The following is a 115343-nucleotide window of genomic DNA, read 5'->3' as shown; positions in this document are numbered from 1 at the left end:
CTGTGGCAACCGGGCATGGCCCTGGTCGACTTCACGAGTCCGGCGGCCCGCGACTGGTACGCGTCGAAGCTGGAGGCCGTGCTCGCGCAGGGCGTCGACTGCTTCAAGACCGACTTCGGTGAACGGGTGCCGCTGGACGTGGAGTTCGCCGACGGCTCGGACCCGGAGCGGATGCACAACTACTACACGTACCTCTACAACAGGACCGTCTTCGACGTGCTGCGCAAGCACCGCGGCGAAGGGGAGGCGGTCGTGTTCGCGCGTTCGGCGACGGCCGGCAGCCAGCAGTTCCCGGTCCACTGGGGCGGCGACTGCGAGGCGACGTACGAGTCGATGGCGGAGTCACTGAGAGGCGGACTCTCCCTCGGGCTCTCCGGATTCGGCTACTGGAGCCACGACATCGGCGGCTTCGAGGGCACCCCGAGCCCGGCGCTCTTCAAACGCTGGGTGGCCTTCGGCCTCCTCTCCTCCCACAGCCGACTGCACGGCAGCTCCTCCTACCGGGTGCCATGGCTCTTCGACGAGGAGGCCGTGGACGTCCTGCGGCTGTTCACCCGGCTGAAGCTCCGCCTCATGCCCTACCTCTACGAGGCCGCCCGCACCGCGAGCGCGGAGGGCGTCCCGATGATGCGCGCGATGGTCCTGGAGTTCCCGGACGACCCCGGATGCGCCTACCTGGAACGGCAGTTCATGCTCGGCCCGGACCTGCTGGTGGCGCCGGTGTTCAGCGACGAGGGCGATGTCTCGTACTACGTCCCCGAGGGCGAGTGGACCCACTTCCTGACGGGACGCACGGTCACCGGCCCCCGCTGGATACGCGAGCGCCACGCCTTCGACAGCGTGCCGCTGCTCGTACGCCCCGGTTCGGTGATCCCGGTCGGCGCGGTGGACGACCGCCCCGACTACCCGTACGCCGACGGGGTCACCCTGCACGCGTACGGCCTGGAACGCGGCGCCCAAGTGACAGTCCCGGTGGGCAACTTGACGTTCACGGTGGTCCGCGAGGGCGACACCCTGCGGGCGTCGTGCAGCGATCCGGCGGCGCCGTGGGGACTGGCGGCGGGTGGACGCGAGTTGCGGGCGAAGGCGGGCACCGGGTTCTTGACAGTGGAGCTGGGATCCATGGCGTCGGGAGGCGAGTGATGGTGAAGATCACCGATGTGGCACGGCATGCCGGGGTCTCCCCGAGCACGGTCTCGTACGCCCTCAGCGGCAAGCGCCCGATCTCCGAGGAGACCCGGCAGCGCGTCAACCGCTCGATCAAGGAACTCGGCTACCGCCCCCACGCGGGCGCCCGTGCCCTGGCGAGCAGCAGATCCGACGTACTGGCGCTGGTCGTGCCGTTGCGGGCGGGCATCGATGTCCCGGTGGTCATGCGGTTCGCGGTGTCGGTGGTGACGGCCGCGCGCCGCCACGACCACGACGTCCTGCTCCTCACCCAGGAGGAGGGCGAGGACGGCCTGCACCGGGTGGCGGACACGGCACTGGTCGACGCGCTGATCGTGATGGACGTCCAACTCGACGACCCCCGGCTGCCGTTGCTGCGCACACTGGACCTCCCGTCGGTCCTGATCGGCCTCCCCTCCGACCCGGCCGGCCTGACCTGCATCGACCTGGACTTCAAGGCGGCGGGCGAGCTGTGCGTGGAGCGGCTGGCGGCCCTGGGACACCGGGTGATCGCCCTGATCGGCTCACCGCCCGCCGTGTACGTACGCCGGACCGCGTTCGCCCAGCGCGTGGTCCAGGGGTTCACGGCCGCGGCGGACCGGAGCGGGCTGTCGTCCTCGGTGCACCCCTGCGAGGCGTCGCCGGCCGCGGCGAGGATGGTCGCGGAACAGCTCCTGCGCGAGCACCCGGCGTTGACGGGGGTGGTGGTCCACAACGAGGCGATCCTGGAACCCCTGATGGACGCCTTCGAACAACTCGGCCTACGGGTCCCCGGCGACCTCTCCGTCACCGCGATCTGCCCGGACGACCTGGCCGAGAACCTGCCCGTCCCGGTCACCTCGGTCGCCATACCGTCGGCGGAGGTGGGGGCCCGGGCGGTGGACCTCCTGATGAGGAAACTGAACGGCACGGGCCACACCCCGGAGGCGACCCTGCTGCCACCCCGCCTGACGGAACGGGCGAGCACGGTGGCACGGGCGGCACCCTGACCCTCGTACGGACAAAGGCCCCGCCGCTCGAAAGCGACGGGGCCTCTGCCTACATGGGAATTGTGGAGATGGCGGGAATCGAACCCGCGTCCAACGGTGCGGAATCAGGGCTTCTCCGTGCGCAGTTCGCTGTGCTTTTCTCGGCCCCGGCAATCACGCGAACAAGTCGCCGACGGGCCCAGTCACTGTTAGATTTCCCTCTTCACCCCGTGACCGGGATCAAGGTTTAGTCCCCTAGCTGATGCCAGGATCCGGGTCGGGAACACCCCCGGGCTGACACTCCCTTTAGTAAGGAGCAGGCTCGTCGCTACCTGAGATCAGGCGGCGAGGGAGAACTGCTGCTTGGGAGAATCGCTGTTGGAATTGGCGATTATTTTTTTCGGCCTGTGGTTTACGAGATCATGGCCGCTTCCTCGGCACGCTTCCCCTGCTTCGACAGCCGCTGTCGAAACCGATCATCCCCATGTGGTTTTTTCAATCCCTCCGAAGAGGAACGTGCACCCTCGGTGAGGTGCGCTTGCCATCGTACGTGACCAACGCGCGCCGATGCCACCTAATTCCCGGCGCCACCGGCGCTACGCGTGCTGCTGCTTGCGCCGCACCGCCGAGACCGCCCGGTCCGTCTCGCGCCGGTCCTGCTTCTCCCGCAGCGTCTGGCGCTTGTCGTACTCCTTCTTGCCTCGCGCCAGCGCGATCTCGATCTTCGCCCGGCCGTCCTTGAAGTACAGGGCGAGGGGCACGATCGCGTGACCCGACTCCTGCGACTTGGACTCCAGCTTCTCGATCTCCGCGCGGTGCAGCAGCAGCTTCCGCTTGCGCCGGGCGCTGTGGTTGGTCCAGGTGCCCTGGCTGTACTCCGGCACATGCACGTTGTGCAGCCACGCCTCGTGCCCGTCGAGCTGCACGAAGCCGTCGACGAGCGAGGCCCGCCCCTGACGCAGCGACTTCACCTCGGTACCGGTGAGGACCAGACCGGCCTCGTAGGTGTCGATGATGGCGTAGTCGTGCCGCGCCTTCTTGTTCTGGGCGATCAGCTTCCGCCCTTTTTCCTTAGCCATAGTGCTGACCATTTTCGCACTAGGGACCCGCTACCGGGAAAGGGGATTACAAGGGACCTTACGAGGGGTCGCCCAACCCACTCAGAACGGTCTCCGCCTGCTCCAGTGCTCCCTGGTCGGCGTCGAGGTCGGGCGTGAGGCCCACGCCGTCGACGCCGCGCCCCGACGGGGTGCGGTAGTGGCCGACGGTCAGTTCGGCGACGGAGCCGTCGGGCAGCCGGCTCGGCATCTGCACCGAGCCCTTGCCGAAGGTCCTGGAGCCCACGACGACCGCCCGGCCACGGTCCTGGAGGGCTCCCGTGAGCAGTTCGGCCGCGCTCATCGTGCCGCCGTCGACGAGCGCGACCAGGGGTCTGGTGGTATCGCCGCCCGGATCGGCGTGCAGGGCGCGCTGCTCGCCGTTGACGTCGTACGTGGCGACCAGGCCGCCGTCGAGGAAGGCGGAGGCGGCGGTGACGGCCTCGTCGACCAGTCCGCCGGAGTTGCCGCGCAGGTCGAGGATGATCCCGGCGTGGGTGGGAGCCTGCCGTACGGCGGTGCGGACCACGTCCCCCACGCCCTTGGTGAAGGCGGCGACCCTGATGACGGTGACGTTGTTGTCGGCGACCTTCCGAACGGTCGCGGAGTCCGTGGACAGCTGGGCCCGACGCAGAGTCTCGCTCCACGCGCGCGTGCCGCGCTCCAGGCCGAGCCGGACGGTCGTACCGGCGGCGGCGTCCTGTGCGTCACCGCGCAGTAAGGAGACGACCTCGGTGACCGGACGTCCGGCGACCGCCTGGCCGTCCACGCTCAGCAGCCGGTCCCCGCTGCGGATCCCGGCGACGGCGGCCGGCGACCCGGACCGCACCTTGGTGACCTCGATACGGCCGTCCCGCGCGCGCCGCGCCCACAGCCCGACACCCGTGTACTGGCCGTCGAGGGCCTCCTCCAACTCCTCGTACTCCCCCGGGGAGTACACCGCCCCCCAGCGGTCCCCGCTGCGGCTGACGGCGCGCTCGGCGGCCTCCATGGGGGACTTGCCGTCGGCCATGGCCTCGGCAGCGGCGGCGGCCACGTCCTCGTGGTGACCCGCGGGGGCGGCGGCGGGGGCCGTGTCCGGGAGGGCCGACTTCCGCGCGGCGGGCTCGGGGAACGAGCCGGTGGCCGCACCGGCGACCAGGACGCTCGCGAACAGCAACGTCAGAGCCGCCCCGCGGCCTGCGCGGCGGGGCTGTGCGAACAGGTCACGGCCTGACATGCCGGTGAGTCTAGGACAACGCGAAGGGCCGTACGGTCGGTTGACCGAACGGCCCCCTTGGCATGCGTCACACCTTCAGGTACTTGCGCAACGCGAAGAACGCAGCCAGCGCGGGCATCAGCAGACTCGTCGCGAGGATCAGCGGGAGCTTGGTGAGCACGGCGTCCCAGCCGATGAAGTTGATCAGGTTCAGCTTCTCGGACAGCGCCAGCCCGTGATCGATGATGAAGTACCGCGCGACGAGCAGGAAGGCGCAGGCCACACCCCCGCCGATCAGCCCGGCGACGGCGGCCTCCATGATGAACGGCGCCTGGATGTAGAACCCGGAGGCACCGACGAGCCGCATGATCCCGGTCTCACGCCGACGGCTGAACGCGGACACACGCACGGTGTTGACGATCAGCATCAGCGCGACGACGAGCATCAGCGCCATCACGGCCCGGGCAGCCCAGTTCATGCCGTTCAGCAGCCCGAACAGGTTGTCAAGGATGCCTTTCTGGTCCTGCACGGACTGCACCCCGTCGCGCCCGTCGAAGGCGGTCGCGATCACCTGGTACTTCTCCGGGTCCTTGAGCTTGATCCGGTACGACTCCTGCATCTGGTCCGGGGTGAGCGAACTGGCCAGCGGGGAGTCGCCGAACTGCTCCTTGTAGTGCTTGTAGGCCTCGTCCGCGGACTCGTACGTGACGTTCTGCACGACCGAGTTCATCTTCTTGAGATCGGCGAGGATCTGCTTCTTCTGGTCGCTCGTCACCGCGCCCTTGGCACAGTTCGGGTCGGACTCGGCGTCGCTCTTGTTGCAGAGGAACACCGAGACGTTGACCTTGTCGTACCAGTAGCCCTTCATCGTGCTGACCTGGTCGCTCATCAGGAGCGACCCGCCGAACAGGGCGAGCGACAGGGCGACGGAGACGACGACGGCGAAGGTCATCGTCAGATTGCGACGGAGACCGACACCGATCTCCGACAGTACGAACTGGGCGCGCATGGCGTGCTCAAGCCTTTCGGGGGACTGTCAGTGCTGGTAGCCGTAGACGCCGCGCGCCTGGTCACGGACGAGGCGGCCCTTCTCCAGCTCGATGACGCGCTTGCGCATCTGGTCCACGATGTTCTGGTCGTGCGTCGCCATCACCACGGTCGTGCCCGTCCGGTTGATCCGGTCGAGCAGCTTCATGATGCCGACGGAGGTCTGCGGGTCGAGGTTGCCGGTCGGCTCGTCGGCGATCAGCAGCTTGGGCCGGTTCACGAAGGCCCGAGCGATGGCGACGCGCTGCTGCTCACCACCGGACAGCTCACCGGGCATCCGCTCCTCTTTACCCCCCAGCCCGACAAGATCAAGCACTTGGGGTACGGATTTACGGATCTCACCCTTGGACTTGCCGATGACCTCCTGCGCGAAGGCGACGTTCTCGGCGACCGTCTTGTTCGGCAGCAGCCGGAAGTCCTGGAACACCGTCCCCAGCTGGCGCCGCATCTGCGGCACCTTCCAGTTGGAGAGGCGCGCGAGGTCCTTGCCCAGAACGTGCACCTGACCGTGGCTGGCACGCTCCTCGCGGAGGATCAGCCGCAGGAAGGTGGACTTTCCGGAGCCGGAGGACCCGACGAGGAAGACGAACTCACCCTTCTCGACCTCCAGGGTGACATCCCTGAGGGCGGGGTGGTTCTGCTTGGGGTAGACCTTGGAGACGCTGTCGAATCGGATCACGGATACACCACAGGCCGTCGGAGACATCGGGGGCGGACGACCGTGACCCTACGCGACCCGGGTACCCGACCGCAGGCTCCAGTACCGCTTGAACAAGGCTTGTGCCGTTTTGTGCGGGGCGAAGCCCCCGCACAGGGGCGCGGGGAACGGCGCGACCAGCCACACCCAGCCCGCAGCCGCGAGACAATGCAAGCCCCCTCTAGGAAGCGAACCGCGCGACCTCCGGAGGAACCTGGCACAGTGGAGGCATAGAGCGGGGAACGGTTGCGTTCCCGCAAGCGTTGTGTAGGGGAAAGCGGCGCAAGGAGGGCAAGGCGCATGACGTACGACCGATTGGTGTGCGCGAACTGCGCGTCGCCCGTGAGCGAGGGACGCTGTCCCGTCTGCCGGGCGAACCGCGAGCGGCTCCAGCAGGAGAACCCGTTCGCCGGACTCAACCCGATGGCGCTGATCGCGCTGCTGGCGATACTGATCGCGGCACTGGCACTGGTGGCACACCAGACGGCATAGCCGGACAGCCGGCTCGACGCGAACCGGACGAAGAACACACGAAGGGCCCGGAGCGACGACGCTCCGGGCCCTTGTGCGTACGTACGACTACTAGGCCGCTGCGCCGCCACGGCCGCCCACGAGGCGCGGGAGGACGCGGAAGGCGATACCGCCGGCGATCATCGTGGCCGCACCGATGATCAGGAAGGTCGTCTCGGCGGCACCGGTCTCGGCGAGCTCGTCGCCCGAACCCTGCGCCGAGGTCTCGGAGCCCGTGTCGGTGAGGGCGGAGGAGCCCTCTTCCTGGGTGGAGGTGTTGGAGCCACCGTCGGGGTCGGCGTTGTTGCCGCCGTCGGTGTCGTCACCGCCGGTGCCCGTGCCGCTGCCGTCGTCGTCCGTCGGCGTGGCGGTCGGGTCCTCCTCGGTGGGCTCGCTCGGCTCGGTGGAGGGCTCTTCCGGCTCCGGGGCGGACTCGGTCGGGTCCGGGACCTCGGGCTCCGAGGGCTCGGGCTCCGACTCGGTCGGGTCCGGCGCCGGCTCGCTCGGGATCTCGGTCGCGGTGTCGGTCGGGTCCGGGTCCGGGCTCGGCGTACCGGCACAGACCACGACCAGGTCGCACTCGTCTGCGGAGGCAATGCCCGCGGCGGTGAAGGACGCACCGGCGGCGATCACCGCTCCGGCCGCGATCCGCGCGACCCGGATCCGCGTCTTATTCGTCATATGGCTGCTACCCCCAGTAGCTGAAATCATCAGTGGAGCCGCGCTCGGGGCGGTGATCGACAGGGAGCGCCGTAAGCACTCCCCGGTTCACATGCGCCCCAGAGATACGCATGCCGCGCGTTACCCTTCCGATTTTCCAAGGGAACGTCAAGGTCGTTGCGTACGCAATGTCCGCTTGTTCCTCCGGTGGCACACATCAGACCCTGTGAGTGTGATGTAAAACCCAGACATCCCAAGACACAAAGCAACCGCCGTCCAGCGGACGGCGGTTGCTTTGTCGATAAGGGGTTTTCCGCGGACCCTACTTCTCCTGCTGCTTGCGCCAGCGAATCCCGGCTTCGATGAAACCGTCGATCTCACCGTTGAACACGGCCTCGGGGTTGCCGACTTCGAACTCCGTCCGCAGGTCCTTGACCATCTGGTACGGGTGCAGGACGTACGAACGCATCTGGTTGCCCCAGGAGTTGCCGCCGTCGCCCTTGAGGGCGTTCATCTTGGCCTGCTCCTCCTGGCGGCGCCGGTCGAGGAGCTTCGCCTGCAGCACGTTCATCGCGGACGCCTTGTTCTGGATCTGCGACCGCTCGTTCTGACACGACACCACGATGCCGGTGGGGAGGTGGGTCAACCGCACCGCGGAGTCGGTGGTGTTGACGCCCTGGCCGCCGGGTCCGGAGGACCGGTAGACGTCGATGCGCAGCTCGGACTCGTCGATCTCGATGTGATCGGTCGTCTCCACCACGGGCAGGATCTCGACACCGGCGAAGGAGGTCTGGCGACGGCCCTGGTTGTCGAAGGGCGAGATGCGCACCAGCCGGTGCGTGCCCTGCTCGACGGACAACGTCCCGTAGGCGTACGGCACCTGAACCGCGAAGGTGGTCGACTTGATGCCGGCCTCCTCCGCGTACGAGGTCTCGTAGACCTCGGTCTTGTAGCCCTTCTGCTCGGCCCACCGCAGGTACATCCGCTGAAGCTTCTCGGCGAAGTCGGCGGCGTCCACGCCACCGGCCTCGGCGCGGATGTTGACGAGGGCCTCGCGGGAGTCGTACTCGCCGCTGAGCAGCGTACGGACCTCCATCTCGTCCAGCGCCTTCTTGACGGAGGCCATCTCGGTCTCGGCCTCGGCGCGGGTGTCCGGGTCGTCCTCCTCCTCGGCCATCTCGAAGAGCACGCTCAGATCGTCGATCCGCCCGCGCAGCGCCTCGGCCTTCCTCACCTCCGCCTGGAGGTGGGAGAGCTTGCTGGTGATCTTCTGCGCTTCCTCCGGGTCGTCCCACAGGGACGGCGCTGCCGCCTGCTCCTCGAGCACGGCGACATCTGCCCTCAGCTTGTCGAGGTCCAGGACGGCCTCGATCGACTCCATGGTCGAGGAGAGGGACTTGAGCTCTTCGGATACATCGACGACTGCCACGACACCAGCGTAACGGCTCCACCGAGCGACAGACTTTCCCGTCCACCTGTTGCCCCGGACCGCCTTTTCTCGCCCCCGCCGCCCCTACCCGTCCCATCCCTGGGGGCTGCGCCCCCAGACCCCCCTTTGTCCTCAAACGCCGGACGGGCTGGTTTGTCAGCCCGTCCGGCGCTTGAGGACAAGGCCCGTTCAGGGCGACTCTCCCGCCCACCCGCCTGCACCCCACCCAGCCCGTCCGGCGCTTGAGGACGAGGCCGTCCAGGCCGACAGCGGGGGTCTGGGGGCGGCAGCCCCCAGGGATGGGACGGGTAGGGGCGGCGGGGGCGAAAACCCCCTCACGGTGACGCCGGTGCCGAGTTCTCTGTGTCCTGGGGGGTCGCCCCCGCGTCGTCCCCCGACGTGGCCAGCCACGTGCCGACCCCCACCGCCGCCACCAGGGCCACCGCAGCGACCCCCAGCGTCAGCCGACGCCGCCGAGCCGACGCCCGATGCCTGGCCGAGCCAGGACGCGGAGCGCCCGCCGGACGCGGTACGCGGGCCGTACCCAGCGCCCCGCCCGCAAGCTCATCCGGCCCAGGCACCCGCATCGACGTATGCGTATCCCGATTCGAGTCCGGCTTCGCCCCCCGCACCAGAGGCACCGCCCCCCTCCGCACCCGCTCCCCCACCGGCACGGCAACCTCGTCGTACACCTCGCCCTGAGCAACCTGCCCCTCGCCCTGGCCCTCCCCCGCGTCCTCCGACTCCGGCTCGTCCACGTCCAGCGGCGGCATCCCCACCAGCAACGGCAACTGCTCCCGCAGCCGCGCCCCCAGCTCAGACGCCCGCAGCCGAGACGCCGGCGCCTTCGCCAGGCACTGCACGAGCAGCTGCCACAGCTCCTCGGGGATCCCGGGGAGCGGGACCACCGTCTCCGTCACATGCCGGCGCAGCACCGCGCCCGGGTGGCCGCCGCCGAAGGGCGTGAAGCCGGCCAGCAGCTCGTACAGGACGGTCGCCAGCGCGTAGATGTCGACCGCCGCGCGCGGGGGCAGGCCCTCCACAATCTCGGGGGCGAGGTAGTCCGGCGTACCGATGATCTTCGTGGCCCGGGTCCGGCGCGGTGAGTCGATGAGCTTCGCGACGCCGAAGTCGGTCAGTAGGGCGGGGTGCGAGCCGCCGGGGCCGAGGGGGCCCTGCATGTCCAGCAGGACGTTCTCCGGCTTCACGTCGCGGTGCACGACCCCGGCGGCGTGCGCGGCGGCAAGACCGTCGGCGACGTCGGCCACTATCGCGACCGCGGCCTCGGGTGCGAGGCGGCGCTCCCGGTCGAGCCGGGTGCGCAGGTCCGTACCCCGCACCAGGTCCATGACGAGCGCGAGGTCGTTCCCGTCGACCACCAGGTCCCGTACGGACACGATGTTCGGGTGTTCGAGACCGAGCAACGCGGTCCGCTCCTGCACGAAGCGTCCGACGAGCTCCTGGTCCGACGCCAGGTCCTCGCGCAACAGCTTGACGGCGACGGGCCCCTCGGGTCCCTCGCCCAGCCACACCGTGCCGGCGCTGCCCCGCCCCAGGATCTGGTTGGCGGTGTACCGGCTGCCGATCTTCCGTGCCAAGACTGCTCCTACAGACGCGTAACACCAGCGGCTATGCCACGGGTCCCGGGGACCCCCAGCCGACAAGACCTACAACCTCAGCCGATAAAACTACGCGTCCGGAGTCGTAACCTTCACCGCCGGGACGGAAATCACCCGCCAGGTGTCGACAAATCCCCAAGGTCGTACCGGAATCACAGTCGGAGCACAGCCCATCTGCTCCCCAATTGCCCCGGCTACCACCGGATTGCCTGGAGTGGGCCCACCCGGAGCCGCTACTGCACGCGCGGGCTAGTTCCCCGCGCCCCCAGGTCCCCCGGAACCGCCAGAATCCCCGCCCAGCTCCCCTACCCACCCGCTGACGGTGTCGATCCAGTCACCGATCTGCTCGAAGAACCCCTTCGTCGACCCGATCCACCCCTGGAGCGGGCTCAGTTCCCAGATCAGCCACGCGGCGACGAACAGGATGATGATCGTGAACAGGCATCCCTTGAGGCAGCCGAGCCCGGGGATCTTCATCGGGTTGGCGCTGCGCTGGCGGGGCTCCCTCGGCTCGCGCGGCGGCCGGCCCTCGGGCTGCTGAGGGCGCTGGGGCTGCTGCGGCGCGGGCGCCGGGGCGGGCGGCGCGTACCGCTGCGGCTGCTGCTGGTGCTGCGGCGGCGCGTACTGCTGGTGCTGGGGCGGCTGACTCTGTCCCGGATGGCCCGGCCCCTGCGGGTACCCGTATCCGGGCTGCGGCCCCCGCTGCTGCTGACGCGACGGCGGCTGCTGCTGGTACGGCGGCTGCTGGGGCTGTTGCTGCGGCGGCCGGCCCGGCTGTCGCTGGGGGCGGCGGCGCAGGGGGTCCTCGCCGGGGTCCAGGTACTGGACCTGCGTCTGCTCGTTGCGGTCCCGGGCGGCGCGCAGCTGGTTCTGCCAGGGGTGCGGCTCCTCGGGGCTTCCAGGGCCCCCTGGACGGCCCTGAGGCACCGGCGGCATGACGGCCGTGGGGTCCGCGGCGCCGATGGAGCCCGAACCCATGGAACCGGGCCCCCCGGTGTGCGGCAGCACGCTGGTGGCGGCGTTCGGGTCGTACGCCCCCTGCCCCTGCGCGCCCGCGCCGTGCGGCAGCACCTGGGTCTGGTCGCCCGCCCCTGGCACCGCGGTCGGCGCCGGATCCGGGGCGAGCAGATGGACGACCCCCTCGGCCGCCGCGATCTGCATCGAGTTGGAGTGGACGCCGATGCCCTCGGCGACGACACGCAGCCCGCGCGCGAGGTTCTCCGCGCTGGGCCGTTCGTCCGGGTTCTTGCGCAGGCAGCGCTCGATGACCGTCCACAGGGGTTCGGGCACGGTCGACGGGCGGCGCGGCTCGGCGTTGAGGTGCTGGTGCAGCACTTCGAGGGCGGACTCGCCGCCGAACGGCGGACGGCCGGTGACCAGCTCGTACAGCAGGATGCCGGCGCCGTAGATGTCGACGGCGGAGGTCTGCGGGCGGCCCTCGGCGGACTCCGGGGCGACGTACGCGGGCGTGCCGACGAACTCGTGGGTGCGGGTGAGGCCCGGGGAGTCGGCGAGGCGGGCGATGCCGAAGTCGGTGAGCATCGGGTGCATCCGGCCGTTGTCCTGCATGAGCAGGACGTTGGCGGGCTTCAGGTCCCGGTGCACGACGCCGTCGGCGTGGCTGACGGCGAGCGCGTCGGCGATCTGGGCGGTGAGGAGGGAGGCGGCGACGGGCGTGAAGGGGCCGTTCTCCCGCAGGTAGCGGTGCAGGTCGGGACCGTCGATGAGGTCCATGACCAGCGCCAGCAGATCGCCCTCGACCACCAGGTCCCGTACCCGGACGATGTTCGGGTGGGTCAGCCGCAGCAGCACGGACCGCTCGCGCAGGAAGCGCATCACGATGTCCGCGTCGTTGGCGAGCTCCTCCTTGAGGACCTTGATCGCCACGGTCTCGCCGGGCTGGCCGGGCACGGCCGCCTCGGCTCCCGCGGTCTCCCTCTGGCGGGCACGCCAGACGGTGCCTGTGGCGCCGCGTCCCAGCGGCTCCTCAAGGAGGTACTTGCTCCCTACCGGCCGCACGTCATGGCTCCCTTGCGTACGTACATCCCGTACACGCATCCCGTACACGGTGTTCCGACCCACTGTAGTGCCGTGTTCCCGGGACCCCCTGGGAACGGCCGTCGTCCATGTACGGCTACGTACGGCCTCCCGCACATGTTCGATGGAAAGACGCCCTATTCGGTCGCTTCGGTTGCCGGATCCCGAACGTGACCGATCTCAAACCGATAACCAAACCGATCCGAAACGGACAGCCGCCGCTCACTGGTCAGGCACTTTTGCGGGCAGAGGTGACCATTCAAGATCACTTATGGGTGGGGGGCGGGCGCGTTGTCAGTGGCAGGTGCGAGGATGCCTCCAGTACTGGCCGACGTGCTCGTGTGCGGTGGGGGAAGTCCGCGGTGGTGGGACCCGTGGCGTGGCTTCGTCCTCCTTCCCGGGTGCCCGCGCAGAAGGGACCGCTGACGGCGATGCAGATCCGGCTGACCGTCGTAGACCCGCTGGGGCCGCCCTCGGAGCCGTGGGCGCGTGCCGCGAGCTGCGACGTGCTGGTCACCGCGCCCGCCGGCACGGCGCTCGCCGCGGTCGCCTCGGCCCTGGCCTCGGCGGTCGCGGGCGACGGGGCGTCGATGCCCGAGCGCGGCAGGGACCGCGAGAGCGGCGGCGCGGTGGTGCTGTACGTGGGTGACCAGCGCCTCGACACCCAACGCTGCACCCTCGGCGAACCCCCACTGGTCGACGGCGCCGTGCTGGCCCTCGGCACCCCCGCGGAGCCCGAGCCGCACCCCGAGGCGGACGAGGCGGCGGCCCAGCTGCACGTGGTGGCGGGACCGGACGCGGGCGGGGTCCATCTGCTGCACGGCGGCCGGATCACCATCGGCCGCTCCGCCGACGCCGACGTCCCGCTCGACGACCCTGACGTCTCCCGGCTGCACTGCGCGGTCACGGTCGCGGCGGACGGCCGGATAGCGGTCGCGGACCTCGGCTCCACCAACGGCACGACCCTCTCGGGCGCCCGCCTGGGCTCCCGCCCGGTCCGCCTCGCGCCGGGCGCCCTGCTGCGCATCGGCGAGTCGGCCCTGCGCCTGACACCGCCCGGCGACGCGGCCACGCGCGTGGGCACGACGCCGGACGGCGAGGGCCATGTCCGCGTGAGCGTCACCCCGGAGAGTACGAGGGCCCCGGGCCGTCCGTCGGACGACGCCGCCCAGGAGGCCGACGAGGACACCCGCGACCGGCGGCCCTCCGCCCCGCGCGCGGCAACCCCGTCCCGTCCGTCCCAGGCGCACTCCGCGCGCGTGCGGCCCGGCGGCACGGCGAAGCCGCCCTCCGGGGAGACCCATCACGCCTACGGTTCGGCGAGCTGGGGAGCGGCCGGGAGCGTGCCCGAGTCACGCGGTGCGCGGGGCCCGGCGGAGGCGGCGCAGCCGCTGGTCCCGGGACAGGGACGGGCCCCACGGATCGAGACCCGGGGCACGGCGGGTACGGGCAGGGTTCCGGGCGGTGCCGGGGAGACCCACGGCGCCGGTTTCTCCGTACCGGGACAGGCATCCGGGGCCAGGGCGGTACCGCACGCCCGCGCCCACGACGAGGACGGCTCGGAGGCGGAGGCGGAGTTCTCCGGGGGCAGCGGGCGCAAGGGGACGCCCCTGCGGGGGACGGACGTTCCGCCGGGAGTCCGCAGCAGGCGCGGTGGGCTCTCCAAGTGGGCGCGGCGGCTGACCGGCGGGCGCGGGGAACAGGAGACGACCGAGGGCGGGGAGTACGAGGACGAGGGCCCGGTGTCCGACCCGGCGGCCCCGGAGTCCACGAGCGCCGTACCACAGGCACCGGCACAGGCACCGGAGAGCTGGCCCGACCCGGCGGCACTGCTGCTGACGGCCCTGGGCCCCGGCCCCCGCCTCTGGGAGCGCGGCCCGGGCCACCCGGAGGCACTCACGGTCCGGCTCGGTACGGCGGACCGCGCGGCCCCCGACGGCTCGGGGCTGCTCCCTGCCGTCCCGGTGACCGCCGGGCTGCGTGAGGTCGGGGCGCTGGGGCTGGCCGGCCCGCGCGCGCGGCTGGCGGGGCTGGCCCGCGCGGTGGTGGCCCAACTGGCCGCGCTGCACTCCCCGGAGGCCCTGGAGATCGTCCTGATCAGCGCGGACCGCTCGCGCACCCCCGAGGAGCGCACCGCCGAGTGGTCCTGGCTCGGCTGGCTCCCGCATCTGCGCCCCGGGCACGGCCAGGACTGCCGGCTGCTCCTCGCCTACGACCGCGAACAGGCCACGGCCCGCACGGACGAACTCCTGCGCCGCCTGGAGGACCACGACACGGAGACAGCGGCGAAGACCCTCGCCCACGGCGGCGGAGAACCGGACCACAGTGGTTCGGAGGGTGCCCGACGGCCCTCCTGGGCCCGGGACGACGACCCTGACGAGTCGTCGGGGGCGGGCGGTTTCGCGGGGCCGTACACCGTGGTCGTCGTGGACGGCGATCCGGGCGGTGCGGCGGTCCGGGAGGCCGTCGCGCGGCTGGCGCACGAAGGGCCCCGGGCCGGGATACACATCGTGTGCCTCGCGGAGACCGAGGCGGCGTCGCCCGTGTCGCCGGTGACGGAGACGTACGAGGCGGCGTGCGCGGCCTCGCCGCCGTTCCGTGAGTGCGGGGCGGTGGCGCTGCTCGGCGGTGATGTGGCCACGGCGCTGCATGTGATGCGGGTGGCACGGGCGGGGGTGAGCGCACCTGGGCGGCCGGACTCCGCCGAGGCGGACCTCGGCGGTCGCGCCGGGCTGGTCGGGCAGGGTTCCGTGGCCGCTGTGGACGCCGTGTCCCTGGCCTGGGCCGAGCGGTTCGGACGGGCGCTGGCTCCGCTGCGCACCGACGGCGCCGCCGGGGGACGACAGCAGCGCGTCTCCGCGCCCTTGCCACAAGCAGCGCGGCTGCTCGACGAGTTGGGGCTCGCCCGGGCCACCCCGGCGTCCCTGATGGCCCGCTGGGCGGACGCGGCCGACGACACCGAGACGCTCGGCGGCCGGGCCTGGGTCGTGCTGGGCGCGGGCCCGCGCGGGCCGGTGGGCGTGGACCTCGCGGCCGAGGGGCCGCACCTGCTGATCGAGGGCCCGCCCGGCAGTGGCCGTACGGAGCTGCTGCGGGCGGTCGTCGCGTCGCTGGCCGCGGCCGAGCGGCCCGACCGGCTGGGCATCGTGCTGATGGACGGCCGGGACGGCACCGGCGGGAGCGCGCCGCACGGGGAGGGGCTGCGGGTGTGCACCGACCTTCCGCATGTCACCACTCACCTCACGGCCAACGATCCCGTCCGTATGCGGGAGTTCGCCCAGTCGCTCAGCGCCGAGCTGAAGCGGCGGGCCGAGTTGCTCGGGCGGGTCGGCTTCGGCGAGTGGCACACCGGGCGCGAGCTGTCCGGCCGGATCGGCCCGCAGCGGTCGGGATCCGGCTCGGGCGCACAGAGCTCGGCGGGCACGGGAGAAGGCGCCGGGGATCTCGATACGCCGCCCAGTTCGACGTTGCGATTGCGTCCGGCGGCGAGCCGGCGGCGTACGGAGACACCGCCGCTGGCCCGGCTGGTGGTGGTCGTGGACGATCTGGACGCGTTGGTGTCGCCGCCGTTGGGGTCGCCGGGGCGGCCGTCGGCGGGGTCCGTGGTGCGGGCGTTGGAGGCGGTGGCCCGGGAGGGTGAGCGGCTCGGGGTGCATCTGGTGGCCGCGGCGGGGTTCGGTGGGCGTACGGCGGAGACGGAGCTGGCCCGGGGGGCCGCGTTGCGGGTCGTGCTGGACGCGCCTGCGCCGGGGCCGGACGAGCCTGCGGCGGGGCGGGGGCGGTTGAGCGGGCCGGACGGTCGGAGCATCCCCTTCCAGGGCGGCCGGGTGACGGGGCGCATCCCCCGCACGGCGACGCTGCGCCCGACGGTCGCCACCCTGGACTGGCAGCGCATGGGCGACCCGCCGACCCGCCGCCCGGTCCGCGAACTGGGCAACGGGCCCACGGACCTGGCACTGCTGGCGAGCGCGCTGGAACGAGCGGCGCGGTCGGTGTCGGCGACGGAGGTGCCGTCGCTGCTGTGAGCGTGGGCCGGGTTTCCTCGCCCCCGCCGCCCCTACCCGTCCCATCCTTCTGGGGGCTGCGCCCCCAGCCCCCCGCTCCGGCCCTGAACGGGCCTTGTCCTCAAACGCCGGACGGGCTGGGTAGTCAGCCCGTCCGGCGTTTGAGGACGAGCGCGTTCAGCGCGACTTTCCCACCCACCCGCCTGCCACCACCCTCCAGCCCGTCCGGCGTTTGAGGACGAGGCCGTTCAGGCCGATGGCGGGGGTCTGGGGGCGGAGCCCCCAGGGATGGGACGGGTAGGGGCGGCGGGGGCGAGGAACAAGGACACGACGCGGTCACGATCACCCGCTTGACAGTGCAGGCGCACTTGCCGACCCCAACGACCCGGCGTAGACCAGAGCCCACGGGACAGCGCCGAACACGTTCAACGCCGAACGACGAACGGGGCAGACATGCGCAGCAACCTTCGTACACGCACCACCCTGACCGCCCTCACCGCCACAGCCCTCACCCTCACCCTCTCCCTGACCGCCTGCGGCGGCTCCGACGACGACAGCCCGGGCGGGACAAGTACCAGCTCCGGAACCGGGACCGGCGACGACTCCGCCTCCGTCCAGCTGCCGAAGCTCAACGGCCAGACCCTCGAGGTCGCCGCCGTCTGGACCGGACCCGAGCAGGAGAACTTCACCAAGGTCCTGGACGAGTTCGAGAAGCGCACCGGCGCGAAGGTCAACTTCGTACCGACCGGCAACAACACCTCCACGTTCCTCGGTACGAAGATCGAGGGCGGCCAGCCCCCGGACGTCGCGTTCCTGCCACAGGTCGGCGTACTGCACCAGTTCGCCGAGAAGAGCTGGATCAAGCCGCTCGGCACGGACGCCCAGGCCCAGCTCGACAAGAACTTCTCCGCCGGCTGGAAGGACCTCGGCGCCTTCGAGGGCAAGCAGTACGGCGTCTACGTCAAGGCCGCCAACAAGTCCCTGGTCTGGTACAACACCGCCGCGTTCGAGGCGGCGGGCCTCACCGACACCCCCACCACCTGGAAGGACTTCATCGCCACCGCCCAGACGCTCTCCGACACCGGCTCCCCCGCCGTGTCCATCGGCGGCGCCGACGGCTGGACCCTCACCGACTGGTTCGAGAACGTCTATCTGTCGCAGGCCGGGCCCGAGAAGTACGACCAGCTCGCCCAGCACGAGATCAAGTGGACCGACCCCTCCGTCAAGGACGCCCTCACCACCCTCGCCGAGCTGTGGGGCCAGGACGACCTCCTCGCGGGCGGGCGTTCCGGCGCACTGGCGACCGAGTTCCCGAAGTCGGTCACCCAGACCTTCTCCGGTGACACCCCGGCGGCGATGGTCTTCGAGGGCGACTTCGTGGCCGCCAACATCAACGCGGACACCAAGGCGAAGCTCGGCACGGACGCCAAGGTCTTCCCGTTCCCGGCGGTCGGCGCCCAGGCCCCCGTCGTCAGCGGCGGCGACGTGGCCGTGGCCCTCAAGGACGGCGCGGGCGCCCAGGCCCTCCTCACCTTCCTCGCCTCGACCGATGCGGCCGAGATCTGGGCGGCCCAGGGCGGCTTCCTCTCCCCCAGCAAGACCATGGACCAGGCCAGCTACAAGGACGACGTCACCCGGGACATCGCCAAGGCCCTCATCGCGGCCGGCGACGACTTCCGCTTCGACATGTCCGACCAGGCCCCGGCCGCCTTCGGCGGTACCCAGGGCGTCGGCGAGTGGAAGGACCTCCAGGACTTCCTGAAGAACCCGAAGGACGTCGCGGGCACCCAGAAGAAACTCGAGGCCGACGCCGCCAAGGCGTACAAGAACAGCTGACGGCGCCGGGATGACGTCCACAGAGAACAAGCCCGAACCCGAAGCCCCCAAACCTCCCGAAACCCCCACCCGCCCCTCCAGAAGCGTCACCGGCACCCGCTGGTGGGTCGCCGGTGTCTTCCTCCTGCCCGCCCTGATCCTGCTCGGCTCGCTCGTCGTCTACCCGATCGGCTACTCCGTCTGGCGCAGCCTGTACGACGCCGACGGTTCGGGTTTCGTCGGCCTGGAGAACTACGGCGACATCTTCACGAACGACGCCACGCTGACGGCCGTACGCAACACGGCGATCTGGGTGGCCGTCGCGCCCGCCGTCGTCACCGCGCTCGGTCTGATCTTCGCGGTGCTGACCGAGCGGGTGCGCTGGGGTACGGCGTTCAAGCTGATCGTCTTCATGCCGATGGCGATCTCGATGCTCGCGGCGGGCATCATCTTCCGCCTCGTCTACGAGCAGGACCCGGACCAGGGCGTCGCCAACGCGATCGTGACGTCCGTGCACGACGCCTTCGTGGACTCCTCCGTCTATCCGAAGGCCCGCCCGAACGCCCAGGTCAGCGACCTGAAGGCGTCCGGCGGGGGCTCGTTCACCTCCACCGGGACCGTCAGCCCGGGCACCCCGGCCCTGCTGCCCCTCGTAGGCATCGCCCCCAACAAGCTCCCCGGCACGCCCGAGGACGCGAAGAGCGCCAGCGCCACCGGTTCCGGAATCAGCGGCACCGTCTGGCTGGACTTCAAGCTCGGCGGTGGCGGTACGAAGGGGCAGGTCGACCCCGGTGAGAAGGCGCTGAAGGGGGTCAAGGTCGAGGCCGTGAAGGACGGGAAGGTCGTCGCCTCGGCGACCAGCGGCGCCGACGGCACCTTCAGCCTGCCCGCCGATGCCGACGGGGCCCAGCTGAGGCTGCCCGGCTCGAACTTCGCCGCCGCCTACAACGGGATCGACTGGCTCGGGCCGACCCTCGTCACCCCGGCCATCATCGGCAGCTATGTGTGGATGTGGGCCGGGTTCGCCATGGTCCTCATCGCGGCCGGACTCGCGGGTGTGGACCGGAATCTGCTGGAGGCGGCGCGCGTCGACGGCGCCAACGAGTGGCAGGTGTTCCGGCGGGTCACCGTGCCGCTTCTCGCACCCGTGCTGGTCGTCGTCCTCGTCACGCTGATGATCAACGTGATGAAGGTGTTCGACCTCGTCTACATCATCGCCCCGCAGCCCAGCCAGGACGACGCCAACGTCCTCGCGCTCCAGCTGTTCCTGTCGTCGTTCGGCGGTGGCGGCAACTACGGCGTCGGCAGCGCGATCGGCGTCATCCTGCTGCTGCTCGTCCTGCCGGTGATGTTCTTCAATCTCCGTCGACTCAGGAAGGAGCGTCAGCGGTGACGGCTCTCGACCCGCCCGTGCGCGCCAAGCGCTCCTTCGCCGCCCGTGTCGCCAGCGGCACCGCCGGTGGCGTGATGCGGCTCTTCCTCATCATCGTCGCGCTCATCTGGATGGTGCCGACGTTCGGGCTGCTCGTGTCGTCGTTCCGCGACCCGACCGACATCGCCGCCTCCGGGTGGTGGAAGGTGTTCACGGCACCCGGGCAGCTGACCGCCAAGAGCTACGAGACGCTGCTGGAGAACGACGCGATCACCAGCTCACTCCTCAACACCGTCTGGATCACGGTCCCGGCGACGCTCCTGGTCGTCCTGATCGGCGCGATGGCCGGATACGCCTTCGCGTGGATGGACTTCAAGGGGCGCGACTGGTGGTTCCTGGTCGTCGTCGCGCTGCTCGTCGTACCCGTGCAGGTGGCGCTGATCCCGCTCTCCGATCTCTTCGGGAAGATCGGGATCTTCGGCGACATCATCGGTGTGGTGCTGTTCCATGTGGGCTTCGGGCTGCCGTTCGCGATCTTCCTGCTGCGGAACTTCTTCGCGGAGATCCCGCGCGAACTGCTCGAAGCCGCCCGGCTGGACGGCGCGGGCGAGATCAGGCTGTTCGCGACCGTCGTCATGCCGCTCGCGGCGCCCGCGATCGCGTCCCTGGGGATCTTCCAGTTCCTGTGGGTGTGGAACGACATGCTGGTCGCGCTGGTGTTCTCCGACTCCCAGTCGCAGCCGCTGACGGTCGCACTCCAGCAGCAGGTACGGCAGTTCGGCAGCAACATCGAGGTGCTGGCGCCGGGCGCGTTCATCTCGATGGTGATTCCGCTGGCCGTGTTCTTCGCGTTCCAGCGGCAGTTCGTGTCGGGGGTGATGGCGGGAGCGGTCAAGTAACCGGACAATCAGCTCAGTTCGCTGGTCCCCCACATGCCGCAATCGGCGTAACCAAGTCACTCCATCGGCCGTTTCCGGGCAGTATGCCCGCGCCGACCCGCCGACCCATGGATGTGTCTTGCCCAGGTTCAGTGTCATCGTCCCCGCGTACAAGGTTCAGGCGTATCTGCAGGAGTGCCTGGAATCGGTGCTCGGCCAGTCGTATCCGGATCTCGAAGTGATCGCCGTCGACGACTGCTCGCCCGACGCCTGCGGTGCGCTCGTCGACGAGTTCGCGGCGCGCGACGCCCGGGTGCGCCCCGTCCATCTGCCGGAGAACGGCGGGGTGGGCGGGGCGCGCAACGCGGGGATCGAGCATGCGACCGGGGACTATCTCGTCTTCGTCGACGGCGACGACACCCTCGCCCCGGACGCGTTGCGGGCCATCGCCGACCGGATCAAGGAGGCGGGCGACGCGGATGTCGTCGTCTACGACCACGCGCACGCCCTCTGGACCGGCGAGAACGTCCGCAGCCCGTTCCTCGGGCTCACCGAGCAGGGTCCGGCGCCCTTCCGGCTCGACGACCGCCCGTTGCTGCTCAAGCTGCCGATGGTGGCCTGGAACAAGGCGTACCGGCGGGAGTTCGTCGAGCGCGAGGGCCTCACCTTCCCGTCCGGCGCCTACGCGGACCTCCCCTGGACGGTCCCGGCGCTGCTGGCCGCCGAGTCGGTCGCGACCCTGGACCGGGTCTGCGTCCACCACCGCAGGCCGCGAAAGACCGCCGACGCCCCCGCCGACACCGTCTCCGAAAGCGGCCACTTCGACATCCATGAGCAGTACGACCGGATCTTCGCGTTCGTCGACGCGCGCCCCGAACTCGCGCACTGGCGGCCGGTGTTGTTCCGCCGCATGGTCGACCAGCTGATGTCGGTGCTGGGCCGACCGGACCGGCTGCCGCGCACCGCCCGCGCCGAGTTCCTGCGCAAGTCCCGCGCGCACTACCGCCGTTACCGCACCAAGGGCGCCGCCGTACCGCTCCACGCCCGGCTCCGGCACCTGCTCGTCCGGACGGGCAGCTACCGCACGTATCGGGCGGTGCGTCTCGCGTCCGCCCTGCGCCGGCACACCACGCGCCTCGTCAAGTCCCTTGCGCGAAGCGTTCGTTCGACCGCCCTGAAGCTCCACTACCGGGTCCAGCGACGGCTGCCGCTCCGCGCCGACCGGGCCGTCTTCACCAGTCACTCCGGGCGCGGGTACGGCTGCAATCCGGGCGCCCTGGAAGCCGCGTTCCGCTCCTTCGTGCCGGGCATGCGGACGGCGTGGGTCGCCCGGCCCGAGCACCATCACACGCTCCCGACGGCGACCGCCCGGGTACGGCCCGGCACCGCCGCGTACTGGACGGCGCTGGCCCGCTCCAAGTATCTGGTGAGCAACGTGAGTTGGGAGCAGCGGTTCGCGAAGCGGGCCGGGCAGGTGGTGATCCAGACGCAGTACGGGACGCCGCTGAAGCGGATGGGCCTCGACCTCCAGGACCGGCCGGCCGCCGCCCGTGACACCGACTTCACGGCGCTCCTCGCGGACGTCGACACCTGGGACCACTGCCTGTCGGCCAACCGCCACTCCACCCTCGTATTCGAGCGCGTCTTCCCCGGCGACTACAGCACCCTCGAAACCGGGCAGCCCCGCAACGACGTGTTCCAGCAGGCGACTTCGGCGGACGTGACCCGGCTGCGCGAGTCGCTCGGCATCCCGGAGGGCTCGGTGGCGATCCTGTACGCGCCGACCCACCGCGACTACCTCCGCGGCCCGCGCCAGACGCTCGACCTGGAGCGGATCCTGCGCCAACTCGGCCCGCGCTACGTGCTGTTGGCCCGCGCCCACCACATCTACGGCGCCCCGCTGACGCACGCGTCAGGCGGCCGGCTCATCGACGTGACCGACCATCCGAACGTCGAGTCGCTGTGCCTGGCCTCGGACGCGCTGGTCACCGACTACTCGTCGCTGATGTTCGACTACGCCAACCTGGACCGGCCGATCGTGATCCACGCGGACGACTGGGAGGCGTACGAGGCGGCCCGTGGCACCTACTTCGACCTGCGCGCCTTCCCGCCAGGAGCGATCTCGCGCAGCGAGGACGAGCTGATCGACATCTTCGCGACGGGCCACTGGCGCGGGTCGCGCTCCACGCAGTTGCGGACCGCGTTCCGCGAGCGGTTCTGCCCGTACGACGACGGACGAGCCGCCGAACGGGTCGTCCGGCGGCTGGTGTTGGGCGAGACGGCTGGGGCGGAGTCGGTCACTCCGCTCGCCAAGCGCCACCCGGTGCCGTCGGCGGCCGCCGCGTTCGGCGGCGCACCGCTCGCGAGCGTGCCTCGTCCGCAGCAGCCGAGCACCGACGTACTGGATGCGGCCGGCGGTACTACTCGATGACGAGGTCGACCTCGATGTTGCCGCGCGTCGCGTTGGAGTACGGGCAGACCTGGTGGGCCTGCTCGACCAGCTTGCGGCCGGTCTCCGCGTCGATGGAGTCGGGCAGCTCGACGCGCAGCGCGACCTTGAGGCCGAAGCCCTCGCCCTCCTTGCCTATGCCGACCTCGGCGGTCACGGCGGCGTCACTGAGGTCGACCTTGGCGCCCCGGCCGACGAGGCCGAGCGCGCTGCCGAAACAGGCGGCGTAACCGGCGGCGAAGAGCTGCTCCGGGTTGGTTCCGGCGCCGTCGCCGCCCAGCTCCACCGGCATGGCCAGCGGGAGGTCCACCTTGCCGTCGGAGCTGACGGCGCGGCCCTCGCGGCCGTGCGTGGCGGTGGCGACTGCGGTGTAGATCGCGTCCATGGAACCCGTCCCTCTCATCGAAGTTCTCGTGTCATCGAAGTTCTCGTGGAGCCCCTTGCGGGGTTCCGTACAGAGATAACTTAAACACACAATTCAATTGTGCACAACTAGATGACGGGCAAGAGGTATCCTGGAGGCATGTCAGCAACCTCCGCCACCTCCGCCGAGGACTTCCTCCGTCTCGACCAGCAGATCTGCTTCTCCCTGAACGCGGCGTCGCGCGCCTTCAACGGCGTCTACCGCGTGGTCCTCAAGGACCTCGGGCTCACCTACCCGCAGTACCTGGTGATGCTCGTCCTCTGGGAGCACGGCCAATTGCCCGTGAAGAAGGTCGGCGAGCATCTGCGCCTCGACTCCGGCACGCTGTCGCCGCTGCTCAAGCGGCTGGAGGCGGCCGGTCTCGTCCGGCGCGAGCGCAGTGCGCGGGACGAGCGGTCGGTGGAGGTGCGGGCTACGGAGGAGGGGGTTGCGCTGCGCGAGCGTGCGCTTCAGGTGCCTCGGCGGATTGTGGCGGCAACGAGTTTTGACGTGGAGGAGATTCGGGCGTTGCGGGCGCGGTTGGATGAGCTGACCAGTGCGTTGGATGCGGCGGCGCTTGAGGCTTAGCGCGTCAGGGGTTGTCGGGTTGGTGCGGCGCCGTGGGGGCTGGTCGCGCAGTTCCCCGCGCCCCTAAAAGGGGCGCGTTTGTACAGCCGTAGTGTTACGCCGCTGCCCCTGAACTCCCGGGTCGGTGTGAACTGCTCCTGCACCACCGCCCGTTTGAGTCGGTCGGTCTGGGTTTCCGGGTGCCAGGTCGGGCTCAGGGCGTATGGCTCCGCGACCAGCCACACCTGGTTCAGGCGCGCCAACTGTCGGCGCAGTGCGGCCGGGCCGACCTCGATGCCGTACAGGGTGCCGGAGGTGCGCGCCGACTTGGCGAGGGCCACGTCGCGGATTCCTCTGAAGCCTTTCGGGTAGGCCAGGGCCGAGCGGCGGCCGAGGGACGGGAGGAACAGGACCGGGTCGCCGGGGCGTAGTTCGCGGGACGCGAGTGCGGAGGCGGTGGCGAGGTTGGCGCCGCCTCGGTGGGCCATCGTCCGGTCCTGGCGGAGCAGTGGGAGCTGGTGTGCGCAGACCAGGGCCACCGCCAGCGCCCCGGCCACCGTGACGGTCGCGCGGGGCAGGCTCGGCACCGCCCGGGCGATGCGGTCGGCTCCGGCGGCGACCAGGAGCGGGGCCCCGGCCAGGGCGTACAGGACGTAGCGGTCGTCGTAGAGCGGCGACCACTGGGAGACCGTCATGAGGATCGCCGGGGGTACGAGGAGCAGCGGGAGGGCTACGGCCGCCAAGGGTGGCTCGGCGCCGGGGCGGGTGGGCCAAGGGCGGCGCAGGGCCACGTACATGAGGATCAGGCAGGGGGCGAGGACCTCGCCCGTCGGGCCGGCGAACTGGCGTACGAGGCGGTCGACGCTGCCCTGCCCCGGTGGCCGCAGCCATGCGACCTGCGCGGACTGGGCGTGCGAGAGCAGGGCCAGCGGGAGCAGCGTCAGCATCACGGCGCCGGCCGCGCACAGCCAGCGCGTCCACATCCGTCGGGGGACGCGGGTGAGCGCGAGGGTCACGGCGTGGGCGAGGAGGAGCAGTACGGCGAACTCGTGGAGGAGGCAGGTGACGGCGAGGACCACTCCGTACGGCATCCAGGAGCGGCCCGCGAGTGCCCGTACGAGCAGCAGCGTCGCGCCTGTCGCGCCGGCCGCGACCAAGGCGTACGACCGGCCCTCCTGGGCGTAGTGGCCGACCATCGGCGTGACCGCGTACAGCAGACCGGCCCAGAGGCCGACGCGTGGGGAGGCCAGCCGGGTGCCGAGGGCGGCGACCAGGCCGGCGGTCGCGGTGGCGGCGAGGACGGACGGGAGCCGGAGCAGCACCTCGCCGGGGTGGACGGCGAGGACGGGCCGCATGAGCAGGTAGTACAGGCCGTGCACGGCGTCGACCTCGTGCAGCAGCCGCCAGATCTGCGGGACCGTGCGCCGCGCGACCTGGAAGGTGGCGGCCTCGTCACGCCATATGCCGTCCCGGTCGAGGCCCCAGCAGCCGATCGCCAGCATGACGGCCATGGGGATCACGGGGACCGCGACGGCGGCTGTCTTCTTGTTCATCCCCTTGTCCGTCCCCTCACTCATCGGCCCCCTCGCTCATCGGCCCGTTGATCACGGGATTGATTTTGTGCGATTAGACAACCTTGGGCGGCGATTGATGACGGATTGACGTGAATATGGCATCCGTGCGGCTTACGATTCCGGCCGTGACGAGACCCCCCACCAAGAACCGCCACCTCCTCACCCTCGCCGTCGGCTGGGCCGTCTCCCGGGCCCTGATGCTGTGGCTGCTGGTCCACGACGACTTCCCGCTGCTCGGTGGCGGCGGGGTGGCGCGTGAGGTGCAGCGGCTGTATTTCCGCTGGTACGGCGTCCTCACACAGGGCGCCTTCCCCGTGGACGACAAGCTGTGGCAGTACCCGCCGGGTGCGGGTCCGGTGCTGCTGTCGCCCGCGCTGCTGCCGCCGCTGACGTACTTCGAGGCGTTCGTGGCGCTCACGCTCGCCACCGACGCCCTGATCCTGATCGCCCTCACGCGCGCGGGACGGCGTCCCGGGCGTTCCCTGCGCGGTGCCGCCTATTGGACGGCGGGTCTGCCGCTGCTCCTCCAGGTGCCGCTCGCGCGCTACGACGTGCAGGTCACGGCGTTGGCCGTCATCTCCCTGTTGACGTTGTCGCGCTCCCCGCGCGCGTGCGGCGCCTTCGCGGCACTGGGCGCCCTGGTGAAGGTCTGGCCCGCGCTGGTGCTGGTGGGTCTGCCGAGGGGCCGTACGACCCGGTCGGCGTGGACGTCCGCGACGGTCACGGCGACGGCCGCGCTGGCCGTCCTGGCGGTGGCCTTCAGCGACCCGTTCTCCTTCCTGCGCCAACAGGGCGGACGGGGCGTGCAGATCGAGTCGTTCGGCGGTACCGCGCTTGCCCTCGCCACGCGCGCCGGGTGGGAGGGGCGCGTGCGCTACCAGTACGGCGCGATGGAGTTCGTGGGCCCGTACGTGTCGTCCGTGGCCGCCCTGTCCCTCGGCCTGACGGTCGTGGCGTTCGGGCTCCTGCTGCTGTGGCGGGTACGGGCCAGGCACTGGACGGAGGCGACGCCGTTCGACGCGGCGCTGACCGCCGTACTCCTCTTCACGATCACCAGCCGGGTGATCAGCCCGCAGTACATGGTCTGGCTGCTCGGCCTGGCCGCCGTCTGCCTGACCTCGCGGCACACCAGCCAGCGCCCGGTGGCCTGGCTGCTGCTGGCGGCCACCGCGGTGACCAGCGTCGACTACCCGGCCATGTACGCCGAGGTCATCGGCTGCACGTGGACGGGCGTGGCGGTGATGGTCGTACGCAACGGCCTGCTGGCAGCGGCGGCGATCACGTCCTTCGTACGGTTGTGGCGAGCGACCCGCCCGGCCGCGATTCCGCACCCTTCACCGCCCGCGTCCGTCGCTTCACTCCCCGAGCGGGAACTAAGTGTGCCGTAACGGGAGTTAGCTGACAAAGCCCGAGCGGCCACCCGACCACACGAGGGGACGACCCCATATGACCTGGCTGATCACCGGCGGTGCCGGCTACATCGGGGCGCATGTCGTCCGCGCGATGACGGAGGCGGGCGAGCGGGCCGTGGTGTACGACGACCTGTCCACCGGTATCGCCGAGCGTGTGCCGGACGGCGTACCCCTGGTCGTCGGCTCGACCCTGGACGGCGAGCGGGTGGCACGCGCCCTGCGGGACCACGAGGTGACGGGCGTGGTCCATCTGGCGGCGAAGAAGCAGGTGGGCGAGTCGGTGGACCGCCCCCTGCACTACTACCGGGAGAACGTGGAGGGGCTGCGCGTCCTGCTGGAAGCGGTCACGGCGGCCGAGGTCGCGTCCTTCGTGTTCTCGTCGTCGGCGGCGGTGTACGGCATGCCGGATGTGGATCTGGTGACGGAGGAGACGCCGTGCGTGCCGATGAGTCCGTACGGCGAGACGAAGCTGGCGGGTGAGTGGCTGGTCCGGGCGACGGGCCGGGCGACAGGCCTGTCGACGGCGTGCCTCCGCTACTTCAACGTGGCCGGCGCGGCGGTCCCGGAGCTGGCGGACGTGGGTGTCTTCAACATCATCCCGATGATCTTCGAACGACTGACGGCCGACGAACCCCCGCGCGTCTTCGGCGACGACTACCCGACCCCGGACGGCACCTGCGTACGGGACTACATCCACGTGACGGATCTGGCGGAGGCCCATGTGGCGACCGCCCGGGCGCTGGAAGCGACGCCGGGCCGCGCGCTCACCCTCAACATCGGCCGGGGGGAGGGGGTTTCGGTCCGCGAGATGATCGACCGGGTGAACGAGGCGACGGGCCACACCCTGCCCCCGGTCGTGGCCCCGCGCCGCCCGGGCGACCCGGCGAGGGTCGTGGCCTCGGCCGACCGCATCGCCACCGAACTGGGCTGGAAGGCGAAGCACGACGTCCAGGACATGATCACCTCGGCGTGGGAGGGGTGGGTACGCCTGCACCCGGAGGCAGGGACTACGCCTGGGCCGTAGCGACAAGGAGCGACTGAAAGAACCCGGTCGCGGCAGGCTCTCCCCAAGTCACCTCGGAGAAGCCGGAGTCGGCGACGAACGCGGCCAACTGCCGCTGCCGAAGCGCCCAGTAAGTGGCCCGCCGCACCCGCACGGCCCACCCCTCCTCCCCTTGCTCCTGCAGCACGAAGTGCTCCAGGTCGTACCGCTCCCCGTCCGCATGCCAGTCCCAGAGCTGGAATCCGACGGCACGCCCGCCCCCGGACCGGGACACGCTGGGCTGGGTGGCGGCGGGCAGCTCGGCGAGGATCTCGTCGTAGGGCCGCGTACTGACCAGCAGCACCCCACCGTCCCGCAGCACACGCCGCATGTCGACGAGAGCGGCACGCACATCCGCCTCGGTGAGCAGATGGGGCAGGGCATTGTCGGCACAGACGACGACATCGAACTGCCCGCCACGGAAGGGCAGTTGCCGCATGTCACCGACAGCGCCCCGAAACCGCACCCCCCGATCGGCGGCCTCCGCCACGGCCCGCCCGACGGCCACCCCACTGACATCGCTCCCGACGACGTCGTACCCCCGCATCGCCAGCCCGACGGCCTGCGTCCCGATCCCACAGGCACAGTCGAGCACCGCCCCGGCGCCCGCCCCGAACCGCTCCCGGATGACCCGATCAAGGGCCGCACCCTGCCGGGCGACGCTCGCGTCCCAGTCGGCGTAGAGGAGGTGGTAGTCGGGGGCGAGTTGGTCGTAGAAGCGGGCGACAGGGGAATCGGCCATGCGGGCAGGCTAGCGAGGGTAGGCCCGGGGGCCTACTGGTTGTTCAGGTAGGCCAGTACCGCCAGCACCCGACGATGTCCGCTGTCGCTCGGCGGCAGGCCCAGCTTCAGGAACACGTTGCCGATGTGTTTGCTGACCGAGCGTTCCGTGACCACCAGGGTCTTGGCGATCATCGTGTTGTCGTGGCCCTCCGCCATCAGCTTCAGGACCTCGCGTTCGCGCGGGGTGAGGGAGTCGAGGGGGGAGTCGCGGCGGCGGGTGAGGAGTTCGGCGACCACCTCGGGGTCGAGGGCCGTGCCGCCGGCGGCCACGCGGTCCAGGGCGTCGAGGAACTCGTCGACCCTGCCGATGCGGTCCTTGAGCAGGTAGCCGACGCCGCTCGCTCCGCCGCGTTCGTCAGCGCCTCGGCGATCACGAAGTAGGCGCCGGCCTCCACGGCCGCGGGTGCCCGTACGCCGTCCTCGACACCGTCGTCGACCACGCCGACCTCCAGGCCGCTGCTCGACGCCAGGGCCCGTACGGCGCCCACAAGACCCCGGTCCGTGAGGATCGGCGGATGGATGCCGCGCACCACGTTGCGCAGTTCGGTCAGCGCCTCCTCTGCCTGGTCCTGGGCGTCCTCCAGCAGCTTGCGGGCGGCCTCCGGGTCACGGTCGTACGCCCGTTTCGCGAGGCCGATCCGCATGGACAGGGAGACCAGGCGGGCCTGGGCGCCGTCGTGCAGGTCGCGTTCGATGCGCCGGAGTTCGGCTCCGTGCGCGGCGACCGCGTCGGCTCGGGTCGCCTTCAGTTGTTCGACCCGCTCGACGAGCTGTGCCTTCGGGGAGGGCTTGAGCAGGGTGGCCGACCAGGAGGCGTCGAGGTCGGCGAGCCCGCTGATCAGGGGGAGGACGACCGCCTCGCGGCGCAGCAGCCCGCACCACACACCGTCGACGACCAGGCCGACCGGCCACAGCGGGATCATCAGCAGCGGCAGGGCCCCGTACACATAGTGGGCGAGCATCCAGCGCAGGTCCGTGCGTGTGCCGGGGTCGCGGACGACCGTGCGCAGCTTCTCCTTCAGCTTGCCCTCGATGGGCAGATACGCCTCGGGGATCTCCACGCCCGACCACTCGGTCGCCATCCGCCGCTTGGTGCCGGCGATCCGCCGGATGAGCAGGACCGTCTCGGGCAGCAACCCGATGCCGACGACCGCGAGCGAGACGGTGGCCGTGATCAGCAGGACGGTGATGAATATGTACGAGCCGAAGGCCAGGATCGCGACCGCGACCAGCTGGACCGTGGCCCGCGCTGCTTGCCGCAGTGTCTTCCACATGGTCAGCAGGCTAGGCGACGCCATCGCCGGTGCGCGGGAGACCCTGCTCCCGGGTGAGGGTGTAGCCCGCTACACCCTGGGGTCGGGAGAGCACTCCCTCGTGGCGGCGATCGGATCCCGGGATCGTTGATCTCGGAAGCACACCGCTCCCCCCCTTCCGAAAGGCAATCCCATGAAGGCGCTGCTCTCGTCCCGTCCGGTCCTCTGGTTCCTGTTCCTCCTCAACCTCGCCGTGGCGGCCGTCGCGCCCTTCGCGGTGGACGGCGCACAGGGCATCGCGACCGCCGTCGGCATGGGAGTCGTGTCGCTGGGCGCGGGATCGGCCCTGCTGAAGGGCCGGGGGCAGGCGCAGCATGCCTGAATCAGCGGCGGGAACGGGGGCGGGCGGTGACCATCGGTCACCGCCCGCCCCCGTTCCCGTACGTGCTCTACAGCGCCTTGAGCGCCGCCGTGGTCGCCCGGGCCAGCGACCCCAGATACCCCTTGGGCAGCTTCGGGCTGCGGATCACCACCGAGCGCCAGTAGAGCGGCCCCGAGATCAGGTCGAGGGCCAGGTCGGCGTCGATGCCCGCGCGGACCTCGCCCCTCGCCTCCGCCGCCGCCACGATCCCGCTCGCGACGCCTTCCTGCCCCTCCCGCAGCGCCTTCTGCATGGCGTCGGCGATCTCGGGGTTGCGGGCCGCCTCCGCCTGGAGGTCCGGGATGACCTGCGAGGCCACCGGGTGGCGCAGGGCACGGGATGTCAGCTCGTACAGCAGCCGCAGATCGCCCTCCAGCGTGCCCGTGTCCGGCGCCGGCAGCCCCTGCACCGCGATCGCCGAGACCAGGTCGAGCACCAGGTGCAGCTTCGAACGCCAGCGCCGGTACACCGCCGTCTTGCCGACGCCCGCCCGGCGCGCGATGCCCTCGATGGACATCCGGGCGTATCCGACGGCCGCCAGCTCCTCGAACACGGCCGCGCGAATGGCCTCCGTCACGTCCTCCCGCAGTACGGCGGCCCCGGCGGGGGCCCGGCGGCGGGTCCGCGCCGGTGCGGTCCCGGGCTCGTCGGCGTTCGTCGTCATACGGACCAGCATAGGGGCGTCACGACGAAACGGTTGCGTTCCGACGCCGAATCGGAATACGCTCCCGTTACGACGATACGGTCCCGTCCCGACGTAAGAGTTTGGCAAGAAACGCGTAAGACACCCCCCTCTCCACCCCTCTCCACTCCCCCAAGCGAAAGCAGCGGATGTGAGCCAGGCCCTCGACACACCGCCCCAGTCCACGCCCCCCGCGGCACCGGTCGTCCCGCCCGAGGGCGACCTCTCGGCGTACGCCCTCCGGCACGGCCTCTCGGTCAGCGGGGCCCGACCCAGCCTGCCGACGTACGTCCGCCAGCTCTGGGCGCGGCGCCACTTCATCACCGCGTTCGCCACCGCCAAGCTGACCGCCCAGTACAGCCAGGCGAAGCTCGGTCAGGTCTGGCAGGTGATGACCCCGCTGCTCAACGCGGCGGTCTACTACTTCATCTTCGGTGTCCTGCTGGGCACCAAGCACGGCGTGCCGGACTACATCCCGTTCCTGGTCACGGGCGTGTTCATCTGGACGTTCACACAGAGCTCGATCATGGCGGGCACCCGCGCGATCGCCGGCAACCTCGGCCTCGTACGGGCCCTGCACTTCCCGCGCGCGGCCCTGCCGATCTCGTTCTGCCTCCAGCAGCTCCAGCAGCTGCTGTTCTCGATGGCCGCGCTGATCGTGATCCTGCTCTGCTTCGGCATCCCGATCAGCGCCTCCTGGCTGCTGGTCATCCCTGCCCTGGTACTCCAGTTCGTGTTCAACGCGGGCGTGTCGATGATCATGGCGCGGATGGGGGCGTCCACTCCGGACATCGCCCAGCTGATGCCGTTCGTGCTGCGCACCTGGATGTACGTGTCCGGGGTCATGTGGAGCATCGACAAGCTGGCCACGAAGGACAACCTGCCGCACGTGGTGTCGGTGCTGCTGGAGACCAACCCCGCCGCGATCTACATCGACCTGATGCGCTTCGCGCTGATCGACAGCTACCACTCCAGCCAGCTGCCGGCGCACGTCTGGCCGATCGCGACCGGCTGGGCGCTGCTCGTCGGCGTCGGCGGCTTCATCTACTTCTGGAAGGCTGAGGAGACGTACGGCCGTGGCTGAGAACCCGAACGAGAACCAGAGCGCGACCCAGAGCGAGCCGATCCCCACCGTCGTCGCCGACCACGTCGACATCGTCTACCGGGTCAACGGCACGGGCGCCGGACGCGGCACCGCGACCGCCGCGCTCAACCGCATGATGCGACGCAAGCAGAGCGAGAAGGCGGCAGGGGTGCGCAAGGTACACGCCGTCAAGAGCGTCTCCTTCGTCGCCTACCGCGGCGAGGCAATCGGCCTGATCGGCACCAACGGCTCCGGCAAGTCCACGCTGCTCAAGGCGGTAGCGGGCCTCCTCCCGGTGGAGCACGGCCACATCTACACCGACGGCCAGCCCTCCCTCCTCGGCGTCAACGCGGCCCTGATGGGCGACCTGACGGGCGAGCGCAACGTCTATCTCGGCGGCCTCGCGATGGGCATGTCCCGGGAGCAGATCAAGGAGCGCTACCAGGGCATCGTCGACTTCTCGGGGATCAACGAGAAGGGCGACTTCATCACCCTCCCGATGCGCACGTACTCCTCCGGCATGGGCGCCCGGCTACGCTTCTCCATCGCCGCCGCCAAGGACCACGACGTCCTGCTGATCGACGAGGCACTGGCGACCGGCGACCGTTCCTTCCAGCAGCGCTCCGAGGAACGCATCCGCGAACTGCGCAAGCACGCCGGCACGGTGTTCCTGGTCAGCCACAACAACAAGTCGATCCGGGACACCTGCGACCGCGTCCTGTGGCTGGAACGCGGCGAACTCCGCATGGACGGCCCGACCGACGACGTACTGAAGGAGTACGAGGCCTTCACGAACCGCCCGGCCAAAGCAGCTCCCAAAGCCGCCTAGTAGTGGCCTAGTGGCGGAAAACCCACGTCCGATAAACAAGGAACCGGAACCCGGAAGCCAGCACGATCGAGACGCCCTTCACGGCATTCGACTCGACCGGCCCGTGCAGCCCCAGGCCGTGATAACCGATGTAGAACAGCCCGCTCTCCATCGCGATGCCGATCGCGCTGAACACGAAGAACAGCGCGATCTGCTGCCTGGTACGTGAGGCCCTGTCCCGGTACGTGAAATAGCGGAAACCCAGGTAGTTACTGCCCATGGCGATCAGGCTGGCCAACACGGTCGCCGTCATCGCCCGCCAACCGAGCCCGTGCAGCAGCAGGTTGAAGAACAGGAAGTTCACAAGCACACCGCTGCCGCCGACGGCCCCGAATTTCACCGCTTCGAGGATTACGCGCCGCACCGGCCGGACAGGAACCGAAATCGGGTTCTCGGAGACGTTCACACTCACGCCCGCGACTTTATCCGAGGTGTCCCGTCTAGCAGGAAAGGGTAAATTCCCTGTCTGCTTTTCTCTAACAGTTGTCAAGAAAAACGGGGGCGCCCCGAGCCGTGACGGCCCGGGGCGCCCCTCTTCACGTGCACCGCTTACGAATGCGTCCGCAGCAGCGTCCGCATCGTGCGCATCGCGACCGACAGGTTCGCCAGGTCGAAGGCGTCCGAGCTCTGGATCTCGTCCAGGGTCGTGCGCGCCCGGCCCAGGATCGCCGCGTTCTTCTCCTCCCACGCCTTGAAGCGCTGCTCGGGCGTCGACGAGCCGTTGCCGACCGCGAGGACGTCCGCCGTGAGCGCCGAGTGGGCCGCGTAGAGGTCCTCTCGGATGGAGGCGCGGGCCATGGACTGCCAGCGGTCGGCGCGCGGCAGCTCGATGATGCGGTCCATCAGCTGGGTGATGTGGAGCCGGTCGGCGAGGTCGTAGTAGACCTCGGCGACGTCCATCGGGTTACGGCCCATCCGGTCGGCGACCGAGACGATGTCCAGCGTCGGGAAGGCGGACGAGAAGCCCGCGACCCGGGTGGCGAGTGCGTCGGGGACACCGGCGCCCGTCAGCTCGTCGTAGATCTTCTGGTACCAGTCCAGATCCGCGCCGCGCAGCAACTTGGGCAGCTGGGACCAGACTTGACCGACCCGCTCGCCGAAGAACTCGATGGTCTCCGTGAGTTGGAGCGGCTGGGGCCGGTTGTTGAGCAGCCAGCGGGTGCCGCGCTCGACAAGTCGCCGCGAGTGCAGGCGGATCCGGGTCTGGACGGCGGCCTCGACCGTGTTGTCCAGCGCCTCGACCCCGTCCCACACCGCGCCGGAGTTGAAGATCGCGCGAGCCGCGGTCTGCGCCCGCACCACCTCCTCCAGCGAGGCGCCGGTCTCCTCGCGCAGCCGGTGCAGGAAGCTCGTACCGCCCGTGTTGACCGTGTCGTTGACGAGAACGGTCGTGATGATCTCGCGGCGCAGCGCGTGCCCGTCGATCTGCTCGGGGAACTTCTTGCGCAGCGCACTCGGGAAGTAGGCGTCCAACAGGCGGCGCAGATACGGGTCTTCGGGGAGCGAGGTGCGCAGCAGCTCGTCGGCGACCGTGATCTTCGTGTACGCGAGGAGCACGGCCGTCTCCGGACCGGTCAACCCCTGCCCGCCGCCGAGCCGTTCACGGATCTGCCGGTCCGTCGGAAGGAATTCGAGGGCCCGGTCCAGATGCCCTTCCCGCACCAGGTGGCGCATGAAGCGCTGCTGGGCGTGGAGCATGTCCTTGGACTGGGCGAGGGCGTTGGCGATGGCCGTGTTCTGCGCGTAGTTGTTGCGCAGGACGAGCCCGCCGACCTCGTCGGTCATCTTCGCCAGCAGCGTGTTGCGCTGCTTGACGGTCATGTCGCCTTCCGTGACAAGGGAGTTGAGCAGGATCTTGATGTTCACCTCGTGGTCGGAGGTGTCCACGCCCGCGCTGTTGTCGATGGCGTCGGTGTTGATCTTCCCGCCGCGCTGCGCGAACTCGATCCGCCCGAGCTGGGTGAGCCCGAGGTTGCCGCCCTCGCCGACGACCTTGACGCGCAGGTCGCCGCCGTCGACGCGGATGGCGTCGTTGGCCTTGTCACCGACGTCGGCGTGGGACTCCGTACTCGACTTGACGTACGTGCCGATGCCGCCGTTCCACAGCAGGTCGACCGGCGCCTGAAGGATCGCCTTCATCAGGTCGGCCGGTGTCATCTTGGCGATCCCGGCCTCGATGCCGAGCGCCTCGCGGATGTGCGAGTTGACCGGGATGGCCTTGGCGGTACGGGGGAAGATGCCGCCCCCGGACGAGATCAGCTGGCTGTCGTACTCCGCCCAGCTCGACCTCGGCAGCTCGAAGATCCGCCGCCGCTCCGCGTACGAGGTGGCCGCATCCGGATTCGGGTCGATGAAGATGTGCCGGTGGTCGAAGGCGGCGACGAGCCGGATGTGTTCGGAGAGCAACATGCCATTCCCGAAAACGTCACCGCTCATGTCACCGACACCCACGACGGTGAAGTCCTCGCTCTGCGTGTTGACGCCCAGCTCACGGAAGTGCCGCTTGACGGACTCCCAGGCGCCTCGCGCGGTGATGCCCATGCCCTTGTGGTCGTACCCGGCCGAGCCACCCGACGCGAAGGCGTCGCCGAGCCAGAAGTTGTACGCCTGGGCGACCTCGTTGGCGATGTCGGAGAAGGTCGCCGTGCCCTTGTCGGCGGCGACGACGAGATAGGTGTCGTCCTCGTCGTGCCGTACGACGTCGGCGGGCGGCACGACCTCACCGGCCACCAGGTTGTCGGTGATGTCGAGGAGCGCCGAGATGAACGTCTTGTAGCTGCGGACCCCCTCGGCGAGCCACGCGTCCCGGTCCACACTCGGATCCGGCAGCTGCTTGGCGACGAACCCGCCCTTGGCGCCGACCGGCACGATGACGGTGTTCTTCACCATCTGCGCCTTGACCAGCCCGAGGATCTCCGTACGGAAGTCCTCCCGGCGGTCCGACCAGCGCAGCCCGCCGCGCGCGACCTTCCCGAACCGCAGGTGCACGCCCTCGACCCGGGGCGAGTACACCCAGATCTCGTACGCCGGACGCGGCGCCGGCAGGTCCGGGATGGCCTGCGGGTCGAACTTCATGGAGACGTAGTCGTGCGGCTTCCCGCCCGCGCTCTCCTGGTAGAAGTTCGTCCGCAGGGTCGCCTTGATGACGGTGAGGAAGGACCGCAGGATGCGGTCCTCGTCGAGGGAGGCCACCTGGTCGAGGGCCGCGTCCAGCTCCTCCATGAGCGCGTCGGTCAGCTCAAGGCCCGCCCGCTGCCGCTCCGGCGACATCCGCGCCTCGAACAGCGATACGAGCAGCCGGGTGGTGTGGACATTGTTCCGGAGGGTGTCCTCCATGTAGTCCTGGCTGAACGTGGAACCGGCCTGCCGCAGGTACTTGGCGTACGCCCGCAGCACCAGCGCCTGGCGCCAGTCGAGGCCAGCGCTCAGCACCAGCGCGTTGAAGCCGTCGTTCTCGGCCTGCCCGGTCCAGGTGGCCGAGAAAGCCTCCTGGAAACGCTCGCGGCCGTCGTCCCCGAGATAATCCCCGCCGCCGCTCAGCGACTTGGGCAGCCGGAGCCCGAAGTCGTAGATCCAGGCGGTGGTCCGGTCCGCGCAGCGCAGCTCGTACGGCCGTTCGTCGATCACCTCGACGCCGAGCCGGTTGAGGACGGGCAGTACGGCGGACAGCGAGACGGACTCGCCGGTGCGGTAGATCTTGAACCGGCGCTCACCGGGCGCGGCGCCCACCGGCTCGTACAGGCTCAGCGCGAAGTTCGTGCCGACGCCCAGCTTTTCGAGGTGGACGAGGTCGGCGACGGCGGCGCGCGGGTTGTGGTCGGCCTTGTAGCCCTCGGGGAAGGCGTTCCCGTACCGGCGCAGCAGTTCGGCGGCGCGCTCCTCGCCGCACTCGGCGTTGAGGGCCTCGGCGAAGGCGTCGGCCCAGGACCGGGCGGCCTCGACGAGCCGCGCCTCGATGCGCTCCTTGTCCCGGTCGGAGAGCTGCGGCAGCTCGGTCCCCTGCGGAACGCGAACGACGAAGTGCAGCCGGGAAAGGATCGACTCGGTGTTCCAGGCGGTGAAGTCGACGCTGGTACCGCCGAGTTCCTCCTTCAGGATGTCGATGATCCGCAGCCGTACGCCGGTGGTGTACCGGTCGCGGGGCAGATAGACGAGGGCGGAGTAGTAGCGCCCGTACTCGTCCTGGCGCAGGTAGAGCCGAAGCCTGCGCCGCTCCTGAAGGTAGAGAACGGACGTGACGATCGACCGGAGCTCATCGGGCGGAGTCTGGAACAGCTCGTCGCGCGGGTAGGTCTCCATGATCTGCAGGAGGTCGCGCCCGTCATGGCTGTTGGGCGAGAAGCCGGCGCCGCGCAGCACCTCGTCGACCTTGCGGCGGACGACGGGCACCCGGCGCACGGACTCGGTGTAGGCGGCGGAGGAGAACAGCCCCAGGAACCGCCGCTCCCCGACGACCTCACCGTTCTCGTCGAACTTCTTGACCCCGACGTAGTCGAGATAGGACGGCCGATGAACAGTCGCCCGGCTGTTGGCCTTGGTCAGTACAAGAAGCTTGTGCTCGCGGGCCTTGGCGCGGGCGTCGGCGGGCAGCCGCTCGAAGGACGGGCTGACCGGATGCCCCTCGTGCTCGGAGTGGTGCGGATCGGACCGCAGAATGCCAAGTCCCGTACCGGCTACGGCGGCCAGCGAATCATCCTCACGCAGCTCGTACTCTCGGTAGCCGAGGAAGGTGAAGTGGTCGTCCGCGAGCCAGCGCAGCAGTTCGCGCGCCTCCTCGACGTCCTGGTCGCGCAGGTCGTCGGCGGTGGGCTCCTTGGGCAGTTCCTCGGCGATGCGCAGTGCGGAGTCGCGCATCTTCTCCCAGTCCTCGACGGCCTCACGGGTGTCGGACAGGACGCGCAGCAGGTCGTTGGTGATCTGCTTCAGATCGGCCCGGTCGGTCTCACGGTCGATCTCGACATGGATCCACGACTCGACGTGCGCGTCGTGCGGCAGCTCGGCGCTCGCCGCACTCCCGGTCGCATGGGCGGGCAGCACCTCGACGAGTTTGCCGGTGAGGTCCCGTCGTACGACGAACTGCGGATGGACGACGAGATGGATACCGCGCCCCTGCCGGGACAGTTCGTTGGTGACCGAGTCGACGAGGAAGGGCATGTCGTCCGTCACGACCTCGACGACGGAGTGGCTGCACGTCCAGCCGTTCTCCTCGACGGTCGGGGTGTGCACCCGCACGCTCGCCGTGCCCTGCGGCCGTGTCTCGCCCAGCCGGTAGTGCGAGAAAGCGGCGCCGAAGACGTCGACCGGGTCGCGGTCGGCGAGGTCCTCCGGGGCCGTGTGCAGGTAGTAGCGCTGGAGGAACGCGAGCACGGTGTCGTGGTCCGGGGTGCCGGGGTCTCCGCCGGGCGTGGTTGCACGTGTCGTCCCAGTCGGTAGGTGCCCCCCGACCGGGCTGTTCTCAGCTACCCGGGCGGCCCTTTCGAGCAGCTCGGCCTTGGCTTCGTCCAGCTTGGTCTGCATTGTCCTCTGGCTCCTGTCGCGCGTCGTTGCGTGACGTAGAAGGAAGTAGGTCTCCCTCTCCGGCACAACGCCACGACGCGGGGTCTCCGGTCAGTTCCGACGCTATGCCGCAGGGTGGGAAGAGCGGGGGGTTATCGGCCATTCTCGGCACCCCGACGGAGTGTGACACTGCTCTCGGCAACGCCGGTCCATGGGATGCGTACGGCGCCCTGGGAACCCTCGGGGTTCCGTCCCGCCCGCGCCGACCAGCGATCACCGCCCGGGCACGGATGTGGTCCGTGCACTCCGGGCGCAGGGCAGGGGCAAGAACGCCCCCGCGACGTATCGCGCTGATCACGCCACCAGGCTATCGCTCATGACGGGGGCCACGTCATGAGCCATTTGTGTACAAAAGCAGGCCGGGAAGTTTGACATTCTGAACAGCGGGAGAAGGGGGAGGACCCGAAACCCCCACAGTCCGCCCTACGCGGCCAGGCGCTCGGCCTCCGCGACGGCCTCCTCCAGGCTGTCCACCACAGGCACACCCACCGCTTCAAGACTGGCCCGCGCATGGGACCCACCGGTGTAGAGCACGGCGCGCGCCCCCACATGCCGGGCGGCGATCGCGTCATCGGCGGCATCCCCGATCACCACAGTGCGCGCGGCCTCGACACCGGTGAGCGCACCGAGATGACGCACCATGTGCTCGGCCTTGCTGCCACCGGAAGGCCCGGTCCGCCCGTCAACACGCAGAAAATGCGGCTCGATCCCGAACCCCCGCACCAGCGGAACAAGTTCGTCATGCCCATACATACTCAGAATGGACTGACTACGCCCGGCCGACTGCCACCCGGCAAGCAGATCCCGCGCACCCACGGCCAGCTCACACGCCACGCGATGCTCCGCGTAATACCGATGAAAGATGTCATCCATGACAGCCCACTCGGCCTCGGTGGGCAGCCGCCCGAGCAGCCGCTCGTAGAACCGCGGCACGGGTACGCAGTACAGCTCCCTGTACTGCTCCAGCGTGATGGGCTCCAGCCCCAGCTCCCCGAACGCCGCGTTGGTCGCTCCTATGACGGCATCGGTGTCATGAAACAAGGTCCCGTTCCAGTCCCACACGATGTGCGCCACTCCGTACTTCCCCATACGAAGAACGTACCCCGCACCACTGACAGACCCCACTCGAGCGCAGGCCCAGGCATCTTCAGCCCGTCCGGCGTTTGAGGACGAGGCCGTTCAGGCCGACAGCGGGGGTCTGGGGGCGGCAGCCCCCAGGGATGGACGGGTAGGGGCGGCGGGGGCGAAAAAACCAACCCCTCACCCCCTCACACCTCACCCCAACAACCCCACCAGGTTAGGAATCTCCTGCGTGGCATACCAAAGCAGCTCATGATCCTCAGCCCCGTCCACGACGAACTGCGCATCGTCATCCCCCCGATCCGCAGCCCCCAACGCATCCGCAGCCGCAGCGACATCCCCCTCCGCCTCCCCGGAATCGACATGCACAGCCGCAGCCTTCCCCAAGGAAACAGCCCCACCGACCCGCACCTCACCCAACGCCCCGGGATCAAGCCCACGATCGGGGTCGGCAACCGCCACCCCGTCCGCGACATCAAGGGCGACAACCACCCGCCGCCGCACCACCCCGGGTTCCATCGCAAGCAACCGCAGAGAAGCGAGCGCGGCCCGATTCAACGCCGCGTACTCCAGCTCCTCGATGTCGTCGGACAGATACCACTCACGCAACGCGGGCGTGACGGCGTACGCGACGAACGGCCCCGCCCCCAACTCACCCGTCTTGTACGCCTTGGCAAGGCCAGGGAGGGTCAGAGGGACGTAGACGCGCATGACTGACCGCTTTCGTAGTGGGCGTTTCCGTGACCGGAACCAGCACCGGAACCAGTAACCGGAAACCAGCAGCCGGGACCCTCCCGTACGACCCGGGAAGACCCTCAGAATACGTCGGGGCGTCCCCTTTCGAGTCCCCGCCCAGGCTTCTCCGAGCGTCCACCCCACTCCCCGAAATTCACCCCCACACCCCACGCCCACCAGGCCTTTCATCTCCGAGAACCACTCTGATAAGTGAACCTCGGAGCCCCCCGAACCGCAGCCTCTCCCTGTTTGCACCCGGTCGATTACTCCCCGTACAAGATCCCCACCAGAAAGTTACCGCCCGGTACCCACCCGGGCCCCAAGAAGCGGGGACATTCCATGAACAAGGTGATGACAAGGACGGTCCGCCGTACCCCGTCCCGCCCGCCGGTACGCCGGGACACCCGCCGCCCCGGCAGCACCCCACACCGCACCACCCCGGGCGGAGGCACCCCTCGTACGCCCGTCCCCGAAGCGACCTCCCCCACCAAAACCCACGCCGAGCCCCGGGTCCCCACCCAGGGACAGCACAGGACAACGCCCCAGCGCCCCCTGCAGCCCCGCCAGGCGCCCCTCCCGCAGCCCCGCCCCACCGACCTCTTCGCCGACCGCCTCCTGGCCGTCCTGAGCGGCGAACGCCCCGTCCACAGCATGCTCCGCCACACCGTGGGCCGCGCCTACGACGAACTGGCCTGGCTCGCGGAACGCGGCCCCCTGCGCACCCGCGGCACCCGCCCCGTGGTCCGCGACGTCGGCTACTACGAACCCAGCCAGGGCGCCCTGGAGGCCTTCGCCCGCATCGGCGCCGGCGACCAGCTCCGCGCGATGGCCTTCCGCCTGGAACTGGGCCACGACTTCCGCTGGCGCTGCACGGCGGTGGAACTGGGCGGCGCCCGAAGGCCGCACACGGACGACTGAGCCCCGCCCGCCCTCCCCCACCCAAGGACAAGAAAGAAGGGCCGGCCACCCTCCTCGGATGCCCGGCCCTTCACACAGCGACTACCAAATACTTGGTTACTTACTTCTTGCGCCGCCGCCTTACTTACTTCTTGCGCCGCCGCCCACTCCGCTGCTGCTTGCGCCGCTCCGCGCGCGTGAGCCCGTCCGCCTCGGACCGCACCTCGTCGTCGTCCCCGACCAGGTCGCCCTCGACGACACCGCCCTCGCCGTCCACGGTCGGCGCGGAGAAGTGGAGCCGGTCCCGCCGCTGCGGAGCGTCGAGCCCCTTGGCCCGGATCTCCGGCCGGGAACCGGCGCTCGCCTGGGCCGGCACGGTGTCCTCGGTGCCCTTGTCCAGCGACGGCTTGGCGTCCGCGACCGGGACCTCCTCGACCTGCTGCTCGACCTGGACCTCCAGGTTGAACAGGTAGCCGACGGACTCCTCCTTGATGCCCTCCATCATGGCGGTGAACATGTCGAAGCCCTCGCGCTGGTACTCGACCAGCGGGTCCTTCTGCGCCATGGCGCGCAGGCCGATGCCCTCCTGGAGGTAGTCCATCTCGTAGAGGTGCTCGCGCCACTTGCGGTCGAGGACCGACAGCACGACCCGGCGCTCCAGCTCACGCATGATCTCGGAGCCGAGCTGCTCCTCGCGCGACGCGTACTGGTCGTGGATGTCGTCCTTGATCGACTCGGAGATGAACTCGGCGGTCAGCCCGGCCCGGTCGCCCGCCGCCTCCTCCAGCTCGTCGACGGTGACCTTCACCGGGTAGAGCTGCTTGAAGGCGCCCCACAGCCGGTCCAGGTCCCACTCCTCGGCGAAGCCCTCGGCGGTCTCCGCGCCGATGTACGCGTCGATGGTGTCGTCCATGAAGTGCTGGACCTGCTCGTGCAGGTCCTCACCCTCCAGGACACGGCGACGCTCGCCGTAGATGACCTCGCGCTGCCGGTTGAGGACCTCGTCGTACTTGAGGACGTTCTTGCGGGTCTCGAAGTTCTGCGTCTCGACCTGCGACTGGGCGGAGGCGATGGCCCGGGTGACCATCTTGTTCTCGATCGGTACGTCGTCCGGAACGTTCGCCATCGACATGACGCGCTCGACCATCTGGGCCTTGAACAGCCGCATGAGGTCGTCGCCGAGGGAGAGGTAGAACCGCGACTCGCCGGGGTCGCCCTGACGTCCGGAACGACCGCGCAGCTGGTTGTCGATCCGCCGGGACTCGTGCCGCTCGGTGCCGAGGACATAGAGCCCGCCGAGGTCCTTGACCTCTTCGAACTCGGTCTTGACGGCCTTCTCGGCCCGCTCCAGGGCGGCCGGCAGGGCCGCGGCCCACTCCTCGATGTGCTCCTCGGGGTCGAGGCCGCGCTGGCGCAGCTCCGCCTCGGCGAGGTCGTCGGGGTTGCCGCCGAGCTTGATGTCCGTACCACGGCCGGCCATGTTCGTGGCGACCGTGACAGCGCCCTTGCGCCCGGCCTGGGCGACGATGGTCGCCTCCCGGTCGTGCTGCTTGGCGTTCAGCACTTCGTGCTGGATGCCGCGCTTCGAGAGCTGCTGCGAAAGATATTCGGACTTCTCGACAGAGGTCGTGCCGACGAGGATCGGCTGACCCTTCTCGTGCTTCTCGGCGATGTCGTCGACGACCGCCTCGAACTTCGCGACCTCGGTGCGGTAGATCAGGTCCGACTGGTCCTTGCGGACCATGTCGCGGTTGGTCGGGATCGGGACGACACCGAGCTTGTAGATCTGGTGGAACTCGGCGGCCTCCGTCATGGCCGTACCGGTCATACCGGAGAGCTTCTCGTAGAGACGGAAGAAGTTCTGGAGAGTGATGGTCGCAAGGGTCTGGTTCTCGTCCTTGATGTCCACCCCTTCCTTCGCCTCGATCGCCTGGTGCATGCCCTCGTTGTAGCGACGGCCGGCGAGGATACGGCCGGTGTGCTCGTCGACGATCATGACTTCGCCGTCGATGACGACGTAGTCCTTGTCGTTCTTGAAGAGCTCCTTGGCCTTGATGGCGTTGTTCAGGTAGCCCACCAGCGGCGTGTTCACCGACTCGTACAGGTTGTCGATGCCCAGCCAGTCCTCGACCTTGGCGACACCCGACTCGTGGATGGCGACCGTGCGCTTCTTCTCGTCGACGTCGTAGTCGCCGGTCTCCTCGATGCCCTTGAGGGGGTTGCCCGTCTCGCCGCGCTTGAGGCGCGTGACCAGCTTGGCGAAGTCGCCGTACCACTTGGTGGCCTGGTCGGCCGGGCCGGAGATGATCAGCGGCGTACGGGCCTCGTCGATGAGGATCGAGTCGACCTCGTCGACCACGGCGAAGTTGTGGCCGCGCTGGACGAGTTCGTCCTTGGACCACGCCATGTTGTCGCGCAGATAGTCGAAGCCGAACTCGTTGTTCGTGCCGTACGTGATGTCGCAGTTGTACTGCTCGCGTCGCTGGGCCGGCGTCATGTTGGCGAGGATGCAGCCGACGGTCAGCCCCAGGAACTTGTGGACGCGACCCATCATCTCGGAGTCACGCTCGGCCAGGTAGTCGTTGACCGTGATGAGGTGGACGCCGTCTCCGGAGAGGGCGTTCAGATACGTGGGCAGGGTGCCGACCAGGGTCTTGCCCTCACCGGTCTTCATCTCGGCGACATAGCCGAGGTGGAGCGCTGCGCCGCCCATGATCTGCACGTCGTAATGACGCTGGCCGAGGGCGCGCTTGGCGGCCTCGCGCACGGTGGCGAAGGCCTCGGGCAACAGGTCGTCCAGACTCTCACCGTCGGCGTACCGCTGCTTGTACTCATCGGTGAGGGCCCGCAGCTCGGCGTCGGAGAGGTCGACAAAGTCCTCTTCGATGGAGTTGACCTGGTCCGCGATGCGGTGCAGCTTGCGCAGGATTTTGCCTTCGCCTGCACGCATGATCTTCGAGAGGACGGACACGGGGGTTGGTCTCCTTGCCGGTCGGGCCTGGGACGGTCGGTTTCCATTGTCTTAACTGAGCAACGGCCATCGTATGCGAGGACCCCGCCAAGCCGGGAGGCCTGCCAGTGGGACAGCCATAAGGAGAACGGCCGGGAGTCACGGATGGTGCCGCGCCCGACCCATGAATTGCACGAATTGTGATCACGAACTCACGCTCAGCGAAAGGGATGGCGCCCTCATCCCGCCCCGAGCAGAATCGGCCGATGGACCCCGTCACGCTCACCACGGCCCGCCTGCTCCTGCGCACGGTCGGCCCACTCGACACGGACGCCGTGTACGCCGCGGTTCAGGACGCCGACATCCAGCGCTGGACGACGATCCCGTCGCCCTACCTCCCCGAGCACGCCCACAGCTTCACCACCCAGCTGGTGCCCGACGGCTGGGCGGACGGATCGATGTTCACTTTCGGCGTCTTCCTCCCCGAAGGGGAGGAACTGGTGGGCATGCTCGCCCTGACGATGCGCTCCCTGGGAGTGGCCGAGATCGGCTTCTGGGCCACCAAGCCCCACCGAGGCAACGGCTACATCACAGAAGCCACAACCAAAGCCTCCCACTGGGCCTTCACCCACCTCTCGGTAGACCGAGTGGAATGGCGGGCGGAGGTGGGCAACACCCCATCCCGAGCAGCAGCAGAACGAGCGGGCTTCACGATGGAAGGAACCCTCCGCTCAGCAATCAACAACAAGGGAGTACGCCGAGACTGCTGGGTGGCCTCCCTACTCCCGTCAGACCTGGGCCTCCCGTCGACGTCCCCCTACCTCCCGGCCCCGAACACCCCCAGCCGGCCCGCACCATCCAGCCCGTCCGGCGATTGAGGACGAGCGCGTTCAGCGCAAGCTTCTTCCCACCCACCCGCCTGCACCCCCTCCAGCCCGTCCGGCGCTTGAGGACAAGCGCGTTCAGCGCGACTTTCCCACCAACCCGCCTGCACCACCTCCCAGCCCGTCCGGCGTTTGAGGACGAGGCCGTCCAGCGCGACCTTCCCACCCACCCGCCTGCACCCCCTCCAGCCCGTCCGGCGCTTGAGGACGAGGCCGTCCAGGCCGACAGCGGGGGGCTGGGGGCGCAGCCCCCAGGGGATGGGAACGGGTAAGGGCGGCGGGGGCGAAAAAACCACCCCCCGCACCCAAACCCCCAGCTCACCCCCCACTGTCAGTCCCACCCCCTATCGTGCGGAAGCATGACGAGCAGCCCGCCGCACCCAACATCCGCACCCACGCCCCCACCCCCACCCCACACACAACTCTCCGCCGACGAAGCCCGCCGCATCGCCCTACGAGCCCAAGGCTTCCTGGGCACCCCCAACCGCAAGGCAGGCGTCCGCGGAATCCTCCGCCACCTCGGCGCGGTCCAGCTCGACACGATCTCCGTACTCGCCCGCTCCCACGAACTCATCCCGTACGCCCGCCTCGGCGCGATACCGCGCAAGAACGTCGAAGCCGCCTACTGGAACCCCACCCCCACAACAGAAGCCACACCCCACTCCCCACACGCCCCCCACCCCCACCCCCACCCCCACGCCTTCGAATACTGGTCGCACGCGGCCTGCATCCTCCCCGTGGAGGAATGGCCCCACTTCGCCTTCCGCCGCCGCGCCTACCGCTCCCGCCCCCACTGGAACCACGACCTCCCACCCGGCACCTACGACCAGGTCATCAAGCAGCTCCGCACCGAAGGCCCCCTCACCGCAACGGAGTTGGGCGGCGCGAAACGCACCAGCGAATGGTGGGACTGGTCCGGCACCAAGGTCGCCGTCGAACGCGCCCTGATGTACGGCGAGGTGGTCTGCGTGGAACGCCGAGGCTGGAAGCGGGTGTACGACCTGGCCGAGCGAGCCATCCCGCCCACGCTGCTGCACGACGAACTGGACGACACCGAGTGCCTGCGCCGCCTGGTCGGCCTCGCGGGCCAGTCCCTGGGCATCGGCACCCGCTCCGACATCGCCGACTACCACCGCCTCAAAGCGGAACAGGTCGACGCGGTGATCGCGGACTCGGGCCTGGTCCCCGTCACGGTCGAGGGCTGGGGCAAACCGGCCTGGGCCGACCCGGCAGCCCTGGAGACACTCCCACGAGGCCGCCACCGCACGACCCTGCTCTCCCCGTTCGACTCCCTGATCTGGGAACGGGCCCGCACGGAACGGATCTTCGGTTTCACGCACCGCCTGGAGGCCTACGTCCCGAAGCCGAAGCGCGTGTACGGCTACTTCGCGATGCCGGTCCTCGCAGGCGGCCACCTCGTCGGACGAGTGGACCCGGCCAGGGAGGGCAACACCCTGGTGGCCAGACAGGTCAGCCTGCACGGCCCGAAGGCGGTCCCGGCGGTGGCCCAAGCCCTCCTGGAGGCGGCAACCTGGGTGAACTGCACGAACGTACGAGTGGAACGGGTGGACACCCCGGACCTACGCACCCCCCTGACAAGGGAACTGACCCAGGCCCTGGGCTGACTCACCGCTACCGAATCTCGAGCCGTTACCGAATCTCGAGGATCTTCTCCCGCATCGCGTAAACCACGGCCTCCATCCTGGAGTGCAACTGCAGCTTCTCCAGGATGTTGCGCACATGGTTCTTCACGGTGTTCTCGGAGATGAACAACTCCTTGGCGATATCCCGGTTGTTCATCCCGGTGGCGACCAGCTTCAGCACTTCCAGCTCGCGTTCCGTGAGCCGCGGCGCGGGTACCAACCGCCGCTCGTCCGTCCGCTGGATCATCGACTTGAATTCGGTGAGCAGCTTCGACGCCATCGAGGGGCTGATCTGCGACTGTCCGTCGGCGACCGCGCGAATGGCCGTGGCCACCTCGTCCGTGGAGATCTCCTTGAGGAGATAACCGGTCGCCCCCGCCTTGATCGCCTCGTACAGATCGGCTTCCTCGTCGCTGATCGTCAGCATGATGATCTTGGCGCTGGGCGCGACCTCCTTGATGGAGGTGCACGCCTCGATCCCACCGCGCTTCGGCATCCGTACGTCCATCAGCACGATGTCGGGCAACAGATCGGCGGCCTTGTCGACCGCCTCCGCCCCGTCCCCCGCCTCGCCGACGACCTGGATGTCCTCCTCGGCCGCGAGCACGATCTCCAGTCCACGTCGGAAGAGGGCGTGGTCGTCCACGACAAGGACTCTGATCGGCTCCTTGCGCGAGGTACCCGTGTCCGGGCCCATGCCGGTGACGCTGTCATCGGCATCCTCGACCTGCATCGGTCCGAAGCTGTCCGCCATCGTTCCTCCCCCTGAAGGCTGTGGCCTGTGGTTCTGTGCCATCGCCAACCCAAGGCAACGGCCCACCGGTTGGGCCGTTGCGGCCATGATTCCATGCCCGGGCGACCGTGCGGTGACAGAGCGGGTTCCGGAGGGGTCGCACACGGGTGCCCCTGGGGGCGCACACGCGCTCCAGGGGCACCCGCTCGGCTCTCTCCGGGGGCGGTCAGCCGCCCAGCGTGCCACCCGCCGCGGGGGAATGCGCCTGATGGGCGACCATCGGGTCCGTGTTGAGGTGAATCACGCCGTAGTCGTAGGCGTGCCGCCGGTAGACGACGCTCGGTTCCTTGGTCTCGGAGTCGACGAACAGGTAGAAGTCGTGCCCTACCAGTTCCATCTCGTAGAGAGCCTGGTCGAGCGTCATCGGGGAGGCAACGTGGGTCTTCTCGCGGACGATGAGGGGGCCTTCGCCCTTCACTTCCAGCGAGCCGATCCTCTTGATGGGCACGCCGTCCGCGGCTTCCTCGTGGACGGGGTGACCGTTGCCGTTCAGCGTTGCCGCGTCCGGGACGTGGTCGGCGACCTCGGCGGCCGTGAGCCGGCCTGCGCCCCGTCGGGTGTAACGCTTGTCGTGCTGCTTGCGCAGCCGGGCCTCGAGCTTGTCAGCCGCGAGGTCGAGTGCCGCGTACGGGTCGCTTGCCGCTGCTTCCGCCCGGATCACCGGACCGCGGGAGTGGAGCGTGATCTCCACTCGGTCGGAGCGGTCGGCCTGCCGGGGGTTGGGCTCCTTGGACACCTCGACGTCGAGGCTGATCACCTTGCCGTCGAGCTTCTGGATCCTCTCCAGCTTCAGCTTCTCGGCCACGTGCTTCCGGAACCGCTCGGGCACCTCGGTCTTGCGTCCCTTGACGACGATGTCCACGCAGAACTCCGTTCCCGGATCGCTCCGCTTCAGTGGCGGAGCGTCTCCCTTTTGCACCAGGCTCCGGTGTGCCCCGGAACCTCGGACTCGGCGACTTCCACCTCCTCCTCCCCCATGGGCAAGATCCCCACTCGGCCGGCTGGGGTGATTAAGCAAAACCCGCAGCACGGCATTCGGATTTGCGAGGTGTGGCCTGCGGCTTTCCCTCACAACCGAACATATCTCGCCCGGACGGATGTCGTCACCCTCTACCGGCGCGTACCTCCGTTCAAGTGAATTGACCCTCTCACTACCTGCAACGATGCAAGTTCTCGGTCAGTTCCGGTTTATTTCGAAAGAATCAGGCGTCGCAGCGACCACAGCCGCGCAGATCATGACTTCGAAGGCGGCCGGCGCCACCATTCCCGACACTCCCGGCCTCCGCTCCACACCCGTGCCCGCGGCTCCCGGCCACCGTTCCCCTCTGCCTTCCCACCCCGCTCCCGAATACACGGCGTTCCTCGCCCCTCTCACGTCCACAACCGCTTCCCGCACCGCACGCGCGGCTTCAGCCAGCGAGGCCCCGGTCGTCATCAGATCGTCGACCAGAACAACAGCACCCCCACCAGAGCCCGAGCCGGGGGCCCCGGGGGCCCCTCCCCCTCCCCCCTCCCCACCCCCGCCTCCCCCACCCACCAACAACCGCCCACCCCCCGCAACCACGCCCAGCGCACCCGCGAGATTGTCCAACCGCTGCCGGGAGTTGAGGCCCGCCTGGTCGGCCACGGCACGCCGCTGCCGCAGCACCGCCAGTACCCGGGCCGGCGTACCGGACCCGCGCAGCGCCCCCGCCGCCGCGAGCGCGATCCGCCGAGCCGGATCGTGCCCCCGGGCCCGCACGGCCCGACGCGCGGACGGCACAGGCACGAGCAGCACACCCGTACCACCGCGCAGGGCCCCGGTCGGCAGCCCTGCCCGTACAGCACCCGCCAGAGCCGTCCCAAGCGGCCCCGCGAGCGCCAATGAACCCCTTTCCTTGTGCGCGAGGAGTACCGCACGCACCTCGTCCTCGTACCGGGCCGCCGCGTGCACCACCGGCAGCCCGGGCGGCTCCGGCACAGGTCGCACCCGGCTCGGTGCGGCCCCGTCCAGGGCGGCACGGCACTCCGGGCAGAGCACCGTGCGAGGCCTCCCACAGCCTCCGCACTCGGCCGGCAGCACCAGGTCACTGAGGTCCTGCCACCACCCCCGCATGCCCACCACTGTGCCAACACCGGCGCGACCCGGCCACCCCTGTGGACAACGCCCTGTGGATAACTCCCCGCGCCCCGAAAACAGCGCCCGGACAGCACCCGGAAACGCCGACGGCCCGCCGGACATCCGACGAGCCGTCAAACAGAACCACCTGAGAACCACCGCAGGACCACCGCGGCCCCGCACCACAGCAAGACCACCGCGGCCCCCAGGACAGCGGGAGGCCTCACCCCGGATACACCGGAGCCGACCCCTCCTTGACCAGCTTCTGCCACTTGGACCCCGCCATCAGCCGCACGATCCCGTCCTCCTCCGAGTACGCCACCAGCGGCAGCCTCTCGTCCTCGGCCGCGGCGACGGCCTTCACGCCGGTCAGCGCGGTCGGCGCCGATCCCACCGGCGTCGAGCCGTCGACCTGCACGTATGCCATCTGCTGGACGCCGCGCTGCTCACGCCCCACCACCACGAGCCGGCTGTCCCCGGCCCACGACATGGCGGTGACCTCCTCCAACTGCGGTGTCACGGAGTGCAGTTCGAGAACCGACACGACCGACTGCTCCCCGGCCTTCTGCCCCGGCTTCGCCGCAGTCTCCTCCTGGGCCGACCCGTCCGACGTCTCCGCCGACCGTTCGTCCCGCTCGATCCGCCCGATGTAGAGCGACCGCAGGCCGTCCTTCTCCACGATGAGCGCGATCCGCACCCCGTCGGCGGCCACCCGTACCGCCTCGATACGCCCGTCGAGGCCCGGGGTCCTCACCTCCAGCGGCTCACCCGCGCCCTTCTTCAGGAGCAGCAGCCGGGGCTTCACGGGGTTGCGGTCGGCCACCCAGAGGTCGCCGTCGCCGTCCCAGCTGGGTGTGGTCAGCCGGTCTTCCTTGGTGGCACCTTGGCTGGTCAGCACGGGCTCGCCGAGCGATCCGCCGGACACCAGCGATCCCACGTACAGCGAGGTCCCGTCCAGCGAGACCCCGGCGGCGCTGTTCTCGTCGCGCGAGACCGCCGCGGACCGGAGCTGCTTCTCGCCCTCGCCGAGCGCGCCCGGCACCGGGGAGACCTTGTCGTCGGGGTCGGGGTTGCCGCCGGCCACGCGTACGAGGCGGTGCTTGCCGTCGATGAAGTACTGGTAGTCGGGACTCTGCACCGCGACGCGCGCGGCGACGATCTCGGCCTGGTCCTTGTCGAGGAAGCACAGCTGGGTGCCGTTGGAGCGCTGCAGCGCGACCTCGTCGACACCGGTGGGGGTGAGGTCCTGGAGGGTGTAGAGGAGCTGGGCCGCCATCTCGGTGCACTTGGCGGTCCCGACCCGGCTCGCCTTGTCGTTGAGCGGCACCGTCAGCCGGTTCTGGTCGTCGGGGGTCAGCGAGGTGACGCCCTTCTTGAGCGCCGTACCCGTCGGGAAACTCGATCTGACGACCGGCCCCAGCCAGCGTGAGGGCCCTTCGAGCAGCGAACTCACCGTCTGCGTCATCGGGTCGACCTTCTTGCGGACGTAGACCGGATCGGCGACGGACACGGGCTGCCCGGCCGGCTCCGACGGCGTGTTCGACGCGAAGTAGTACTTATTGACGGAGGTGTAGTTGCGCAGGAAGTCCGACTTGCCCATGACGATGCCCTGCGGCAGCTCGTCGATGCGCCACTGCCCGCTCTTCTTCTCGCGCGTGAGGTGCAGCGTCTCCCGGTACTGCCCGTCTGCAGGTTCGTACGACTGCCGGGAGTCCAGCGTGGCGAACCTGCCGCCGGTCAGCGTGAACGCGTAGGCGTCGATCCCGTCCTCCCGGCTGCCCACGGGGACCTGGCCCGTGCTGGGCCCGTCGCCGAGCACCGTGGTGGACAGGTCGGGCCGCCAGTCCTTCGCCGCGCTCGGGGTCAGGTACTTGCGTGCCGTCTCATAGTTCGGATCGTCGCTGGTCAGCGCCTCGAGGAAGCCCTGGACGATCTCCACCGGCTGGGCGTTCTCGTGGGGCGGCAGGGCGAAGACCCGCACCTGGGCGTCCTGCCGGGGCGTGGACTCGACTCCGCGCAGATCCCCGCTGTCGGGCATCGAGGCGCATCCGGCCAGCAGTACGGCGCCACAGGCGGCGTACACCACCGCGCGAGCCGTTTCCCGCCGCCGACCGTCCCGCTCGCGGTCAGGGCCCACGAAATGCCTCCCCTTGCTCGTCCACACGCTCCGAACCGGCATCCGAGGACACCGTGTCCGAGGACGGCGACTCCGATCCGGGCTCCGTACCGGAAGTACCGTCCCGCCGCGCGCCGCTGGCCGGGCGCGGCACCACGCGCGCGCCGTTGCCGGGCAGCGCCGTGGGGTCGGCGGTCGGGGCCATGGTGGCGAGCCGCGGCGCTATCGGCCGCTGCTCGGCGGCCGCCGTCTGCACCGGCACCGTGGCGAGCTTGTCGCCGCCGGCGTGCGGCAGACCCGCCTCGCCCAGTCCCCGGTGGCGCCGTGAGTCCTTGGGCTCCAGCGGTATCGGTGAGCCCCGCAGGGGCTCGTCGGCGGTCCGCGGCAGCGTCAGCCGGAACTGGGAGCCACCGCCCGGCTCACCCCACGCCTGCAGCCAGCCGCCGTGCAGCCGCGCGTCCTCAAGGGCGATGGACAGGCCGAGGCCCGTACCGCCGGTGGTACGCGCGCGTGCCGGGTCGGCCCGCCAGAAGCGGCTGAAGACCCGGGTCGCCTCACCGGGCTTGAGCCCGACCCCGTAGTCCCGTACGGCCACCGCGACCGCACCGCCCGCGGCGGCCAGCTTCACGATGACGTCATTGCCCTCGCCGTGCTCCACGGCGTTGACGACGAGGTTGCGCAGCACCCGCTCCACTCGCCGCGCGTCCGCCTCGGCCACGACAGGCTGCTGATCGCCGACGACCCGTACCGTCGTCCCCTTGCGCTCGGCCAGCGGCTCGGCACCGCTCACCACCCGCCGGACGACCTCCCTGAGGTCTATCGGCTCGGCCTCCAGCGCCGCCGCGCCCGCGTCGAACCGGCTGATCTCCAGCAGGTCCGCGAGCAGCGTCTCGAACCGGTCCAGCTGATCGGCGAGCAGTTCGGCCGACCGCGCGGTGATGGGATCGAAGTCCACGCGCGCGTCGTGGATGACATCGGCGGCCATCCGTACGGTCGTCAGCGGCGTCCGCAGCTCGTGCGATACGTCGGACACGAACCGCCGCTGCATCCGCGACAGGTCCTCCAGCTGCTGGATCTTCAGCTGGAGATTCTGCGCCATCTTGTTGAAGGCCTCGCCGAGCCGCGCGATGTCGTCCTCGCCGGTGACCTTCATCCGCTCCTGCAGCCGCCCCGCGGACAGCCGCTCGGCGATCCCCGCCGCCATCCGCACCGGCGTCACGACCTGCCGCACCACGAGCCAGGCGATGGCCCCCAGGAGTACGACGACGAACAGCCCGGCCGTCGCCAGCGTCCCCTTGACCAGGCTCAGCGACTTCTCCTCCTGCGTGAGCGGGAAGAGGTAGTACAGCTGGTACGGATCCCCGTTCGGGTCGTCGACCTGCTTGCCGATGATCAGCGCGGGCTGCGACTCGCTGCCGTTGGTGTAGGTGATGCGGGTGTAGCTCTGGGCCATCAGGTTGTTGTCGTCGGCCCGGTCGCGCAGCGCGTCGGGCACGCTCGCAGTCGGGTCCACCCCGCCGGAGGCACGCGGGCCGCGTCCGCCGCCGCTGTCGTCGCCGGCCTGACCGACCGGGAGCGTCACGACGTCGAAGGCGCCCTGGCCGCCGCTGGAGAGGGACTCCACCAGGTCGCTCATCCATTGGATGACGTTCTGCGCGGGGCGGCCGTCCGCAGCGGACCCGTCGTCCCCACTGGCGCCGGCCGCCGTGTCCGCCTTCTGCTTGGCCACCGCGAATCCACCCGCGGCCTGGCTCTGCGAGGCCTTCACCTTGGCGTCAAGGAGGCCGTTGCGCACCTGCCCGATCACGACGAAGCCGAGCAGCAGGACGACACCCAGCGACATCAGCAGCGTCGTCGCGACGACCTTGAGCTGGATGTTGCGCCGCCACAGCCGCATGACGGGCAGCAGCGGCCGGCGCACCCAGCGCATGAACAGCCGAAGGACCGGGCTGCCCTGGACACCGCCCTGGAGCAGCCCGCCCTCGAAGAACTGCCGCCAGCCGGAGCCGGCCTTGCTCGCCCTGCCCGCCTTCTTCCGGCCGACAGGCCGCTCCGCGCGCCCCCCGGAACTCCCGGGGGCCGAAGCGGCACTGTCCCCGGACATGTCAGCTCGGTCCGGCCTTGTAACCGACGCCACGGACGGTCACCACGATCTCCGGCCGCTCCGGGTCCTTCTCGACCTTGGAGCGCAGCCGCTGCACATGCACGTTGACCAGCCGGGTGTCCGCCGCGTGGCGGTACCCCCAGACCTGCTCGAGGAGCACCTCACGCGTGAACACCTGCCAGGGCTTGCGCGCGAGCGCGACCAGCAGGTCGAACTCCAGTGGCGTCAACGCGATCGACTGCCCGTCCCGCTTCACAGAGTGACCGGCGACATCGATGACGAGGTCGCCTATGGCCAGCTGCTCGGGCGCCGGTTCCTCCGACCGCCGCAGCCGCGCCCGGATCCGGGCGACCAGCTCCTTTGGCTTGAACGGCTTCACGATGTAGTCATCGGCACCCGACTCCAGGCCCACGACGACGTCGACGGTGTCGCTCTTGGCCGTGAGCATCACGATCGGTACCCCGGACTCCGCCCTGATCAGGCGGCACACCTCGATACCGTCCCGACCGGGAAGCATCAGGTCCAGGAGCACCAGATCGGGCTTGGACTCACGGAAAGCGGCCAGCGCCTTGTCGCCGTCGGCTACGAAAGACGGCTCAAAACCTTCACCACGCAACACAATGCCGAGCATCTCGGCCAGTGCTGTGTCGTCATCGACGACAAGGACTCGTCCCTTCATAAACGACATCATCCCATTAACTAAATCGTTACCTGGCGTGACCTGTCACACAGCTCGGCAAGCGCCTCAGCCGTCACGGGCGAAACAGCACCCGCTTCGGTGACGATCGCCGTCACCAACTCGGGAGGCGTCACATCGAACGCCGGGTTGTACGCCTGGGTTCCCAAGGGTGCCACCGGAATCCCGCCTCCCGCTTCCGTTCCCGCCACCGGCACCTGAGGTGCGGCGATCTCCGTCACCTCATGTCCGGCACGCTGTTCCACCTCTATGGACGCCCCGTCGGGGGTGTCCGGATCCACCGTCGTCACCGGCGCCACCACGATGAACGGCACGTGGTGGTACTTGGCCAGCACGGCGAGCGGGTAGCTCCCCACCTTGTTCGCCACGGAACCGTCGGCCGCGATCCGATCCGCTCCGATCAGTACCGCGTCCACCTCCCCTGCGGCGAACAGAGAGCCCGCCGCGTTGTCCGTGAGCAAGGTGTACGCCATTCCGCTGCGCGCCGCCTCATACGCCGTCAGGCGAGCACCTTGCAGCAACGGGCGCGTTTCGTCCACCCAGAGCCTGCGCAGCCGCCCCGCGCGGTGCGCCGCCAGCGCCACCGCGAACGCCGTTCCCTCACCGCCCGACACCAGCGACCCGGTGTTGCAGTGCGTGAGCACCTGGTGCCCGCCGCCGGGCAGCAACTCGTCCAGCAGCGCGAGCCCGTGCACGGCCATCCGCGCGCTGGCCTCGGCGTCCTCCCGGTGCAGCGCCCGGGCCGCGACCAGCGCCGCGATGGCTGCCTGATCCCGGTCACCGCTCCTGGCCAGCTCCGCCCGGTACGCGCCCTGCGCCCTGCGTACGCCGACAGCGAGGTTCACGGCAGTGGGCCGGGCCTGCGCCAGCGCGACGGCGGCCTCGTCCACGTCGAAGCCGCGCGCGGCGGCGAGCGCAACCCCGTACGCCCCCGCGATGCCGAGCAGCGGCGCCCCGCGCACCGCCAGCGAACGGATCGCCGCCACCAGCGCGGGCGCGTCCGTACAGACCAGCTCGACCTCCTCGGCCGGCAGTCTCGTCTGATCGAGAAGGACCAGCACCGGGCCTTCGGGAGGTTCGTCCCAGCGGATCGCCGGTGTCTCGGTGGGCCGGTTGTCCTCGCGGGATTGCGCGTACTGATCAGCCATCCGCCCAGTCTGCCCCCTGTACGTCGGACAATTGAAGGTGTCCAGCCCATACGGGGGCCGATCCCCGCGTGCCCTCCCCATGGCACGATGGCTGCCAACCTGCCGCGAACGCGGACGGGCACCGTGAAGGAGCGACGATGAACGACACTCCGGGCTGGGCCTCGCCCGGATCCGCCCCCTCCGACGGACAGCAGCCCGACGCGTCCGCTCCCGCCGACAGCCCCGGCCCTGCGGAACCCGCGGACCAGCCGCGCCAGGACCCGACCGGCCCCGGCCCGAAGTGGTCCCAGGAACAGCCGCCACCCGCCCAGTGGTCCGCTCCCACCGGCCCCCAGAACCCCGGCCAGGTCCCGCCGCCCCCGCCACCGCCGCCCGGCCAGGGCTGGGGCGGCCAGTACCCCGGCGCCCCCGGCGGATACGGCGGCCCCGCAGGCCCGGGAGGGTACGGCGGCTACGGCCCGCCGCCCGGCGGCCACCCCGGCTGGGGCGGCAACTGGGGCGGCCCCCCGCCCGCGGCCAAGCCCGGTGTGATCCCGCTGCGCCCTCTCGGCGTCGGCGAGATCCTCGACGGCGCCGTCTCCACCATGCGCGCCTACTGGCGCACCGTGCTGGGTATCTCGCTCACCGTCGCGGTCGTCACGGAGATCTTCGCGATCCTCCTCCAGGGTTTCGTCCTGGAGGACAGCACGAGCAGCGCCGCCCTCAACGACACGAGCGCGAGCGTCGACGAGCTGAGCCGCGCCATGGGGGACGCCCTCCTCGGCTCCGGCCTCCTCTTCGTGATCTCCATGATCGGCACCGTCATCGCGACGGCCCTGCTCACGACCGTGACCAGCCGCGCCGTGCTCGGCAAGCCGGTCACCATCGGCGAGGCCTGGCGGGACGCCCGCCCGCAGGTCCCGAAGCTGTTCGGCCTCATCTTCCTGCTGCTGCTCATCGTCGTCGCGGTCTTCGCCGTCGGCATCGCCCCGGGCGTCCTCGTGGCAGTCGCGGGTTCGGAGGGCGGCGGCGCGGCACTCGCCGTCCTGGGCGGCCTCGGCGCTGGCATCGTCACACTGTGGCTGATGATCCGCTTCTCCCTGGCCTCGCCGGCGCTGATGCTGGAGAAGCAGAGCATCACGAAGTCGATGACTCGTTCCGCGAAGCTCGTCAGCGGCTCCTGGTGGCGGGTCTTCGGCATCCAGCTGCTCGCCACGGTCATCGCGGGCGTCGTCGCGTCCATCGTCGTCCTCCCGTTCACCTTCGTCGCCGCGGCCATGACCGGAGACGGCATCAGCGGCTTCCTCGACGGCACGGGCGGCCTCGGCTGGACGTTCCTCGTCGTCAGCGGCATCGGCTCGGTGATCGGCTCCATGATCACCTTCCCGATCACCGCGGGCGTGACCGTGCTCCTCTACATCGACCACCGCATCCGCCGCGAGGCCCTCGACCTCGACCTGGCCCGCGCCGCCGGCGTCCAGGGCTACGGCTCCGGTGCCCCGGGCACCACCCCGGGGAGCTGATGCGGTGATCCTGACGGGGGGATTTCTCACCACGGTGCCGGCCCTGCCGCCCACCGCCGAAGCGGCCGTACGAGCTCTGCTGCGCGCCGGCGACACCGCCGTACTGTCACTGTCGGCCGACGACCCGCCGGTGACGATCCCGCGTGATCCCGCGCGGGAGGCGGCCCGGCGCGAGCTGTCCAAGCGCATGTACCACGAGAACGACCCCGGCCTGCTGCAACGGGCCATGGACGCCTTCTGGGACTGGCTCGACGGGCTGTTCAACGCGGCCTCGACCGCGACCCCCGGAGGAGTCCTCGGGCTGGTGGTCGTCCTCCTGGCCGTCGTCGCCGTGATCGGCGCCCTGTGGTGGCGCCTAGGCTCCCCGCGCCCCGGCCCCACCTCCGCCGCCGCGCTCTTCGACGACCGCCCCCGCAGCGCCGCCGAACACCGAGCCGCCGCCGAGGCACACGCGGCCCAGGGCCACTGGAACCAGGCCGTACAGGAACGCATGCGCGCCGTCGTCCGCGCCCTGGAGGAACGCGCGCTCCTCGACGCCCGCCCCGGCCGCACCGCCGACGAGGCAGCCGCCGAAGCGGGCCGCACCCTGCCCGCACACACCGACCGCCTGCGCACCGCGGCCCGGGACTTCGACGACGTGACGTACGGCGGCCGCACCGCGACCCCGCAGACGTACCGCCGCCTCACCGAACTCGACGACGACCTGACGCGCGCGAAACCGGCCCTCGCGACCATCAGCAGCACCCCCGGCACGGCCCACAACGCCCGCCAGGGAGCCGCCGAATGAGCACCGAGGCCACGCTCCCCGCCACCACCTCGGCCTCGCCCACCGCCCGCCAGGTCTGGACCCGCGCGCGAGGCGTCGTACTCGGCGTCGCCCTCCTCCTCGTGGGCGCCGTCGCGATCGCCGTGCTCAACTCCGGCACCCAGCGCGGCAGCCTCGACCCGCGCTCCGCCGACCCTCGCGGCAGCCGCGCCGTCGCCGAACTCCTCGCCGACCGGGGCGTGTCCACGCGCGTGGTCACCACCCTCGCCCAGGCAAGCGCCGCGGCCGACGCCGACACCACCCTCCTGGTCGCGGCCCCCGACCTGCTGACCGACGGTCAGCAACGGCAACTGCACACGGCGACGGAGAGCTCCGGCGGACGCACAGTCCTGGTCGCCCCCAGCAGCCCGTCCGTCGGAACACTCGCTCCCGGTGTCACCGCCGACCCCGCGATCAGCTTCGACTCGGAGCTGTCCCCGGACTGCGACTTCCCCGCCGCCCAACGCGCGGGCACCGCGGAGACGGGCGGCTTCCGCTACGACACCGCCGCCGGCGACGCCGACACCTGCTACCCGAGCAACGGCCTCCCCACCCTCGTACGCGTCCCGACAGCCACCGGAGACGGCGACACCGTCGTGCTCGGCGCCCCCGACATCCTCTACAACGACCGCCTCGACGAGCACGGCAACGCCTCGCTCGCCCTCCAACTGCTCGGTTCCCGCCCCCACTTGGTCTGGTACCTCCCCTCGCTCTCCGACGACTCGCTCACCGAATCCGGCGAACGCGACTTCTTCGACCTGCTCCCCTCGGGCTGGCTCTGGGGCACCCTGCAGCTCTTCGTCGCCGCGGTCCTGGCCGCCCTCTGGCGGGCACGCCGGCTCGGCCCCCTCGTACCCGAACGACTCCCCGTGGCGATCCGCGCCTCCGAGTCCGTCGAAGGCCGCGCCCGCCTCTACCGCAAGACCAACGCCCGCGACCGCGCGGCCGCCGCTCTTCGCTCCACGACCCGCACTCGCCTCGCCCCCCTGGTCGGCGTCCCCGTCACCCAGGCGCACACGCCCGAGTCCTTGCTCCCCGCCCTGTCCGCCCAGCTCCAGAACCACAGCGACGGACAGTCCCTGCACACCCTCCTCTTCGGCCCGCCGCCCGGTGACGACGCAGCCCTCATCTCCCTCGCCGACCGACTCGACGCCCTCGAAAGAGAGGTACGCCGTCCATGATGGACCCGACCACTGACAACGCCGGGATCACCGGGGATCCGGGCACCGCCCGGGCCTCCCTGGAAGCCCTGCGCGCCGAGATCGCCAAAGCCGTGGTCGGCCAGGACCCCGCCGTGACCGGCCTCGTCGTCGCCCTCCTCTGCCGCGGACACGTCCTCCTCGAAGGCGTCCCCGGAGTAGCCAAAACGTTGCTCGTCCGGGCACTCGCATCCGCACTCGAACTCGACACCAAACGCGTCCAGTTCACACCCGACCTGATGCCGAGCGACATCACCGGCTCCCTCGTCTACGACACCCGCAGCGCGGAGTTCTCCTTCCAGCCGGGCCCGGTCTTCACCAACCTCCTCCTCGCGGACGAGATCAACCGCACGCCCCCGAAGACCCAGTCGTCCCTCCTGGAAGCCATGGAGGAACGCCAGGTCACGGTCGACGGCACCCCGCGCCCCCTCCCCGACCCGTTCCTGGTCGCGGCGACCCAGAACCCGGTCGAGTACGAGGGCACGTACCCCCTCCCCGAAGCCCAGCTGGACCGTTTCCTCCTCAAGCTCACGATCCCCCTCCCCTCCCGCCAGGACGAGATCGACGTCCTCACCCGCCACGCCGAGGGCTTCAACCCGCGCGACCTGCGCGCCGCCGGCGTACGCCCCGTGGCAGGCCCGGCAGACCTGGAAGCGGCCCGCGCCGCAGTCGCCAAAACAACGATCTCCCCCGAGATCACCGCGTACGTCGTGGACATCTGCCGCGCGACCCGCGAGTCCCCGTCCTTCACGCTCGGCGTCTCCCCCCGAGGCGCCACGGCCCTCCTCGCGACGTCCCGCGCCTGGGCCTGGCTGACCGGCCGCGACTACGTCATCCCCGACGACGTCAAGGCACTGGCCCTCCCAACCCTCCGCCACCGCGTACAGCTCCGCCCGGAAGCCGAGATGGAAGGCGTGACGGCCGACTCCGTCATCAACGCGATCCTCGCCCACGTCCCCGTCCCCCGCTGATGGCACTCACCGGCCGCGCCGCCCTCCTGGCGGCCCTGGGCTCGATCCCCATCGGCATCTGGGACCCCAGCTGGACAGGCATCCTCGCCGTGAACGCCCCCCTGGCCGTCGCGTGCGCCTGCGACTACGCCCTGGCAGCTCCCGTACGCCGCCTCGGCCTCACCCGCTCCGGCGACACCTCCGCACGCCTGGGCGAACCGGCGGACGTCACCCTCACGATCACCAACCCCTCCGGCCGCCCGCTCCGCGCCCGCGTACGCGACGCGTGGCCCCCGAGCAGCTGGCAGCCCGGCACCGAGGTAGAGGCCTCCCGCCACCGCCTGACAGTCCCTTCCGGCGAACGCCGCCGCGTCACCACCCGCCTACGCCCCACCCGCCGAGGCGACCGCAAGGCCGACCGCGTGACGATCCGCTCGTACGGCCCCCTGGGCCTCTTCGCCCGCCAGGGCAGCCACCACATTCCCTGGACGGTACGGGTCCTCCCCCCGTTCACCAGCCGCAAGCACCTCCCCTCGAAACTCGCCCGCCTGCGCGAACTCGACGGCCGCACCAGCGTCCTGACCCGCGGCGAAGGCACGGAATTCGACAGCCTGCGCGAGTACGTCCCCGGCGACGACACCCGTTCCATCGACTGGCGCGCCACAGCCCGCCAAACGACGGTCGCGGTACGCACCTGGCGCCCCGAACGCGACCGCCACATCCTCCTGGTCCTCGACACCGGCCGTACGTCGGCGGGCCGCGTGGGCGACGTCCCCCGCCTGGACGCCTCCATGGACGCGGCCCTCCTCCTCGCAGCCCTGGCCTCCCGCGCCGGCGACCGCGTGGACCTCCTCGCGTACGACCGCCGAGTACGCGCCCTGGCCCAGGGCCGCGCCGCAGCAGACGTCCTCCCATCCCTGGTCAACGCGATGGCCACCCTGGAACCGGAACTCATCGAAACGGACGCCCGAGGCCTCGCGGCCACCACTCTCCGTACGGCCCCCAGACGCTCCCTGATCGTCCTGCTGACCAGCCTGGACACGGCCCCCATCGAGGAGGGCCTCCTCCCGGTACTCCCTCAACTAACTCAGCGCCACACAGTCCTCCTGGCCTCAGTGGCAGACCCCCACATCGCAGCCATGGCAACAGCCCGAGGAAACACAGAAGCGGTGTACGAGGCCGCAGCCGCCGCCCAGGCACAAACGGAACGCCATCGAACCGCCGAACAACTCCGCCGCCACGGCGTCACGGTCGTCGACGCAACACCGGACGACCTGGCGCCGGCACTGGCGGACGCATATCTGGCCCTGAAGGCGGCAGGCCGCCTCTAAACGCAGAAAACCCCCGCACTCGAAAGTGCGGGGGTTTTCTCAATATTTGTTCGGCGGTGTCCTACTCTCCCACAGGGTCCCCCCTGCAGTACCATCGGCGCTGTAAGGCTTAGCTTCCGGGTTCGGAATGTAACCGGGCGTTTCCCTCACGCTATGACCACCGAAACACGGTGAAACAAACACTTCAACCGCACCACCCATGTGACCTATGGGTGGGGTTGTTCGTGGTTTCAGAACCAACACAGTGGACGCGAGCAACTGAGGACAAGCCCTCGGCCTATTAGTACCAGTCACCTCCACCCGTTACCGGGCTTCCAGATCTGGCCTATCAACCCAGTCGTCTACTGGGAGCCTTAACCCATCTAAGTGGGTGGGAACACTCATCTCGAAGCAGGCTTCCCGCTTAGATGCTTTCAGCGGTTATCCCTCCCGAACGTAGCCAACCAGCCATGCCCTTGGCAGAACAACTGGCACACCAGAGGTTCGTCCGTCCCGGTCCTCTCGTACTAGGGACAGCCCTTCACAATGTTCCTGCGCGCGCAGCGGATAGGGACCGAACTGTCTCACGACGTTCTAAACCCAGCTCGCGTACCGCTTTAATGGGCGAACAGCCCAACCCTTGGGACCGACTCCAGCCCCAGGATGCGACGAGCCGACATCGAGGTGCCAAACCATCCCGTCGATATGGACTCTTGGGGAAGATCAGCCTGTTATCCCCGGGGTACCTTTTATCCGTTGAGCGACGGCGCTTCCACAAGCCACCGCCGGATCACTAGTCCCGACTTTCGTCCCTGCTCGACCCGTCGGTCTCACAGTCAAGCTCCCTTGTGCACTTACACTCAACACCTGATTGCCAACCAGGCTGAGGGAACCTTTGGGCGCCTCCGTTACTCTTTAGGAGGCAACCGCCCCAGTTAAACTACCCATCAGACACTGTCCCTGATCCGGATCACGGACCCAGGTTAGACATCCAGCACGACCAGACTGGTATTTCAACGACGACTCCACAGACACTGGCGTGCCCACTTCACAGTCTCCCAGCTATCCTACACAAGCCGAACCGAACACCAATATCAAACTATAGTAAAGGTCCCGGGGTCTTTCCGTCCTGCTGCGCGAAACGAGCATCTTTACTCGTAGTGCAATTTCACCGGGCCTATGGTTGAGACAGTCGAGAAGTCGTTACGCCATTCGTGCAGGTCGGAACTTACCCGACAAGGAATTTCGCTACCTTAGGATGGTTATAGTTACCACCGCCGTTTACTGGCGCTTAAGTTCTCAGCCTCGCCCAACCGAAGTTGGACTAACCGGTCCCCTTAACGTTCCAGCACCGGGCAGGCGTCAGTCCGTATACATCGCCTTACGGCTTCGCACGGACCTGTGTTTTTAGTAAACAGTCGCTTCTCGCTGGTCTCTGCGGCCACCCCCAGCTCATGAAGTACATTCAATCACCGGTGATGGCCCCCCTTCTCCCGAAGTTACGGGGGCATTTTGCCGAGTTCCTTAACCATAGTTCACCCGAACGCCTCGGTATTCTCTACCTGACCACCTGAGTCGGTTTAGGGTACGGGCCGCCATGAAACTCGCTAGAGGCTTTTCTCGACAGCATAGGATCATCCACTTCACCACAATCGGCTCGGCATCAGGTCTCAGACTATATGTGATCCGGATTTGCCTAGACCACGCCCTACACCCTTACCCCGGGACAACCACCGCCCGGGATGGACTACCTTCCTGCGTCACCCCATCACTCACCTACTACCACCTTGGGTCAGCGGCTCCACCACTTTCCCTTCCCCGAAGGGTCCGGAACGGCTTCACGGCTTTAGCATTAATGGGCTCGATGTTTGACGCTTCACAGCGGGTACCGGAATATCAACCGGTTATCCATCGACTACGCCTGTCGGCCTCGCCTTAGGTCCCGACTTACCCTGGGCAGATCAGCTTGACCCAGGAACCCTTAGTCAATCGGCGCACACGTTTCCCACGTGTGTATCGCTACTCATGCCTGCATTCTCACTCGTAAACCGTCCACGACTGGCTTCCGCCGCCGCTTCACCCGGCATACGACGCTCCCCTACCCATCCATACAGGCGTTGGCCCTGTTGTATGAATGACACGACTTCGGCGGTACGCTTGAGCCCCGCTACATTGTCGGCGCGGAATCACTAGACCAGTGAGCTATTACGCACTCTTTCAAGGGTGGCTGCTTCTAAGCCAACCTCCTGGTTGTCTCTGCGACTCCACATCCTTTCCCACTTAGCGTACGCTTAGGGGCCTTAGTCGATGCTCTGGGCTGTTTCCCTCTCGACCATGGAGCTTATCCCCCACAGTCTCACTGCCGCGCTCTCACTTACCGGCATTCGGAGTTTGGCTAAGGTCAGTAACCCGGTAGGGCCCATCGCCTATCCAGTGCTCTACCTCCGGCAAGAAACACACGACGCTGCACCTAAATGCATTTCGGGGAGAACCAGCTATCACGGAGTTTGATTGGCCTTTCACCCCTAACCACAGGTCATCCCCCAGGTTTTCAACCCTGGTGGGTTCGGTCCTCCACGAAGTCTTACCTCCGCTTCAACCTGCCCATGGCTAGATCACTCCGCTTCGGGTCTTGAGCGCGCTACTAAAACGCCCTATTCGGACTCGCTTTCGCTACGGCTTCCCCACACGGGTTAACCTCGCAACACACCGCAAACTCGCAGGCTCATTCTTCAAAAGGCACGCAGTCACGACGCACTGAGTAAACTCAATGCGCGACGCTCCCACGGCTTGTAGGCACACGGTTTCAGGTACTATTTCACTCCGCTCCCGCGGTACTTTTCACCATTCCCTCACGGTACTATCCGCTATCGGTCACCAGGGAATATTTAGGCTTAACGGGTGGTCCCGCCAGATTCACACGGGATTTCTCGGGCCCCGTGCTACTTGGGTGTCTCTCAAACGAGCCGTTGACGTTTCGACTACGGGGGTCTTACCCTCTACGCCGGACCTTTCGCATGTCCTTCGCCTACATCAACGGTTTCTGACTCGCCTCACAGCCGGCAGACTGTGAAAGAGAGATCCCACAACCCCGCACACGCAACCCCTGCCGGGTCTCACACGTATACGGTTTGGCCTCATCCGGTTTCGCTCGCCACTACTCCCGGAATCACGGTTGTTTTCTCTTCCTGCGGGTACTGAGATGTTTCACTTCCCCGCGTTCCCTCCACACACCCTATGTGTTCAGATGTGGGTGACAGCCCATGACGACTGCCGGGTTTCCCCATTCGGAAACCCCCGGATCAAAGCCTGGTTGACGACTCCCCGGGGACTATCGTGGCCTCCCACGTCCTTCATCGGTTCCTGGTGCCAAGGCATCCACCGTGCGCCCTTAAAAACTTGGCCACAGATGCTCGCGTCCACTGTGCAGTTCTCAAACAACGACCAACCACCCACCACCCCACCCCTTACGGGCGAGTTCACTGGGGTCGGCACTGAAGGCAGCCATACCGGCCGTACCCTCAGACACCCAACAGCGTGCCCGGCCATGTCCCGCCCGGAGATCATGCTTTCCACGCCCTCTTGCGAGAGCAGTACTTGCAGCCTCCGACCCGTGAACCCGGCCGAATAATCAACGTTCCACCCATGAGCAACCACCGTCGAACGTGTGCCGACGTAATGGCCCTGGACGCCGACTCCGAAGAGCTGGCGCCTAGATGCTCCTTAGAAAGGAGGTGATCCAGCCGCACCTTCCGGTACGGCTACCTTGTTACGACTTCGTCCCAATCGCCAGTCCCACCTTCGACAGCTCCCTCCCCGTAAGGGGTTGGGCCACCGGCTTCGGGTGTTACCGACTTTCGTGACGTGACGGGCGGTGTGTACAAGGCCCGGGAACGTATTCACCGCAGCAATGCTGATCTGCGATTACTAGCAACTCCGACTTCATGGGGTCGAGTTGCAGACCCCAATCCGAACTGAGACCGGCTTTTTGAGATTCGCTCCGCCTCACGGCATCGCAGCTCATTGTACCGGCCATTGTAGCACGTGTGCAGCCCAAGACATAAGGGGCATGATGACTTGACGTCGTCCCCACCTTCCTCCGAGTTGACCCCGGCAGTCTCCTGTGAGTCCCCACCACCCCCGAAAGGGCGTGCTGGCAACACAGAACAAGGGTTGCGCTCGTTGCGGGACTTAACCCAACATCTCACGACACGAGCTGACGACAGCCATGCACCACCTGTACACCGACCACAAGGGGGCTGACATCTCTGCCAGTTTCCGGTGTATGTCAAGCCTTGGTAAGGTTCTTCGCGTTGCGTCGAATTAAGCCACATGCTCCGCTGCTTGTGCGGGCCCCCGTCAATTCCTTTGAGTTTTAGCCTTGCGGCCGTACTCCCCAGGCGGGGAACTTAATGCGTTAGCTGCGGCACCGACGACGTGGAATGTCGCCAACACCTAGTTCCCACCGTTTACGGCGTGGACTACCAGGGTATCTAATCCTGTTCGCTCCCCACGCTTTCGCTCCTCAGCGTCAGTAATGGCCCAGAGATCCGCCTTCGCCACCGGTGTTCCTCCTGATATCTGCGCATTTCACCGCTACACCAGGAATTCCGATCTCCCCTACCACACTCTAGTCTGCCCGTATCGAATGCAGACCCGGGGTTAAGCCCCGGGCTTTCACATCCGACGCGACAGACCGCCTACGAGCTCTTTACGCCCAATAATTCCGGACAACGCTTGCGCCCTACGTATTACCGCGGCTGCTGGCACGTAGTTAGCCGGCGCTTCTTCTGCAGGTACCGTCACTTGCGCTTCTTCCCTGCTGAAAGAGGTTTACAACCCGAAGGCCGTCATCCCTCACGCGGCGTCGCTGCATCAGGCTTGCGCCCATTGTGCAATATTCCCCACTGCTGCCTCCCGTAGGAGTCTGGGCCGTGTCTCAGTCCCAGTGTGGCCGGTCGCCCTCTCAGGCCGGCTACCCGTCGTCGCCTTGGTGAGCCACTACCTCACCAACAAGCTGATAGGCCGCGGGCTCATCCTGCACCGCCGGAGCTTTCAACCCCCACCCATGCGAGCAGAAGTATCATCCGGTATTAGACCCCGTTTCCAGGGCTTGTCCCAGAGTGCAGGGCAGATTGCCCACGTGTTACTCACCCGTTCGCCACTAATCCCCACCGAAGTGGTTCATCGTTCGACTTGCATGTGTTAAGCACGCCGCCAGCGTTCGTCCTGAGCCAGGATCAAACTCTCCGTGAATGTTTACCGGATATCCGGTGCACACACACGAGAGCGGAACAGTCAGGCGGAATAAGCCCGACCGTTCACAGCGTCCTCGCTGTGTTTACTACTTCAAAGGAACCTCAACCCACAGACACAAGCCTGTGAGCCGGGGTATCAACATATCTGGCGTTGATTTTTGGCACGCTGTTGAGTTCTCAAGGAACGGACGCTTCCTTCGTACTCACCCTCTCGGGCTTTCCTCCGGGCAGTTTCCCTTCGGTCTTGCGTTTCCAACCTTACCAGACCGTTTTCCGTTCCGTTTCCGGTCGGGATTTTGATCCAGTAGCCGTTGGAGGGCTTCTGCCTATTCGATTGCCTTCCGGCTCTCTTTCGGCGAGTCCGACTTTATCAGAAGTTTTTGGCCGGACTTACCGGCCGCTCATTCCTGAGGTAATCGGGAAGTGGTCCTCAAGAATCAAAGTCCTCGAGAAACCCATAGATTTTCATTGTCGCCACCGAGCCTGTCCGGCTCTAGGCAACTGTTCTAATCTACCTCCCCACTCCCTCCGCGTCAACGGCTCTTGTGGGGCGAAGAGGAGACTAGCAGCCCCGCCGGTGTGTCCGCACATCAGGCAGCCGTGGGTACGACGGCACTGCGCTCGACCGCTTCGAGGTCGCCCGTCTCGCCGGCGCGTGCCGCGCGACCGCCCAGGACATAGACGTACGCGAGGAAGGCCAGTTCGGCGACGACGCCGATCGTGATGCGGGCCCAGGTGGGCAGGCCCGACGGGGTGACGAAGCCTTCTATGGCGCCCGAGACGAAGAGGACCAGGGCCAGGCCTATCGCCATGCCCAGGGCTGCTCGTCCCTCCTCGGCCAGTGCCGTGCGGCGGGAGCGCGGGCCCGGGTCGATGACGGTCCAGCCGAGGCGCAGGCCCGTGCCCGCGGCCACGAAGACGGCCGTCAGCTCCAGGAGGCCGTGCGGCAGGATCAGACCGAGGAAGGTGTCGAGGCGGCCGGCCGAGGACATCAGGCCGATACCGACGCCCACGTTGAGCATGTTCTGGAAGAGGATCCAGACGACCGGGAGGCAGAGGAAGATTCCCAGGACCAGGCACATCGCGGCGGCCTGGGCGTTGTTCGTCCACACCTGGGCGGCGAAGGACGCGGCGGGATGGCTGGAGTAGTACGTCTCGTACTGGCCACCGGGGCGGGTGAGCTCGCGCAGTTCGTCGGGGGCCGCTATGGAGGACTGCACCTCGGGGTGCGTGCCTATCCACCATCCCAGGAGGATCGCCACCGCCGTGGAGATGAGCGCGGTGGGGACCCACCAATGGCGTGATCGGTAGACCGCTGCGGGGAAACCGTGGGTGAGGAAGCGGGTGACGTCGCGCCAGGAGGCGCGGCGGGTTCCTGTCACGGCACTACGCGCGCGTGCCACGAGTTGGCTGAGCCGGCCGGTCAGCTGGGGGTCGGGGGCGCTCGACTGGATCAGCGAGAGGTGGGTGGCGGTGCGTTGGTAGAGGGCGACGAGTTCGTCCGCCTCGGCTCCGGTGAGTCGGCGCTGGCGGCGCAGCAGTGCGTCCAGGCGGTCCCACTCGGCGCGGTGGGCGGAGACGAAGACGTCGAGGTCCATCGTTTTGTCTGCTCCTCGGCTGTTCGTCGACTGCGCGTCGTGGGTGTCGGCTTGTCGTACTGCGGCGCGATGCCCCTTCAGCTTGGCAGACTGGCGGTTCCAGGGGCAGGTCAGGTGAAGGGCGGCAGGCGTGAGTGAGCTGGTTACGGGCGAGGCGGTGACGCTGGAGCTACGTCCCGCGAAACTGCCCAGCAGGGCGCTGGCCGTGTTGCTCGACCTTCTTGTAGTCGGGCTGGTCTACACCGTCGTGACCATTGTTCTGGTCATATCCACGGCTTCGCTGGACGAGGCGGCGCAGTTCGCGCTCTCCATCGCCGCGTTCATTCTGGTGCTGGTGGGCGCGCCGATCGCGGTGGAGACGCTCAGCCATGGGCGATCGCTCGGCAAGATGGCCTGCGGGCTGCGGGTGGTGCGGGACGACGGCGGGCCGATCCGGTTCCGGCACGCGCTGGTGCGGGGTGCGGTCGGTGTGGTCGAGATTCTGATGACGTTCGGCGTGGTGGCCTGTATCGCCTCGCTCGTCTCGGCGCGGGGGCGACGGATCGGTGATGTCGTCGCGGGCACGCTCGTCGTACGGGAGCGGGTGCCCGTCGGTCAGACCGCCTTCGTTCCTCCCCCGCCGCCCTGGCTGTCCGGACGGTTCGCGGAACTCGATCTGTCGGCCGTGCCCGACGGGCTGTGGCTGGCCGTACGTCAGTACCTGACACGTATGCGGCAACTGGATCCGCAGGTGGGCTGGGCCATGGCCGAGCGGCTCGCCTCGGACGTGGCGGCGTGTACGGGGACTGCGGCGCCGCACGATGTTCCGCCGGCGGCCTATCTGGCGGCCGTGGTGCAGGAGCGGCAGGTGCGGGAGGCTCGGCGGGCGTTCGGGGGTGGGGCGGCTACCGGTGGGCCTGGTTCGTTCGGGCCTCAGGCGCCGACTGCGGTTCCGTATCCGCCCGCCGCTGTCCCTCTTCCCCTCCCCCTTCCCCTCCCCGTCCCGGTCACCGAAGCCGCGCCGAAGGACCCCGCTGCCGAGCACCGCCCCTCCGGTGGGTTCGCGCCGCCCGCCTAGTCGGGGAACGCCGACGGCGGGGATTCGAGGTGTTCCAGTTCGATGCCCGGGGCGGCCAGGACCACGTCGCCGGTGATGTGCACGGTGTGCTGTTCGCCCGTGTCGAGGGCTGTGACCTGGTATTCGTCCACGGTCAGGGGGCCGTTGTCAGTGGCGTGTGCTTCTCTCTTCACCAAGGCCCAGGACTGGTCCACGGTGCGTGGGGCGAGGACCGGGTCAGTGAGAGCTACGAGGCGTACGCGGGTGGCTGAAGAGGAGGGAGTGAGGCGCAGGAGGCGCGCGGTGGCGATCAGGAACGCGGGGGATGTGCCGGTGAAGGCGTGGGCGCGGACGTTGCCTTCGGTGGCGTGGGTTCCGGTGGGGTCGGTGCGGACCCAGGTGACGCCGTCCAGGGCGGCGCCGCGGACCTGCCAGCTCGACGCGTGGAGTTCGAGGCGGATGGGGCGGCCCAGGTCGTCGAGGGTGAGGTCGACGGAGCCGGTGTGGTCGCCCGAGGGGGCGGTCAGCTGGGAGACGTAGCGCCAGCCGGAGGGACCGGGGGCGCAGTGGAAGTGTTCTTCTGCGAGGGGGGTGCGGTCGTGCGGATCGTGGAGCGAATATCGGCCACGGGGCATGGGGATCCTGGGTGTTCTCGGGCTGTCCTTGAGCCTCTGAGCCTCGCAATGGGACAGGCCCCCGGCACGGGGGTGCGGGGGCCTGTCTCGGAGCGGTGGACCTGCTGGTGGTGAGCGTGTCAGTGCACGGACGTGCTCACCACCAGCGGGGGTGTCGGCTCAGTAGCGGTAGTGGTCCGGCTTGTACGGGCCCTCGACCTCGACACCGATGTACGCGGCCTGCTCGGGGCGGAGTGTCGTCAGCTTCACGCCGAGCGCGTCGAGGTGGAGGCGGGCGACCTTCTCGTCGAGATGCTTGGGCAGCACGTAGACGTCGGTCGGGTACTCGTCGGGCTTGGTGAACAGCTCGATCTGGGCCAGGGTCTGGTCCGCGAAGGAGTTGGACATCACGAACGACGGGTGACCGGTGGCGTTGCCCAGGTTCAGCAGGCGGCCCTCCGACAGCACGATGAGGACCTTGCCGTCGGGGAACTTCCAGGTGTGGACCTGCGGCTTGACCTCGTCCTTGACGATGCCCGGGATCTTCGCGAGGCCGGCCATGTCGATCTCGTTGTCGAAGTGGCCGATGTTGCCGACGATCGCCTGGTGCTTCATCTTGGCCATGTCGGCGGCCATGATGATGTCCTTGTTGCCGGTCGTGGTGATGAAGATGTCGGCCTTGTCGACGACGTCGTCGAGGGTCGCGACCTGGTAGCCGTCCATGGCCGCCTGGAGGGCGCAGATCGGGTCGATCTCGGTGACGATCACGCGGGCGCCCTGACCGCGCAGGGACTCCGCGCAGCCCTTGCCCACGTCGCCGTAGCCGAAGACGACCGCGGTCTTGCCGCCGATGAGGACGTCGGTGGCGCGGTTGATGCCGTCGATCAGGGAGTGGCGGCAGCCGTACTTGTTGTCGAACTTCGACTTGGTGACGGCGTCGTTGACGTTGATCGCCGGGAACAGGAGGGCGCCGTCGCGCTGCATCTCGTACAGGCGGTGGACGCCGGTCGTGGTCTCCTCGGTCACGCCGCGGATCTCCGAGGCGACCTGGGTCCACTTCTGCGAGCCGTCGGTGATGGTGCGGTCGAGCAGTTCGAGGACGACGCGGTGCTCGTCGGACTCGGCGGTGTCGGCCGAGGGGACCTTGCCGGCCTTCTCGTACTCGACACCCTTGTGGACGAGCATGGTGGCGTCGCCGCCGTCGTCCAGGATCATGTTCGGGCCGCCACTGGGGGTGTTCGGCCAGGTCAGGGCCTGCTCTGTGCACCACCAGTACTCTTCCAGGGTCTCGCCCTTCCAGGCGAAGACCGGGATGCCCTGCGGGTTCTCGGGCGTACCGTTCGGGCCGACCGCGATGGCGGCGGCCGCGTGGTCCTGGGTGGAGAAGATGTTGCAGGACACCCAGCGGACCTCGGCGCCCAGGGCGACCAGGGTCTCGATCAGGACGGCGGTCTGCACGGTCATGTGCAGCGAGCCCATGATCCGGGCGCCGGCCAGCGGCTGGCTGGCGGCGAACTCCTTGCGGATGGACATCAGGCCGGGCATCTCGTGCTCGGCGAGGGTGATCTCCTTGCGGCCGAACTCGGCCAGGGAGAGATCTGCGACCTTGAAGTCCTGTCGGTTTTCGACAGTCGTCATTACGGGCTGCTCCTCAAGGTTGGGGCGAGGTGGGTACGGCTGGTCTGCGCGGCAGCGGACACAAGGGGTGCCCGAAGAGGGCACAGGCATGCCCGAGTACGCGCAGCGCAGTCCGTCGGAGGCCCTCTCTCCCTCGGCCGGTCCGCGAGGGGACCGACCGACCGCCATCAGCAGCGACGTCTGGCTCCGTCCCAAGCTACACCTGTCGGCCCGGCCGTCCCCAGTCCGCCTGCGAACACATCAGGACAGATCCAGGCCGAGCGGAGGGAAAGCGGAAGGGAACTCAGTGGGCGGCAGGCGCGGCCGGGCCGCCCGGAGTTGCCTCGCGGTCGGAGCCCTTGGCGGCTTCCGTCTCGCTGTAGATGTCCGGTTCCAGGTAGATGACGCGGGCGATCGGGACGGCGGCGCGGATACGGGATTCGGCGGCGTTGATCGCGGTGGCCACCTCGGCGGCGGTGTCGTCGTGCTGGACGGCGATCTTGGCGGCGACCAGGAGTTCCTCGGGGCCGAGGTGGAGCGTGCGCATGTGGATGATGCCGGTGACGGTGTCGCCGTCGACGATCGCCTTCTCGATCGCCACGACCGCTTCCGCACCCGCGGCCTCGCCCAGGAGCAGGGACTTGGTCTCCACGGCCAGGATCAGCGCGATCAGGATGAGCAGGATGCCGATGCAGAGGGTGCCGATGCCGTCCCAGACGCCGTCACCGGTGGCGAGGGCGAGGCTGACGCCGCCGAGGGCCAGGATCAGGCCGACCAGCGCGCCGAGGTCCTCCAGGAGGACGACCGGCAGTTCGGGGGCCTTGGCGTGCCGGACGAATTCCTTCCAGGACTGCTGGCCGCGCAGGGGGTTGGACTCCTGGATGGCCGTACGGAAGGAGAAGCTCTCGGCGATGATCGCGAAGACGAGGACGCCCACCGGCCAGTACCAGTGCTCGATCTCGTGCGGGTGCTTGATCTTCTCGTAGCCCTCGTAGATCGCGAACATGCCGCCGACCGAGAAGAGCACGATGGAGACGAGGAAGGCGTAGATGTACCGCTCGCGGCCGTAGCCGAAGGGGTGTTGCGGGGTTGCCTCACGCTTGGCCCTCTTGCCGCCGAGGAGGAGCAGGCCCTGGTTGCCGGAGTCGGCGAGCGAGTGCACGGACTCCGCGAGCATCGACGACGAACCGCTGAAGAGGAACGCCACGAACTTCGCTGCCGCGATCGCGAGGTTGGCGCCGAGTGCCGCCACGATCGCCTTGGTGCCGCCTGACGCGCTCATGTGTTCGCGTTGTCCCTTCGATACTTCGATACGTACGCTGTCCCGGGCTTTGCCCGCCCTTTGCCGGTGGGCCATTGTTGCAGCACCCTCCGACAACGACGCGCCAGGTGGTGTCAGACGACGACCGTCGCCCGGAAAACCGTGCCGGGGCCCGACAGTTCGGCCTTGTCGTTCGCCGGTACGAAGACCGACCGGCCGGGGGCGAGTTCGATGTCCCCCATGCGGACCGAGCCCGCCGTGCAGAGCAGGATCTGCGGGGTCGGGAGGGTGAGGTCGCGGGCGGGGGTGCTCTCCGGGAGGACGTACCGGGAGAGGCGGAACTCGTCGATCGGGGTGTCGTAGATCTCTTCGCCGTCGGGGGACGCCTCCGGGCGCAGTACGCCGGGGTCGCTCGCCTCGAAGCGGACGATGCGCAGGAGTTCGGGGACGTCGACGTGCTTGGGGGTCAGTCCGCAGCGCAGGACGTTGTCGGAGTTGGCCATGATCTCGACGCCGAGGCCGTTGAGGTAGGCGTGCGGGATGCCGGCGCCGAGGAACAGGGCCTCGCCGGGCTGCAGTCGGACGTGGTTGAGGAGCATGGCGGCGATGACGCCGGGGTCGCCGGGGTAGTGGTGGGCGATGTCCGCGTAGGGCGCGTAGTCGCCGCCGAGGCGGGCGCAGGCGGTCGCGGCCTCGGTGACCGTGCGGGCCATGTCCTCGCGGTCGGCGCTGAGTACGGCCGTCAGGACCTCGCGCAGCGCCGCCTCTTCGGGGTGGGCGCGCAGCAGGTCGACGTACGGCTTGAGGGAGTCGACGTCCAGGGCCGCGAGGAGGTCGGCGGCCTGCGACGGGTCGCGGAAGCCGCACAGGCCGTCGAACTCGGTGAGGGCGCAGATGAGTTCGGGCTTGTGGTTGGCGTCCTTGTAGTTGCGGTGCCCGGCGTCCACCGGGATGCCGCGGCGCTCCTCGTCCTCGTAACCCTCTTTCGCCTGGGCGAGGTTGGGGTGCACCTGGAGGGAGAGGGGGGCGCCGGCCGCGAGGATCTTGAGGAGGAAGGGCAGGCGGGGGCCGAACTTGGCGACGGCCGCCGTTCCGAGTTCGCCCTGCGGGTCGGCGTCGATGACCTCGACGAGTGTGCCGCGTCCGGTGCGCGAGGGGGCGCCGGGGTGGGCGCCCATCCACATCTCCGCCTGCGGTTCGCCGGTCGGCTCGGTGCCGAGGAGCGCCGGGATGGCGGTGGTGGAACCCCAGGCGTAGGGGCGGATGGTGTTGTCGAGGCGGTCCATAGCGGTCTTTCTGCGTGCGGGAGGCAGGTGAGGAAGGGGGTGGGGTGGTTCGGGGGCTGGTTTGACGGTTCCTGGTTGTCAGGTTCCTGCCGTCAGCGCCAGGTACACCGCCGCGAAGTCCGTGGTGGCGATCAGTTCCGCCAGGTTCTCCAGTTCGGCGCCGTCCTCCGGTTCGAGTTCGCTGATCGCCGTGTCGTGGCCGAGGGCGAGTTCGCGGGCGGTGGGGGCGGCGCTGAGGCCGCCGGTCGGGCGGTCGCGGAGGAGGACCACGCGCGCGTGCAGGGCGGGTGCCTCGTTCACGCGGTCGCGGAAGAAGTCGTCGGGGTCGGCGCCGGCGGCGAGCCGGCTCGCGAGCAGGGCGCCGTGCGCGGCGAGGGCCTCGGGGAGTTCGGCGGCGAGCGCGGGGCGGCCGGCGAGTTCGGCGAGGGCGGCGGCGAAACGGCGGCCCGCGGGCCCGGCCGACGTGCCCTCGGTCCAGATCACCGGGAGGGTGTCCGCGAGTTCGGCGGCGAGGGTCTTGGCCGGATTGCTGTACGTCGCGATGGCCGGGCCGCATCGTTCGGCGATGTGGTCGAGGCGGTCGGCAACCTTCTCCAGGGCGTCCGGCGGGGCGGTGAGCAGGCCGGTGCGGTCGAGGAGGGCGAGCAGCGGGGTGAGTAGCGCCCACAGGACGCCGGGGGCGGATGCGGCGAGCGGCTGGTCCGCCTCCTCCTGCTCGTACGGGGCGGTCGCCATCCGGATGAACAGGCCGTGGGCCGCGCCCTGCACCGTCTCGGAGAGCGGGGTGGCGGCGGGCGCTACGGCGACGACCGTGCAGCCTCGGCGGTACGCGTGCTCGGCGAGCAGGGACAGGCCCGGTTCGGCGCCGTCGGGGGTGGCGATCAGGAGCAGGTCCACGGAGCCGGCCCAGCCCGGCAGCTCCCAGCGCAGGGCGCCTGCCGCGGGGGCCACGCCGGTGGGGGCCAGGCGGGTGACGGGGGTGGTCGCGCCGGCGAGGGTGCCGAGGAGGTCGGCCACGCAGGTCGCGGCGGCGCCTGGGCCCGCGATCAGGACGGCGCGGGGGCGGCCGTCCGGTTTCAGGTCGTTGATGCCCGCTTCGGCCGCGTGGCGGGCGGCGGTGCGGACGCGGGCGCCTGCTTCGGCGGCTCCGCGGAGGAGGCCGCGGTGGTCTGCTTCCGCCAACGCCTCGGGGGCGTCGAGCAGCGATTCGTCGAGCATGGGTGGCACCTCCGATCGCCGGGGCGGGGTTACGCGGGGCGACGGGCCTCGTCGACGAGCAGCACGGGGATTCCGTCCCGGACGGGGTATGCCAGGCCGCAGTCCTGGCCGGTGCAGATCAGCTCGGTGTCCTGCTCCTTGAGGGGAGCGTGGCAGGCCGGGCAGGCGAGGATCTCCAGGAGGCCGGCTTCGAGCGGCATGTGGTGTCCCTTCGGGGGTGCGGTGATGTGGCCTGGTCAGGGTACCGCCGTGGGGGGCGGGGTGGCGGGGCGTGGGTGGGGTGCGGGTGGTTGGGGTTTTCGCCCCCGCCGCCCCTACCCGTCCCATCCCGTTCCTGGGGGCTGCGCCCCCAGCCCCCCCCTTCGCGCTGAACGCGCTCGTCCTCAAACGCCGGACGGGCTGGTTTGTCAGCCCGTCCGGCGTTTGAGGACGAGGGGGTTCGGGGGCGGCGGGGGCGAGAAAAAGCCCAGGCGGGTCAGGCTCGGATGATCCCCAGCACCTCGTCCCGTACCTTTCTCATCGTCCCCTCGTCCCTCGCCTCCGTGTTCAGGCGTAGCAAGGGCTCCGTGTTGGACGGGCGGACGTTGAACCACCAGTCCGTCGCTGTGACCGTCAGGCCGTCCAGGTCGTCCAGGGTCACGCCCTCCTGGCCCTCGTACGTCGTCCTGATCGCGGCCAGGCGGGCCGTCTGGTCGGTCACCGTGGAGTTGATCTCGCCGGAGCCCGCGTAGCGGTCGTACTGGGCGACCAGGGCCGACAGGGGGCCGTCCTGGCCGCCGAGGGCGGCGAGGACGTGGAGGGCGGCCAGCATGCCCGTGTCGGCGTTCCAGAAGTCCTTGAAGTAGTAGTGGGCGGAGTGCTCGCCGCCGAAGATCGCGCCCGTGCGGGCCATCTCGGCCTTGATGAAGGAGTGGCCCACGCGCGTGCGTACCGGTGTGCCGCCCTGCTCGCGGACGACCTCGGGGACCGACCAGGAGGTGATCAGGTTGTGGATGACCGTCCCGGAGCCGCCGTTGCGGGCCAGTTCGCGGGAGGCCACCAGGGCCGTGATCGCCGACGGTGAGACCGGGTCGCCGTTCTCGTCGACCACGAAACAGCGGTCCGCGTCGCCGTCGAAGGCGATGCCGAGGTCGGCGTTCTCCTCGCGGACCCGCTTCTGGAGGTCCACGATGTTGGCCGGGTCGAGCGGGTTGGCCTCGTGGTTCGGGAAGGTGCCGTCCAGCTCGAAGTACATGGGGACGACGGTCAGGGGCAGGCCGGCGAAGACCGTCGGGACGGTGTGGCCGCCCATACCGTTGCCCGCGTCGACGACGACCTTCAGGGGGCGGTTGGACGTCAGGTCGACGAGCGAGAGGAGGTGCGCCGCGTAAGCCTCCAACGTGTCACGCTGTGTGATCGTTCCCGGGGTCACGGGCTCGTTCTCCGGTGCGCCCTCGTCCAGCCAGGTCTCGGCCAGTTCGCGGATCTCGGTCAGGCCCGTGTCCTGGCCGACCGGTGCCGCGCCCGCCCGGCACATCTTGATGCCGTTGTACTGGGCCGGGTTGTGCGAGGCGGTGAACATGGCGCCGGGCAGGCCGAAGGCGCCCGACGCGTAGTAGAGCTGGTCCGTGGAGCACAGGCCGATCTCGGTCACGTCGACGCCGCGTGCCGCCGCCCCGCGCGCGAAGGCCCGCGACAGGCCGGGCGACGAGGGGCGCATGTCGTGTCCGATCACGATCGCCTCCGCCCCGGTCACCTGGACGAAGGCGGCGCCGAACAATTCCGCCAGCGGCTCGTCCCACTGGTCCGGGACCACACCACGTACGTCGTACGCCTTCACGAGCTGCGACAGATCTGCAGACACGGCCAACCTTCCTGAACGTCCTATCGGTCACCCCAAACTACCCGCCCCCGCTGACACCCGGCCGACCGGAAGCCCCTGGTCACGCGCCCGCCCCGCGTTCTCGTCCTCACGGCAGCATCCAGCCCAGGACCACCGTGCTCTGCCCCACCACGATCAGGCACATCACCAGGAGCAGCCCCAGACTCCAGGGCAGCACCTTCCGCAGCAGGTCACCCTCCCGGCCGGCGAGCCCGACGGCCGCGCACGCGATGGTCAGGTTCTGCGGCGAGATCATCTTCCCCAGGACACCGCCCGAGCTGTTCGCGGCGGCGAGCAGCTCCGGGGACAGCCCGGACTCCCGCGCCGCCGTCACCTGGAGGGCGCCGAAGAGCGCGTTCGCCGAGGTGTCCGAGCCCGAGACGGCGACGCCGAACCACCCCAGTACCGGCGACAGGAAGGCCAGCCCGGCGCCCGCCGCCGCCACGAAGTGACCAATGGTGGCTGCCTGTCCGGAGAGGTTCATGACGTACGCGAGGGCCAGGACGGACGTCACGGTGAGGATCGCGAACCGGAGTTCATACACGGTCGCCGCCCATTCCCTGACCGCCACGCGCGCGTGGACCCCGATCACGGCCGCCGTGCACACCCCGGCGAGCAGCACGAGGGTGCCGCCGGTCGAGACGATCGGCCAGGTGTAGACGTTGCCGCCGACCGCTTCCCCGTCGGGGTTCACGACGTTCAGGAACGGCCAGTCGTACGTCTGGGTCGCTCCGGCGAGCCAGTCCTTGACCGTGGGGATCTGCGCCACGGAGAAGATGGCGACGATCAGGGCGTACGGGGCGTAGGCGCGCAGGACTTCGGGGCGCGGGTCCTCCTCGTCGAGGTCCTCGCTGCGGACGCCGGTGAGCACGGCGACGCGTACGGGTTCGGCGGCGGGCCTGCGCGCGTGCGGTACGGCCATCAGGGCGCCCGCGCCCGCCAACGCGGCGCCGATGTCGGCGAGTTGCGCGGAGACGTAGTTGGAGGCGGCGAACTGGGCGACGGCGAAGGCGAATCCGCAGGCCACGGCGGGCACCCAGGTCTCGCGCAGCCCGCGTCGGCCGTCGACGAGCCAGACGAGGACCAGGGGGACGACGAGGGCGAGGAGCGGGGTCTGGCGGCCGACCACCGAGGCCACCGAGTCCAGTGGCAGGCCGGTGACTTGAGCGAGTGTCACGACCGGTGTGCCCATCGCGCCGAAGGCGACGGGCGCCGTGTTGGCGACGAGCGCGACGACCGCCGCGCGCACCGGGTCGAAGCCGAGCGCGACGAGCATGACCGAGCAGATCGCGACGGGTGCGCCGAAGCCGGCGAGCGCCTCCAGGAGGGCGCCGAAGCAGAAGGCGACGACGAGGGCCTGGATGCGCGGATCGTCGGACAGGCGTCCGAAGGAGCGGCGCAGGATGTCGAAGTGCCGGGTGCGGACGGTCATCCGGTACACCCACAGGGCGTTGACGACGATCCACAGGATGGGGAAGAGGCCGAACACGGCGCCCTGGGCGGCGCTGGAGAGCGTCTGGTCCACCGGCATGCCGTAGGCGAGGCAGGCGACCAGAGCGGCGGCCAGAAGGCCGATCAGGCCTGCCCGGTGCGCTTTCATGCGCACGCCGCCGAGCAGGACGAGGACGATGACGAGGGGCAGGGTCGCGACGAGAGCGGACAGGCCGAGCGAGCCGGCGACGGGTTCCAGTTCCTGGACGTACACGGGCGCCTCCCCGGATTCCGCGATGCGGAAAACGATTTCTCACGGGTGACGGAATGGTCGTGTCCGCGACAACCTCACGTCAATGCGTGTGCGCCACTCAATGAAATCGTCTGAAACCTTGTACGCGCGGTCAGTTGTCCGGCGAGCGCAGCACCCTCAGGTGCCCGCGGCGTGGTGCGACCTCGCGCGGGTCCGCCGTGCGGGCGCCGCCGGCCCCGGCCGCCCGGTCCTGCGGACGGGCCGCCTCGCGGACCGCGTTGGCGAGCGCTTCCAGATCGTCTCCGCTGGGGCGCGCGGGAGCGGAGGAGTCGAGGAGCCGGACGACCTCCCAGCCGCGCGGCGCGGTGAGGCGCTCGGAGTGCTCGGCGCAGAGGTCGTAGCAGTGGGGTTCGGCGTAGGTCGCGAGGGGGCCGAGGACCGCGGTCGAGTCGGCGTAGACGTACGTCAGCGTCGCGACGGCGGGACGGCCGCAAGCGGTGCGCGAACAGCGACGTACAGGGCTCACGACGTTGGACGGTACCGCACTCTTGAGCGGGCCGCGACGACTCCCCACCAGGTCACTCCCCCGTGTCGTGCTGTGAAACCGCACACACGGGTCTTCTTGGACAACTCGTTGACCTGGGACGACTTCGGGTTACGAGATACCGAACAACCTCGACCCCGACCACTACTTGCCGCAAATCATGCCAATTACCATGAGATTGACGGTCCGAGTGATCCAACAGGGATACGAAATCGAGCCCAACCTTGGCTGGAATGATCATTCTTCGACGCAGGTGGGCGCAGCGTGCCCGGCACCCGCGCGGGTGTCGCGGGGACTACTCTTCGTCAGTGATGGACAACCCCGTACCGCCCCGCGCCGCAGGCCCCGGCCCCCGCCGCCGTGATCGCCACGGCCGTGGCATGCGCGGCCCCGTGGCGCCGCCGCAGGTTCCGCTCTCCGCGAGCCGCGCCGAGGCGTTCGCGGATCTGGTGCAGGACTCCGTGGAGCGGCTGGAGCGGCGCTGGCCGCAGCTCGCGGACATCGACTTCGTCGTCCTCGAAGTGCCGAGGCTCGAAGGTCCGCCCGAGGCGTGGGCCGACGAGACCGTCCCCCTGGGGGGCACGATTCCCGCCCGCGAGGGTCACCCCGCGCGCGTGGTGGTCTATCGCCGCCCGGTCGAGATCCGCACCAAGGGCCGCGACGAACGCGCGGCCCTGGTCCACGAGGTCGTCGTCGAGCAGGTCGCCGAGCTGCTGGGGCTCACCCCGGACACCGTGGACCCCCGGTACGGCGAGGACTGACACCCCTGCCGCCGCCGGACAGTCACTTCTGCAGGACCGACAGATCCTGCTCCGCGTCCGGCACCGCGACCGTCCCCCGGTCGTCCGGCAGCGTCTGGACCGTGAACGCCGGGACACCGTCCGCCGGGGCCGCGAGGGTCCTGGAGGCGTAGACGGCGCCCCCGGAGACCCGCTCGACCGTCAGCGCGTACGTGCCCTTCAGGCCTGCCGGGACGGGCAGTTCGACGTCCTGGGTGGTGCCGCCCTTGATCGTGTACGTCTTCGTCGCCGCCGTACCGCCCTCGGTGCCCGCGGACGCGGTGACCTTGACCTGGGCGGCGCTGCCCGGAGCCGTCAGGGAGAGCGTGGTGCCCTTGGCGGTGTTGGCGGCGACCGTCGCGCGCGCGGAGACCGGGCCCGTGGCCGGGATGAACGCGGTCTCCTGGTTGGCGCCCTTGCCGCGTACGACCTTCAGGGCGGCGACGAACGGCACCGAACTGTCGGTCGGGGTGAGCACCAGGGAGCCCGCCTCCCCGCGCGTGACGTCGCCGAGGTCGACGGCGGCGGTCATGCCCGCCTTGATGTGCAGCGTCTCGTTCCCGGCCGGGGTGATCAGGCCGTTCGGGGAGGCAAGGCGCACCTTCAGGTCAGCGTCGCTCTCGCTGGGCGTGAAGGCGATCAGACGCACCGAGGTGGCGTCCTTGGGGATGCCCGGCAGGACCAGGCTGCCCGCCGGTTCGGCGGACGCGGTCAGCCAGTCGCCGCCGGACTTGGCGTCCAGGGCCTGGACGGCCGCGCCGACCCGGCCGCTGCGCACGCTCACGTGCACGGTGAGGTCGGTCTGCGGTGCGTCGGCGAGCGTGGACAGCAGGATCGGCTCGCTGCCGTTCGGCGGGACCGTGATGCCCTCGCCGACGTCCGACTTGAGGCTGCCGTCCTTGCCGTACAGCTCGATGTCGACGACCGCCGCGGAGTCGTCCGGGTTGGTCAGGTGCACGTAGTCCGTGCGGCCGGCGGCGGTGCTGGCGCCCGGGAACCAGAACTCGGTGTCCGGGACGGTGCAGTTGATGCCCAGCAGGCCGCGTCCGGTGCCCGCGGCGACCTCGGTGGTCTCCTGCACGGCCCAGCCCGGCGCGAACCTGCCCTCGGCGGTGCCGACGAGCGCGGGCGTGTCACCGCCCGAGGTGTCCCCGGCGACCGGCTTGCCGGGCTCCTTGGGGGTGAGGACGGGCTTGACGGCCTTCGGCTTGCCCTTCGCGCCGGTGGCCGACTCGACGGTGGCGGCGGCCAGTTCGGCCTTGCCGTCGCTCCCGGTGCCCTCTGTGACGGGCGTGAAGGACGTGTACGTCGTTTCCGCGAGGTCGGAGGTGCTGGGAGCCGGGCAGAGCAGGCTCGTGCGCTCCACGGGCAGCTGGGCGGCCGCCTTGGCCGTGCCCGCGTCGGCCGCCTCCGGTGTGCTGAGCGAGGCGAACCCGGTGACGGCGGCGAGCGCGGTCGTCCCGGCGATCAGGGAGATGGTCGTGCGGTTCACTGCTGGCTCCCGTCGGGGCGCTCACCCTGCGGGTGGGGCTGGTGTGGCTGCGCCGGGTCGTACGCGGGGTCGTAGCCCTGGGTGTACGTCTGGTCGTAGGCCGTTGTCTGCGGCGAGGCGCCGTACGCGTACGGGTCGTACTGGCCGTTCTGGTACGGATCGCCCTGGTACGCGGGGTCGTAGGTGCCCGGTGGGTACTGCTGGGCGTTCTGGTACTGGTCGGCGTTGTAGCCGTCGTACTGGGTGCCCGCGTAGGCCGCGGTGTTCCATTCGTCGCCGTACGGCTGCTGCTGGGGGATCGCTGCCGGGACCTCCTCCGCGGGAGGAGGGATGTCCGTCGGGAACTCGGCCTGTTCGTCGGCCTGTTCGGCCTCCGCCTCCGCCTGGGCGCGCAGGCGGCGGGCACGGCGGCCCTCGCCGGTGGCGGTCTGGGCGGGGATCTCGCGCTCCTCCTCGGGCAGGTCGTCGTCGACGTCCCGGCGCCGGCCCGGCAGGGCCATGACGACGAGGACGACGGCGAGCGAACCCTGTGTCCACAGCCAGGCGGTGTGGCCGATCGGGGTGTCGAAGACGACGTCCAGCTTCCCTCCGGAGGAGGGAAGTTCGAAGCCCTGGGCCCAGCCGTCGAGGGTGGTGGGGGTGAGGGGCCTGCCGTCCAGGGTGGCCGTCCAGGCCTCGTCGACGGAGTCGGCGAGGCGCAGGACGCGGCTGCCGGAGCCGGCCGGGATCGTGGTGTGGATCTCGACGGGTCCTGCGGCGACGGGCTGCGCCTCACCGGAGCCGGAGCCGGACGCCGGGACGATGGCGGCGCGCGAGACCTCCTGGTCGACGCGCCACAGCGCGCCGCCGTCCCGCTGGCTGAGCCGGCTCAGGCCCGGCGTGGCGTCGAGGATGCGGCTGATCTGGCGGGGCGCGCCCCGGTGGACGAGGACGTAGCGCACGGCGAAGCCGCCGAGTTCGTCGGCCTGGTCGGCGCCTGAGCCCGCGACGAGGTTGGCGACGACCTTGTCGAGGCGCGCGTTCTCCCCGCTCTCGGCGGCGAGTTCGCCGTCGCCGAGGCGGGCGCCGGAGCCACGGACGAGGGTGTAGCCGACGCGGGCCGTGGAGTCGCTGGCCAGGACCAGTGTGCGGGCCTGGTCGCGGGTGCCGCTCTCCTCGGCGACGAACGCGGGCACCTGGACGGGGTCGCGTCGTTCCAGGGGGCCGTCGGCGCCGCGGATCATCCAGCCGGCGGCGAGGAGCAACGGGCCCGCGGCGGCGGCGAAGGCGATCAGCGCGGCGACCGGCTGGCGCCAGCCGAAGCTCTGCTCGGCCACGCGCGAGCGTGCCCCGTCGGCGCCGAGCGTGGCGGCGGCCAGCAGGGCGAGGCCGTAGACGAGGGTGGCGGGTCCGGCCCACGCCGAACTGTTCGACAGGACCGCGAAGACGAGCCCCACCAGGGCGACCGCCCAGGCGGTCCAGATGCCGAACTGGCGCTCGGTGCGCAGCAGCGCGGCCAGCGCCGCCAGAACGACGCCGATGAGCATCAGTCCGCTGACCGTGCCGGGGCCGCCCGGGCTGGCGCTGAGCAGGTCAAGGGCGCCGGCGGTGCCGGAGCCGTACTCCAGACCGGCTTCCTGGAAGAAGCCGAACGGGAGCAGGGACAGCGACCAGGGCGCGAGGACCAGCAGCGGTACCCCGAGCTGGGCCAGGAAGCGGAGGCCGTAGGCGGTGATCTCGCCTCGTCGTACGACGAGGAGCGCGACGCCGAGCAGCAGGGCGATGGGCCACACGATCGGCGTGAAGGCGGTGGTGATCGTCAGCAGCAGCGTGTACGCCCAGGTGGCGCGCCAGCTGCCGCGCGCTCCCGAGGCGTGCGCCAGGCCGCTTGCCGCGATGCCCGCGCGGGCCGCCAGCGGGAGGAGGACGGCGAGTACGGCGGTGCCGATCCGGCCGCCCGCGAGAGCGCCGGTGGCGGCGGGCAGGAAGGCGTAGACGACGGCCGCCCACGCGCGCAGGAGGCGCGATTCGACGAGCGGGCGGGAGGCGAAGTACGCGGTGAAGCCGGCCAGCGGCACCGAGGCGACCAGCAGGACGGTGACCGCGAGGCCCGTCGAGCCGAACAGCGTGGAGGCGAGCATCGCGACGAGCGCCAGATAGGGCGGCGCCGACGAGGTGTCGCCCACGCCCACCGGATGCCAGGCGTCCAGATAGCGCGCCCAGAGTTCGGCGGAGTCGGCCGGGGCGGGCAGCAGCGCGCCGCCCGCGAGGGCGCCGCCGCCGAGCAGTTCACGGCAGGCGACGAGCGAGACGAACAGGAGGACGAGGAAGAGCACCGGGCCGGGCTTGCGGGCGACGCGCTTGAGCCGGACGAACTGCTCGACCTCCAGGAAGTCGGCGTCGTCCCCGCCGGGCCCGGACTCGACGGCGCCGCCGTGCCGGCCGGCCCCGGAGGTGACCTCGGGGTCGGAGCGGCCGACGAGTTCACCGGCGGCCTGTTCGATGGTGGCCCGCACGGTCGCGCCGGGCGGCGGGAACAGGGCCCGCAGCTCGCCCTTGTCGATCTGGGGGGCGCCTCTGTTGCGGCGCCCGGCGATGATCCGCTCGGGCCGCAGCAGGGTGCCCAGGAGGCCGCGGATCTCGTCGACGGCCTGTCCGGGGGCCTTGCCGACGAGATAGGCCACCGTGCGCAGCAGGGTGCCGAGGACCACGCGCAGCAGTACCCAGGGCAGCTGCGCGGTACGGCTGTTGACGAGCAGGGTGTAGACGGCGCCGGCCTTGTCGACCTTGTGCGGGGACGCGGAGGTACGGCCCACGCAGTCGACGGTACGGCGCTCCCGGGAGGACGCCTCGGCGTGCCGTACGACAGCGTCGGGGGCGACGAGGACGCGGTGGCCGGCGGTGGTGGCGCGCCAACACAGGTCGACGTCGTCGCGCATCAGGGGCAGCCGACGGTCGAAGCCGCCGAGTTCATCGAAGACGTCGCGGCGTACGAGCATGCCCGCGGTGGACACGGACAGCACCGGGCGGACGTGGTCGTGCTGGCCCTGGTCCTGCTCGCGGCGGTCCAGGCCGGTCCAGCGGCGGCCGGAGTTGGCGATGGTGACGCCGACTTCGAGGAGCTGCCTGCGGTCGTACCAGCCGCGCAGCTTGGGGCCGACGACCGCGATGTCGTCACCCCGGCCCAGTTCGTGCTCGGTCTCGACGACGCGCAGCATCTGGGCGAGGGCGTCCGGGTCGGGGGCACAGTCGTCGTGCAGCAGCCAGAGCCATTGGACCGGCTCCCCGTGGGGCAGCTCCGGCATGTCGTACGCGTCGTCGCGCCAGCTGCGGGTGACGGGGTCCCAGCCGCTGGGGCGCTTCAGGTACGTCAGCTCGTCCGGAGTGAGGACGGGCGCGGTGCGGTTGGCCTCCTCGACTGCCTGGCCGAAGCCGGTGCGGCGGGCGAGGTGCAGGACGCGGTCGGCGCCGAGGGCGTCGGTGACCAGCTGGGCGGAGTCGTCCGCGCTGCCGGTGTCGGCCGCCATGACGTTCTGCACCGGGCGCTCCTGGCCGAGCAGCCCGGCGAGCGCGTCGGGCAGCCAGCGGGCGCCGTCGTGGGAGACCAGCACCGCGGTCACCACGTGACGCGGGAACTCGGGCGTGGTGGCAGTGCCGTAGTCGGCTGCCGTGTGGCTGTGCGCGGACATCGAGGTACGGGCCCCGGTTCGGTGGACTGTGGTGGACGCCTGAGCCCTCTGTGAGCGGCGGGGCGTCTCGGACGAGCAGCCACACTAGCGGCTGGGCAGAGCAGCGGCCCGCCGCCTGTGGATAACCCACCCGCGACGGGCCGTTCGCTGCGTTGTCCTGCGTTTGCGTTGCGTTGTGCCGGTTTACGTGGAGCCCGGTGCCGTACGCCTCAGACGGCGGCCTTCTTCAGCCGGCGGCGTTCGCGCTCGGAAAGGCCGCCCCAGATGCCGAAGCGTTCGTCGTTCGCGAGGGCGTACTCGAGGCACTCGGAGCGGACCTCGCAGGCGAGGCAGACCTTCTTGGCCTCGCGGGTCGAGCCGCCCTTCTCGGGAAAGAAGGACTCGGGGTCGGTCTGGGCGCACAGCGCGCGCTCCTGCCAGCCGAGTTCCTCGTCCGCGTCGTCGACCAGCAGTTGCTGCACCGTCTCGGTCATGTGCGCCCCTCGTCCGTCTTTCGCGTCCCCGTGAGGTTGCCGTCAACCGATATCGGCCGAACGACACGAGTGAAATTACAAGTGTGCTGCTCCGGGCGAGTCAAGCCGAGATCTGCTATTGGGCCCCTTATTCACTCTGCGGAACCAAGGCCATGCGGAAAGTGTTCAAATCGGCATAAACCTTGACAGGCAGAGAAGGCCCCCGGAGGGGCACCCCGAAGGACGACCGCCCCCGCGCACAGAGCCTGTTACGGGAGAGGACGCCCAGAAGTTCGATCTCGTTCCGAGGTCGGTGCGCCTGGTTGTGCGCCATGTGTCCCCGAAGGCGTACGCACAAACCTTTCACCGAGGAGATGAACCGGATGAGGTGAAACATGTCCCACATACCGGGCGTCGAGTTGACAGTGAAGGTGTGAACCGGTGTTCTTGTGGGCATGCTCGCGAACTTGGCACTCACCTCGACCCGCCCCGCGCGGTCCCTCGGTGCTGCCCCTGCTCGCTGTAGCTGTTGTTGCTGTTCCAGCTGTTGAGCCCAACGCGCTCCGGCTGCCATTGAGTCCACCGCGACTCGGCTGCTGTTCCCCCGAAGCCCACATCAGGGTTCTGTTTTTCCCGGCCTTCCCGCCCGCGACCCGGGCGGACGGTACGCGACACCCAGCCAGCCCCCACACTTCTCCCGCCGAGGACCTCCGCACTCCATGAACAGCGACAGCGATCTCCAGATCGCAGGCGACATCCTCGAAGTACCGCACCTGCTCCAGGCCCCGCGCGAGCACCCGGCCACCGTCGCCGACTTCGTCGGCCTGGCCCGCACGATCGCCGAGGACCGCTCCCAGTGGGCGCACCTCGTCCAGTACGACGCGACCTCGCGCTGGTACCACCGGCTGCGCACCGGCCCCGGCTACGAGGTGTGGCTGCTGTCCTGGGTCCCGGGCCAGGGCAGCGGTCTGCACGACCACGGCGGCTCGTCGGGCGTCCTGACGGTCCTGGACGGGCAGCTGACGGAACGGACGGAGCGCGGCACGCGCGCGTTGCGGGCGGGCGCACAGCGGGTCTTCGCTCCGGGGTACGTCCACGAGGTGGTCAACGACGCGCTCGAACCGGCCGTGAGCCTGCACGTCTACTACCCGGGCCTGACGGAGATGCCGATGCACGCGGCGCGCTGCGCGCCGTCGGCCGCGGTGACCGGCTGACGCGTTGTCGTACCCGCCTGCCAGACTTGTCCGCATGCGCATTGTGGTTCTGGCAGGCGGCATCGGTGGTGCCCGGTTCCTGCGCGGTCTTCAGCGGGCCGTGCCGGACGCGGACATCACCGTCATCGGCAACACCGGCGACGACATTCACCTCTTCGGGCTGAAGGTCTGCCCCGACCTCGACACGGTGATGTACACCCTCGGCGGCGGCATCAACGAGGAGCAGGGCTGGGGGCGTACCGACGAGACCTTCCACCTGAAGGAGGAGCTGGCGGCGTACGGTGTCGGGCCGGAGTGGTTCGGCCTCGGCGACCGGGACTTCGCCACGCACATCGTGCGGACGCAGATGCTCGGCGCGGGTTATCCGCTGAGCGCCGTCACCGAGGCACTGTGCGACCGGTGGAAGCCCGGGGTGCGGCTCATCCCGATGTCCGACGACCGCGTGGAGACCCATGTCGCCGTCGAGGTGGACGGCGAGCGCAAGGCGGTCCACTTCCAGGAGTACTGGGTGCGGCTGCGGGCGTCCGTGCCGGCCGAGGCGATCGTGCCGGTCGGCGCGGAGCAGGCGAAACCGGCGCCGGGGGTCCTGGAGGCGATCGCCGACGCCGACGTGATCCTCTTCCCGCCGTCCAACCCGGTCGTGTCCGTCGGCACGATCCTGGCCGTGCCCGGGATCCGCGAGGCGATCGCCGAGGCCGGGGTGCCCGTGGTGGGCCTCTCCCCCATCGTCGGGGACGCGCCCGTGCGCGGGATGGCCGACAAGGTGCTCGCGGCGGTCGGCGTGGAGGCCACGGCCGCGGCGGTCGCCGAGCACTACGGCTCGGGGCTGCTGGACGGCTGGCTCGTCGACACGGTCGACGCGGGTGCGGTGGAGCGGGTGGAGACGGCGGGCATCCGCTGCCGTGCCGTGCCGCTGATGATGACTGACGTGGAGGCGTCGGCGCAGATGGCGCGCGAGGCGCTCGCGCTGGCGGAGGAGGTGCGGGGCGCGTGAGTGGTGAGCTTTCCAGTGACGGTGGCGCGGTCGATGGGCTCGGCGGCGGTGCCGATGGCGGGTACCGGGTGTGGGCCGTGGGTGGACTGCCCGAGGTTCAGCCCGGGGACGATCTCGCGAAGCTGATCGCCGCCGCTGCCGGGCCCGGGCTGCTCGACGGGGACGTGCTGCTCGTCACCTCGAAGATCGTGTCCAAGGCCGAGGGGCGGGTCGTGCAGGCGGCGGACCGGGAGGCCGCGATCGACGCCGAGACTGTACGGGTCGTCGCCAGGCGCGGGCCGCTGCGGATCGTGGAGAACCGGCAGGGGCTGGTGATGGCCGCGGCCGGAGTCGACGCCTCCAACACGCCGTCCGGGACGGTTCTGCTGCTGCCCGAGGATCCCGACGCGTCCGCGCGGGCGATCCGGGACGGGCTGAGGGACGCCCTGGGCGTCAACATCGGGGTCGTCGTGACCGACACCTTCGGGCGACCCTGGCGCGCGGGGCTCACGGACGTGGCGATCGGTGCCGCGGGCGTACAGGTGCTCGACGATCTGCGCGGGGGTACGGACGCGTACGGCAATCCGCTCTCCGCGACCGTCGTGGCGACCGCCGACGAACTGGCCGCCGCCGGGGACCTGGTCAAGGGCAAGGCCTCCGGGCTGCCCGTCGCGGTCGTGCGGGGGCTGCCGCATGTCGTGGCCGACAGCGGTGAGGATGTGGGGGCGCGGGCTCTCGTGCGCGATGCGCGCGACGACATGTTCCGGCTCGGCACGTCGGAGGCCGTACGGGAGGCGGTGACCCAGCGGCGTACGGTGCGGGCCTTCACGGACGAGCCCGTCGACCCCGGTGCGGTACGACGGGCGGTCGCCGCCGCTGTCACCGCGCCCGCGCCTCATCACACGACGCCCTGGCGCTTCGTACTGCTGGAGTCGCAGCGGTCGCGGACCGAGCTGCTGGACGCCATGCGGGACACCTGGATCGCGGACCTGCGGCGGGACGGGAAGAGCGAGGAGTCCATCGCGAAGCGGGTGCGGCGGGGTGAGGTGCTGCGGGGAGCGCCGTATCTCGTGGTGCCTTGTCTGGTGATGGACGGGTCACACACGTACGGGGACGCTCGGCGGGACGGGGCCGAGCGGGAGATGTTCGTGGTCGCGACCGGGGCCGGGGTGCAGAACTTCCTTGTCGCGCTGGCCGGGGAGCGGCTCGGGTCGGCGTGGGTGTCGTCGACGATGTTCTGCCGGGATGTCGTGCGGGAGGTGCTGGGGCTGGAGCCCGGGTGGGATCCGATGGGGGCGATCGCGGTCGGGCATCCGGCGGAGGCTCCGCGGGCTCGGGTGGATCGGGATGCGGGGGCGTTCATCGAGGTGCGGTGAGCCTGGTCGAGGTGCGGTGAGGTCTGTGGGGTTCGATTCCTCCGGTTAGGAACGGTTTTCGTGGCAGGACGGTTCGCTCCTCAGCAACCTTCTCGGCCCACTCGTACGACCGTGCGAGGTGGGGATGTCGTCGTGCCTGGTGTCGTGCCTCGGCAGACCTGTGCTTCGGGGGTGACCCGGACCTGGGTGCCCGCCGGCCCGCTCGATCTCGGGCTCGTTCTGGGGCCGTTGCGGCGGGGGCCCGGGGATCCGACGTTCCGGGCCTCGTCTGATGGGTCCGTGTGGCGGGCCAGTCGTACGCCTGTCGGGCCCGGGACCCTGCGGGTCGCGCTGCGGGACGGGGTGGTCCGGGGGGAGGCGTGGGGGCCCGGGGCCGAGTGGTTGCTGGAGCGGTTGCCCGGGTTGCTGGGGGCGGACGACGATCCCGAGGCGTTCGAGCCCCGGCATCGGGTTGTCGCGCTCGCCCGTCATCGGCGGCCGGGGTTGCGGCTGACTCGGACCGGGCTGGTCATGGAGTCGCTGATTCCGTCCGTGCTGGAGCAGAAGGTGACCACCGACGAGGCTTATCGGGCTTGGCGGTTGCTTGTGCGGAAGTTCGGGGAGCCTGCGCCTGGGCCCGAAGGCCTGCCCCAAGGGTTGTTTGTTGTGCCTGCCGCTCGTGACTGGGCTCTGATTCCGTCCTGGGAGTGGCATCGGGCCGGGGTCGACAACAAGCGGGCCTCGACGATTCTGCGGGCGGTTCGGGTCGCGGGGCGGTTGGAGGAGGCTGTCGCGCTGGATCCGGAGCGGGCTCGGGCTCGGCTGGAGGTGGTTCCGGGGGTGGGGCCCTGGACGTCTGCGGAGGTTGTGCAGCGGAGTCATGGGGCGGCGGATGCGGTGACTGTGGGGGATCTGCATCTGCCGGGGATTGTGGGGTTCGCGTTGGCGGGGGATCGGGATGCGGATGATGACGTGATGTTGTCGTTGCTGGAGCCGTATGCGGGGCAGCGGCATCGGGCGGCTCGGTTGATTTTGTTGAGTGGGCGGGTGCCGGGGCGGCGGGGGCCGCGGATGCGCAAGGGGGATATTGGGCGGCTTTGATCTCGCCCCCGCCGCCCCTACCCGTTCCCATCCCTGGGGGCTGCGCCCCCAGACCCCCCTGTCGGCCTGAACGGCCTCGTCCTCAAACGCCGGACGGGCTGGAGGGGGTGCGGGCCGGCGCTGGGGAAGGCAGAGGCCGGTGGGTGGGTGGGAGAACTAGAGGCCAACGCGCTCGCCCTGAGACGCCGGACGGGCCGAGTTGTGGCGGCCGGGCTCGCTTTCTCAGCGCCGGCCCGCATCTCCAGCCCGTCCGGCGTTTGAGGACGAGGCCCGTTCAGGGCCGTAGCCGGGGTCTGGGGCGCCCGCCCCCAGGGGGTGGCCCTTACTGGTCCGACGAGAAGCGGAGCGCCCCCGCTGGGATTCTTGCGTCGCACCACACCCGTACGCCCTCCCTGAGTTCGTTGTCGGCGCCGATGATCGCGCCGTCGCCGATCACCGTGCCGGTCAGGATGGAGCGTTCGCCCACTCGGGCCCTTGTGCCGATCAGGGAGTTGGTGATGACCGCGCCCGGTTCTACCACCGCGCCCGCCAGGATCGTGCTGCCCGAGACGCGTGCGCCCTCCGCCACGAACGCGCCCTCGCCCACCACCGTGCCGCCGGTCAGCTTGGCGTCGGGGGCCACCCTGGCCGAGGGGAGGATCAGGCGGTCGCCGCAGCGGCCGGGGACCGCGGGGGACGGGGCTCGGCCCAGTACCAGGTCCGCCGAACCTCGTACGAAGGCCGCGGGTGTCCCCAGGTCCAGCCAGTACGTCGAATCCACCAAGCCCTGGAGGTGGGCTCCCAGCGCCAGTAGTTCCGGGAACGTTTCTCTTTCCACCGATACCGGGCGGCCCGTCGGGATCGTGTCGATGACCGAGCGACGGAAGACGTACGCCCCCGCGTTGATCTGGTCGGTGACGATCTCCTCGGGGGACTGGGGTTTCTCCAGGAATGCTGTTACCCGGTCTGATTCGTCCGTCGGGACCAGGCCGTATGCCCTCGGGTCCGTTACTCGGGTGAGGTGCAGTGAGACGTCCGCCCCTGTCGTCTCGTGCGTGCTGACCAGGGCCCTGATGTCCAGGCCCGTGAGGATGTCGCCGTTGAAGACCAGGACCGGGTCGTCGGGGGCGGAGTGCAGGCGCGAGGCCACGTTGCGGATCGCGCCGCCCGTGCCGAGGGGCTCGTCCTCGGTGACGTACTCCAGATGGAGGCCGAGGGATCCGCCGTCGCCGAAGTGGGGTTCGAAGACCTCGGCCAAGTAGGAGGTGGCGAGGATGATGTGCTCCACCCCCGCCGCTCTCGCTCTCGCCAACTGGTGCGTGAGGAAGGGGACTCCGGCCGCAGGGACCATCGGTTTCGGGGTGTGCACGGTGAGCGGACGCAACCGGGTGCCCTTGCCGCCGACCAGGAGAATCGCTTCTGTCACCTGTCGTCCCTGCTTCCTGTTACCGCCGGGACCGACCGAATCGTCATCATCGCGTTCGGTCGGTCGAAGTCTTCATCGGCCCTGGTACTTGGCCGCCGACAAGCGCGCCGAGCCGAGCCTTCCGTAGAGCAGCCGGCCCGGGCACTCGGTGGCGAAGCCGTCCCGGTGGCCGGAGATCACGTTCAGTCGTACGTTCTTTCCCTTTGGGTAGAGATTGCCACCACCTGACTTCAGGTATGTCTTTCCGTTCGGATTCGCCCCGAACAGGCCGAGCTTCCAGGCGGTGAGCCGCGCGATCGCCCCCACTGCCGCTTTGGACGGCTTGGAGCTGACGAAAGTTCCGAGGACGGCGATCCCCATGCTGTCCGTGTTGAACCCGAGCGTGTGTGCGCCCATCACCGGCTTCGCCACACCCCCGGCGCGGCCCTCGTAGATGTTTCCGCACCGGTCGACGAGGAAGTTGTAGCCGATGTCCCGCCAGCCGCTGCTCAGCACGTGGTAGCGGTAGATGCCGCGGATGAGGGACGGGACCTGTGTGCACCAGTACTTGTTGCCCGAGGCCGTGTGGTGCACGAAGGCCACCTTGACCTTCTTCGTGTAGACGAAGCCGCGTTCGCGCAGCTTCTCGTCGGCGCCCCAGCCGCGCCGTGTGACGATCCGCGGGCGCGGGCCGATGAACGGCTTCACCCGTAGCTCGCCCTGCTCGCCCTGCTCCCCCTGCTCCCCCTGCTCCCCCTGCTCCCCCTGCTCCCCCTGCAGTAGGCGTGCCTCTTCCTCCGTCTGCTGTCTGTTCAGTGCCGGAATCTCGGTGGCGTACTCGGTCTGTGTCTCCGGCGCTCTCACGTCGCGTGTGCGCTGGCCTTCGGGTTCCGCCGCCGCCTCGCCCGGGTCCACCAGTTCGAGGCGCAGGCCCGCGGGGAGGGGCTCGCGGGCGCCCGTCGTGCGGCCCTCACCGTCCGCTCGTACGCGGACCTCCACGCCGTCCGAGTCGCCCACCCACAGCGGCGCCGTGGAGCCCCGGACCCGACCTGAGGAGCGTTCGGCCGTGTCGGGGTCGGCCGCGTGGTCATGGTTGTGGGTCTCGACGTTCTGCCAGCCGGACCAGTGGTCGCCGCCGGCCTCCCGGGTACGGACCTCGACACTGCCGTACAGCTCGGCGTCCGGGTTGTCCCAGATGACGCCGACGAGCGAGAAGCGTCGTACGTCCGAACGGTACAGGCCCTGTTCGGCGGCCGAGCCGAGGATGCGGTCGCCGGGGCGGGGGGTCAGAGGCAGCGACTGGGTGCTGCCGGGGACGGTGGGGGCCACCGCTGCCGGTCTCGCCGCGGCGGGTCTCACCGTGGCCGAGGCCGGGGTTGTGGGCAGGGTCAACGGGAGCGCCAGGGCGGTTGCACACGTGACGCCGATCGAGGAAGCAAGATACCTACGCATGCCCCTGATCCTGGACATAGTCATACATATCTGTCCAACGATGAACTGACGGTCCGTCTGGCGTGTCCGCCCGAAACGGGGCCCCCGGGGGTCGGCCCGCGCCCATGCCCACGCGTACCCTTGCGCGGGTGAACGCCACCGACCGCACCCCTGCCGACCTGCTGCGTTCCGCGCTCGCCGCGGACCCCGCGCGCCCCCTGGTGACCTTCTACGACGATGCCACGGGCGAACGTGTCGAATTGTCCGTGGCCACCTTCGCCAATTGGGTGGCCAAGACCGCGAATCTCCTCCAGGGCGAGCTGTCCGCCGAACCGGGTGACCGGGTCGCGCTGCTGCTGCCCGCGCACTGGCAGACGGCGGTGTGGCTGCTGGCGTGTTCGTCGGTGGGGGTTGTCGCGGACATGGGGGGCGAGGCTTCCGTCGCCGACATCGTCGTCAGCGGGCCCGACACGCTGGAGGCGGCGCGGGCGTGTTCCGGCGAGCGGGTCGCGCTCGCGCTGCGGCCGCTGGGTGGGCGGTTCCCGCAGGTGCCGGAGGGCTTCGCCGATTACGCGGTGGAGGTGCCGAGTCAGGGGGACCGGTTCGTGGCGTACGCGCCTGTGGATCCGGAGGCGGCGGCGCTGATTGTCGCCGGGGCGGAGTTCACGGGGGCGGAGGTTGTGGAGCGGGCCGGGGCCGATGCGGTGGGGTTCGGGTTGGCGGGGCCTGGGTCTCGGTTGCTGTCGGGGCTGGGGTACGACACGTGGGAAGGGGTCAGTGCGGGGTTGTACTCGCCGCTTGCCACCGGGGGGTCTGTTGTTCTGTGCCGGCATCTGGAGCGGGTGTCCGAGGGTGTGGTGGCCAAGCGGGTTGAGGATGAGCGGGTTTCGGCTACTCGCCGGGCGTGAGGTGGTTCTTCGGCTTTCCGCCGGTGGGGGCTTGTCGCGCAGTTCCCCGCACCCCTAGGGCGTGTTTCAGAAGTGGATCTTGATGTGTCAAGATCTACTTCATGGGGAGGCACGATCTGACGCATGCGCAGTGGGCGAAGCTAGAGCCCCTGCTTCCCGCTGGGAAGAAGTCCGGACGGCCACCGGTGCACACCAAGCGACAGCTGATAGACGGCATACGCTGGCGCACCCGCGCTGGTGCTCCGTGGCGGGACGTGCCCGAGCGGTACGGCCCATGGGAGACGGTGTACGGACTGTTTCGGCGTTGGCAGCGGGACGGCACCTGGCACCGCATCTTCGAGCAGCTGCAGGCCCGGGCCGAGGCCGAGGGGCTGATCACCTGGGACGTCTCGGTGGACTCGACCATCGCCCGCGCCCACCAGCATGCGGCGGGTGCCCGCAAAAAGGGGATCTGCAAGTCGAGCCGCCAGGTGGTGTGTTCACCGAGCCTGACGACCACGGGCTCGGACGCTCCCGGGGCGGGCTGACGACCAAGCTCCACCTGGCGGTCGAGCAGGCCCAGAAGCCGATGTCGCTGGTGATCACGGCCGGGCAGCGCGGTGACTCCCCACAGTTCCAGGTGGTCCTGGGCCGTATCAGGGTGCCCCGGCTCGGGCCGGGCCGCCCGCGCACCCGACCGGACAAGGTTCGTGCCGACAAGGCGTACGGCTCCCGCGCGAACCGCGCCTACCTGCGCAGGCGCGGTATCCGCTGCACGATCCCGGAGAAACGGGACCAGATCGCCCACCGCAAGAAGCGCGGATCCCACGGCGGCCGGCCACCGAAGTTCGACGCGGCCGACTACAAAGAGCGCCACGCGGTGGAGTGCGGGATCAATCGCCTCAAGCGCCACCGTGCGGTGGCGACGAGGTACGACAAGCTCGCCGTCCGCTACGAGGCGACCGTGCTGGTCGCAGCCATCAACGAGTGGCTGTGACCAGCACTTTCGAAACACGCCCTAGGTGAGTCCCCTCGTCCCTCGTTCATTCGTTCGGTCCAGTAGCGGGTGCCCTCGCCCCCTGTCCGCGTCATGGTCGTAGGGGTCGGCGGGACTCCGGGACCGAGCGGTCGGACACGACCATCCTGTTGCATCCGACGCGCCGGTCGCCGTGGCGGCGGAAATCCCGGTTCAGGGTGATTCCTTCGCACAAAGCAGTGATGTGGAACACAATTCTGGATACGAGTTCGAGGGTGGCTCTGCCGGCAAGTGGCCCGGAGGGTCGCCGTCCGCCCAACTCCCCACCCCTGCCCCCGTACCCACTTTTCGCGGGAACACGGCCGCCCGGGACGCCTGTGGGTAAAGCGATTGCCAAGTCGGCGAACTTTAGTTCAAAGAAATGGGTGGATTGCCCAGTTGTATGGACGTGGAATTTGTCACCGTCGTCGCTTGACGCCCAACTGGACGGATAGTGTGAGCGATCCGGTGCGTCAGGACGAGTGTCGTGTGCACACCGGAGACCGAGACCCGAGCGCCTTTGGAGGGGGAAAGGCGCCGCGTGGCCCCGACGGAGGATTCAGACAACCGTGGACGCGCAAGGCCGTGGGCGGGCGGACGACATCGACCCCGCAGACCAGTGGGTGCTCAACCCGAGCACTGGCGAATACGAACTGCGACTGACTCCCTCCGCACCGCAATCAGCGGTCCCGGGACCTCGTCGAGCCACACCCGCCAACGCGGGTGCGGTACGCGGGCGTTCGGCGGCACCGGAGCGGGAGCAGGACCGAGAGACGCACGGCGTGCCCGGGTCACCCGGGCAGGTGCCGCCGCCGAGAAGGCGGCGGGGTGTGCCGGAGCCTGAGGACCCGCTGCCTGGGCGGCGGCGTTCGCGTGCCCCGCAGAAGAAGAAGTCGAAGGCCAAGAAGGCGCTGCTCTGGACCGGCGGGACCATGGCCTTCGTCCTGGTGGCCGCCACGGCGGCCGGCTACTTCTACCTCAAGCAACTTGAGGGCAACGTCACGACGACCGACGTCGGTACTGCGGCCAAGGACGGCTTCAGCAAGGACGAGGCCTTCAACATCCTGATCATCGGTACGGACAAGCGCACCGGTGCGGGCAACGAGTCGTACGGCGACGCGGGCAGCGTCGGGCACGCGGACACGACGATCCTGCTGCACGTCTCCAAGGACCGGACGAACGCGACCGCGCTCAGCATCCCGCGTGACCTGATCGTCGACGTACCGGACTGTCCGACCGTGCAGGAGGACGGCTCCGAGAAGACCATCGCCGGTACCCAGGGCGTCCGCTTCAACACCAGCCTCGGGCAGGACGGGCGCGACCCGGGCTGCACCATGCGCACCGTGAAGGCGGTCACCGGTATCTCGCCGGACCACTTCATGATGGCCGACTTCAACGCCGTGAAGACGCTGACGACGGCGGTGGGCGGGGTCGAGGTCTGTGTGGAGAACGCCGTCAACGACAAGGAGTCCAAGCTGAAGCTGCCGGCTGGGAAGTCCACGGTCGAGGGGGAGCAGGCGCTCGCCTTCGTCCGTACGCGGCACAGCTTCGGCAACCAGGGCGACCTGGACCGGATCAAGGTGCAGCAGCAGTTCCTCAGCTCGCTGATGCGCAAGATGGCCTCCAGCGACACCCTGACCAACCCGGCCAAGCTGCTGAAGATCGCCAACGCGGCCACCAAGGCGCTGACCGTGGACACCGGTCTCGGCAAGGTCTCCACGCTCAAGGACGTGGCGCTGGAGCTGAAGAAGGTGCCGACGAAGAACATCACCTTCATGACCGTGCCGGTGATCGACACCCCGGGAGAGGCGGTCCGGGCGACGGTCACCGTCGGCCCGACGGCTCAGTCGGTGTTCGACGCGATCAGCAACGACGTGTCGTTCACGGCGGTCAAGCAGCAGAAGGCGAAGGAGGCGGCCGCCGTCGCCGCCCGCCTCAAGGGCACCAAGTCCGCGGCCTCCGAGGTGCGGGTGCGGATCCTGAACGGCGGCGCCCCGGCCGGCTCCGCACAGGAGACTCTTAACTATCTGCAGAATGATGAGGGCGTGTCCAAGTCCGAGAACGCGGGCAACGCCTCGGCGGAGCTCGCGAAGACGACTCTGGAGTACGCGCCCGACCAGGCCGACCAGGCCCGGCGACTGGCCGCCATCATGGGGCTGTCCGGTTCGGCGATGAAGCCCGGAAAGAGTGTGACGAACTCACAGGGGCTGCCCACCATGACGCTGACCCTGGGCAAGGACTTCAAGGGGGCCGGCGTCTCGCTCACCGCGTCGGCGAAGGCACCGACCGTGGAAGGGCAGTCCACGGCGGACAAGGTGCAGTGCGCCAGCTGAGGACACCGATCGACTGAGTACGCCGATCGACGAATTGGGCGTCCGCGCCAGTTGTTTTGGGTGCGCCGGTTGACCTGACAGGCCTGCCTTGCGTCTTACCGGACGCAAGGCAGGCCTGTTCGACGACGCAAGGGTGGGGAGGCAGGGGAATGACACACAGCAGTGTGCACGGGGAGGGGACGCGATCGGGCGTCCGGCCTGCTCGGGTTCCGGGGCAGCGGGACGGCTCGCACGAGCAGCAGGAGGGGGACTCCGGGGACGGCGGCGGCTCGGCCGGCGGCAGTGGCGGCGGCGGTGACCGTCCGGGGGGAAGACCGCGGCGGCCCGGCAAGCGCAAGGTGCTGCGCTGGTCGGCGATGACGCTGGCGGTGCTGATACTCGGTACGGCCGGCGCCGGATACCTCTACTACGAGCATCTGAACAGCAACATCCAGAAGGGCAAGCGCAGCAGCGGCGACTCGAAGGCGCAGAAGACCGAGCCCAACGCGGCCGGGCAGACCCCGCTGAACATCCTGCTGATCGGCTCGGACAGCCGTGCCTCCGCCGCCAACGTGTCCCTGGGCGGCGGCAAGGCCAACAGCGCCAACCCGCCGCTGGGCGACGTCCAGATGCTGATCCATCTCTCCGCCGACCGCAAGAGCGCGGCCGTGGTGAGCATCCCGCGCGACACCCGGGTCGACATCCCGAAGTGCACGGACCCCGACACCGGTGAGACGTTCGAGGCGACCAACGCCATCATCAACACCTCGCTGGCCCGGGGCGGCGCCGGCTGCACGCTGGCCACCTGGCAGAACCTCACCGGGGTCTACATCGACCACTGGATGACGATCGACTTCGCGGGCGTCGTGCAGATGGCCGACGCCATCGGCGGTGTCGAGGTCTGTGTGAAGCAGAACGTGTGGGACCGCGCGCTGCCCGGCGTACCCGGCGGCTCCGGTCTCAAGCTCAAGGCCGGCAAGCAGAAGGTCCAGGGCAAGTCGGCGCTGCAGTGGCTGCGTACCCGGCACGCCTTCTACAGCGACCTCGGGCGGGCCAAGGCCCAGCACATGTACATGAACTCGATGATCCGCACGCTGAAGTCGCAGAACGTCTTCACGGACGCCCCGCGGCTGACGAGTCTGGCCGAGGCTGCCACCAAGTCCCTGACTGTGTCGGAGGAGTTGGGCACGGTCAAGGAGCTGTACGACCTGGGCATGCAGCTCAAGTCGGTGCCGACCGACCGCATCACGATGACGACGATGCCGACCGTGGTGGACCCGCAGAACCCGAATCATCTGGTGGCGGCCGAGGCCGACGCCGAGACGATGTGGACGATGCTCCGCGACGACATCTCCTTCGACGACAAGGGCGGCACCACGGCGACCAAGGCCCCGACGGCCTCGCCCTCGGCGACGGCTTCGACGGACCCGGCGGCCGACCCCGGCAAGATCGGCGTACTCGTGCAGAACGGCACCCGGACGGCCACGCTCGCAGCGGTCAGCGGCCGGGCGAGCAGCATCAGCGAGATCCTCTCGGGCAAGGGCTTCACGAACGCGGCGGCGGACCGGTCGGCATCGTTGTCGGTCGACAAGACGGTCGTGTACTACCCGAGCGCCGACCTCGCGGGCGACGCCCAGCTCGTCGCCAAGTCCCTGGGGATTCCGACGAGTTCGGTGAAGAAGTCGACGGACGTCTCCGGGGTGACGGTGACCGTGGGCGCCGACTGGCGCGAGGGCACGACGTATCCGAAGCAGACCGCGCCGAAAGCGGGCCAACTGCCCGACACGGCCGACGCGGTGGTGGGTTCGGACACCAGCGCGTGCATGGAGGTGTACTCGCCCTACCGCTGGTAGGGGTACATGAGTCGGGGCCCGCGGTCATCTGACCGCGGGCCCCAACTCGTTGTGGTTCGGGCTCAGTTCGCGTTCGCGCCGTCCAGTACCGCCGGCCGACGGGCCGCGATCACCTTCCGGGCAAGGGACTTGGGACTGGTGAGGAAGCCCCAGCCCCAGCACATGTGCATGGTGGCGAGGGCGACGGGGATCTGCAGCCGGGCCTTCAGCGAGAGCCCCTTGCCCGCCGGGACCGAGCCGGCCGTGATCGCCGCGAGGTAGCCGCCGGGCACCAGCAGGGCCCACGGCGTCAGTACGGCGCCCAGCAGCACGCCCGCCGCTATCGCGCACAGGGCGGTGGGCGGGGCGAGGTAGCGCAGGTTGATTGAGCCCTCGTGGTACCGGGCCACGACATGGCGCCAGCGGCCGTAGTCCTTGTACTGCTTGGCCAGCGCGCGCACGGAGGGCCTCGGGCGGTACGACACCCGCAGCTCGGGCGAGAACCAGATGAGACCGCCCGCCTCCCGGATCCGGAAGTTCAGCTCCCAGTCCTGGGCGCGGATGAACTCCACGTTGTAGCCGCCCTGTTGTTCGAGGGCGGCCCGGCGGAAGACACCGAGGTACACGGTCTCGGCGGGCCCGGCCACACCCCCCGTGTGGAAGGCGGCGTTGCCGACGCCGATCTTCGAGGTCATCGCGGCGGCGACCGCGTCCTCCCAGGCGTTCTCGCCCTCGGCGTGCATGATCCCGCCGACGTTCTGCGCGCCGGTCTCGTCGAGGAGACGGACGGCGGTCGCGATGTAGTCCGGCGAGAGGATGCCGTGTCCGTCGACGCGTACGACGACGGGGTGGCGGGAGGCCTTGATCGCGGCGTTCAGCGCGGCGGGCGTACGGCCGGTCGGGTTGGGGACGGTCTGCACGCGCTTGTTCGTGCCGGCCGTCTCCCGTACCAGCTCGGCGGCGATCTCGTCCGTGCGGTCCGTGGACGGACCGAGGGCGATCACGACCTCCATCTCGCCGGCGTACTCCTGGGCGAGGATCGCTTGGACGGCTCCGCGCAGATGCCGCTCCTCATTGAGGACGGGCATGATCACGGACACGGCGGGCGGCTGCACGTCGGGCTTGGCGTTCATAGGGGGCTCACGTTACCGCGAACGGGGGACACCGACGCGCGCCGCCCGCTCCCTGAGCCGGGCCGCAGATCGTATGGGCCTACGGTGCTCACGGATCCCACGTTCGGCCCCACTCCCCCCGGCCAGCAGCCTTCGCGGAGGTGTCCCCCCATGCCCGCATCCCCCGGTTCCCCACAGCGCCGGCCACGGCCGTCGTCCGGGCGTCCGCGTCCCCCCGTACGGCGGAAGAAGCCACGCTGGGCCATGCGGGCGGTGACGACGCTGTCCGTCGTGGTGCTCGCCGCGGCCGGGATCGGGCACGCGGTGGTCAGCAGCCTCGACGCCGACATCGCCCGCGTCGACCCCTTCAAGGACATGAAGAACCGTCCCCGGGCGGGCCACGGCATGAACGTGCTGCTCGTCGGCACGGACAGCAGAGAGAAGATCAGCGAGGCCGAGCGGCGGAAGTACCGGCTCGGCGGCGCCCCCTGTCACTGCACCGACACGATGATGATCGTGCACATCTCGGAGGACCGGGAGCGGGCGAGCGTCGTCAGCCTGCCGCGCGACTCGTACGCCGTGACGCCCCCGCACACCGACCGGACCACCGGGCACCGGCACGGCGGCCATGTCATCAAGCTGAACGCGGCGTACGCGGAGGGCGGGCCGAACCTCACCGTGCGGACGGTGGAGCACATGACGCACGTGAAGATCGACCACTATCTGGAGATCGACTTCACCAGCTTCATGAAGACGGTGGATGTGCTGGGGGGTGTCGAGATCTGTGCGACGCGTCCGCTGAAGGACTCGTACACGGGGCTGAATCTGGCGGCTGGGAAGCATGAGCTGAGTGGCGGGGAGGCGTTGCAGTACGTCCGTTCCCGGCACGCCGACGGATCCTCCGACCTGGGGCGGATGCAGCGCCAGCAGCGGTTCATGGCGGCGCTGATCGCGCAGTCCACGTCGTCCGGGGTGCTGCTGAACCCGATGAAGTTCCGGGACATCACGCGGGCGGTGCTCGGGTCGGTGCGGGCGGACAAGGAGTTCGGTACGGGTGAGTTGCTGGACCTCGGGCGGGCGATGCGGAACTTCTCGCCTTCGTCGTCCGAGTTCACGACCGTGCCGATCGGGCGGATGGGGTTCGCCGTGAAGGGGATCGGGTCGACGTTGAAGTGGGACGCGGCGAAGTCGGGGCGGTTGTTCCGGGCGCTGCGGGAGGACGAGCCGTTGGCTGTGCGGAAGGGTGGGGGCGGGGGTAGTAAGGGCGGTGCGCCGGCTCGGGTGGAGGTGGCGCCGCAGGAGATTCGGGTGCAGGTGGAGAACGGGACGCGTACGGCGGGGCTGGGGCGGAAGGTGGATCGGGAGTTGGCGGGGGCCGGGTTTCGGACTACTCGGGTGCCGGTGAATGCGCGGGGGCGGGGGGCTTCGCGGACGGTGGTCGCGTACGACCCTCGGTGGGATCGGTCGGCCAGGTCGTTGGCGGCTGCGTTGCCGGGGAGTTCGTTGCGGGTGGTGCGGGGGCAGGGGGCTGTGATGCGGGTGACTGTGGGGGCGGATTATCGGGGGGTGCGGAAGGTTCGGGTGGGGGAGTTCGGGGTTACTACGGGGGATGAGGTGGGGTGTCGGTGAGAGGTGGGTGGGGCTTGGTTTTTCTCGCCCCCGCCGCCCCTACCCGTCCCATCCCTGGGGGCTGTGCCCCCGAACCCCCGCTACGGCCCTGAAGGGGCCTTGTCCTCAAACGCCGGACGGGCTGGGTAGTCAGCCCGTCCGGCGTTTGAGGACGAGGCCGTTCAGGCCGAAAGGGGGGTCTGGGGGCACAGCCCCCAGGGATGGGACGGGTAGGGGCGGCGGGGGCGAAGAAAATCCGCCCTCAGTCGGCCAAGCCGTCCGCCGCTCTTCGCTCCCTCAGCTCCACGATCGCCCTCCGCCGCGCCAAGCGGTGTGTGCGGCGGATCTGGGCCTCCTGGTGACGCCGCTCGTCCCGTTCCGTTTCCGGAACCACCGGCGGGACCCTGCGCGGCTTGCCGTCCGCGTCCACCGCCGCGAAGACCAGGTACGCCGACCCGACCTGCGTCGCCGGCGTCGACTCGTTCCAGCGCTCGGCGAGGACCCGTACCCCGACCTCCATCGAGGTCCGGCCGGTCCAGTTGACCTGGGCCTTGACGTGGACCAGGTCACCCACCCGCACCGGCTCCAGGAACGCCATCTCGTCCATCGACGCCGTGACAGCGGGGCCCCCGCTGTGCCGCCCCGCCGTGCACCGTACCGAGAAGGTTGGTGTCGGCGTGGGTCATGATGTGGCTGAGGGTCGTCCGGGAGGCGGAGGTCGGCTTGCCCGGGGGTGCCGCATCTGTGCTGGTGGCCTGGTCTGTCATGGCCCTCACCTTATGCCGGACGTACACATGGGCGATTTGTGTCAGCTTCGCAACAGCCCTGCTCCTAATTTCCTTCGACCCTTGTATAGGACACACCCCGGCACTGCACACTGGTCGGCATGAACGATTGGCCTGACGCGTGGTCCGACGACAACCGCAACAACCGGTACGGTCGCGGCAGCGCGAACGCACAGCCCGAGGGTGCGCGCGTGATGCGACAGGTTCAACGTGGCCCCCAGTACGGGCAGGGGCCATCCGCGCCTCCGTACGGCGGCGGGGTCCCTCAGCAACAGCAACCGTACGGCGGTGACCCGTACGGCAACGACGGCTACAGCGGCGGCGGCAGCGACTACAACACCGGCCAGGTCTACGGCGGCGGGGCCGGTGCCGTGGGCGGCAACGGTCATGGCGGCCGTCCTGCGCCGAACTGGCGCAAGCGGATCAAGTGGACCGCGATCACCCTGGTCACGCTGCTGGTCGTCGTGTCCGTCAGTACGTACTTCTGGGCCGACTCCAAGCTGAACCGCGAGGTCGACCTGTCGAAGGTCATCGAGCGGCCGGACGCGGGCAAGGGCACGAACTATCTGATCGTCGGTTCCGACAGTCGCGCGGGGCTGTCCGACGAAGAGAAGAAGAAGCTTCGTACCGGGTCCGCCGCAGGGCAGCGCACGGACTCGATGATGATCCTGCACACCGGCGACAACGGCCCGACCCTGATCTCCCTCCCCCGTGACTCGGACGTGGAGATCCCCACCTTCGTGGGCTCCGAGTCCGGCAAGACGTTCAAGGGCACGGGCCGGCACGTGAAGCTGAACGCGGCGTACGCGGAGGACGGGCCCGAACTGCTCGTCCGTACCGTCGAGTTCAACACCGGGCTGCGCATCGACCACTACGTCGAGATCGGCTTCGCCGGGTTCGCGAACATCGTCGACGCGGTCGGTGGCGTGGAACTGACCATCCCCAAGGGCGGGATGAAGGACACCAAGTCCGGCGCCAACTTCACGGCGGGCAAGCAGACCCTCAACGGCGAGCAGGCCCTGGCCTTCGTCCGTACCCGGTACGCCCTCGCGGGCAGCGACCTGGACCGTACGAAGAACCAGCAGAAGTTCCTCGCGGCCCTGGCGAGCCAGACGGCGACGCCGAGCACCCTGCTGAACCCCTTCAAGCTCTACCCCACGATGAGCGCGGGCCTCGACACCCTGGTCGTCGACAAGGACATGAGCCTGTTCGACCTTGCCGACATGTTCTGGGCGATGAAGGGCGTCACCGGCGGCGACGGCAAGTCCATGAACATGCCGCTCGCGGGCTCGTCCGGCGGCAACCTCCTCTGGGACAAGACGAAGGTGAAGACCCTGGTCACCGAGTTGAAGAACGACGACACGGTCACCGTCACCGGCAACTGAGAGCAGTCGAAGCAGTGCGCGAGTCGGCCCCTGCCCGGTCCTTCGGGCAGGGGCCGACTCGCGTGTTCGGGGTTGTTACGGGAGGTTCCTCGCCATCACGATGCGCTGGACCTGGTTCGTGCCCTCGTAGATCTGCGTGATCTTCGCGTCGCGCATCATGCGCTCCACCGGGTAGTCACGGGTGTAGCCGTAGCCGCCGAGCAGCTGGACCGCGTCCGTGGTGACCTCCATCGCCACGTCCGACGCGAAGCACTTCGCCGCCGCGCCCTGGAAGGTGAGGTCGCTGTCGAGGCGTTCCGAGGCGGCCGCGGCCTGGTAGGTCAGGGCGCGGGCGGCGGCGATCTTCATCGCCATGTCGGCGAGCATGAACTGGATGCCCTGGAAGTCGGCGATCGGCTTGCCGAACTGCTTGCGCTCCTTGACGTACCCCTTGGCGTAGTCGAGGGCGCCCTGCGCGATGCCCAGCGCCTGCGCGGCGATCGTGATGCGGGTGTGGTCCAGGGTCTTCATCGCGGTGGCGAAGCCGGTGCCCTCGTCGCCGATCATGCGGTCGGCCGGGATGCGGACGTTGTCGAGGTAGACCTCGCGGGTCGGGGAGCCCTTGATGCCGAGCTTCTTCTCGGGGGCGCCGAAGGAGACGCCCTCGTCGGACTTCTCGACGACGAAGGCCGAGATGCCCTTGCTGCGCTTCGTCGGGTCGGTCACCGCCATCACCGTGTAGTACTCGGACTCGCCCGCGTTGGTGATCCAGCGCTTCACGCCGTTGAGGACCCAGAAGTCGCCGTCGCGGACCGCCTTCGTCTTCATGCCGGCCGCGTCCGAACCCGCGTCGGGCTCCGAGAGGCAGTACGAGAACATGCCGTCGCCCTTGGCGAGCGGCGTCATGTACTTCTTCTTCAGCTCCTCCGAACCGGACAGGATCACCGGGAGGGAGCCCAGCTTGTTCACGGCCGGGATGAGGGAGGAGCTGGCGCAGACCCGCGCCACCTCCTCGATCACGATCACGGTCGCCAGCGCGTCCGCGCCCGCGCCGCCGTACGACTCCGGTACGTGCACCGCGTGCAGGTCGTTCGCGACCAGCGCGTCGTGGGCCTCCCGCGGGAAGCGGGCCTCCTCGTCCACGGCTGCGGCGTACGGCAAGATCTTCGCCTCGGCCAGGGAGCGGATCGCGTCGCGGAGCATGTCGTGCTCCTCGGACGGGCGGTACAGGTCGAAATCAGCCGATCCGGCCAAGGTCTCTCACGCTCCAAAGACGCTGTAACTGTATGACTGACGCTAACTACCGTTAAGTAACACGCTCGCTAACCCAAATTTTAGGGGCCTGTCCACGTGAGTGATACGTGAGCTTGGCGACAGGAGGAGTGTGTTGGGGAAATCTGCCCGGTGAGGGGCCCTGAAACGCCCCGACTATGCTCGTCCATCGCACGTTCGACCCGACGGCACGTACGACCCAGACCCCAGGAGCAACCCATGGCTCTCAAGATCACCGTGATCGGCACCGGATATCTCGGCGCCACCCACGCCGCCGCCATGGCCGAGCTCGGTTTCGAGGTGCTGGGGCTGGACGTCGTCGAGGAGAAGATCGACCTGCTGCGGCGCGGGCAGGTCCCCATGTACGAACCCGGGCTCGAAGAGCTGCTGCGCAAGCATGTCGCGGGGATCGAGGGGTCCACCGGGCGGCTGCGCTTCACCATGGACTGGGCCGAGGTCGCCGCCTTCGGCGACGTCCACTTCGTCTGCGTGAACACCCCGCAGAAGCACGGCGAGTACGCCTGTGACATGTCGTACGTCGATGCCGCGATCGAGTCCCTGGCCCCGCATCTCACCTCCCCCACCCTCGTCGTCGGGAAGTCGACCGTGCCCGTCGGTTCGGCGGACCGGCTCGCCCGGGCGATCTCAGGCCTCGCCCCCGTCGGCGCGGACGCCGAGCTGGCCTGGAACCCGGAGTTCCTGCGCGAGGGCTTCGCCGTCCAGGACACGCTGCACCCCGACCGGGTCGTGGTCGGCGTCCGCAGCGAGCGGGCCGAGAAGCTGCTGCGCGAGGTGTACGCCACGCCGATCGCGGAGGGGACGCCGTTCGTCGTCACCGACTTCCCGACCGCCGAGCTGGTGAAGACCGCCGCGAACTCCTTCCTGGCCACCAAGATCTCGTTCATCAACGCCATGGCGGAGGTCTGCGAGGCCGCCGACGGGGATGTGGCGAAGCTGGCGGAGGCGATCGGGTACGACGACCGGATCGGCAAGAAGTTCCTGCGGGCCGGCATCGGCTTCGGCGGCGGCTGCCTCCCGAAGGACATCCGCGCCTTCATGGCGCGCGCCGGTGAGCTGGGCGCCGACCAGGCGCTGACCTTCCTGCGCGAGATCGACTCCATCAACATGCGCCAGCGCGGCCAGATGGTGGAGCTGGCCCGGCAGGCGCTGGGCGGCGGCCCCTTCCTCGGCAAGCGGGTCGCGGTGCTCGGCGCCACCTTCAAGCCCGACTCGGACGACGTCCGTGACTCGCCGGCCCTCAACGTCGCCGGCCAGATCCACCTCCAGGGCGGCCAGGTGACGGTGTACGACCCGAAGGGCATGGCCAACGCCCGTCGGCTCTTCCCGACGCTCACGTACGCCGACACGGCCGTTGAGGCGGTTCGGGGCGCCGACGCCGTACTCCACCTGACCGAGTGGCGCGAGTTCCGCGAGCTGGACCCGGCGGCGCTGGGCGAGGCGGTGGCCCACCGGCTGGTCCTGGACGGGCGCAACGCCCTCGACCCGGAACTGTGGCGGAAGGCCGGGTGGACGTATCGGGCAATGGGGCGTCCCACTGCCTGATCTTCACTGATCGGGTTTTTCGCGGTCGCGCGGAATTCCGGGCTTCGCCGAATTCCCAACGGTTGGTAAATTCCGGGGTTTCGTCGCCGCGTCCGGAGGGGTCGAGATAAAGCGCGCCCCCGTGCGGCTCGGCGCGGATCGGGGCGGGTCGACCCCGACGGCCGCCCGCAGCCCGGGCGCGACGGGCCCGCGACCTGGCGGCATATGCCATCTCCGCAGAATCCCCAGAACTGATTCGAATTCATTCGAGCAATGTGTGGGAATTGCCGTTCCGTCTGCGCGAGTTCTTCACCGTCGCATTGCGTGTATTGACAGCGTTCTCGACCCATCTCACAGCGGGGGGACCCCCGAAAGAGAGGTGGGCAACACTTAGTTAACTGGCGCGTAGTCAAGTGGAATCCGCACCGCCCTCCAATGGTCCGCATTCACCGATCGGAATGACCGGACCATGCCAGGGAGTGTGATCATGCCCGTGTTCCGCAGGGCGGAGTGGCCCAGGGACCATCGCGACGAGTTCGTCGCGGGGGCTCTGGTCGGGGCGGTGGTGATCGTGCTCGGCTACGCGTCGGGCATCGGCGCCTCCACGGCCTCCGGCGCCGCCGAGGCCGCCGCTCCCCCGTCGTCGCTCCCCGCGGCCACGGCACCGCCGAACTCCGCGCCGGGCGACTCCGGAGCCCAGGCACCGGGCAGCGGCACGGGCATGGACATGGGCGGGGGCACCGGCAGCGGCTGGACGGGCCAAGTGCCGGTCGATACCGGGCAGTTGCCGGTGTACGGCGACCCTGGCACCGGCTCCGGCGACGGCACCGCCGGTCACGGAGGCCATACCGGGCACGGCACCTCCCCGACCCCGACGCCCACCACTCCGCCTGTCTCCTCCTCCCCCTCCCCGTCGCCCTCCGACTCCGCGCCGCCGACCGACGACGCCACCTGCGCCGACGGCGAGGTACGGCTCGTGGCGCCTGTCCTCACCGGCATCACCCAGCCGTTGTTCGGCCTCCTCAACGGCACGGACGCCGACGAGACGCCCGAGCCGACGGCCTCCCCGTGCGTCGGGCTCGCCCCGCTCTCCTCCCTCCTCGGCGGCTCCGCCTCGGCCTCCCCCTCCGCGTCCCCGCTGCCGGAGGCCACCCCGTGACCCGCCTCCGCACGCTCCTCCCGCTCCTCCTCGCCGTCCTCCTCTGCGGTCTGGTCGTCGGTGCGACCCCCGCCGCCGCCCACACCGAGCTGGTCCGCTCGGTCCCGAAGGACGGCGCGAAGCTCGCCAAGGCCCCCGACCACCTCACCCTCACCTTCGACGAGCCCGTCGACCTCGTCGACGTACGCGCCATGACCCCCGAAGGCGACCGGCTCCCGGTCACTCGTCCTGCGCACACCGGCACCGACACCGTGCGGATCGCCACCGGCAGTCCGGCGAACGGCACGCTCTTCGTCGTCTGGTCGGTCGTCGACATGGAGGACGGGCACGCCTCCTCCGGCCGGCTCGCCTTCACCACCGGTACGACAGCGGGCGCCCAGGACCGCGGCGACGAGGCCGCAGCCGCCCCTTCCCCCTCGCCCCTGGTGCGGAAGGGCCTCGTCGCCGCTCGCTGGACCGGGTATCTCGCGCTGGCCGTGTTCGTCGGCGGGCTCGCCTTCGTCGCGCTGCTGTGGCCGCGCGGCGCGGAGGCGGCCCGGGCGCGGGCGCTGCTCACGCTGGCCTGGGTGTGCGGGCTGCTGTCGACGGTCGCGGGCATCGGGCTCCAGGGCGCGTACGTCTCCTTCGGCGGCCTGCGGGACGCGCTGCGCCCGGCGTCGTACACCGAGGTGCTCACCACCGAGCCCGGGGTCGCGCTCGCCGCGCGCGGGCTGCTGTGGGTGCTCGCGGCCGTCGTACTGAGCGCGCTCTTGCAGGGCGGGGCGGCCACCTCGCGCTCGCCCGGCTGGCGGGTGGGTGCCCTCGCCGTGGCGCTCGGGCTGCTGCGGACGACCGGTATGCGCGGGCACAGCTCCGAGGGCAGCGACCCGGCGTGGGGTGCGGTCGCCGACCTGGTCCATCTGCTCGGGGCGGCCCTGTGGATCGGCGGGCTTGTCATGCTGACGGTGGCCGTGCTGCCGCGCCGGGAGCCCGTCGAACTGGCGGCGGTGGTGCCCGGTTACTCGCGGCTCGCCGCAGGTTCGGTCGCCGCGATCGCCGTCGCCGGGCTGGTGCTCGCGTGGCAGGTCGTGGGGTCGTACGACGCCCTGCTGCACACCTCGTACGGGCAGTTGCTGCTGGTCAAGACCGCCGTGCTCGCGGGTGTCCTGCTGGCCGCCCAGTGCAGCCGCCAGTGGGTGCGCACCCGCCTCGATCTCGCCGTGCTGCTGCGCGGCGACGCCGCCACCGTGCGGCCTTTCGGTTACTCGGTCGCGGCGGAGACGGGGCTCGTCCTCGTCGTGCTCGCCGTGACGAGTCTGCTGGTCACTGCCGATCCCGGCCAGTGAATCCCCCCTGAAACCCCCTGAAAACCAAGGAGTTGTTGTGAAACGCACCGACGAAACCGGCGAGCGCGCATCGCGTCGCGGGTCGCCCGCCGGGAACCGGCCCCTGCTGGTCGCGGGGCTCGGCGCGGCCTTCGCCGCCGTGCTCAGCCTGGGACTGCTCCAGGCGGCCTCGGGCAGCACGACGGCCACCAGCACCTCGGACACGGCGGCGGGCGCGGCTCAGGCGCCCGCAGCCGCGGCGGCCGACGTGCAGCAGGCCGCCGCGGCGGCACCCGACCAACAGGTCGACATCATGAACAACAAGTTCGGCGACGGTAAGCAGCTGGTCGTCGAGGTCGGCGAGACCGTGCGCTGGACCAACCACGACAGCGTGCCGCACACGGTCACCACCACCAAGGGCCCGAAGAAGTTCGACTCGGGCACGCTGGCGCAGGGCGACTCCTGGTCGTACACCTTCACGACGGCCGGCACGTACGAGTACTACTGCGCGGTCCACCCGGACATGGTCGCGTCGGTGAAGGTCGTCGCGGCCGACAGCGGCACGACCGGCGGCACCACGGGTGGCTCGACAGGCGGCTCGACAGGCGGCTCGACGGGCGGTTCCACCGGAGGTACGACGGGTGGCACCACCACCGGTGGTACGACCGGCGGAACCACCGGCGGTTCGACCTCGGGCGGCAGCACCACCGGTGGCACGACCACCGGCGGCACCACCACGGGCGGCACGACCGGTGGCAGCACCGGCAGCACGGGCGGTACCGGGGGCGGTGACGGCGGCGACGAGCAGTGCGCCAGCGTCCAGGACGTGCTGCTGCCGATCCTCCAGCACATCAACGCCGCGCACCTGGAGCGGTCTCCGGGCCAGCAGGTGCAGGACGCGCTCGCGCTGGACTCGTACATCAAGCTGCACACGGTGTGGGTCGAGACGATCCTGACGCCCGCCCTCGAAGGCGGCGGCACGGTTCTCGACGACACGCTCAGTGTGCTGCTGGCCCACATCAACTCGGCGCACCTGGAGGAGTCGCCCGGGCAGCAGATCACCGATCTGCTCGACGTCGACAGCTACGTGAAGATGCACACGGTCTGGGCCGAGCACCTGCTCGCACCCACCGAGGACTTCCTCACCGGCAGCTGCTGACAGGGGTCGCCCCAGGGCTCACCCCGAGAAAAGGGACGCCGGTCCGGCCGAGGCTCAGTCGGCCGGACCGGCGCCTGCCCCATTCTCCACAACCCCGCCACACTTCGGGAACCGCTTTCCAAGGAGACCCGGGATGACAACCGTCACCCTGCCCACCGCCACCGCCCCCGTACTGCCGCTTCCCGGCCGGTACGCCGTGGCCCCCGACCGCTCGCTCGTCGAACTCACCACCTGGTACGGCCCGTTGCCCACCCTCCGCCGACGCGTCACCCTCACCGACGCCTCCCTGACCGTGCCCGACGCCCTCACCGATCCCGGAGAACTCCCCGCCCTCCGCTTCGAGTTCGCAGGTCTCGACCAGGCAGACGGCACACCCGCCACCCACGTCGCCCTCACGACCCTCACCTCCGACACCGTCGAACTCCTCGACGGCGGAAGGAAGTTGCAGGTCACCGGCGACCTGAATCTGCGCGGCGTCCGCTTCCCCGCCCTGCTGCGCTTCCGCGTCGTCGAGCGCGCCGACGACCGCCTGCTCGTCGTGGGCACGGCCCGGCTGCCGTACCGCCTCCTGCGCCGCGCGACCGGGTTCCGTCCCGGCCGGCTGCCTCGCCCGGCGACCCGGCTGCGGCTGCTGGTCGCCGCGGAGTTCGCGTGAGGACGGCGGGCAGGACCGTACGCCGGGCGGCCCTGGTCCCCGTACTGGCCCTCGTCGCCCTGCTGCTGGCCCTGCCCGGGCAGGCCTCGGCGGCCACCTACCGGGTCACCATGCAGGGGTACGCCTTCGCCCCGGCGGCCCTGACCGTCCCCGCCGGTTCCACGGTGACCTGGACCAACCAGGACACGGCCCCGCACGACGTGAAGACCACCTCGGGCCCGGTCCAGATCCACTCCCCCATGCTGAACAAGGGCGAGAGCTGGAGCTTCACCTTCACGACGGCCGGTTCGTACGCCTACTACTGCACCGTGCATCCGAACATGACGGCCGGAATCACGGTCCAGGCACCGGCCCCCGCGACCTCGGCGGCCCCGACGCACTCCCACACCCATACGGAATCCTCCTCGGGTTCGGGCTCGGAGCACCACGGGACAGGCACCGGGACCGGGAGCGGCATGAGCCGGCCGACGACGTCGACCGGCCGCACACCGACCCGCACGACCCCGTCGGCCTCGGCACCGGCCGCCCCCGGCCGAACGACGCCCACGCCGACCACTGCCCCCTCCCCCGCCTCCTCGGCGCCCGCCGGGACGGCTCCCCAGGCCCAGCCCGCCACCTCCACGGCCACCGTCGCCTCGGTACGGCCGCTGGACCCGTTGCTGCTCCTGACGGGGATCGTCGCCGGGATCGCCGTACTGTGCCTGCTGCTGGTGGGGTCGCGGGCCGCAGCGCCGCGGGGGAAGGGCGGCGGGGCCGAGAGCGAGGCCTAGGAGCTAGGGGCGGGAGCCGTCGCCGAGAGCGGTGACCACGGCCGGCAGGCGGCCCATCGTGTGTGCGACGCGGAGTCCGTCCATGTAGTCGCGGACATGCACGATCAGGCCGTCGCGGACCCGGATCACCAGGAGTCCGGGGAAGCTGAAGGGACGGCCGGTCGTGGTCACGGTCCCGGTGACGACCTGCTCGACGGTGATCACCTCGGGGTCCGTGCTGTCGTGGACGACGACGTCACGGATCTCCTCCGGCCGCGCCGGGCTCGCGCCCCAGGCCGCCCGGTATCCGGCGCGGACCTCTTCGCGGCCCTGGTAGCGCTCGGGCATGCCGGGGAAGAGGAACGGGAACTCGTGGACGGCGTCGACCGCGTACAGGTCGGCCAGATCGTCGGCGGACCAGTCGAGCATCGCCTGCTGGTAGCGGGCGAGGACGTCACGGGGACCGGGGATCGGCATGGCAGGGGCTCCGTTCCGTCGACGCGTGATCGTGATCGAACTCCCGTACACAGAAGCCTACTTCGCACGGTACCGGCGCATCTTCGCGCGGGCCCCGCACACCGACATGGAGCACCAGCGCCGCTTCCCTGCGGGGCTGCGGTCGTAGTACGCCCAGTGGCAGTCGGGCAGTTCGCACGCCTTGAGGCGCAGCCAGGTGCCGTCGGTGAGCGCCTCCGCGACGGCCGCCGCCACCCGGGAGAGCAGTGGCCCCTCGTCGGCGGCGGTGAGCCGGGCCGAGCCGTCCTGGTCGTCGACGGTGACCAACAGCGGCGCCCTGGAGAGCAGTTGGCCCAGGGGAGTGACGGAGTCGTCGTGCGGTGGATGTCCGGCGTGTGCGAGGCAGACGGCCCGCAGGGACTCCCGCAGCTCCTTCACGGCCGCCAGTTCCCGCTCGCCGATCCGCTGGATGCCGAACGCGGCCCGCCCCTCGGCGGTGTTCAGCGCGTCCCGGTCCGAGTCCAGGCTCCTGGTGTTGACCAGGGCCTCCACGAGGGCCAGCCCCCCGGGCGCGGACGCGTTCTCACTCACACAGGTGACGTTACCTCCTAGGCATGGGCATACGGTAACCGCTAGCGTGGGACCGTTACCGGATAAGCGCCATCAACCGGTAACAGGTGACAGGGAAACTGAGAAGCAAGGTCATCAAAAGCAATCAACGGAGGAAGCCATGCCCATCGCCAAGCTCGAATCCGTCGTCCTGGACTGTCCCGACCCCGGCGCACTCGCCGCCTTCTACGCCGCGCTGCTGGGCGGTACGCCCGAGGACCAGGAGGACTGGGTCGACCTGCGGCTCCCGGACGGGCCGAAACTGGCCTTCCAGGCCGCCCCCGGCCACGTACCGCCGAAGTGGCCGTCGCCCGACGCCTCGCAGCAGTTCCACCTGGACGTGACCGTGCCCGACCTGGACACGGCCGAGCGGGAGGTGCTCGCGCTGGGCGCGAAGCCGCTGGAGACGGAGGACCGCGCCCGTTCCTTCCGCGTCTACGCGGACCCGGCGGGGCACCCGTTCTGCCTCTGCGCGGGCTGATCCCGGATGGCCCAGGATGATCCCGTAGCACCCGTGGCCCGTTTCCGTACCGTCGTCGTCGACTGCCCGGACCCACGGGCGCTGGCCCGCTTCTACGCGGGTGTCGTCGGCGGTACGCCGGCGGACGAGGACCCGGACTGGGTCGTGCTGCTCGTCCCCGGCGGGCCACGGCTGGCCTTCCAGCGGGCGCCCAGGTACTCCCCGCCCGAGTGGCCGCGGGCCGACCACGGCTCCCAGCAGTTCCATCTCGACCTGGACGCCGGGTCCACCCGGGCGGAGCTGGACGCGGCGCAGGAGGTTGTCCTGGCGCTGGGCGCCCGCCCGCTGGACCTGGACGACCAGGACGGGCGGCGGGATTTCAGGGTGTACGCCGATCCGGCAGGGCATCCGTTCTGCCTCTGCCGGATCGAGCGCCCCTGAGCCCGTAGAACTCGGGTGAGCCCGTAGGACTCGGGGCGGGTCAGCCGTCCAGTTCCGCGATGCGGGCCGTGGACGGCTCCCGGCGCTGCTGTGCCGCCTTGGCCGTGAAGTCTGCGCTGCGCAGGACACGCTGGACGTTTCCCCAGGTGAGGAGGGCCAGGTCGGGTTCGGTCCAGCCTCGGCGCAGGAGTTCGGCGATCAGGTTCGGGTAGCAGGAGGCGTCGCCGAGTTCCTGGGGGTGGGCGCTGCCGGAGTCGTACGTGCCGGACAGGCCGACGGACTCCGGGCCCGCGACCGCACGGACGTGGTCGAGATGGTCGGCCACGTCACGGACGGACGGTCCGGTCTGCTCAGCCGTCAGCGGCACCAGGCACAGGCCCCCGGCCGCGCCCAGCTCGGCGAGCGTCTCGTCGGGCAGGTTGGCGGGGTGGGGGCGCAGCGCGCGGGCGGCGGAGCGGGTGCAGAGGGCCGGCGCCTTGGAGATCCCGACGGCGCGGTGGATGGTGGCCGCGGAGGCGCCCGAGAGGTCGGCCAGCACGCCGAGCCGGTTCATCTCGCGGACCACCTCCTCGCCGAACCGGGTGAGCCCGGCCTCGCTGGCCCAGGACGTGCCGGCGAGGGTGAGCACGCGCAGGCCCAGGGAGTGCAGGACGCGCAGGATGCCGAGCGAGTCGTCGAGGGCGGCGGCCGAGGCGGGCCCGAGCACGACAGCGACCCGTCCGCAGTTGCGGGCGTCGGTGACCTGCCCGGCGGTGCCCGCGAGCCGCAGCCCCTCGGGGTGGCTCCGGGCGACCGTCTTCACGAGGTCCAGCTGCTCCAGGGTGGCCCCGACGGCCCGGTCGCCGGCGAGCCCCTCCGGCAGGTGCAGCGCCCAGAACAGCGCGCCCACGTGGCCTCGTCGCATCCGGGGCACATCGGTGTCCACAGTGCTCTCCCCCAACTCCAGGTCGTACCAGGGCAGGTGCCGCAGCGCCCAGGGCAGTCCGCTGTAGCCGTCGGCGACGGGGTGCGCGGCGAGGATCGCGTGGGCTCGGTCGAGTGGGTCGGCGTCCGGGTCGGAGACGAGCGAGAAGTCGACCTCCGCCGCTCCGTCGTCGTCGGGCTCCGGCAAGGGAAGACGCGGGTCGAGTTCCCCGACCTCGGCTGTGGTGTGCAGTTCGTCCTGCAGGTCGGCCATGACGGGCTCCGTACGTCGTGATCTACCTCGTGATCGCAATACGGCCACCGTCGCACGGGGGCGAGGGGGCTTCCTGGTGGGTGGGGCGTTCGGGGGTACGCCGGGACCAGTACTCG

The 115343-nt window shown here is 69.8% G+C and carries 89 protein-coding genes, 3 rRNA genes, 1 other RNA gene and 1 pseudogene (1 of these 94 running past the window's edge); 43 read left to right on the top strand and 51 right to left on the bottom strand.

What is annotated here, in order from left to right; all coding sequences use genetic code 11:
- Both yicI and LUX31_RS29015 read left to right on the top strand, forming a co-directional pair.
- Nucleotides 1–1143 carry the 3' portion of an alpha-xylosidase gene (gene yicI, locus LUX31_RS29020; RefSeq protein ID WP_235478259.1) on the top strand. It extends 1131 nt beyond the left edge of the window, so 1143 of the gene's 2274 nt are visible here — the last part of the coding sequence; its start codon lies beyond the left edge, outside the window; it ends in the stop codon at nt 1141–1143.
- Nucleotides 1143–2156, top strand: a complete 1014-nt coding sequence (locus LUX31_RS29015; RefSeq protein ID WP_235478258.1) for a LacI family DNA-binding transcriptional regulator — start codon at nt 1143–1145, stop codon at nt 2154–2156. The genes yicI and LUX31_RS29015 overlap by 1 nt, the downstream gene beginning before the upstream one ends.
- A 60-nt stretch (nt 2157–2216) precedes the next feature.
- Here LUX31_RS29015 and ssrA read toward each other — a convergent pair.
- The 5 genes from ssrA to ftsE form a co-directional block, all read right to left on the bottom strand.
- Nucleotides 2217–2619: a transfer-messenger RNA gene (ssrA, locus tag LUX31_RS29010) on the bottom strand.
- 112 nt (nt 2620–2731) lie between these two features.
- Nucleotides 2732–3214 carry an SsrA-binding protein SmpB gene (gene smpB / locus LUX31_RS29005; RefSeq protein ID WP_235478257.1) on the bottom strand — a complete coding sequence of 161 codons (483 nt, stop codon included), beginning with the start codon at nt 3212–3214 and terminating at the stop codon, nt 2732–2734.
- A 58-nt stretch (nt 3215–3272) separates the two neighbouring features.
- Nucleotides 3273–4451, bottom strand: a complete 1179-nt coding sequence (locus tag LUX31_RS29000) for a S41 family peptidase (RefSeq protein WP_235478256.1) — start codon at nt 4449–4451, stop codon at nt 3273–3275.
- A gap of 67 nt (nt 4452–4518) precedes the next feature.
- Entirely contained in the window at nt 4519–5439 is a 921-nt protein-coding gene (gene ftsX / locus LUX31_RS28995) for a permease-like cell division protein FtsX (protein WP_235478255.1), read from the bottom strand.
- A gap of 27 nt (nt 5440–5466) precedes the next feature.
- Nucleotides 5467–6156: a cell division ATP-binding protein FtsE gene (gene ftsE, locus LUX31_RS28990; protein ID WP_044472073.1), complete on the bottom strand. Its 690-nt coding sequence runs from the start codon at nt 6154–6156 to the stop codon at nt 5467–5469.
- Between the two features lie 318 nt (nt 6157–6474).
- On the opposite strand from ftsE, the gene LUX31_RS28985 reads away from it, so the two are divergent.
- Nucleotides 6475–6666 carry a hypothetical protein gene (locus LUX31_RS28985; protein ID WP_235478254.1) on the top strand — a complete coding sequence of 64 codons (192 nt, stop codon included), beginning with the start codon at nt 6475–6477 and terminating at the stop codon, nt 6664–6666.
- A gap of 90 nt (nt 6667–6756) precedes the next feature.
- On the opposite strand, the gene LUX31_RS28980 is transcribed toward LUX31_RS28985, so the two are convergent.
- From LUX31_RS28980 to LUX31_RS28965, 4 genes are all read right to left on the bottom strand, one after another.
- On the bottom strand, nt 6757–7365 hold the full coding sequence (locus tag LUX31_RS28980) for an LPXTG cell wall anchor domain-containing protein (protein WP_235478253.1): 609 nt from the start codon (nt 7363–7365) through the stop codon (nt 6757–6759).
- 301 nt (nt 7366–7666) lie between these two features.
- Nucleotides 7667–8773, bottom strand: coding sequence for a peptide chain release factor 2 (gene prfB, locus LUX31_RS28975; RefSeq protein ID WP_235478252.1), 1107 nt, complete (start codon nt 8771–8773; stop codon nt 7667–7669).
- Between the two features lie 335 nt (nt 8774–9108).
- On the bottom strand, nt 9109–10371 hold the full coding sequence (locus LUX31_RS28970; RefSeq protein ID WP_235478251.1) for a serine/threonine-protein kinase: 1263 nt from the start codon (nt 10369–10371) through the stop codon (nt 9109–9111).
- Between the two features lie 270 nt (nt 10372–10641).
- Nucleotides 10642–12411: a serine/threonine-protein kinase gene (locus LUX31_RS28965; protein WP_235478250.1), complete on the bottom strand. Its 1770-nt coding sequence runs from the start codon at nt 12409–12411 to the stop codon at nt 10642–10644.
- A 449-nt stretch (nt 12412–12860) separates the two neighbouring features.
- On the opposite strand from LUX31_RS28965, the gene LUX31_RS28960 reads away from it, so the two are divergent.
- The 5 genes from LUX31_RS28960 (at nt 12861) to LUX31_RS28940 (ending at nt 22929) form a co-directional block, all read left to right on the top strand.
- Entirely contained in the window at nt 12861–16454 is a 3594-nt protein-coding gene (locus tag LUX31_RS28960) for an FHA domain-containing protein (protein ID WP_235480100.1), read from the top strand.
- Nucleotides 16455–16886: 432 nt separating this feature from the next.
- A complete protein-coding gene (locus LUX31_RS28955) occupies nt 16887–18269 on the top strand; it encodes an ABC transporter substrate-binding protein (RefSeq protein WP_235478249.1) in 1383 nt (460 codons plus the stop codon).
- A 10-nt stretch (nt 18270–18279) separates the two neighbouring features.
- Nucleotides 18280–19641, top strand: a complete 1362-nt coding sequence (locus LUX31_RS28950; RefSeq protein WP_235478248.1) for a carbohydrate ABC transporter permease — start codon at nt 18280–18282, stop codon at nt 19639–19641.
- A complete protein-coding gene (locus LUX31_RS28945; RefSeq protein ID WP_235478247.1) occupies nt 19638–20519 on the top strand; it encodes a carbohydrate ABC transporter permease in 882 nt (293 codons plus the stop codon). Before LUX31_RS28950 ends, LUX31_RS28945 begins: the two co-directional genes overlap by 4 nt.
- A gap of 118 nt (nt 20520–20637) precedes the next feature.
- Nucleotides 20638–22929 carry a bifunctional glycosyltransferase/CDP-glycerol:glycerophosphate glycerophosphotransferase gene (locus LUX31_RS28940; protein ID WP_235478246.1) on the top strand — a complete coding sequence of 764 codons (2292 nt, stop codon included), beginning with the start codon at nt 20638–20640 and terminating at the stop codon, nt 22927–22929.
- Here the strand turns inward: LUX31_RS28940 and LUX31_RS28935 are convergent.
- A complete protein-coding gene (locus tag LUX31_RS28935) occupies nt 22919–23332 on the bottom strand; it encodes an organic hydroperoxide resistance protein (protein WP_235478245.1) in 414 nt (137 codons plus the stop codon). The two genes, LUX31_RS28940 and LUX31_RS28935, sit on opposite strands and share 11 nt — an antisense overlap.
- Nucleotides 23333–23443: 111 nt before the next feature.
- Here LUX31_RS28935 and LUX31_RS28930 point away from each other — a divergent pair, with 111 nt between their 5' ends.
- Nucleotides 23444–23938, top strand: a complete 495-nt coding sequence (locus LUX31_RS28930) for a MarR family winged helix-turn-helix transcriptional regulator (protein ID WP_235478244.1) — start codon at nt 23444–23446, stop codon at nt 23936–23938.
- Here LUX31_RS28930 and LUX31_RS28925 read toward each other — a convergent pair.
- Nucleotides 23935–25494 (bottom strand): glycosyltransferase family 39 protein, encoded by a 1560-nt coding sequence (locus LUX31_RS28925; RefSeq protein WP_235478243.1) that lies wholly within the window; start codon nt 25492–25494, stop codon nt 23935–23937. The genes LUX31_RS28930 and LUX31_RS28925 overlap by 4 nt on opposite strands.
- 92 nt (nt 25495–25586) lie before the next feature.
- Between LUX31_RS28925 and LUX31_RS28920 the strand changes: the two genes are divergently transcribed.
- Together LUX31_RS28920 and galE are read left to right on the top strand one after the other, a co-directional pair.
- Nucleotides 25587–26879: a glycosyltransferase 87 family protein gene (locus LUX31_RS28920; RefSeq protein ID WP_443046009.1), complete on the top strand. Its 1293-nt coding sequence runs from the start codon at nt 25587–25589 to the stop codon at nt 26877–26879.
- 58 nt (nt 26880–26937) lie between these two features.
- The gene (galE, locus tag LUX31_RS28915) at nt 26938–27927 is read left to right on the top strand and encodes a UDP-glucose 4-epimerase GalE (protein WP_235478242.1); all 990 of its coding nucleotides are present in this window, start codon (nt 26938–26940) and stop codon (nt 27925–27927) included.
- Here galE and LUX31_RS28910 read toward each other — a convergent pair.
- From LUX31_RS28910 to LUX31_RS28900, 3 genes are read right to left on the bottom strand one after another with little or no spacing between them, the layout of a single operon-like run.
- The gene (locus tag LUX31_RS28910) at nt 27911–28687 is read right to left on the bottom strand and encodes a class I SAM-dependent methyltransferase (RefSeq protein ID WP_235478241.1); all 777 of its coding nucleotides are present in this window, start codon (nt 28685–28687) and stop codon (nt 27911–27913) included. The genes galE and LUX31_RS28910 overlap by 17 nt on opposite strands.
- Before the next feature lie 32 nt (nt 28688–28719).
- Entirely contained in the window at nt 28720–28884 is a 165-nt protein-coding gene (locus LUX31_RS28905) for a LuxR C-terminal-related transcriptional regulator (protein ID WP_235478240.1), read from the bottom strand.
- Between the two features lie 5 nt (nt 28885–28889).
- Complete coding sequence (locus LUX31_RS28900) at nt 28890–30002, bottom strand: sensor histidine kinase (protein WP_235478239.1); 1113 nt, start codon at nt 30000–30002, stop codon at nt 28890–28892.
- Here LUX31_RS28900 and LUX31_RS37555 point away from each other — a divergent pair.
- Both LUX31_RS37555 and LUX31_RS28895 read left to right on the top strand, forming a co-directional pair.
- Nucleotides 30001–30132: a hypothetical protein gene (locus LUX31_RS37555; protein WP_268828212.1), complete on the top strand. Its 132-nt coding sequence runs from the start codon at nt 30001–30003 to the stop codon at nt 30130–30132. The genes LUX31_RS28900 and LUX31_RS37555 overlap by 2 nt on opposite strands.
- 42 nt (nt 30133–30174) lie before the next feature.
- The gene (locus tag LUX31_RS28895; RefSeq protein WP_235478238.1) at nt 30175–30363 is read left to right on the top strand and encodes a hypothetical protein; all 189 of its coding nucleotides are present in this window, start codon (nt 30175–30177) and stop codon (nt 30361–30363) included.
- A gap of 67 nt (nt 30364–30430) precedes the next feature.
- Here the strand turns inward: LUX31_RS28895 and LUX31_RS28890 are convergent, their stop codons facing one another.
- Nucleotides 30431–31066: a TetR/AcrR family transcriptional regulator gene (locus LUX31_RS28890; RefSeq protein ID WP_235478237.1), complete on the bottom strand. Its 636-nt coding sequence runs from the start codon at nt 31064–31066 to the stop codon at nt 30431–30433.
- Between the two features lie 169 nt (nt 31067–31235).
- Here LUX31_RS28890 and LUX31_RS28885 point away from each other — a divergent pair, with 169 nt between their 5' ends.
- On the top strand, nt 31236–32168 hold the full coding sequence (locus LUX31_RS28885) for an ABC transporter permease (protein ID WP_235478236.1): 933 nt from the start codon (nt 31236–31238) through the stop codon (nt 32166–32168).
- A complete protein-coding gene (locus LUX31_RS28880; protein ID WP_235478235.1) occupies nt 32161–32997 on the top strand; it encodes an ABC transporter ATP-binding protein in 837 nt (278 codons plus the stop codon). Before LUX31_RS28885 ends, LUX31_RS28880 begins: the two co-directional genes overlap by 8 nt.
- A gap of 7 nt (nt 32998–33004) precedes the next feature.
- Here LUX31_RS28880 and LUX31_RS28875 read toward each other — a convergent pair whose 3' ends face one another.
- From LUX31_RS28875 to LUX31_RS28860, 4 genes are all read right to left on the bottom strand, one after another.
- On the bottom strand, nt 33005–33448 hold the full coding sequence (locus LUX31_RS28875) for a GtrA family protein (RefSeq protein WP_235478234.1): 444 nt from the start codon (nt 33446–33448) through the stop codon (nt 33005–33007).
- 137 nt (nt 33449–33585) lie between these two features.
- The gene (locus LUX31_RS28870; protein ID WP_235478233.1) at nt 33586–38553 is read right to left on the bottom strand and encodes an NAD-glutamate dehydrogenase; all 4968 of its coding nucleotides are present in this window, start codon (nt 38551–38553) and stop codon (nt 33586–33588) included.
- A 462-nt stretch (nt 38554–39015) separates the two neighbouring features.
- Nucleotides 39016–39681 carry an HAD family hydrolase gene (locus LUX31_RS28865; RefSeq protein WP_235478232.1) on the bottom strand — a complete coding sequence of 222 codons (666 nt, stop codon included), beginning with the start codon at nt 39679–39681 and terminating at the stop codon, nt 39016–39018.
- Between the two features lie 186 nt (nt 39682–39867).
- Complete coding sequence (locus tag LUX31_RS28860; RefSeq protein ID WP_235478231.1) at nt 39868–40383, bottom strand: DUF6912 family protein; 516 nt, start codon at nt 40381–40383, stop codon at nt 39868–39870.
- A gap of 363 nt (nt 40384–40746) precedes the next feature.
- On the opposite strand from LUX31_RS28860, the gene LUX31_RS28855 reads away from it, so the two are divergent.
- A complete protein-coding gene (locus tag LUX31_RS28855) occupies nt 40747–41325 on the top strand; it encodes an Rv3235 family protein (protein ID WP_235478230.1) in 579 nt (192 codons plus the stop codon).
- Nucleotides 41326–41449: 124 nt separating this feature from the next.
- Here the strand turns inward: LUX31_RS28855 and secA are convergent, their stop codons facing one another.
- The gene (secA, locus tag LUX31_RS28850; protein WP_235478229.1) at nt 41450–44275 is read right to left on the bottom strand and encodes a preprotein translocase subunit SecA; all 2826 of its coding nucleotides are present in this window, start codon (nt 44273–44275) and stop codon (nt 41450–41452) included.
- Nucleotides 44276–44520: 245 nt separating this feature from the next.
- On the opposite strand from secA, the gene LUX31_RS28845 reads away from it, so the two are divergent.
- Together LUX31_RS28845 and LUX31_RS28840 are read left to right on the top strand one after the other, a co-directional pair.
- Nucleotides 44521–45132, top strand: coding sequence for a GNAT family N-acetyltransferase (locus tag LUX31_RS28845; RefSeq protein WP_235478228.1), 612 nt, complete (start codon nt 44521–44523; stop codon nt 45130–45132).
- 365 nt (nt 45133–45497) lie between these two features.
- On the top strand, nt 45498–46763 hold the full coding sequence (locus tag LUX31_RS28840) for a winged helix-turn-helix domain-containing protein (RefSeq protein WP_235478227.1): 1266 nt from the start codon (nt 45498–45500) through the stop codon (nt 46761–46763).
- A gap of 25 nt (nt 46764–46788) precedes the next feature.
- Here LUX31_RS28840 and LUX31_RS28835 read toward each other — a convergent pair whose 3' ends face one another.
- From LUX31_RS28835 to mtnA, 7 genes are all read right to left on the bottom strand, one after another.
- A complete protein-coding gene (locus LUX31_RS28835; protein ID WP_235478226.1) occupies nt 46789–47535 on the bottom strand; it encodes a response regulator in 747 nt (248 codons plus the stop codon).
- A gap of 205 nt (nt 47536–47740) precedes the next feature.
- Nucleotides 47741–48436, bottom strand: a complete 696-nt coding sequence (hpf, locus tag LUX31_RS28830) for a ribosome hibernation-promoting factor, HPF/YfiA family (RefSeq protein WP_389358253.1) — start codon at nt 48434–48436, stop codon at nt 47741–47743.
- A gap of 315 nt (nt 48437–48751) precedes the next feature.
- Nucleotides 48752–49669 (bottom strand): ComF family protein, encoded by a 918-nt coding sequence (locus LUX31_RS28825; RefSeq protein ID WP_235478225.1) that lies wholly within the window; start codon nt 49667–49669, stop codon nt 48752–48754.
- Between the two features lie 226 nt (nt 49670–49895).
- Nucleotides 49896–51809 carry an LpqB family beta-propeller domain-containing protein gene (locus LUX31_RS28820; RefSeq protein WP_235478224.1) on the bottom strand — a complete coding sequence of 638 codons (1914 nt, stop codon included), beginning with the start codon at nt 51807–51809 and terminating at the stop codon, nt 49896–49898.
- The gene (gene mtrB, locus LUX31_RS28815; RefSeq protein ID WP_235478223.1) at nt 51799–53892 is read right to left on the bottom strand and encodes an MtrAB system histidine kinase MtrB; all 2094 of its coding nucleotides are present in this window, start codon (nt 53890–53892) and stop codon (nt 51799–51801) included. The genes LUX31_RS28820 and mtrB overlap by 11 nt, the downstream gene beginning before the upstream one ends.
- A gap of 1 nt (nt 53893) precedes the next feature.
- Nucleotides 53894–54583 (bottom strand): two-component system response regulator MtrA, encoded by a 690-nt coding sequence (gene mtrA / locus LUX31_RS28810; protein WP_187284748.1) that lies wholly within the window; start codon nt 54581–54583, stop codon nt 53894–53896.
- 8 nt (nt 54584–54591) lie between these two features.
- Nucleotides 54592–55737: an S-methyl-5-thioribose-1-phosphate isomerase gene (gene mtnA, locus LUX31_RS28805; RefSeq protein WP_235478222.1), complete on the bottom strand. Its 1146-nt coding sequence runs from the start codon at nt 55735–55737 to the stop codon at nt 54592–54594.
- 137 nt (nt 55738–55874) lie between these two features.
- On the opposite strand from mtnA, the gene LUX31_RS28800 reads away from it, so the two are divergent.
- Genes LUX31_RS28800 through LUX31_RS28780 form a run of 5 tightly spaced genes read left to right on the top strand, consistent with a single transcriptional unit; the run spans nt 55875 to nt 61524 of the window.
- Nucleotides 55875–57239, top strand: a complete 1365-nt coding sequence (locus LUX31_RS28800; RefSeq protein WP_235478221.1) for a glycerophosphoryl diester phosphodiesterase membrane domain-containing protein — start codon at nt 55875–55877, stop codon at nt 57237–57239.
- Nucleotides 57240–57243: 4 nt separating this feature from the next.
- On the top strand, nt 57244–58026 hold the full coding sequence (locus tag LUX31_RS28795) for a DUF4129 domain-containing protein (protein WP_235478220.1): 783 nt from the start codon (nt 57244–57246) through the stop codon (nt 58024–58026).
- A complete protein-coding gene (locus LUX31_RS28790; RefSeq protein ID WP_235478219.1) occupies nt 58023–59225 on the top strand; it encodes a DUF4350 domain-containing protein in 1203 nt (400 codons plus the stop codon). Before LUX31_RS28795 ends, LUX31_RS28790 begins: the two co-directional genes overlap by 4 nt.
- The gene (locus LUX31_RS28785) at nt 59225–60214 is read left to right on the top strand and encodes an AAA family ATPase (protein WP_235480097.1); all 990 of its coding nucleotides are present in this window, start codon (nt 59225–59227) and stop codon (nt 60212–60214) included. Before LUX31_RS28790 ends, LUX31_RS28785 begins: the two co-directional genes overlap by 1 nt.
- Nucleotides 60214–61524 carry a DUF58 domain-containing protein gene (locus LUX31_RS28780; RefSeq protein ID WP_235478218.1) on the top strand — a complete coding sequence of 437 codons (1311 nt, stop codon included), beginning with the start codon at nt 60214–60216 and terminating at the stop codon, nt 61522–61524. The genes LUX31_RS28785 and LUX31_RS28780 overlap by 1 nt, the downstream gene beginning before the upstream one ends.
- 48 nt (nt 61525–61572) lie before the next feature.
- Here LUX31_RS28780 and rrf read toward each other — a convergent pair.
- The 4 genes from rrf to LUX31_RS28760 all read right to left on the bottom strand — a co-directional run bounded on the left by rrf (nt 61573) and on the right by LUX31_RS28760 (nt 68359).
- Nucleotides 61573–61689 (bottom strand): 5S ribosomal RNA (gene rrf, locus LUX31_RS28775).
- 95 nt (nt 61690–61784) lie between these two features.
- Nucleotides 61785–64908, bottom strand: a 23S ribosomal RNA gene (locus LUX31_RS28770).
- A 322-nt stretch (nt 64909–65230) separates the two neighbouring features.
- Nucleotides 65231–66759 (bottom strand): 16S ribosomal RNA (locus LUX31_RS28765).
- The 16S, 23S and 5S rRNA genes sit together here, the layout of an rRNA operon.
- Before the next feature lie 592 nt (nt 66760–67351).
- On the bottom strand, nt 67352–68359 hold the full coding sequence (locus tag LUX31_RS28760) for a stage II sporulation protein M (RefSeq protein ID WP_235478217.1): 1008 nt from the start codon (nt 68357–68359) through the stop codon (nt 67352–67354).
- A gap of 130 nt (nt 68360–68489) precedes the next feature.
- Between LUX31_RS28760 and LUX31_RS28755 the strand changes: the two genes are divergently transcribed.
- Nucleotides 68490–69416, top strand: a complete 927-nt coding sequence (locus LUX31_RS28755; RefSeq protein WP_235478216.1) for an RDD family protein — start codon at nt 68490–68492, stop codon at nt 69414–69416.
- Here LUX31_RS28755 and LUX31_RS28750 read toward each other — a convergent pair.
- The 9 genes from LUX31_RS28750 to LUX31_RS28710 all read right to left on the bottom strand — a co-directional run bounded on the left by LUX31_RS28750 (nt 69413) and on the right by LUX31_RS28710 (nt 79510).
- Nucleotides 69413–70030 (bottom strand): hypothetical protein, encoded by a 618-nt coding sequence (locus tag LUX31_RS28750; protein WP_235478215.1) that lies wholly within the window; start codon nt 70028–70030, stop codon nt 69413–69415. The two genes, LUX31_RS28755 and LUX31_RS28750, sit on opposite strands and share 4 nt — an antisense overlap.
- Nucleotides 70031–70189: 159 nt before the next feature.
- Entirely contained in the window at nt 70190–71647 is a 1458-nt protein-coding gene (gene ahcY, locus LUX31_RS28745) for an adenosylhomocysteinase (RefSeq protein ID WP_235478214.1), read from the bottom strand.
- A gap of 283 nt (nt 71648–71930) precedes the next feature.
- Nucleotides 71931–72908: a cation diffusion facilitator family transporter gene (locus LUX31_RS28740; RefSeq protein ID WP_235478213.1), complete on the bottom strand. Its 978-nt coding sequence runs from the start codon at nt 72906–72908 to the stop codon at nt 71931–71933.
- A 113-nt stretch (nt 72909–73021) separates the two neighbouring features.
- Nucleotides 73022–74173: a mannose-6-phosphate isomerase, class I gene (manA, locus tag LUX31_RS28735; RefSeq protein WP_235478212.1), complete on the bottom strand. Its 1152-nt coding sequence runs from the start codon at nt 74171–74173 to the stop codon at nt 73022–73024.
- Nucleotides 74174–74251: 78 nt separating this feature from the next.
- Entirely contained in the window at nt 74252–75391 is a 1140-nt protein-coding gene (locus LUX31_RS28730; protein ID WP_235478211.1) for an SIS domain-containing protein, read from the bottom strand.
- Nucleotides 75392–75420: 29 nt separating this feature from the next.
- Nucleotides 75421–75591 (bottom strand): Trm112 family protein, encoded by a 171-nt coding sequence (locus tag LUX31_RS28725; protein ID WP_007382472.1) that lies wholly within the window; start codon nt 75589–75591, stop codon nt 75421–75423.
- Between the two features lie 275 nt (nt 75592–75866).
- Nucleotides 75867–77234, bottom strand: a complete 1368-nt coding sequence (locus LUX31_RS28720; protein ID WP_235478210.1) for a phosphomannomutase/phosphoglucomutase — start codon at nt 77232–77234, stop codon at nt 75867–75869.
- Between the two features lie 106 nt (nt 77235–77340).
- Nucleotides 77341–78957, bottom strand: a complete 1617-nt coding sequence (locus LUX31_RS28715; RefSeq protein WP_235478209.1) for an L-lactate permease — start codon at nt 78955–78957, stop codon at nt 77341–77343.
- Between the two features lie 130 nt (nt 78958–79087).
- Complete coding sequence (locus tag LUX31_RS28710; RefSeq protein ID WP_235478208.1) at nt 79088–79510, bottom strand: DUF3499 domain-containing protein; 423 nt, start codon at nt 79508–79510, stop codon at nt 79088–79090.
- Nucleotides 79511–79791: 281 nt separating this feature from the next.
- On the opposite strand from LUX31_RS28710, the gene LUX31_RS28705 reads away from it, so the two are divergent.
- A complete protein-coding gene (locus tag LUX31_RS28705) occupies nt 79792–80241 on the top strand; it encodes a metallopeptidase family protein (RefSeq protein ID WP_235480096.1) in 450 nt (149 codons plus the stop codon).
- Between the two features lie 22 nt (nt 80242–80263).
- On the opposite strand, the gene LUX31_RS28700 is transcribed toward LUX31_RS28705, so the two are convergent.
- The 3 genes from LUX31_RS28700 to LUX31_RS28690 all read right to left on the bottom strand — a co-directional run bounded on the left by LUX31_RS28700 (nt 80264) and on the right by LUX31_RS28690 (nt 85892).
- Nucleotides 80264–81751 carry a DUF5719 family protein gene (locus LUX31_RS28700; protein ID WP_235478207.1) on the bottom strand — a complete coding sequence of 496 codons (1488 nt, stop codon included), beginning with the start codon at nt 81749–81751 and terminating at the stop codon, nt 80264–80266.
- On the bottom strand, nt 81748–85419 hold the full coding sequence (locus LUX31_RS28695; protein ID WP_235478206.1) for a glycosyltransferase family 2 protein: 3672 nt from the start codon (nt 85417–85419) through the stop codon (nt 81748–81750). Before LUX31_RS28695 ends, LUX31_RS28700 begins: the two co-directional genes overlap by 4 nt.
- 209 nt (nt 85420–85628) lie before the next feature.
- Nucleotides 85629–85892 (bottom strand): WhiB family transcriptional regulator, encoded by a 264-nt coding sequence (locus LUX31_RS28690; protein ID WP_010034659.1) that lies wholly within the window; start codon nt 85890–85892, stop codon nt 85629–85631.
- Nucleotides 85893–86590: 698 nt separating this feature from the next.
- Here LUX31_RS28690 and LUX31_RS28685 point away from each other — a divergent pair.
- Genes LUX31_RS28685 through LUX31_RS28670 form a run of 4 tightly spaced genes read left to right on the top strand, consistent with a single transcriptional unit; the run spans nt 86591 to nt 90514 of the window.
- Nucleotides 86591–87085 carry a cysteine dioxygenase gene (locus LUX31_RS28685; RefSeq protein ID WP_235478205.1) on the top strand — a complete coding sequence of 165 codons (495 nt, stop codon included), beginning with the start codon at nt 86591–86593 and terminating at the stop codon, nt 87083–87085.
- A 34-nt stretch (nt 87086–87119) separates the two neighbouring features.
- A complete protein-coding gene (gene cofD / locus LUX31_RS28680) occupies nt 87120–88079 on the top strand; it encodes a 2-phospho-L-lactate transferase (RefSeq protein WP_235478204.1) in 960 nt (319 codons plus the stop codon).
- A complete protein-coding gene (locus LUX31_RS28675) occupies nt 88076–89434 on the top strand; it encodes a coenzyme F420-0:L-glutamate ligase (protein ID WP_268828211.1) in 1359 nt (452 codons plus the stop codon). The genes cofD and LUX31_RS28675 overlap by 4 nt, the downstream gene beginning before the upstream one ends.
- A 60-nt stretch (nt 89435–89494) precedes the next feature.
- Nucleotides 89495–90514: a DNA-3-methyladenine glycosylase family protein gene (locus tag LUX31_RS28670; RefSeq protein ID WP_235478203.1), complete on the top strand. Its 1020-nt coding sequence runs from the start codon at nt 89495–89497 to the stop codon at nt 90512–90514.
- 322 nt (nt 90515–90836) lie between these two features.
- Here the strand turns inward: LUX31_RS28670 and LUX31_RS28665 are convergent, their stop codons facing one another.
- The gene (locus LUX31_RS28665; RefSeq protein ID WP_235478202.1) at nt 90837–91919 is read right to left on the bottom strand and encodes a nucleotidyltransferase family protein; all 1083 of its coding nucleotides are present in this window, start codon (nt 91917–91919) and stop codon (nt 90837–90839) included.
- A gap of 72 nt (nt 91920–91991) precedes the next feature.
- Nucleotides 91992–93350, bottom strand: a complete 1359-nt coding sequence (locus LUX31_RS28660; protein ID WP_235478201.1) for a peptidoglycan recognition protein family protein — start codon at nt 93348–93350, stop codon at nt 91992–91994.
- Nucleotides 93351–93478: 128 nt separating this feature from the next.
- On the opposite strand from LUX31_RS28660, the gene LUX31_RS28655 reads away from it, so the two are divergent.
- From LUX31_RS28655 to LUX31_RS28640, 4 genes are all read left to right on the top strand, one after another.
- Nucleotides 93479–94237: a TIGR03089 family protein gene (locus tag LUX31_RS28655; RefSeq protein ID WP_235478200.1), complete on the top strand. Its 759-nt coding sequence runs from the start codon at nt 93479–93481 to the stop codon at nt 94235–94237.
- Between the two features lie 101 nt (nt 94238–94338).
- Nucleotides 94339–95213 (top strand): IS5 family transposase gene (locus LUX31_RS28650; protein WP_235474839.1). Its coding sequence is split into 2 segments (ribosomal slippage): nt 94339–94683 and nt 94686–95213, totalling 873 coding nucleotides; the frame shifts between segments, so codons are not numbered across the junction.
- A 587-nt stretch (nt 95214–95800) separates the two neighbouring features.
- Nucleotides 95801–97564 (top strand): LCP family protein, encoded by a 1764-nt coding sequence (locus LUX31_RS28645; protein WP_235478199.1) that lies wholly within the window; start codon nt 95801–95803, stop codon nt 97562–97564.
- Between the two features lie 149 nt (nt 97565–97713).
- Complete coding sequence (locus LUX31_RS28640; protein WP_235478198.1) at nt 97714–99396, top strand: LCP family protein; 1683 nt, start codon at nt 97714–97716, stop codon at nt 99394–99396.
- A gap of 62 nt (nt 99397–99458) precedes the next feature.
- On the opposite strand, the gene LUX31_RS28635 is transcribed toward LUX31_RS28640, so the two are convergent.
- Nucleotides 99459–100508: a glycosyltransferase family 2 protein gene (locus LUX31_RS28635; RefSeq protein WP_235478197.1), complete on the bottom strand. Its 1050-nt coding sequence runs from the start codon at nt 100506–100508 to the stop codon at nt 99459–99461.
- A 150-nt stretch (nt 100509–100658) separates the two neighbouring features.
- On the opposite strand from LUX31_RS28635, the gene LUX31_RS28630 reads away from it, so the two are divergent.
- Nucleotides 100659–102116 carry an LCP family protein gene (locus LUX31_RS28630; RefSeq protein ID WP_235478196.1) on the top strand — a complete coding sequence of 486 codons (1458 nt, stop codon included), beginning with the start codon at nt 100659–100661 and terminating at the stop codon, nt 102114–102116.
- Between the two features lie 241 nt (nt 102117–102357).
- Here the strand turns inward: LUX31_RS28630 and LUX31_RS28625 are convergent.
- Nucleotides 102358–102862: pseudogene (locus tag LUX31_RS28625) on the bottom strand (acyl-CoA thioesterase).
- A 119-nt stretch (nt 102863–102981) separates the two neighbouring features.
- On the opposite strand from LUX31_RS28625, the gene LUX31_RS28620 reads away from it, so the two are divergent.
- Nucleotides 102982–104265: an LCP family protein gene (locus tag LUX31_RS28620; RefSeq protein ID WP_235478195.1), complete on the top strand. Its 1284-nt coding sequence runs from the start codon at nt 102982–102984 to the stop codon at nt 104263–104265.
- Nucleotides 104266–104340: 75 nt separating this feature from the next.
- On the opposite strand, the gene LUX31_RS28615 is transcribed toward LUX31_RS28620, so the two are convergent.
- Nucleotides 104341–105498: an acyl-CoA dehydrogenase family protein gene (locus LUX31_RS28615; protein WP_235478194.1), complete on the bottom strand. Its 1158-nt coding sequence runs from the start codon at nt 105496–105498 to the stop codon at nt 104341–104343.
- A gap of 237 nt (nt 105499–105735) precedes the next feature.
- Between LUX31_RS28615 and LUX31_RS28610 the strand changes: the two genes are divergently transcribed.
- From LUX31_RS28610 to LUX31_RS28585, 6 genes are all read left to right on the top strand, one after another.
- The gene (locus LUX31_RS28610) at nt 105736–107079 is read left to right on the top strand and encodes a UDP-glucose dehydrogenase family protein (RefSeq protein WP_235478193.1); all 1344 of its coding nucleotides are present in this window, start codon (nt 105736–105738) and stop codon (nt 107077–107079) included.
- Nucleotides 107080–107545: 466 nt separating this feature from the next.
- Nucleotides 107546–108217: a hypothetical protein gene (locus LUX31_RS28605; protein ID WP_235478192.1), complete on the top strand. Its 672-nt coding sequence runs from the start codon at nt 107546–107548 to the stop codon at nt 108215–108217.
- On the top strand, nt 108214–109542 hold the full coding sequence (locus LUX31_RS28600; RefSeq protein ID WP_235478191.1) for a copper resistance CopC/CopD family protein: 1329 nt from the start codon (nt 108214–108216) through the stop codon (nt 109540–109542). The genes LUX31_RS28605 and LUX31_RS28600 overlap by 4 nt, the downstream gene beginning before the upstream one ends.
- A 37-nt stretch (nt 109543–109579) precedes the next feature.
- On the top strand, nt 109580–110680 hold the full coding sequence (locus tag LUX31_RS28595) for a cupredoxin domain-containing protein (protein WP_235478190.1): 1101 nt from the start codon (nt 109580–109582) through the stop codon (nt 110678–110680).
- Nucleotides 110681–110813: 133 nt separating this feature from the next.
- Nucleotides 110814–111335 (top strand): hypothetical protein, encoded by a 522-nt coding sequence (locus LUX31_RS28590; RefSeq protein WP_235478189.1) that lies wholly within the window; start codon nt 110814–110816, stop codon nt 111333–111335.
- Nucleotides 111332–112105, top strand: coding sequence for a cupredoxin domain-containing protein (locus LUX31_RS28585; protein ID WP_235478188.1), 774 nt, complete (start codon nt 111332–111334; stop codon nt 112103–112105). The genes LUX31_RS28590 and LUX31_RS28585 overlap by 4 nt, the downstream gene beginning before the upstream one ends.
- Nucleotides 112106–112108: 3 nt before the next feature.
- Here LUX31_RS28585 and LUX31_RS28580 read toward each other — a convergent pair whose 3' ends face one another.
- Both LUX31_RS28580 and LUX31_RS28575 read right to left on the bottom strand, forming a co-directional pair.
- Nucleotides 112109–112561 (bottom strand): nuclear transport factor 2 family protein, encoded by a 453-nt coding sequence (locus tag LUX31_RS28580; RefSeq protein WP_235478187.1) that lies wholly within the window; start codon nt 112559–112561, stop codon nt 112109–112111.
- A gap of 57 nt (nt 112562–112618) precedes the next feature.
- On the bottom strand, nt 112619–113131 hold the full coding sequence (locus tag LUX31_RS28575; RefSeq protein WP_235478186.1) for a CGNR zinc finger domain-containing protein: 513 nt from the start codon (nt 113129–113131) through the stop codon (nt 112619–112621).
- A gap of 139 nt (nt 113132–113270) precedes the next feature.
- Between LUX31_RS28575 and LUX31_RS28570 the strand changes: the two genes are divergently transcribed.
- Together LUX31_RS28570 and LUX31_RS28565 are read left to right on the top strand one after the other, a co-directional pair.
- A complete protein-coding gene (locus LUX31_RS28570; protein WP_235478185.1) occupies nt 113271–113630 on the top strand; it encodes a VOC family protein in 360 nt (119 codons plus the stop codon).
- A gap of 6 nt (nt 113631–113636) precedes the next feature.
- Nucleotides 113637–114050 (top strand): VOC family protein, encoded by a 414-nt coding sequence (locus LUX31_RS28565; RefSeq protein WP_235478184.1) that lies wholly within the window; start codon nt 113637–113639, stop codon nt 114048–114050.
- A 40-nt stretch (nt 114051–114090) separates the two neighbouring features.
- On the opposite strand, the gene LUX31_RS28560 is transcribed toward LUX31_RS28565, so the two are convergent.
- Nucleotides 114091–115227 carry a dipeptidase gene (locus tag LUX31_RS28560; protein WP_235478183.1) on the bottom strand — a complete coding sequence of 379 codons (1137 nt, stop codon included), beginning with the start codon at nt 115225–115227 and terminating at the stop codon, nt 114091–114093.
- Nucleotides 115228–115343 lie beyond the last annotated feature (116 nt).

The sequence above is a fragment of the Streptomyces sp. GQFP genome, from assembly GCF_021545335.1.
In the GTDB taxonomy this organism is placed as follows: domain Bacteria; phylum Actinomycetota; class Actinomycetes; order Streptomycetales; family Streptomycetaceae; genus Streptomyces.
The sequence above is the reverse complement of the archived record's forward strand: the minus strand, read 5'-3'. Positions and strand labels throughout refer to the sequence as shown.

What these genes read in the sequence shown, in the direction of transcription:
- LUX31_RS29015 (WP_235478258.1), top strand. Translation starts at nt 1,143, where the DNA reads ATGGTGAAGATCACCGATGTGGCACGGCATGCCGGGGTCTCCCCGAGC.
- smpB (WP_235478257.1), bottom strand. Translation starts at nt 3,214, where the DNA reads ATGGCTAAGGAAAAAGGGCGGAAGCTGATCGCCCAGAACAAGAAGGCG.
- LUX31_RS29000 (WP_235478256.1), bottom strand. Translation starts at nt 4,451, where the DNA reads ATGTCAGGCCGTGACCTGTTCGCACAGCCCCGCCGCGCAGGCCGCGGG.
- ftsX (WP_235478255.1), bottom strand. Translation starts at nt 5,439, where the DNA reads ATGCGCGCCCAGTTCGTACTGTCGGAGATCGGTGTCGGTCTCCGTCGC.
- LUX31_RS28985 (WP_235478254.1), top strand. Translation starts at nt 6,475, where the DNA reads ATGACGTACGACCGATTGGTGTGCGCGAACTGCGCGTCGCCCGTGAGC.
- LUX31_RS28980 (WP_235478253.1), bottom strand. Translation starts at nt 7,365, where the DNA reads ATGACGAATAAGACGCGGATCCGGGTCGCGCGGATCGCGGCCGGAGCG.
- LUX31_RS28960 (WP_235480100.1), top strand. Translation starts at nt 12,861, where the DNA reads ATGCAGATCCGGCTGACCGTCGTAGACCCGCTGGGGCCGCCCTCGGAG.
- LUX31_RS28955 (WP_235478249.1), top strand. Translation starts at nt 16,887, where the DNA reads ATGCGCAGCAACCTTCGTACACGCACCACCCTGACCGCCCTCACCGCC.
- LUX31_RS28950 (WP_235478248.1), top strand. Translation starts at nt 18,280, where the DNA reads ATGACGTCCACAGAGAACAAGCCCGAACCCGAAGCCCCCAAACCTCCC.
- LUX31_RS28935 (WP_235478245.1), bottom strand. Translation starts at nt 23,332, where the DNA reads ATGGACGCGATCTACACCGCAGTCGCCACCGCCACGCACGGCCGCGAG.
- LUX31_RS28930 (WP_235478244.1), top strand. Translation starts at nt 23,444, where the DNA reads ATGACGGGCAAGAGGTATCCTGGAGGCATGTCAGCAACCTCCGCCACC.
- LUX31_RS28925 (WP_235478243.1), bottom strand. Translation starts at nt 25,494, where the DNA reads ATGAGTGAGGGGACGGACAAGGGGATGAACAAGAAGACAGCCGCCGTC.
- LUX31_RS28920 (WP_443046009.1), top strand. Translation starts at nt 25,587, where the DNA reads ATGGCATCCGTGCGGCTTACGATTCCGGCCGTGACGAGACCCCCCACC.
- galE (WP_235478242.1), top strand. Translation starts at nt 26,938, where the DNA reads ATGACCTGGCTGATCACCGGCGGTGCCGGCTACATCGGGGCGCATGTC.
- LUX31_RS28910 (WP_235478241.1), bottom strand. Translation starts at nt 28,687, where the DNA reads ATGGCCGATTCCCCTGTCGCCCGCTTCTACGACCAACTCGCCCCCGAC.
- LUX31_RS28905 (WP_235478240.1), bottom strand. Translation starts at nt 28,884, where the DNA reads ATGGCGGAGGGCCACGACAACACGATGATCGCCAAGACCCTGGTGGTC.
- LUX31_RS37555 (WP_268828212.1), top strand. Translation starts at nt 30,001, where the DNA reads ATGGTCAGCAGGCTAGGCGACGCCATCGCCGGTGCGCGGGAGACCCTG.
- LUX31_RS28900 (WP_235478239.1), bottom strand. Translation starts at nt 30,002, where the DNA reads ATGTGGAAGACACTGCGGCAAGCAGCGCGGGCCACGGTCCAGCTGGTC.
- LUX31_RS28895 (WP_235478238.1), top strand. Translation starts at nt 30,175, where the DNA reads ATGAAGGCGCTGCTCTCGTCCCGTCCGGTCCTCTGGTTCCTGTTCCTC.
- LUX31_RS28890 (WP_235478237.1), bottom strand. Translation starts at nt 31,066, where the DNA reads ATGACGACGAACGCCGACGAGCCCGGGACCGCACCGGCGCGGACCCGC.
- LUX31_RS28870 (WP_235478233.1), bottom strand. Translation starts at nt 38,553, where the DNA reads ATGCAGACCAAGCTGGACGAAGCCAAGGCCGAGCTGCTCGAAAGGGCC.
- LUX31_RS28865 (WP_235478232.1), bottom strand. Translation starts at nt 39,681, where the DNA reads ATGGGGAAGTACGGAGTGGCGCACATCGTGTGGGACTGGAACGGGACC.
- LUX31_RS28860 (WP_235478231.1), bottom strand. Translation starts at nt 40,383, where the DNA reads ATGCGCGTCTACGTCCCTCTGACCCTCCCTGGCCTTGCCAAGGCGTAC.
- LUX31_RS28855 (WP_235478230.1), top strand. Translation starts at nt 40,747, where the DNA reads ATGAACAAGGTGATGACAAGGACGGTCCGCCGTACCCCGTCCCGCCCG.
- LUX31_RS28845 (WP_235478228.1), top strand. Translation starts at nt 44,521, where the DNA reads ATGGACCCCGTCACGCTCACCACGGCCCGCCTGCTCCTGCGCACGGTC.
- LUX31_RS28840 (WP_235478227.1), top strand. Translation starts at nt 45,498, where the DNA reads ATGACGAGCAGCCCGCCGCACCCAACATCCGCACCCACGCCCCCACCC.
- LUX31_RS28835 (WP_235478226.1), bottom strand. Translation starts at nt 47,535, where the DNA reads ATGGCGGACAGCTTCGGACCGATGCAGGTCGAGGATGCCGATGACAGC.
- LUX31_RS28825 (WP_235478225.1), bottom strand. Translation starts at nt 49,669, where the DNA reads ATGCGGGGGTGGTGGCAGGACCTCAGTGACCTGGTGCTGCCGGCCGAG.
- mtrB (WP_235478223.1), bottom strand. Translation starts at nt 53,892, where the DNA reads ATGTCCGGGGACAGTGCCGCTTCGGCCCCCGGGAGTTCCGGGGGGCGC.
- mtrA (WP_187284748.1), bottom strand. Translation starts at nt 54,583, where the DNA reads ATGATGTCGTTTATGAAGGGACGAGTCCTTGTCGTCGATGACGACACA.
- mtnA (WP_235478222.1), bottom strand. Translation starts at nt 55,737, where the DNA reads ATGGCTGATCAGTACGCGCAATCCCGCGAGGACAACCGGCCCACCGAG.
- LUX31_RS28800 (WP_235478221.1), top strand. Translation starts at nt 55,875, where the DNA reads ATGAACGACACTCCGGGCTGGGCCTCGCCCGGATCCGCCCCCTCCGAC.
- LUX31_RS28790 (WP_235478219.1), top strand. Translation starts at nt 58,023, where the DNA reads ATGAGCACCGAGGCCACGCTCCCCGCCACCACCTCGGCCTCGCCCACC.
- LUX31_RS28785 (WP_235480097.1), top strand. Translation starts at nt 59,225, where the DNA reads ATGGACCCGACCACTGACAACGCCGGGATCACCGGGGATCCGGGCACC.
- LUX31_RS28780 (WP_235478218.1), top strand. Translation starts at nt 60,214, where the DNA reads ATGGCACTCACCGGCCGCGCCGCCCTCCTGGCGGCCCTGGGCTCGATC.
- LUX31_RS28760 (WP_235478217.1), bottom strand. Translation starts at nt 68,359, where the DNA reads ATGGACCTCGACGTCTTCGTCTCCGCCCACCGCGCCGAGTGGGACCGC.
- LUX31_RS28750 (WP_235478215.1), bottom strand. Translation starts at nt 70,030, where the DNA reads ATGCCCCGTGGCCGATATTCGCTCCACGATCCGCACGACCGCACCCCC.
- ahcY (WP_235478214.1), bottom strand. Translation starts at nt 71,647, where the DNA reads ATGACGACTGTCGAAAACCGACAGGACTTCAAGGTCGCAGATCTCTCC.
- LUX31_RS28740 (WP_235478213.1), bottom strand. Translation starts at nt 72,908, where the DNA reads ATGAGCGCGTCAGGCGGCACCAAGGCGATCGTGGCGGCACTCGGCGCC.
- manA (WP_235478212.1), bottom strand. Translation starts at nt 74,173, where the DNA reads ATGGACCGCCTCGACAACACCATCCGCCCCTACGCCTGGGGTTCCACC.
- LUX31_RS28730 (WP_235478211.1), bottom strand. Translation starts at nt 75,391, where the DNA reads ATGCTCGACGAATCGCTGCTCGACGCCCCCGAGGCGTTGGCGGAAGCA.
- LUX31_RS28725 (WP_007382472.1), bottom strand. Translation starts at nt 75,591, where the DNA reads ATGCCGCTCGAAGCCGGCCTCCTGGAGATCCTCGCCTGCCCGGCCTGC.
- LUX31_RS28705 (WP_235480096.1), top strand. Translation starts at nt 79,792, where the DNA reads ATGGACAACCCCGTACCGCCCCGCGCCGCAGGCCCCGGCCCCCGCCGC.
- LUX31_RS28695 (WP_235478206.1), bottom strand. Translation starts at nt 85,419, where the DNA reads ATGTCCGCGCACAGCCACACGGCAGCCGACTACGGCACTGCCACCACG.
- LUX31_RS28690 (WP_010034659.1), bottom strand. Translation starts at nt 85,892, where the DNA reads ATGACCGAGACGGTGCAGCAACTGCTGGTCGACGACGCGGACGAGGAA.
- LUX31_RS28685 (WP_235478205.1), top strand. Translation starts at nt 86,591, where the DNA reads ATGAACAGCGACAGCGATCTCCAGATCGCAGGCGACATCCTCGAAGTA.
- cofD (WP_235478204.1), top strand. Translation starts at nt 87,120, where the DNA reads ATGCGCATTGTGGTTCTGGCAGGCGGCATCGGTGGTGCCCGGTTCCTG.
- LUX31_RS28660 (WP_235478201.1), bottom strand. Translation starts at nt 93,350, where the DNA reads ATGCGTAGGTATCTTGCTTCCTCGATCGGCGTCACGTGTGCAACCGCC.
- LUX31_RS28640 (WP_235478198.1), top strand. Translation starts at nt 97,714, where the DNA reads ATGACACACAGCAGTGTGCACGGGGAGGGGACGCGATCGGGCGTCCGG.
- LUX31_RS28635 (WP_235478197.1), bottom strand. Translation starts at nt 100,508, where the DNA reads ATGAACGCCAAGCCCGACGTGCAGCCGCCCGCCGTGTCCGTGATCATG.
- LUX31_RS28630 (WP_235478196.1), top strand. Translation starts at nt 100,659, where the DNA reads ATGCCCGCATCCCCCGGTTCCCCACAGCGCCGGCCACGGCCGTCGTCC.
- LUX31_RS28620 (WP_235478195.1), top strand. Translation starts at nt 102,982, where the DNA reads ATGAACGATTGGCCTGACGCGTGGTCCGACGACAACCGCAACAACCGG.
- LUX31_RS28610 (WP_235478193.1), top strand. Translation starts at nt 105,736, where the DNA reads ATGGCTCTCAAGATCACCGTGATCGGCACCGGATATCTCGGCGCCACC.
- LUX31_RS28605 (WP_235478192.1), top strand. Translation starts at nt 107,546, where the DNA reads ATGCCCGTGTTCCGCAGGGCGGAGTGGCCCAGGGACCATCGCGACGAG.
- LUX31_RS28590 (WP_235478189.1), top strand. Translation starts at nt 110,814, where the DNA reads ATGACAACCGTCACCCTGCCCACCGCCACCGCCCCCGTACTGCCGCTT.
- LUX31_RS28580 (WP_235478187.1), bottom strand. Translation starts at nt 112,561, where the DNA reads ATGCCGATCCCCGGTCCCCGTGACGTCCTCGCCCGCTACCAGCAGGCG.
- LUX31_RS28570 (WP_235478185.1), top strand. Translation starts at nt 113,271, where the DNA reads ATGCCCATCGCCAAGCTCGAATCCGTCGTCCTGGACTGTCCCGACCCC.
- LUX31_RS28565 (WP_235478184.1), top strand. Translation starts at nt 113,637, where the DNA reads ATGGCCCAGGATGATCCCGTAGCACCCGTGGCCCGTTTCCGTACCGTC.
- LUX31_RS28560 (WP_235478183.1), bottom strand. Translation starts at nt 115,227, where the DNA reads ATGGCCGACCTGCAGGACGAACTGCACACCACAGCCGAGGTCGGGGAA.